At 70.4% G+C, this 113,786-nt stretch carries 96 protein-coding genes (1 of these 96 running past the window's edge); 54 read left to right on the plus strand and 42 right to left on the minus strand.

All coding sequences use genetic code 11. The annotated features are described in order from the left end of the window. Positions 1-92 precede the first annotated feature (92 nt). Positions 93-1,211, minus strand: a complete 1,119-nt coding sequence (gene serC / locus ACWFRJ_RS20420) for a phosphoserine transaminase (protein ID WP_453532438.1) — start codon at positions 1,209-1,211, stop codon at positions 93-95. Between the two features lie 152 nt (positions 1,212-1,363). Between serC and ACWFRJ_RS20425 the strand changes: the two genes are divergently transcribed. The 9 genes from ACWFRJ_RS20425 to ACWFRJ_RS20465 all read left to right on the plus strand — a co-directional run bounded on the left by ACWFRJ_RS20425 (position 1,364) and on the right by ACWFRJ_RS20465 (position 14,409). Then, the gene (locus ACWFRJ_RS20425; RefSeq protein ID WP_453532441.1) at positions 1,364-4,198 is read left to right on the plus strand and encodes an FAD-binding and (Fe-S)-binding domain-containing protein; all 2,835 of its coding nucleotides are present in this window, start codon (positions 1,364-1,366) and stop codon (positions 4,196-4,198) included. Between the two features lie 445 nt (positions 4,199-4,643). Further along, positions 4,644-5,636 carry an EamA family transporter gene (locus tag ACWFRJ_RS20430; protein WP_453532444.1) on the plus strand — a complete coding sequence of 331 codons (993 nt, stop codon included), beginning with the start codon at positions 4,644-4,646 and terminating at the stop codon, positions 5,634-5,636. A gap of 76 nt (positions 5,637-5,712) precedes the next feature. Beyond that, positions 5,713-6,507, plus strand: coding sequence for a TIGR03084 family metal-binding protein (locus ACWFRJ_RS20435; RefSeq protein WP_453532447.1), 795 nt, complete (start codon positions 5,713-5,715; stop codon positions 6,505-6,507). 56 nt (positions 6,508-6,563) lie between these two features. Continuing rightward, entirely contained in the window at positions 6,564-8,300 is a 1,737-nt protein-coding gene (locus ACWFRJ_RS20440) for an acyclic terpene utilization AtuA family protein (protein ID WP_453533497.1), read from the plus strand. Continuing rightward, positions 8,297-9,898 (plus strand): acyl-CoA carboxylase subunit beta, encoded by a 1,602-nt coding sequence (locus ACWFRJ_RS20445; RefSeq protein ID WP_453532450.1) that lies wholly within the window; start codon positions 8,297-8,299, stop codon positions 9,896-9,898. Before ACWFRJ_RS20440 ends, ACWFRJ_RS20445 begins: the two co-directional genes overlap by 4 nt. A gap of 10 nt (positions 9,899-9,908) precedes the next feature. Beyond that, positions 9,909-11,819 carry an ATP-binding protein gene (locus ACWFRJ_RS20450; RefSeq protein WP_453532453.1) on the plus strand — a complete coding sequence of 637 codons (1,911 nt, stop codon included), beginning with the start codon at positions 9,909-9,911 and terminating at the stop codon, positions 11,817-11,819. Next, positions 11,816-12,982 carry an acyl-CoA dehydrogenase family protein gene (locus ACWFRJ_RS20455; protein ID WP_453532455.1) on the plus strand — a complete coding sequence of 389 codons (1,167 nt, stop codon included), beginning with the start codon at positions 11,816-11,818 and terminating at the stop codon, positions 12,980-12,982. The genes ACWFRJ_RS20450 and ACWFRJ_RS20455 overlap by 4 nt, the downstream gene beginning before the upstream one ends. A gap of 60 nt (positions 12,983-13,042) precedes the next feature. Beyond that, entirely contained in the window at positions 13,043-13,777 is a 735-nt protein-coding gene (locus ACWFRJ_RS20460; protein WP_453532458.1) for an enoyl-CoA hydratase family protein, read from the plus strand. After that, positions 13,765-14,409 (plus strand): TetR/AcrR family transcriptional regulator, encoded by a 645-nt coding sequence (locus ACWFRJ_RS20465; protein ID WP_453532461.1) that lies wholly within the window; start codon positions 13,765-13,767, stop codon positions 14,407-14,409. The genes ACWFRJ_RS20460 and ACWFRJ_RS20465 overlap by 13 nt, the downstream gene beginning before the upstream one ends. A gap of 27 nt (positions 14,410-14,436) precedes the next feature. Here the strand turns inward: ACWFRJ_RS20465 and ACWFRJ_RS20470 are convergent, their stop codons facing one another. Then, positions 14,437-15,171, minus strand: a complete 735-nt coding sequence (locus ACWFRJ_RS20470; RefSeq protein WP_453532464.1) for a helix-turn-helix domain-containing protein — start codon at positions 15,169-15,171, stop codon at positions 14,437-14,439. A gap of 263 nt (positions 15,172-15,434) precedes the next feature. On the opposite strand from ACWFRJ_RS20470, the gene ACWFRJ_RS20475 reads away from it, so the two are divergent. The 3 genes from ACWFRJ_RS20475 (at position 15,435) to ACWFRJ_RS20485 (ending at position 17,919) form a co-directional block, all read left to right on the plus strand. Next, positions 15,435-16,103 carry a DUF4097 family beta strand repeat-containing protein gene (locus tag ACWFRJ_RS20475; protein ID WP_453532467.1) on the plus strand — a complete coding sequence of 223 codons (669 nt, stop codon included), beginning with the start codon at positions 15,435-15,437 and terminating at the stop codon, positions 16,101-16,103. 68 nt (positions 16,104-16,171) lie between these two features. Next, positions 16,172-17,137 (plus strand): ATP-binding cassette domain-containing protein, encoded by a 966-nt coding sequence (locus ACWFRJ_RS20480; protein ID WP_453532470.1) that lies wholly within the window; start codon positions 16,172-16,174, stop codon positions 17,135-17,137. Continuing rightward, on the plus strand, positions 17,134-17,919 hold the full coding sequence (locus ACWFRJ_RS20485; RefSeq protein ID WP_453532473.1) for an ABC transporter permease: 786 nt from the start codon (positions 17,134-17,136) through the stop codon (positions 17,917-17,919). Before ACWFRJ_RS20480 ends, ACWFRJ_RS20485 begins: the two co-directional genes overlap by 4 nt. 127 nt (positions 17,920-18,046) lie before the next feature. Here ACWFRJ_RS20485 and ACWFRJ_RS20490 read toward each other — a convergent pair whose 3' ends face one another. Next, positions 18,047-19,147: a citrate synthase 2 gene (locus tag ACWFRJ_RS20490; protein WP_453532476.1), complete on the minus strand. Its 1,101-nt coding sequence runs from the start codon at positions 19,145-19,147 to the stop codon at positions 18,047-18,049. Between the two features lie 315 nt (positions 19,148-19,462). Here ACWFRJ_RS20490 and pdxH point away from each other — a divergent pair, with 315 nt between their 5' ends. After that, positions 19,463-20,188 carry a pyridoxamine 5'-phosphate oxidase gene (gene pdxH / locus ACWFRJ_RS20495; protein ID WP_453532479.1) on the plus strand — a complete coding sequence of 242 codons (726 nt, stop codon included), beginning with the start codon at positions 19,463-19,465 and terminating at the stop codon, positions 20,186-20,188. Between the two features lie 34 nt (positions 20,189-20,222). On the opposite strand, the gene ACWFRJ_RS20500 is transcribed toward pdxH, so the two are convergent. Together ACWFRJ_RS20500 and ACWFRJ_RS20505 are read right to left on the minus strand one after the other, a co-directional pair. Next, entirely contained in the window at positions 20,223-21,086 is an 864-nt protein-coding gene (locus tag ACWFRJ_RS20500; protein WP_453532482.1) for an alpha/beta fold hydrolase, read from the minus strand. A 644-nt stretch (positions 21,087-21,730) separates the two neighbouring features. Next, on the minus strand, positions 21,731-22,423 hold the full coding sequence (locus ACWFRJ_RS20505; RefSeq protein ID WP_453532485.1) for a metal-dependent transcriptional regulator: 693 nt from the start codon (positions 22,421-22,423) through the stop codon (positions 21,731-21,733). A 235-nt stretch (positions 22,424-22,658) separates the two neighbouring features. Between ACWFRJ_RS20505 and ACWFRJ_RS20510 the strand changes: the two genes are divergently transcribed. Next, complete coding sequence (locus tag ACWFRJ_RS20510; RefSeq protein ID WP_453532487.1) at positions 22,659-23,423, plus strand: SIS domain-containing protein; 765 nt, start codon at positions 22,659-22,661, stop codon at positions 23,421-23,423. On the opposite strand, the gene ACWFRJ_RS20515 is transcribed toward ACWFRJ_RS20510, so the two are convergent. Together ACWFRJ_RS20515 and ACWFRJ_RS20520 are read right to left on the minus strand one after the other, a co-directional pair. After that, positions 23,411-24,592 carry a sensor histidine kinase gene (locus ACWFRJ_RS20515; RefSeq protein ID WP_453533500.1) on the minus strand — a complete coding sequence of 394 codons (1,182 nt, stop codon included), beginning with the start codon at positions 24,590-24,592 and terminating at the stop codon, positions 23,411-23,413. The two genes, ACWFRJ_RS20510 and ACWFRJ_RS20515, sit on opposite strands and share 13 nt — an antisense overlap. A 62-nt stretch (positions 24,593-24,654) precedes the next feature. Beyond that, positions 24,655-25,323: a response regulator transcription factor gene (locus ACWFRJ_RS20520; protein WP_453532490.1), complete on the minus strand. Its 669-nt coding sequence runs from the start codon at positions 25,321-25,323 to the stop codon at positions 24,655-24,657. Between the two features lie 138 nt (positions 25,324-25,461). Between ACWFRJ_RS20520 and ACWFRJ_RS20525 the strand changes: the two genes are divergently transcribed. Genes ACWFRJ_RS20525 through ACWFRJ_RS20540 form a run of 4 tightly spaced genes read left to right on the plus strand, consistent with a single transcriptional unit; the run spans position 25,462 to position 28,929 of the window. Next, positions 25,462-25,950 carry a hypothetical protein gene (locus ACWFRJ_RS20525; protein WP_453532493.1) on the plus strand — a complete coding sequence of 163 codons (489 nt, stop codon included), beginning with the start codon at positions 25,462-25,464 and terminating at the stop codon, positions 25,948-25,950. Next, positions 25,947-27,017, plus strand: a complete 1,071-nt coding sequence (locus ACWFRJ_RS20530; protein ID WP_453532496.1) for a peptidoglycan-binding protein — start codon at positions 25,947-25,949, stop codon at positions 27,015-27,017. Before ACWFRJ_RS20525 ends, ACWFRJ_RS20530 begins: the two co-directional genes overlap by 4 nt. Continuing rightward, the gene (locus tag ACWFRJ_RS20535; RefSeq protein ID WP_453532499.1) at positions 27,014-27,715 is read left to right on the plus strand and encodes an ABC transporter ATP-binding protein; all 702 of its coding nucleotides are present in this window, start codon (positions 27,014-27,016) and stop codon (positions 27,713-27,715) included. The genes ACWFRJ_RS20530 and ACWFRJ_RS20535 overlap by 4 nt, the downstream gene beginning before the upstream one ends. Further along, entirely contained in the window at positions 27,712-28,929 is a 1,218-nt protein-coding gene (locus ACWFRJ_RS20540; protein ID WP_453532502.1) for an ABC transporter permease, read from the plus strand. The genes ACWFRJ_RS20535 and ACWFRJ_RS20540 overlap by 4 nt, the downstream gene beginning before the upstream one ends. Before the next feature lie 168 nt (positions 28,930-29,097). Here ACWFRJ_RS20540 and ACWFRJ_RS20545 read toward each other — a convergent pair whose 3' ends face one another. Continuing rightward, entirely contained in the window at positions 29,098-30,471 is a 1,374-nt protein-coding gene (locus tag ACWFRJ_RS20545) for a PAS domain-containing protein (RefSeq protein WP_453532505.1), read from the minus strand. 619 nt (positions 30,472-31,090) lie between these two features. On the opposite strand from ACWFRJ_RS20545, the gene iscB reads away from it, so the two are divergent. Then, on the plus strand, positions 31,091-32,527 hold the full coding sequence (iscB, locus tag ACWFRJ_RS20550) for an RNA-guided endonuclease IscB (RefSeq protein ID WP_453532508.1): 1,437 nt from the start codon (positions 31,091-31,093) through the stop codon (positions 32,525-32,527). Positions 32,528-32,806: 279 nt separating this feature from the next. On the opposite strand, the gene ACWFRJ_RS20555 is transcribed toward iscB, so the two are convergent. From ACWFRJ_RS20555 to ACWFRJ_RS20565, 3 genes are all read right to left on the minus strand, one after another. Then, a complete protein-coding gene (locus ACWFRJ_RS20555; RefSeq protein WP_453532511.1) occupies positions 32,807-34,426 on the minus strand; it encodes a transporter in 1,620 nt (539 codons plus the stop codon). Beyond that, positions 34,423-35,217 carry an ABC transporter ATP-binding protein gene (locus tag ACWFRJ_RS20560; protein WP_453532514.1) on the minus strand — a complete coding sequence of 265 codons (795 nt, stop codon included), beginning with the start codon at positions 35,215-35,217 and terminating at the stop codon, positions 34,423-34,425. The genes ACWFRJ_RS20555 and ACWFRJ_RS20560 overlap by 4 nt, the downstream gene beginning before the upstream one ends. A 105-nt stretch (positions 35,218-35,322) precedes the next feature. Beyond that, complete coding sequence (locus ACWFRJ_RS20565; protein ID WP_453532517.1) at positions 35,323-35,970, minus strand: bifunctional DNA primase/polymerase; 648 nt, start codon at positions 35,968-35,970, stop codon at positions 35,323-35,325. A gap of 310 nt (positions 35,971-36,280) precedes the next feature. Here ACWFRJ_RS20565 and ACWFRJ_RS20570 point away from each other — a divergent pair, with 310 nt between their 5' ends. Together ACWFRJ_RS20570 and ACWFRJ_RS20575 are read left to right on the plus strand one after the other, a co-directional pair. Next, on the plus strand, positions 36,281-37,669 hold the full coding sequence (locus tag ACWFRJ_RS20570; RefSeq protein WP_453532520.1) for a transcriptional regulator: 1,389 nt from the start codon (positions 36,281-36,283) through the stop codon (positions 37,667-37,669). 293 nt (positions 37,670-37,962) lie between these two features. Continuing rightward, entirely contained in the window at positions 37,963-39,822 is a 1,860-nt protein-coding gene (locus ACWFRJ_RS20575) for a hypothetical protein (protein WP_453532523.1), read from the plus strand. Positions 39,823-39,853: 31 nt separating this feature from the next. Here the strand turns inward: ACWFRJ_RS20575 and ACWFRJ_RS20580 are convergent, their stop codons facing one another. After that, complete coding sequence (locus ACWFRJ_RS20580; RefSeq protein WP_453532526.1) at positions 39,854-41,128, minus strand: ABC transporter substrate-binding protein; 1,275 nt, start codon at positions 41,126-41,128, stop codon at positions 39,854-39,856. A gap of 111 nt (positions 41,129-41,239) precedes the next feature. Here ACWFRJ_RS20580 and ACWFRJ_RS20585 point away from each other — a divergent pair, with 111 nt between their 5' ends. Next, on the plus strand, positions 41,240-41,743 hold the full coding sequence (locus ACWFRJ_RS20585; RefSeq protein ID WP_453532529.1) for an SCO4402 family protein: 504 nt from the start codon (positions 41,240-41,242) through the stop codon (positions 41,741-41,743). A 121-nt stretch (positions 41,744-41,864) separates the two neighbouring features. Next, positions 41,865-42,749 (plus strand): formyltetrahydrofolate deformylase, encoded by an 885-nt coding sequence (gene purU / locus ACWFRJ_RS20590; RefSeq protein WP_453532532.1) that lies wholly within the window; start codon positions 41,865-41,867, stop codon positions 42,747-42,749. Between the two features lie 52 nt (positions 42,750-42,801). Here the strand turns inward: purU and ACWFRJ_RS20595 are convergent, their stop codons facing one another. Then, a complete protein-coding gene (locus ACWFRJ_RS20595; protein ID WP_453532535.1) occupies positions 42,802-44,091 on the minus strand; it encodes an MDMPI N domain containing protein in 1,290 nt (429 codons plus the stop codon). Further along, positions 44,088-44,687 carry a sigma-70 family RNA polymerase sigma factor gene (locus ACWFRJ_RS20600; RefSeq protein ID WP_453532538.1) on the minus strand — a complete coding sequence of 200 codons (600 nt, stop codon included), beginning with the start codon at positions 44,685-44,687 and terminating at the stop codon, positions 44,088-44,090. The genes ACWFRJ_RS20595 and ACWFRJ_RS20600 overlap by 4 nt, the downstream gene beginning before the upstream one ends. Before the next feature lie 285 nt (positions 44,688-44,972). Here ACWFRJ_RS20600 and ACWFRJ_RS20605 point away from each other — a divergent pair, with 285 nt between their 5' ends. Together ACWFRJ_RS20605 and ACWFRJ_RS20610 are read left to right on the plus strand one after the other, a co-directional pair. Next, positions 44,973-45,347, plus strand: a complete 375-nt coding sequence (locus ACWFRJ_RS20605; RefSeq protein WP_383271439.1) for an STAS domain-containing protein — start codon at positions 44,973-44,975, stop codon at positions 45,345-45,347. A 201-nt stretch (positions 45,348-45,548) separates the two neighbouring features. Then, positions 45,549-46,061 carry an EF-hand domain-containing protein gene (locus ACWFRJ_RS20610; protein ID WP_453532542.1) on the plus strand — a complete coding sequence of 171 codons (513 nt, stop codon included), beginning with the start codon at positions 45,549-45,551 and terminating at the stop codon, positions 46,059-46,061. Between the two features lie 40 nt (positions 46,062-46,101). On the opposite strand, the gene ACWFRJ_RS20615 is transcribed toward ACWFRJ_RS20610, so the two are convergent. Beyond that, complete coding sequence (locus tag ACWFRJ_RS20615) at positions 46,102-47,739, minus strand: AMP-binding protein (RefSeq protein WP_453532545.1); 1,638 nt, start codon at positions 47,737-47,739, stop codon at positions 46,102-46,104. Between the two features lie 208 nt (positions 47,740-47,947). Between ACWFRJ_RS20615 and ACWFRJ_RS20620 the strand changes: the two genes are divergently transcribed. From ACWFRJ_RS20620 to ACWFRJ_RS20630, 3 genes are all read left to right on the plus strand, one after another. Next, complete coding sequence (locus tag ACWFRJ_RS20620; RefSeq protein ID WP_453532548.1) at positions 47,948-49,114, plus strand: acyl-CoA dehydrogenase family protein; 1,167 nt, start codon at positions 47,948-47,950, stop codon at positions 49,112-49,114. A gap of 8 nt (positions 49,115-49,122) precedes the next feature. Further along, entirely contained in the window at positions 49,123-50,034 is a 912-nt protein-coding gene (locus ACWFRJ_RS20625; RefSeq protein WP_453532551.1) for an acyl-CoA dehydrogenase family protein, read from the plus strand. A gap of 441 nt (positions 50,035-50,475) precedes the next feature. Continuing rightward, positions 50,476-51,045, plus strand: coding sequence for an ATP-binding protein (locus ACWFRJ_RS20630; protein ID WP_453532554.1), 570 nt, complete (start codon positions 50,476-50,478; stop codon positions 51,043-51,045). A 360-nt stretch (positions 51,046-51,405) separates the two neighbouring features. Here ACWFRJ_RS20630 and ACWFRJ_RS20635 read toward each other — a convergent pair whose 3' ends face one another. Beyond that, positions 51,406-52,380 carry a cyclase family protein gene (locus ACWFRJ_RS20635; protein WP_453532557.1) on the minus strand — a complete coding sequence of 325 codons (975 nt, stop codon included), beginning with the start codon at positions 52,378-52,380 and terminating at the stop codon, positions 51,406-51,408. An 84-nt stretch (positions 52,381-52,464) separates the two neighbouring features. Here ACWFRJ_RS20635 and ACWFRJ_RS20640 point away from each other — a divergent pair, with 84 nt between their 5' ends. Genes ACWFRJ_RS20640 through ACWFRJ_RS20650 form a run of 3 tightly spaced genes read left to right on the plus strand, consistent with a single transcriptional unit; the run spans position 52,465 to position 55,699 of the window. Next, positions 52,465-53,376 carry an SDR family oxidoreductase gene (locus ACWFRJ_RS20640; RefSeq protein WP_453532560.1) on the plus strand — a complete coding sequence of 304 codons (912 nt, stop codon included), beginning with the start codon at positions 52,465-52,467 and terminating at the stop codon, positions 53,374-53,376. Positions 53,377-53,390: 14 nt separating this feature from the next. Next, a complete protein-coding gene (locus ACWFRJ_RS20645; protein ID WP_453532563.1) occupies positions 53,391-54,632 on the plus strand; it encodes an acyl-CoA dehydrogenase family protein in 1,242 nt (413 codons plus the stop codon). Next, positions 54,629-55,699: a Zn-dependent alcohol dehydrogenase gene (locus ACWFRJ_RS20650; RefSeq protein ID WP_453532566.1), complete on the plus strand. Its 1,071-nt coding sequence runs from the start codon at positions 54,629-54,631 to the stop codon at positions 55,697-55,699. Before ACWFRJ_RS20645 ends, ACWFRJ_RS20650 begins: the two co-directional genes overlap by 4 nt. A gap of 457 nt (positions 55,700-56,156) precedes the next feature. Here the strand turns inward: ACWFRJ_RS20650 and ACWFRJ_RS20655 are convergent, their stop codons facing one another. Further along, positions 56,157-57,161 carry a GlxA family transcriptional regulator gene (locus ACWFRJ_RS20655; protein ID WP_453532569.1) on the minus strand — a complete coding sequence of 335 codons (1,005 nt, stop codon included), beginning with the start codon at positions 57,159-57,161 and terminating at the stop codon, positions 56,157-56,159. Between the two features lie 131 nt (positions 57,162-57,292). Between ACWFRJ_RS20655 and ACWFRJ_RS20660 the strand changes: the two genes are divergently transcribed. Beyond that, a complete protein-coding gene (locus ACWFRJ_RS20660; protein ID WP_453533503.1) occupies positions 57,293-58,579 on the plus strand; it encodes an MFS transporter in 1,287 nt (428 codons plus the stop codon). Here the strand turns inward: ACWFRJ_RS20660 and ACWFRJ_RS20665 are convergent. The 4 genes from ACWFRJ_RS20665 to ACWFRJ_RS20680 form a co-directional block, all read right to left on the minus strand. Further along, positions 58,572-59,204 carry a flavin reductase family protein gene (locus ACWFRJ_RS20665; protein WP_453532572.1) on the minus strand — a complete coding sequence of 211 codons (633 nt, stop codon included), beginning with the start codon at positions 59,202-59,204 and terminating at the stop codon, positions 58,572-58,574. The genes ACWFRJ_RS20660 and ACWFRJ_RS20665 overlap by 8 nt on opposite strands. A 79-nt stretch (positions 59,205-59,283) precedes the next feature. Beyond that, complete coding sequence (locus ACWFRJ_RS20670; protein ID WP_453532575.1) at positions 59,284-60,108, minus strand: enoyl-CoA hydratase/isomerase family protein; 825 nt, start codon at positions 60,106-60,108, stop codon at positions 59,284-59,286. A 130-nt stretch (positions 60,109-60,238) separates the two neighbouring features. Continuing rightward, the gene (locus ACWFRJ_RS20675) at positions 60,239-62,464 is read right to left on the minus strand and encodes an acetate--CoA ligase family protein (RefSeq protein WP_453532581.1); all 2,226 of its coding nucleotides are present in this window, start codon (positions 62,462-62,464) and stop codon (positions 60,239-60,241) included. 250 nt (positions 62,465-62,714) lie between these two features. Then, the gene (locus tag ACWFRJ_RS20680; protein WP_453532584.1) at positions 62,715-63,887 is read right to left on the minus strand and encodes a flavin-containing monooxygenase; all 1,173 of its coding nucleotides are present in this window, start codon (positions 63,885-63,887) and stop codon (positions 62,715-62,717) included. Positions 63,888-64,127: 240 nt separating this feature from the next. On the opposite strand from ACWFRJ_RS20680, the gene ACWFRJ_RS20685 reads away from it, so the two are divergent. Both ACWFRJ_RS20685 and ACWFRJ_RS20690 read left to right on the plus strand, forming a co-directional pair. Then, positions 64,128-64,649, plus strand: a complete 522-nt coding sequence (locus ACWFRJ_RS20685; protein ID WP_453533506.1) for a Zn-ribbon domain-containing OB-fold protein — start codon at positions 64,128-64,130, stop codon at positions 64,647-64,649. 40 nt (positions 64,650-64,689) lie between these two features. Beyond that, complete coding sequence (locus ACWFRJ_RS20690; RefSeq protein ID WP_453532587.1) at positions 64,690-65,568, plus strand: GNAT family N-acetyltransferase; 879 nt, start codon at positions 64,690-64,692, stop codon at positions 65,566-65,568. A gap of 17 nt (positions 65,569-65,585) precedes the next feature. On the opposite strand, the gene ACWFRJ_RS20695 is transcribed toward ACWFRJ_RS20690, so the two are convergent. Both ACWFRJ_RS20695 and ACWFRJ_RS20700 read right to left on the minus strand, forming a co-directional pair. Beyond that, positions 65,586-66,272, minus strand: coding sequence for a pyridoxine/pyridoxamine 5'-phosphate oxidase (locus ACWFRJ_RS20695; RefSeq protein WP_453532590.1), 687 nt, complete (start codon positions 66,270-66,272; stop codon positions 65,586-65,588). Between the two features lie 57 nt (positions 66,273-66,329). After that, positions 66,330-67,556, minus strand: a complete 1,227-nt coding sequence (locus ACWFRJ_RS20700; RefSeq protein ID WP_453532593.1) for a thiolase C-terminal domain-containing protein — start codon at positions 67,554-67,556, stop codon at positions 66,330-66,332. A 170-nt stretch (positions 67,557-67,726) separates the two neighbouring features. Between ACWFRJ_RS20700 and ACWFRJ_RS20705 the strand changes: the two genes are divergently transcribed. Beyond that, the gene (locus ACWFRJ_RS20705) at positions 67,727-68,974 is read left to right on the plus strand and encodes an acyl-CoA dehydrogenase family protein (protein WP_453533509.1); all 1,248 of its coding nucleotides are present in this window, start codon (positions 67,727-67,729) and stop codon (positions 68,972-68,974) included. Then, the gene (locus ACWFRJ_RS20710; RefSeq protein ID WP_453532596.1) at positions 68,974-69,450 is read left to right on the plus strand and encodes a nitroreductase family deazaflavin-dependent oxidoreductase; all 477 of its coding nucleotides are present in this window, start codon (positions 68,974-68,976) and stop codon (positions 69,448-69,450) included. Before ACWFRJ_RS20705 ends, ACWFRJ_RS20710 begins: the two co-directional genes overlap by 1 nt. Positions 69,451-69,549: 99 nt before the next feature. On the opposite strand, the gene ACWFRJ_RS20715 is transcribed toward ACWFRJ_RS20710, so the two are convergent. After that, complete coding sequence (locus tag ACWFRJ_RS20715) at positions 69,550-70,197, minus strand: TetR family transcriptional regulator (protein ID WP_361194649.1); 648 nt, start codon at positions 70,195-70,197, stop codon at positions 69,550-69,552. A gap of 373 nt (positions 70,198-70,570) precedes the next feature. On the opposite strand from ACWFRJ_RS20715, the gene ACWFRJ_RS20720 reads away from it, so the two are divergent. After that, positions 70,571-72,931, plus strand: coding sequence for a serine/threonine-protein kinase (locus ACWFRJ_RS20720; protein WP_453533512.1), 2,361 nt, complete (start codon positions 70,571-70,573; stop codon positions 72,929-72,931). Between the two features lie 141 nt (positions 72,932-73,072). Here the strand turns inward: ACWFRJ_RS20720 and ACWFRJ_RS20725 are convergent, their stop codons facing one another. The 3 genes from ACWFRJ_RS20725 to ACWFRJ_RS20735 form a co-directional block, all read right to left on the minus strand. Beyond that, positions 73,073-73,861, minus strand: coding sequence for an enoyl-CoA hydratase/isomerase family protein (locus ACWFRJ_RS20725; protein ID WP_453532599.1), 789 nt, complete (start codon positions 73,859-73,861; stop codon positions 73,073-73,075). Beyond that, entirely contained in the window at positions 73,858-74,307 is a 450-nt protein-coding gene (locus tag ACWFRJ_RS20730) for a Zn-ribbon domain-containing OB-fold protein (protein WP_453532602.1), read from the minus strand. Before ACWFRJ_RS20730 ends, ACWFRJ_RS20725 begins: the two co-directional genes overlap by 4 nt. An 83-nt stretch (positions 74,308-74,390) precedes the next feature. Then, positions 74,391-75,542, minus strand: a complete 1,152-nt coding sequence (locus ACWFRJ_RS20735) for a lipid-transfer protein (RefSeq protein WP_453532605.1) — start codon at positions 75,540-75,542, stop codon at positions 74,391-74,393. A gap of 134 nt (positions 75,543-75,676) precedes the next feature. Between ACWFRJ_RS20735 and ACWFRJ_RS20740 the strand changes: the two genes are divergently transcribed. Continuing rightward, positions 75,677-77,305 carry a FadD3 family acyl-CoA ligase gene (locus ACWFRJ_RS20740; RefSeq protein ID WP_453532608.1) on the plus strand — a complete coding sequence of 543 codons (1,629 nt, stop codon included), beginning with the start codon at positions 75,677-75,679 and terminating at the stop codon, positions 77,303-77,305. Positions 77,306-77,320: 15 nt separating this feature from the next. Here ACWFRJ_RS20740 and ACWFRJ_RS20745 read toward each other — a convergent pair whose 3' ends face one another. After that, a complete protein-coding gene (locus ACWFRJ_RS20745; protein WP_453532611.1) occupies positions 77,321-77,701 on the minus strand; it encodes a VOC family protein in 381 nt (126 codons plus the stop codon). A gap of 173 nt (positions 77,702-77,874) precedes the next feature. Here ACWFRJ_RS20745 and ACWFRJ_RS20750 point away from each other — a divergent pair, with 173 nt between their 5' ends. The 4 genes from ACWFRJ_RS20750 (at position 77,875) to ACWFRJ_RS20765 (ending at position 83,314) form a co-directional block, all read left to right on the plus strand. Beyond that, entirely contained in the window at positions 77,875-78,465 is a 591-nt protein-coding gene (locus tag ACWFRJ_RS20750; protein ID WP_453532614.1) for a TetR/AcrR family transcriptional regulator, read from the plus strand. 33 nt (positions 78,466-78,498) lie between these two features. Then, positions 78,499-82,047: a DNA polymerase III subunit alpha gene (dnaE, locus tag ACWFRJ_RS20755; protein WP_453532617.1), complete on the plus strand. Its 3,549-nt coding sequence runs from the start codon at positions 78,499-78,501 to the stop codon at positions 82,045-82,047. A 114-nt stretch (positions 82,048-82,161) separates the two neighbouring features. Next, on the plus strand, positions 82,162-83,151 hold the full coding sequence (locus ACWFRJ_RS20760) for an alpha/beta fold hydrolase (RefSeq protein WP_453532620.1): 990 nt from the start codon (positions 82,162-82,164) through the stop codon (positions 83,149-83,151). A 31-nt stretch (positions 83,152-83,182) separates the two neighbouring features. Continuing rightward, positions 83,183-83,314, plus strand: a complete 132-nt coding sequence (locus tag ACWFRJ_RS20765) for a hypothetical protein (protein ID WP_453532623.1) — start codon at positions 83,183-83,185, stop codon at positions 83,312-83,314. 80 nt (positions 83,315-83,394) lie between these two features. Here ACWFRJ_RS20765 and ACWFRJ_RS20770 read toward each other — a convergent pair whose 3' ends face one another. The 5 genes from ACWFRJ_RS20770 to ACWFRJ_RS20790 form a co-directional block, all read right to left on the minus strand. Next, positions 83,395-84,000 (minus strand): hypothetical protein, encoded by a 606-nt coding sequence (locus ACWFRJ_RS20770; protein ID WP_453532626.1) that lies wholly within the window; start codon positions 83,998-84,000, stop codon positions 83,395-83,397. A gap of 40 nt (positions 84,001-84,040) precedes the next feature. Beyond that, a complete protein-coding gene (locus ACWFRJ_RS20775; protein ID WP_453532629.1) occupies positions 84,041-84,229 on the minus strand; it encodes a DUF397 domain-containing protein in 189 nt (62 codons plus the stop codon). Positions 84,230-84,239: 10 nt separating this feature from the next. Next, positions 84,240-84,866: a DUF5753 domain-containing protein gene (locus ACWFRJ_RS20780; RefSeq protein WP_453532632.1), complete on the minus strand. Its 627-nt coding sequence runs from the start codon at positions 84,864-84,866 to the stop codon at positions 84,240-84,242. A 137-nt stretch (positions 84,867-85,003) separates the two neighbouring features. Next, positions 85,004-85,699: a response regulator gene (locus ACWFRJ_RS20785; RefSeq protein WP_453532635.1), complete on the minus strand. Its 696-nt coding sequence runs from the start codon at positions 85,697-85,699 to the stop codon at positions 85,004-85,006. Then, positions 85,696-86,928 (minus strand): sensor histidine kinase, encoded by a 1,233-nt coding sequence (locus ACWFRJ_RS20790; RefSeq protein WP_453532638.1) that lies wholly within the window; start codon positions 86,926-86,928, stop codon positions 85,696-85,698. The genes ACWFRJ_RS20785 and ACWFRJ_RS20790 overlap by 4 nt, the downstream gene beginning before the upstream one ends. 193 nt (positions 86,929-87,121) lie before the next feature. Between ACWFRJ_RS20790 and ACWFRJ_RS20795 the strand changes: the two genes are divergently transcribed. Further along, positions 87,122-87,628, plus strand: coding sequence for a hypothetical protein (locus ACWFRJ_RS20795; protein ID WP_453532641.1), 507 nt, complete (start codon positions 87,122-87,124; stop codon positions 87,626-87,628). Positions 87,629-87,793: 165 nt separating this feature from the next. After that, entirely contained in the window at positions 87,794-88,489 is a 696-nt protein-coding gene (locus ACWFRJ_RS20800; RefSeq protein ID WP_453532644.1) for a TMEM175 family protein, read from the plus strand. Between the two features lie 330 nt (positions 88,490-88,819). On the opposite strand, the gene ACWFRJ_RS20805 is transcribed toward ACWFRJ_RS20800, so the two are convergent. Next, on the minus strand, positions 88,820-89,722 hold the full coding sequence (locus tag ACWFRJ_RS20805) for a LysR family transcriptional regulator (protein ID WP_453532647.1): 903 nt from the start codon (positions 89,720-89,722) through the stop codon (positions 88,820-88,822). Positions 89,723-89,820: 98 nt separating this feature from the next. On the opposite strand from ACWFRJ_RS20805, the gene ACWFRJ_RS20810 reads away from it, so the two are divergent. After that, a complete protein-coding gene (locus ACWFRJ_RS20810; RefSeq protein ID WP_453532650.1) occupies positions 89,821-90,564 on the plus strand; it encodes an SDR family oxidoreductase in 744 nt (247 codons plus the stop codon). Between the two features lie 116 nt (positions 90,565-90,680). On the opposite strand, the gene ACWFRJ_RS20815 is transcribed toward ACWFRJ_RS20810, so the two are convergent. The 5 genes from ACWFRJ_RS20815 to ACWFRJ_RS20835 all read right to left on the minus strand — a co-directional run bounded on the left by ACWFRJ_RS20815 (position 90,681) and on the right by ACWFRJ_RS20835 (position 96,833). Continuing rightward, the gene (locus tag ACWFRJ_RS20815; RefSeq protein WP_453532653.1) at positions 90,681-91,532 is read right to left on the minus strand and encodes an NmrA family NAD(P)-binding protein; all 852 of its coding nucleotides are present in this window, start codon (positions 91,530-91,532) and stop codon (positions 90,681-90,683) included. A gap of 153 nt (positions 91,533-91,685) precedes the next feature. Continuing rightward, positions 91,686-92,495, minus strand: coding sequence for an IS5 family transposase (locus ACWFRJ_RS20820; protein ID WP_453532656.1), 810 nt, complete (start codon positions 92,493-92,495; stop codon positions 91,686-91,688). A gap of 69 nt (positions 92,496-92,564) precedes the next feature. After that, complete coding sequence (locus ACWFRJ_RS20825; RefSeq protein ID WP_453532659.1) at positions 92,565-93,185, minus strand: DJ-1/PfpI family protein; 621 nt, start codon at positions 93,183-93,185, stop codon at positions 92,565-92,567. A gap of 253 nt (positions 93,186-93,438) precedes the next feature. Further along, positions 93,439-93,627, minus strand: a complete 189-nt coding sequence (locus ACWFRJ_RS20830) for a sigma-like protein (protein ID WP_453532662.1) — start codon at positions 93,625-93,627, stop codon at positions 93,439-93,441. Positions 93,628-93,884: 257 nt separating this feature from the next. Next, the gene (locus ACWFRJ_RS20835; RefSeq protein WP_453532665.1) at positions 93,885-96,833 is read right to left on the minus strand and encodes an AfsR/SARP family transcriptional regulator; all 2,949 of its coding nucleotides are present in this window, start codon (positions 96,831-96,833) and stop codon (positions 93,885-93,887) included. A 376-nt stretch (positions 96,834-97,209) separates the two neighbouring features. Here ACWFRJ_RS20835 and ACWFRJ_RS20840 point away from each other — a divergent pair, with 376 nt between their 5' ends. From ACWFRJ_RS20840 to ACWFRJ_RS20870, 7 genes are all read left to right on the plus strand, one after another. Next, the gene (locus ACWFRJ_RS20840; protein WP_453533515.1) at positions 97,210-98,436 is read left to right on the plus strand and encodes an amidohydrolase family protein; all 1,227 of its coding nucleotides are present in this window, start codon (positions 97,210-97,212) and stop codon (positions 98,434-98,436) included. A gap of 475 nt (positions 98,437-98,911) precedes the next feature. Continuing rightward, positions 98,912-99,871 carry an LLM class F420-dependent oxidoreductase gene (locus ACWFRJ_RS20845; protein WP_453532667.1) on the plus strand — a complete coding sequence of 320 codons (960 nt, stop codon included), beginning with the start codon at positions 98,912-98,914 and terminating at the stop codon, positions 99,869-99,871. A gap of 48 nt (positions 99,872-99,919) precedes the next feature. Next, entirely contained in the window at positions 99,920-100,705 is a 786-nt protein-coding gene (locus ACWFRJ_RS20850; RefSeq protein ID WP_453532670.1) for an SDR family NAD(P)-dependent oxidoreductase, read from the plus strand. A 137-nt stretch (positions 100,706-100,842) separates the two neighbouring features. Beyond that, on the plus strand, positions 100,843-101,976 hold the full coding sequence (locus ACWFRJ_RS20855; protein ID WP_453532673.1) for an LLM class flavin-dependent oxidoreductase: 1,134 nt from the start codon (positions 100,843-100,845) through the stop codon (positions 101,974-101,976). Between the two features lie 117 nt (positions 101,977-102,093). Further along, positions 102,094-103,833 carry an N-acyl-D-amino-acid deacylase family protein gene (locus ACWFRJ_RS20860; protein WP_453532676.1) on the plus strand — a complete coding sequence of 580 codons (1,740 nt, stop codon included), beginning with the start codon at positions 102,094-102,096 and terminating at the stop codon, positions 103,831-103,833. After that, positions 103,830-105,308 carry an aldehyde dehydrogenase family protein gene (locus tag ACWFRJ_RS20865; protein WP_453532679.1) on the plus strand — a complete coding sequence of 493 codons (1,479 nt, stop codon included), beginning with the start codon at positions 103,830-103,832 and terminating at the stop codon, positions 105,306-105,308. The genes ACWFRJ_RS20860 and ACWFRJ_RS20865 overlap by 4 nt, the downstream gene beginning before the upstream one ends. A gap of 238 nt (positions 105,309-105,546) precedes the next feature. Next, on the plus strand, positions 105,547-107,115 hold the full coding sequence (locus ACWFRJ_RS20870; RefSeq protein ID WP_453532682.1) for an APC family permease: 1,569 nt from the start codon (positions 105,547-105,549) through the stop codon (positions 107,113-107,115). A gap of 115 nt (positions 107,116-107,230) precedes the next feature. Here ACWFRJ_RS20870 and ACWFRJ_RS20875 read toward each other — a convergent pair whose 3' ends face one another. Together ACWFRJ_RS20875 and ACWFRJ_RS20880 are read right to left on the minus strand one after the other, a co-directional pair. Next, entirely contained in the window at positions 107,231-108,772 is a 1,542-nt protein-coding gene (locus ACWFRJ_RS20875; protein WP_453532685.1) for a CehA/McbA family metallohydrolase, read from the minus strand. A 90-nt stretch (positions 108,773-108,862) separates the two neighbouring features. Continuing rightward, positions 108,863-109,192 (minus strand): hypothetical protein, encoded by a 330-nt coding sequence (locus tag ACWFRJ_RS20880; protein ID WP_453532688.1) that lies wholly within the window; start codon positions 109,190-109,192, stop codon positions 108,863-108,865. A gap of 247 nt (positions 109,193-109,439) precedes the next feature. Between ACWFRJ_RS20880 and ACWFRJ_RS20885 the strand changes: the two genes are divergently transcribed. Further along, positions 109,440-110,294 (plus strand): LLM class F420-dependent oxidoreductase, encoded by an 855-nt coding sequence (locus ACWFRJ_RS20885; RefSeq protein WP_453532691.1) that lies wholly within the window; start codon positions 109,440-109,442, stop codon positions 110,292-110,294. Between the two features lie 43 nt (positions 110,295-110,337). Next, positions 110,338-112,950, plus strand: a complete 2,613-nt coding sequence (locus tag ACWFRJ_RS20890; RefSeq protein ID WP_453532694.1) for a bifunctional FO biosynthesis protein CofGH — start codon at positions 110,338-110,340, stop codon at positions 112,948-112,950. 32 nt (positions 112,951-112,982) lie between these two features. Here ACWFRJ_RS20890 and ACWFRJ_RS20895 read toward each other — a convergent pair whose 3' ends face one another. Continuing rightward, positions 112,983-113,786, minus strand: partial view of an FG-GAP-like repeat-containing protein gene (locus ACWFRJ_RS20895; protein WP_453532697.1) — the 3' portion only. It continues 597 nt past the right edge of the window; the window shows 804 of its 1,401 coding nt (coding positions 598-1,401); its start codon lies beyond the right edge, outside the window; it ends in the stop codon at positions 112,983-112,985.

A 113,786-nucleotide genomic window follows, 5' to 3' on the forward strand; every position in this document is an offset into this window, starting at 1 on the left:
GGTGAATACCTGCCGACGCCCCCACCCGCGCCCGAAGGGGCGCGGGGAACTGCGCGACCAGCCACAAGGCACCCGCAGGTGACAGTGAAACCTCAGAGCTTCTCGATGACGTAGTCGATGCACTTCGTGAGCGCCTCGACGTCCGAGGGGTCGATCGCCGGGAACATGGCCACACGCAGCTGGTTACGGCCGAGCTTCCGGTACGGCTCCGTGTCCACGATGCCGTTCGCGCGCAGAACCTTCGCAACAGCCGCAGCGTCGATCTCGTCCGCGAAGTCGATCGTGCCGATGACCTGCGAGCGCTTGGCCGGGTCGGTGACGAACGGCGTCGCGTACTTCGACTCGTCGGCCCACCCGTAGAGCGCCTGCGACGACGCGGCCGTGCGGCCGGTCGTGAAGTCGAGGCCGCCCTGGCTGTTCATCCACTCAAGCTGCTCGCCGAGCAGGAAGAGCGTGGCGAGAGCCGGGGTGTTGTACGTCTGGTTCTTGCGGGAGTTGTCGATCGCCGTGGGAAGGCTGAAGAACTCCGGGACGTGCCGGCCGCCCGCGTGGATGCGCTCGGCACGCTCGATCGCCGCCGGGGAGAACGCGGCGATCCACAGGCCGCCGTCCGAGGCGAAGGACTTCTGCGGGGCGAAGTAGTAGACGTCCGTCTCGGCGATGTCGACCGGGAGGCCGCCCGCGCCGGAGGTGGCGTCCACCAGGACGAGTGAACCCGCGTCCGCGCCGGCCACCCGCTTGATGGGGGCCGCGACACCGGTCGAGGTCTCGTTGTGCGTGAACGCGTAGACGTCCACGCCCGCCTCGGCCTGCGGCTCCGGGTGCGTGGCGGGGTCGGACGTGATCACGGTGGGCTCGGCGAGCCACGGGGCGAGCTTCGAGGCCTTGGCGAACTTGGAGGAGAACTCGCCGAAGCTGAGGTGCTGCGACTTGTTCTCGATGAGGCCGTGCGTCGCGACGTCCCAGAAGGCGGTGGAGCCGCCGTTGCCCAGGATCACCTCGTACCCCTCGGGGAGGGAGAAGAGGTCGCGCACACCCTCGCGCACCTTGCCGACCAGGTTCTTGACCGGGGCCTGGCGGTGGGAGGTGCCGAGCAGAGAGGTACCGGTGGCGGCGAGCGCGTCCAGCGCCTCCGTGCGCACCTTGGAGGGGCCCGCGCCGAAACGTCCGTCGGCGGGCTTGATGTCAGCGGGAATCTGGATCTCAGCCACGGGGTGAGCCTAACGGCTCGGGGCGGGCCGTCATCCGGGCGTCCGGCGGCTGAGATCGTCCTGCTCCACAGAGCGGACACCGCGAGGCTCCGCCCCGGATCGGGCCCGGATCGGGCCCTTCGCGGATGCATCCTGAGGGCATGGATATGGGCATGGGTGATCTCGGAGGCGTGGAAGTAGAAGCTGAACTGCGGGCAGCCGTGCGGGGGGAGGTGGACTTCTCCGTCACCGCGCGGGCCCTGCACACCATGGACGCGTCCAACTACCGTCGCGTGCCGCTCGGCGTCCTCGCCCCGCGCGACGCGGACGACGTGGCGGCGGCGCTCGCCGTGTGCCGGGAGCGCGGGGTGCCCGTCGTCGCCCGTGGCGCCGGTACGTCCATCGCAGGGCAGGCGACCGGTACGGGGCTCGTCCTCGACTTCACCCGGCACATGAACCGGATCGTGTCCCTCGACGCGGAGTCGCGGACCGCTGTGGTCCAGCCGGGGGTGATCTGCGACGACCTGCGGGGCGCGGCGTCCGCGCACGGTCTGACCTTCGGCCCCGACCCGTCCACCCACAACCGCTGCACCCTGGGCGGAATGATCGGCAACAACTCCTGCGGATCGCACTCGGTCGCCTGGGGGACGACCGCCGACAACGTCTCGTCCCTCTCGGTCGTGAGCGGCGCGGGCGCACGGCTCGCGCTCGGCCAGGGCTGGTCCGGCGCGCCCGACGGCCTGCGCGCGCTGGTGGACGGCGAGCTCGAACTCCTGCGCACCGGATTCCCCGAGCTCCCGCGCCGTATCTCCGGCTACGCCCTGGACGCCATGCTCCCCGAGCGGGGCGTGGATCTGGCCCGCGCCTTCTGCGGTTCGGAAGGCACCCTCGGCGTGGTGACGGAGGCGGTCGTACGCCTCGTCGACGCGCCACGCGCGCGTGCCCTCGCGGTACTCGGGTACGCCGACGAGAGCGCGGCGGCGGAGGCCGCCGCGGGCCTGCTGCCGTACGGGCCGCTGACGGTGGAGGGGATGGCCGCCGACCTCGTACGGGGAGCGAGCGGGCTGCCCAAGGGCGGTGCCTGGCTGTTCGTGGAGACGGGCGGGGAGAGCGGGGGCGAGGCACGCGCGCGCGGCGACGCGATTGTTAAGGGGGCCGCCTCCGGGGGCGTCGTGGACTCGGTGGTGGTGACCGACCCGGCGGGGCAGCGCGCCCTGTGGCGGGTCCGCGAGGACGCCAGCGGGACGGCGACGCGGATGCCGGACGGCAGCGAGGCGTGGCCGGGCTGGGAGGACTGCGCGGTGCCGCCCGCCCGGCTCGGGGCGTATCTGCGGGACTTCAGGGAGCTGCTCACCGACCACGGCCTGCGCGGAACTCCGTACGGGCACTTCGGGGACGGCTGCATCCACGTACGCATCGACTTCGACCTGATGAGCGAGGTGGGCGTGCGGCGCTTCCGGCGCTTCTCGGAGGATCTGGCGGAGGTAGTGGTCGCGCACGGGGGTTCGCTGTCGGGCGAGCACGGGGACGGGCAGGCACGGGCGGAGCTCCTTCCGAAGATGTACGGGGCCGAGCTTGTGGGGCTCTTCGAGCGCGTGAAGGGGGTGTGGGACCCGGCGGACCTGCTGAACCCGGGGATGCTGGTGCGCCCCGCGCCGCTGGACGCGAACCTCCGTTTCGACCCGCTGCCGCGTGAGCCGGTGGACGTGGCCTTCGGCTACCCCCATGACGGCGGGGACTTCTCGGCTGCGGTGCGGCGGTGTGTGGGGGTGGCCAAGTGCCGGACCGAGTCGGCTGGTGCCGGTGGCGGGGTCATGTGCCCTTCCTTCCGGGCCACGGGCGAGGAGGAGCACTCCACGCGGGGGCGGGCCCGGATGCTGCACGAGATGCTCGCGGGGGAAGTGGTGACGGACGGGTGGCGCTCGGAGGAGGTGCGGGACGCGCTCGACCTGTGCCTGTCCTGCAAGGGATGCCGGTCGGACTGCCCGGTGGGCGTGGACATGGCCACGTACAAGGCGGAGTTCCTGCATCACCACTACGAGGGACGCAGGCGGCCCGCGGCGCACTACGCGATGGGCTGGCTGCCGCTGTGGCTGCGCCTCGCGGACCGGACGCGTACGGCGGGTGTCGCCAATGCGCTCGCGCGGGTGGGGGTCCTCGCGTCGCTGGCGAAACGGGCGGGCGGGATCGCGCAGGAGAGGGAGATTCCGCGGTTGGCGGGGGAGTCCTTCCGGCGGTGGTTCCGGGGGCGGGAGGCTTCGGGAGGTCCTGGGGGTCCGGCGGTCGTGCTGTGGCCCGACACGTTCACGGATCACCTGTCACCGGCGGTGGGGCGGGCCGCGGTGCGGGTCCTGGAGGACGCGGGGCTGCGTCCCGTGGTGCCGCCGGGGGACGTGTGCTGCGGCCTTACGTACGTCTCCACCGGCCAGTTGGACAGGGCTCGCACGGTGATGCGGCGCACGCTGGAGCGGATGGGGCCGCTGCTCGACTCGGGGGCGCTCCTCGTGGTCCTGGAGCCGAGTTGCGCGGCGGCGCTGAAGACGGACCTGGTGGAGCTCCTCGGGGAGGACCCGCGGGCGGCTGAACTGGCCTCGCGGGTACGGACGTTCGCCCAGGCCCTGGAGGAACTGGCCCCGGAGTGGACGCCGCCGAGGGTCGGCCGGGCGGTCGTGGGCCAGACCCACTGTCATCAGCACGCGGTCCTGGGCGACGGGGCCGAGCGGCGGTTGCGGGAGAAGGCGGGCCTGGAGGGCGAGTTGAGCGGGGGCTGCTGCGGACTCGCGGGGAACTTCGGCTTCGAGGCGGGGCACTACGAGGTGTCGGTGGCGTGCGCGGAGGAGCAGCTGTTGCCGGCGGTGCGGGGGGCTGCCGGGTCGGAGGGGGAGGGCGGGGCGCCCTTGGTCCTTGCGGACGGCTTCTCCTGCCGAACGCAGCTGGAGCAGTTGGGGGAGGGGGTTCGGGGTCGGCATCTGGCGGAGGTGCTGGCTGAGGGGCTGGGGGAGGGGTAGGCGTTCGCTGCGCTGGCTCGGGCGCTGATCCGCTGCCGGGGCGGGGGCCTGGTCCCCACCTCACACCGGGATGCCTCCGCCCTGCGCTCCGGTGCACCGCCTGACCCCCACCCACCCGCCCCGGGTTCGTCGGGGGTGGCCGGAGAGGGGCGGTGGAGGAGGGGATTGCAGGAAAGTCCCGCGACACGCCCAGGTGGGGTGGGGGGTGGGTGGGACTTTGTTGCAATGGGCGGCTCTCGTCGCTGGGGGATCACGCGGGGTAATCGGGTGAGTAGGTGGGTGGGGGAGTCTGTTCGGGCAGGTCAGGCGCGGCGCTACTCGGGATGTGGACTCGGTTTGCGTACAGCAGTGAAAGGGCTCCACAATCCTGACGTAGTCCACTACCTTGGACGGGGTAGTTCAGGTGAGTGGACTGGTTGAGGATCGAGGAGCGGAGAGGGTCGTAGTGGACGCGTCGAGGAGTGGTCAGGAGGCGGCAACCGGTGGGCGGTGGGGTGCCCTCGGGCCCGTCGGGCTCGTGCTCGCGGGCGGAGTCTCCGTCCAGTTCGGCGGAGCCATCGCCGTGAGCGTGATGCCCAAGGCGGGAGCCCTCGGCATCGTGACCCTGCGGCTCGCCTTCGCCGCTCTCGTGCTGATGATCGTGTGCCGGCCCAAGGTACGGGGGCACTCGCGTGCCGACTGGGGGACGGTGCTTGCCTTTGGTGTGGCCATGGCCGGGATGAACGGACTCTTCTATCAGTCCGTCGCCCGGATCCCCATGGGGCCCGCCGTGACGCTGGAGGTGCTCGGGCCGCTCGCCCTGTCCGTCTTCGCCTCGCGTCGCGCCCTGAATCTCGTCTGGGCCGGGCTCGCCCTCTGTGGGGTCTTTTTGTTGGGGGGTGGGGGCGGGTTTGATGGGCTTGATCCTGTCGGTGTCGCGTACGCGCTCGGCGCCGGTGCCATGTGGGCCACGTACATCGTCTTCAGCGCCCGTACGGGGCGTCGCTTCCCGCAGGCCGACGGGCTCGCCCTCGCGATGGTCGTCGCCGCTCTGCTCTTTCTGCCGCTCGGGCTTGTCGAGTCCGGGGAGAAGCTCGTCCGGCCCGAGGTGCTCGCGCTTGGTGCCGCCGTTGCCGTGATGTCCTCCGTGCTGCCGTACACGCTCGAACTGATCGCCCTGCGCAGGCTGCCCGCCTCCACCTTCGCGATCATGATGAGTCTGGAACCGGCCATCGCTGCCGTTGCCGGGTTCCTCGTGCTCAATCAGGCTCTTTCTGTGAATGAGGCTCTGGCTATTTCGTTGGTCATCGCCGCCAGCATGGGTGCCGTCCGGACCCAGATCGGGCGCGGGCGGGCCCGTAAGTCCGGGGATGTCGTCGCGTCGGGGGCCACCCCGGATGCCGTGCTGGCCCCGGCGGAGACCGTCGAGGATTCGGTGCCGGAGGCGTCCGGAAAGTAATGCAAGCACGCTTGCTTGTTTCTCCGGGCGCTGCCATGCTCCGGGGCACACCGCCGTGCCCCGAGGGGAGCGCTCCGTGTCCGAAGCTGTGCCCGTACTCGACGATCTGCGCCGTGAGAGCGAGGAACTCGACCAGCTGGTGGAGGGGTTGCGCGAAGAACGCTGGGCGCTGCCCACCCCCGCCGAAGGCTGGACCGTCGCTCATCAGATCGCCCATCTCGCCTGGACCGACCGTGCCGCGCTGACCGCCGTCACCGATGGTGACGCCTTCGGGCGGCTCGTCGAAGAAGCCCTCGCGGCTCCCGATTCGTTCGTCGACGACGGGGCCGATGAAGGGGCCGGGCTGCCGCCCGATGAATTGCTCTCGCGGTGGCGTGCCGGGCGTGACGACCTGCTGAAGGCCCTCACCGTCTCCCCGCGCGGCACCCGGTTTCCCTGGTACGGGCCGCCCATGTCCGCCACCTCCATGGCCACCGCCCGCCTCATGGAGACCTGGGCCCACGGTCAGGACGTCGCCGACGCGCTGGGCGTGGTGCGGGTGCCGACCGATCGGTTGCGGCATGTGGCTCATATCGGGGTGCGGGCCCGGGACTTCGCCTTCGGGGTGCGGGGGCTGAGTGCGCCGGATGGTGCCTTTCGCGTCGAGTTGCGGATGCCGTCCGGTGAGTTGTGGGTCAGCGGGCCCGAAGACGCCGGGCAGCGGGTGACCGGGCCCGCCCTCGACTTCTGTCTTCTCGTCACGCAGCGCGCGCACCGGGATGATCTCGCCTTGTGCGCGGAGGGCGTTGATGCCGAGCGGTGGTTGGACATCGCTCAGGCCTTCGCCGGGCCGCCGGGGTCCGGGCGGCCCGCCAAGGGGCGCGGCCTGTGACCGGGCCGTTGCGGGTCGGTAATGCCTCCGGGTTCTACGGCGATCGCTTCGACGCCATGCGCGACATGCTCACCGACGGCCCCCTCGACGTCCTCACCGGCGACTATCTCGCCGAGCTGACCATGCTGATCCTCGGGCGCGACCGGCTCAAGGACCCCTCGCGCGGGTACGCCAAGACCTTTCTGCGGCAGCTGGAGGAGTGCCTGGGGCTCGCCCAGGAGCGGGGCGTCAAGATCGTCGCCAATGCCGGCGGGCTGAATCCTGGTGGACTCGCCGATGCGGTGAAGGAGTTGGCGGGGCGCCTTGGGATGGGTGGGGTGCGGGTCGCCCATGTGGAGGGGGATGACCTCGGGGCTCGCTTTCCTGATGCCCTCACCGCCAATGCCTATCTCGGCGGTGCCGGAATCGCCGCCTGCCTGCGTGGCGGGGCCGACATCGTCGTCACCGGGCGCGTGACCGACGCCGCTCTTGTCACCGGGCCCGCCGCCGCGCACTTCGGGTGGGGCGACGGGGGTGGGGACGGTGACCTTGATCGGCTCGCCGGTGCCGTTGTCGCCGGGCATGTTCTTGAATGCGGGACGCAGGCCACCGGGGGCAACTACGCCTTTTTCGCCGGGCGTTCGGGCAGTTATGCGCGTCGGCTCGGCTTCCCGGTCGCCGAGATCCATGAGGACGGGTCCAGCGTCATCACCAAGCACGACGGCACGGGTGGGTTCGTCGACGTGGGGACTGTCACCGCCCAGCTGTTGTACGAGACCTCCGGCGCCCGGTATGCCGGGCCCGACGTCACCGCCCGGCTCGACACGGTCGTCCTCGCCCAGGAGGGGCCCGACCGGGTACGCGTCTCCGGGGTGCGCGGAGAGGCTCCGCCGCCGGATCTGAAGGTCGGGCTCAATCGGCTCGGCGGCTTCCGCAACGAAGTCGTCTTCGTCCTCACCGGGCTTGAGGTGGAAGCCAAGGCCGAGCTTGTGCGGGCTCAGGTCGAGGATGCCTTCGGGCGCACAAAATCCCGGCCGCAGGAGGTGCGGTGGGAGCTTGCTCGCACTGATCGGGCGGACGCTCCGAGCGAGGAGACCGCGTCCGCCCTGCTGCGGCTCGTCGTGCGTGATCCGCAGCAGGAGCCCGTCGGCCGCGCCCTCAGCGGCGCCGCGATCGAACTGGCCCTCGGCAGCTACCCCGGATTCCACGTCACGGCGCCCCCGGGCAAAGGAGCGCCCTACGGAGTCTTCGAGGCCGCCTACGTCGAGCGCGGCACCGTCGATCACGTGGCCGTCCTGCCCGGAGGCGAGCGGCGGTCCATCGAGGCTTGCGGCGGCAGCCTCGTAGATCTCGTAGATCTCGAAGACCTTGATCAGCCGCCTCTGCCCGCACCCCTGCCGGACAGCCCCACCCGCCGCGCGCCCCTGGGCCTCGTCGCCGGGGCCCGCAGTGGTGACAAGGGCGGGGACGCGAACGTCGGCGTGTGGGTGCGTACGGATGACGCATGGCGGTGGCTCGTCCATGAGCTGACCGTCGAGCGGTTCCGTGAACTCATCCCCGAGGCTGCCGAGTTGACCGTCGTACGGCATGTCCTGCCGAATCTGCGGGCGCTGAACTTCGTCGTCGTGGGGATCCTCGGCGCGGGCGTCGCGTCCCAGGCCCGCTTCGATCCGCAGGCCAAGGGCCTCGGCGAGTGGCTGCGCGCCCGCCATCTCGACATCCCGGCCGCGCTGCTCGAAGCGACCGCACCCATGGAAGCGACCGCACCCATGGAAGCGACCGCACCCATCGAACCGACGGAGGTACACCCGTGACCGTCCTCGCGTCCGCGCTCGACCCCGCGAGCGCCGAGTACGCCGAGCACCGCGAAGCCATGCTTGCCAAGCTCACCGAGCTCGACGCCGAGCAGGTCAAAGCCCTCGATGGCGGCGGCGAGAAGTACGTCGCCCGGCATCGAAAGCGCGGCAAGCTGCTCGCCCGGGAGCGGATCGAGCTGCTCCTCGACCCCGACACGCCCTTCCTCGAACTGTCGCCGCTCGCCGCCTGGGGGAGCGACTATCCCGTCGGCGGCTCGATGGTCACCGGCATCGGTGTCGTCGAGGGCGTGGAGTGCCTGATCACCGCCAACGATCCGACCGTGAGGGGCGGGGCCAGTAATCCCTGGACCCTGAAGAAGGCCTTCCGGGCGCACGAGATCGGGCACGCCAACCGGCTGCCGTCCATCCACCTCGTGGAGTCGGGGGGCGCCGATCTCCCGTCCCAGAAGGAGATCTTCATTCCGGGCGGTGCGCTCTTCAAGCACCTCACCCAGTCGTCGGCCGCCGGTATCCCGACCGTCGCCGTCGTCTTCGGCAACTCGACGGCGGGCGGCGCCTACGTCCCCGGCATGAGCGACCACGTGATCATGGTCAAGGAGCGCGCCAAGGTCTTTCTCGGCGGCCCGCCGCTGGTGAAGATGGCCACCGGCGAGGAGAGCGACGACGAGTCGCTCGGCGGTGCCGAGATGCACGCCCGCACCTCCGGCCTCGCGGACTATCTCGCAGAGGACGAGCGGGACGCGCTCAGGCAGGCCCGCCAGGTCGTGAGGCGGCTCAACTGGCGCAAGGCGTACGCCGATCCGGCGGTCGTCGTCGAGCCTCCCAAGTACGACGGGGACGAGCTGCTCGGCATCGTGCCCGGCGATCTCAAGGTGCCCTTCGACCCGCGCGAGGTCATCGCCCGCATCGTCGACGGCTCCGACTTCGACGAGTTCAAGCCGCTGTACGGGTCGAGCCTCACGACGGGGTGGGCCTCGCTGCACGGCTACCCCATCGGCATCCTCGCCAACGCGCAGGGCGTGCTCTTCAGCGAGGAGTCGCAGAAGGCCGCCCAGTTCATCCAGCTGGCCAACCAGCGCGACATCCCGCTGCTGTTCCTGCACAACACCACCGGCTACATGGTCGGCAAGGAGTACGAGCAGGGCGGCATCATCAAGCACGGCGCGATGATGATCAACGCCGTGTCGAACTCGCGCGTCCCGCACCTGAGCGTGCTGATGGGGGCCTCGTACGGCGCCGGGCACTACGGCATGTGCGGGCGCGCCTTCGATCCGCGCTTCCTCTTCGCCTGGCCCAGCTCCAAGTCCGCCGTCATGGGGCCGCAGCAGCTCGCGGGAGTCCTTTCGATCGTCGCGCGGGCCTCCTCCGCCGCCAAGGGGCAGCCCTACGACGACGATGCCGACGCCGCTCTGCGCGCCATGGTGGAGCAGCAGATCGAGTCGGAGTCGCTGCCGATGTTCCTTTCAGGGCGGCTCTGCGACGACGGGGTCATCGACCCCCGCGACACCCGCACGGTCCTCGGCCTGTGCCTGTCCGCGATCCACACCGCCCCCTACGAGGGCGCGCGCGGTGGCTTCGGCGTCTTTCGGATGTGAGGAACTCACCATGATCAGCTCGGTACTTGTCGCCAACCGTGGCGAGATCGCCGTCCGCGTCTTCCGCACCTGCCGCGACCTGGGCATCGCCACCGTCGCCGTGTACTCGGACGCCGACGCGGACGCCCTGCACGTCCGTGAGGCCGACTCCGCCGTACGGCTGCCGGGCGCGGCGCCCGCCGACACCTATCTGCGCGGCGAACTCATCGTGAAGGCCGCGCAGGCGGCAGGCGCGGACGCCGTCCACCCCGGCTACGGGTTCCTCTCCGAGAACGCGGAATTCGCGCGCGCCGTCACCGACGCCGGGCTCGTGTGGATCGGGCCGCCGCCTGAGGCGATCGAGTCCATGGCCTCCAAGACGCGCGCCAAGGAGCTCATGGGCATCGCGCCGATGGGTCTGGAGGATGTCACGGAGGGTGATCTGCCCGTTCTGGTGAAGGCGGCGGCCGGTGGTGGCGGGCGCGGCATGCGCGTCGTACGGGAACTGGGCGCGTTGAAGGGCGAGTTGGTTGCCGCACGTGCGGAGGCCGCCAGTGCCTTCGGGGACGGCGAGGTCTTCGTCGAGCCCTATCTGGAGGGCGGCCGGCACGTCGAGGTGCAGATCATGGCCGACGCGTACGACACCGTCTGGGCGCTCGGGACGCGGGACTGCACGCTCCAGCGCAGGCATCAGAAGGTCGTCGAGGAGTCCCCGGCGCCGGGCCTCGCCGCCGATCTCGTCCAGGAGCTGCACGCGCAGGCCGTGCGCGCGGCGCGGGTGACCGGGTATCGCGGGGCGGGCACGGTGGAGTTCCTGGTGGCGGGCGACCGGGCGCACTTCCTGGAGATGAACACCCGGCTTCAGGTCGAACACCCCGTGACCGAGGCCGTGTTCGGGGTCGACCTCGTGGCCCTTCAGATCCAGGTCGCGGAGGGATCGCGGCTCGCGGAAGAGCCGCCCCTCGCGCGCGGGCACGCCGTCGAGGCGCGTCTCTACGCCGAGGACCCGGGGGTGCAGTGGGCCCCGCAGACCGGCACCCTGCACCGGCTCTCCGTGCCGGGCGTGCGGCTCGACGCGGGGTACGTGGACGGCGACACGATCGGCGTGCACTACGACCCGATGCTGGCCAAGGCCATCGCGTACGCCCCGACGCGTGCGCAGGCCCTGCGCGCCCTCGCGGGAGCCCTTGAGCGTGCCGTCGTCCACGGGCCCGTCACCAACAGGGAGTTGCTCGTACGTTCCCTGCGGCACCCGGAGTTCGTCGAGGCCCGTATGGACACGGGCTTCTACGACCGGCACCTCGCCGAACTCGCGGCTCCCGCCCCGGACCCGCACGCCCCGCTGGCCGCCGCGCTCGCCGACGCGCACGGGCGCTCGCGGTTCGGCGGCTGGCGCAACCTCGCGTCGCAGCCGCAGGTCAAGCTCTTCCGGAGCGAGCCGGACGGCGCCGAGCACGAGGTCCGCTACCGGCACACGCGGGAGGGTCTGAGCGCGGACGGGGTGCGGGTGCTCTCCGTGTCCGGTGAGCTCGTCGTGCTCGAAGTCGACGGTGTGCGGCGGAAGTTCGTGGTCGAGCGGTACGGCGACGGTGATCGCGTGTACGTCGGCAACACCGCACTCACCGCGCTGCCGCTGCTCCCCGAACCCACCACCCGGCAGGAGCCGGGATCCCTGCTCGCCCCGATGCCCGGCACCGTCGTGCGCCTGGCCGACGGGCTCACGGAGGGCGCGCGGGTCACCGCCGGGCAGCCCCTCATCTGGCTGGAGGCCATGAAGATGGAGCACCGCATCTCCGCTCCCGCCTCCGGCACGCTCACCGCCCTGCACGCCGAGCCCGGCCGCCAGGTCGAGGTCGGCGCGCTGCTCGCAGTCGTAGACGTGGACGCAGACGTTGACGTCGTACAGGTCGTAGACGCCGTACTGGAGGAGAAGTCCGTATGAGCACCGTCCTCGAAACCGAAGAGCACCAGGCCCTGCGCGCGGCCGTCGCCGCACTCGGCAAGCGCTACGGCCGCGACTACGTCACCCGCGTCGTGCGCGACGAAGGCCACCCCGACGAGCTGTGGGCCGACGCCGCCAAGCTCGGCTACCTGGGCGTGAACCTGCCCGAGGAGTACGGCGGCGGAGGCGGTGGCATAGCTGAACTCTCCATCGTCCTTGAGGAGTTGGGGGCGGCGGGCTGTCCGCTCCTGATGATGGTCGTCTCGCCCGCGATCTGCGGGACCGTCATCGCCCGATTCGGCACCGACGAGCAGAAGCGGGCCTGGCTGCCCGGTCTCGCCGACGGCACCCGCACCATGGCGTTCGGCATCACCGAGCCCGACGCGGGCTCCAATTCCCACCGCATCACGACGACCGCACGTAGAGACGGCGCGAGCGGCGACTGGCTCCTGACCGGCCGCAAGGTGTTCATATCGGGCGTCGACATCGCCGACGCGACGCTGATCGTGGGCCGTACGGAAGACGCGAGGACCGGCAGCCTCAAGCCCTGCCTCTTCATCGTGCCGCGCGAGACCGAGGGCTTCCAGCGGCGGCAGATCGAGATGGAACTCCAGGCGCCGGAGAAGCAGTTCGAGCTGACCCTCGACGACGTACGGCTGCCCGCCGACGCGCTGGTGGGCGACGAGGACGCGGGGCTGCTCCAGCTCTTCGCCGGGCTCAACCCGGAGCGGATCATGACGGCGGCGTTCTCCCTCGGCATGGCGCGCTACGCGCTCTCCCGTGCCGTCGGGTACGCCAAGGAACGCAGCGTGTGGAAGAGCCCGATCGGCGCCCACCAGGCGATCGCGCACCCCCTCGCGCAGTCGCACATCGACATCGAACTGGCCCGCCTGATGATGCAGAAAGCCGCCCGGCTCTACGACGACGGCGACGACATGGGCGCGGGTGAGGCCGCCAACATGGCCAAGCTCGCCGCCGCCGACGCGTGCGTGAGAGCCGTCGACCAGTCGGTGCACACGCTGGGCGGCAACGGCCTGACGAAGGAGTTCGGCCTCGCCTCGCTGATCGTGGCGTCGCGGGTGGCGCGGATCGCCCCCGTGAGCCGGGAAATGATCCTCAACTACGTCTCCCACCAGACACTGGGCCTGCCCAAGTCGTACTGAGCCCCCGTTCTTAGCCTCCGTTCTGTGCCTCCGTTCGCCTTCTGAACTGCTGGAGAAGTCATGGGACTTGTGTACGCGCCCCCCGAGCGCGGCATCGTCACGCTCACCCTGGACAACCCCGCCAACCGCAACGCGCTCTCGGCGGGACTCCTTGACGGGTTCGCGGAGATGCTCGACGCCTGCGGCAAGGACCCCGACGTACGCGCGGTCGTCCTCACGCACACCGGCTCGACGTTCTGCTCGGGCGCCGATCTGCGGGAGCCGCCGGACCCAGCCGTCTTCGTGGCGCTGCTCCGGCAGATCGTGGAGCTGCCGAAGCCGGTGGTGGCGCGGGTGGACGGGCATGTGCGGGCGGGCGGGCTCGGTCTGCTCGGCGCCTGCGACATGGCGGGTGCGGGGCCGGGGGCGTCGTTCGCGCTGACGGAGGTACGGATCGGGGTGGCGCCCGCCGTCATCTCCATGCCGCTGCTCGCCCGGCTCGACCCGGGCGCGGCGTCCCGCTACTTCCTCACCGGGGAGCGTTTCGACGGGCCGGAGGCGGCGCGGATCGGTCTGGTGACGGTGGCCGGTGACGACGTGGACGCGGAGCTCCGGCCTCTCCTCGCGGGGCTGCGGAAGGCGGCGCCACAAGCCCTGGCCGAGACGAAGAAGCTGCTCACGGCTAGGGTGCTCGACGCATTCGACCACCACACGGACTCCCTCATCGCCCTGTCCGCGCGGCTCTTCGCATCGGCGGAGGCGCGGGACGGAATGGGGGCTTTCCTCGAACGACGGGAGTGCCCATGGGTGCTGTGACCGCGGCCGATCGCGCCGACCGTGCCGATCGTGATCCCTCGCCCAAGCATCCCTCGCCCAAGCACCGCTCGCCCAAGCAGGACCGCAGCCGCGCGACGCGTCAGCGGCTCCTGGAGGCCGCGGTGGCGTGCCTCGCCGAGAGCGGCTGGGCGGGGTCCACGGTCTCCGTGGTCGCCGAGCGTGCGGGCGTCTCACGGGGAGCGGCCCAGCACCACTTCCCCACGCGGGAGGACCTCTTCACGGCGGCGGTGGAGTACGTCGCCGAGCAGCGGTCCACCGCGCTGCGGGCGCTCCCGGCGCAGGACAGGGCGTCGGTGGTCGCCGCCCTGGTCGATCTCTACACAGGGCCGCTCTTCCGGGCGGCGCTGCACCTGTGGGTCGCGGCGTCCAACGAGCCTCAACTGGGGGCCCGGGTGACGGAGCTGGAGGCGCGGGTGGGGCGTGAGACCCACCGGATCGCGGTGCAGCTGCTTGACGCCGACGAGTCGCGGCCCGGGGTGCGGGAGACGGTCCAGGGGCTCCTGGACATGGCGCGTGGCCTCGGCCTCGCCAACCTCCTGACGGATGACGGGGCACGTAGGGAGCGCGTGGTGGGGGAGTGGGCGCGCCTTGTGGAGGGGGCGCTGGGGTGAACTCACCCCGCCTCATCGGCCTCCTGATCACTCATCTGACGTGCGGCTCGCTTCGGGCTTCGTGTGGAGGATCTCGCGCGCCTGTTCCGAGGCGCGGGCGGTGCTCTCGCTGACGAAGTCGAGGTAGCGGGCGATGTTCTCCAGGCGGGTGGCGGCCGGGGTGTCGGGCCCGAGGACGGCGACGCCCTGCCGTGTGGTCTCGACGATCTGGGCGAGGGCACGAGCGCTGGCCATCATCGACTGGTGCCAGACTTCGTCGTCGACCACATAGCGCTCACGGCGGCGTTCGTCGCGCTCCCGGCGGACCAGGTCCTGACTCTCCAGGAACGCGATCGCCTTGGAGATGGACGCCGGGCTGACCTGGAGATGCCGGGCGAGTTCGGACGCGGTGATGCTGCCCGTGTCCGTCGTGTAGAGGCAGGCGAGGACCCGGGACATCATCTTGGCCAGGCCCGACTGCATGAAGACGGTGGTGAGCGTCTCCTCGTACTCGCGCACGGCCTCCGGATCGCGTCCGTGGACCTGCGGCGGTGCCTCCGCACCCCGGGGCGCGGCCTGCCTGCGCTGGTGGGTGCGGCGTTCGGTCGCGCGGTGGGCCAGGTCCGCGCGGTAGCCGGTGGGGCCGCCGTTGCGCATGACCTCGCGCGTGACCGTCGAGGTCGGACGGTCGAGACGTCTGGCGATCTCCGCGTAGGCGAGGTTGTCGGCGAGGCCCAGCGCGATCTGCTGACGTTCCTGCTGGGTGAGTCTGCCTCCCGGCATCGCGGTCTCCTTCGCTCTCTTCAGCCGCCTTTGGCTGCCTTCGGCTCTCTTTGAGGGCTCCAGCATAGCGTTCACTCTCATTGCATTGCAACGATGAGATGCCTCTCGTTGCGTTCCTCGCAGGAGCATTGCAATGAAATACACGCTCTGGCCTGCCATGATGCTAATTCTTCGCAACGAAGCAATTGATGGAACCGTGAATGCAACGTAGCGTTCACGACATCAGAAAGCACGACGAACACCACGGACACAAGGAGCACACCATGCAGAAGTTCGACACCTCCGCCCCGGTCACCACCGTCCTCGACATCCCCGCCGGGCGGATCCAGTTCATCGCCGCCGACCGCGCCGACGCCACGGTCGAGGTCCTGCCCGTGAACGCCTCGAAGAGCGGCGACGTGAAGGCCGCCGAGCTGACCGAGGTCACCTACGCCGACGGCGTCCTGCGGATCCAGGTCCCCGAGGGCAAGAACCGGGTCTTCGGCAACTCGGGTGCCGTCGAGGTCACGGTCCAGCTGCCCGCCGGGTCCCGTGTCGAGGCGAAGTCCGCCGCCGCGGAGTTCCGGGGCGTGGGACGCCTCGGTGACGTGGTCTTCGACGGCGGCTACGGCTCGGTCAAGCTGGACGAGGCCGCGAGCGCCCGTCTCACCGGCCACGACGCCACCATCACGGTCGGCCGCCTCACGGGTGACGGCGAGATCAGCACCCAGCGGGGCGACGTGAACGTCACCGAGGCCACCGGCGGCACGCTCACGCTCAACACCCAGCAGGGCAACATCACGGCCGGCGCCGCTCGCGGAGTCTCCGCCTCCCTGGACGCCGGTACCGGCTACGGCCGCATCGACAACTCCCTGAAGAACAGCGACAGCACGCCCGGCCTCGTCATCAAGGCGACCGTCTCCCACGGCGACATCACCGCCCGCAGCCTCTGACACCTCCGACTGACACCTCCGACGCCCCTGACGCCTCTGAACCTCGCAGCTTTGAAGGAGCACTCCTCATGACGAACCTGGCCATCGCGGCGCACGGGCTGCGCAAGGCTTACGGCGACAAGACCGTTCTGGACGGCATCGACCTGGCCGTCCCGGAAGGCACGATCTTCTCCCTGCTCGGCCCGAACGGCGCGGGCAAGACCACCGCCGTCAAGATCCTCTCCACCCTGGTCGGCGCCGACGCCGGCGAACTGCGGGTCGGCGGCCACGACCTGGCCGCCGCCCCGCAGGCGGTCCGCGCCCAGATCGGCGTCACCGGGCAGTTCTCCGCCGTCGACGGCCTGATCACCGGCGAGGAGAACATGCTCCTGATGGCCGACCTGCACCACCTGTCCAAGAAGGAGGGCCGCCGGGTGGCCGCCGAGCTCCTGGAGCGCTTCGACCTGACCGAGGCCGCCCAGAAGCCCGCCTCCACCTACTCCGGCGGCATGAAACGCCGCCTGGACATCGCCATGACCCTGGTCGGCGACCCGCGGATCATCTTCCTGGACGAGCCCACCACCGGCCTCGACCCGCGCTCCCGGCACAACATGTGGGGCATCATCCGCGGCCTGGTCTCCGGCGGCGTGACCGTCTTCCTCACCACCCAGTACCTGGAGGAGGCCGACGAACTCGCCGACCGCATCGCGGTGTTGAACAACGGCAAGATCGCCGCCGAAGGCACCGCGGAGGAACTCAAGCGGCTCATCCCCGGCGGACACGTCCGGCTGCGCTTCACCGACCCGGACGCCTACCAGTCGGCCGCCGCCGCCCTGACCGAGGTCACCCGGGACGACGAGGCGCTCGCTCTCCAACTGCCCAGCGACGGCACCCAGCGCGAGCTGCGCTCCATCCTCGACTGGCTGGACTCCGCGGGTATCGAGGCCGACGAACTCACCGTGCACACCCCCGACCTCGACGACGTCTTCTTCGCCCTGACCGACAACACCCACGTCCCCACCCAGTCGAACCAGACCAAGGAGACCGTCCGATGAGTGCCTTCTCCCTCGCCGTCCGTGACTCGAACACGATGCTGCGCCGCAACCTCCTGCACGCCCGGCGCTACCCCTCCCTCACCCTGAACCTGCTGCTCACGCCGGTCATGCTGCTCCTGCTCTTCGTCTACATCTTCGGCGACGTGATGAGCACGGGCATCGGCGGCGGCGACCGCTCCGACTACATCGCCTACATCGTGCCGGGTCTCCTCCTGATGACCATCGGCAGCACCACGATCGGCACCGCGGTCTCCGTCTCCACGGACATGACCGAGGGCATCATGGCCCGCTTCCGTACGATGGCCATCCACCGCGGCTCCGTACTCATCGGGCACGTCGTCGGCAGCGTCCTGCAGTGCATCGCCAGCGTGGTCCTCATGGGCGCCGTCGCCGTGGCGATCGGCTTCCGCTCCACGGATGCGAGCGCCCTGGAGTGGCTCGCGGCCTTCGGACTGCTCACGCTCTTCGCCCTGTCGCTCACCTGGATCGCCGTCGGAATGGGCATGGTCAGTCCCAACGCCGAGGCCGCAAGCAACAACGCGATGCCGCTGATCTTCCTCCCGCTGATCTCCAGCGCCTTCGTCCCCATCGACGCGATGCCGGGCTGGTTCCAGCCGATCGCCGAGTACCAGCCCTTCACCCCGGCCATCGAGACCCTGCGCGGCCTGCTCCTGGGCACCGAGATTGGCAACAACGGCTGGATCGCCGTCGCCTGGTGCGTCGGACTCGCGGTGCTCGGCTACTTCTGGTCGGCCTCGAAGTTCAACGGCGACGCGAAGTAGGCGTCGTGACCGCGCGGGCGGCCCCTCCCGCGACTCGCCCCACACCAAGGCGGCGTACACCGACACCACGTCGGAGTACGCCGCCTCGTTCGTACGTCTACCGCTGCCTACCGATGCCTATGGCCACCTACCGCGCGATGTCCCCGAACCCCTCGACCTCCCGGGGATCGCGCGCCGCGGGGCCCATGTACCTGGCCGACGGACGGACCAGACGCCCCGTCCGCTTCTGCTCGAGGATGTGCGCCGACCAGCCCGCGGTCCGCGCGCACGTGAACATGGACGTGAACATGTGCGCCGGCACCTCGGCGAAGTCAAGGACGATCGCGGCCCAGAACTCGACGTTCGTCGCCAGGATCCGGTCGGGGCGGCGGGCGTGCAGCTCGTCCAGGGCGGCCTTCTCAAGCGCCTCCGCCACCTCGAAGCGGGGCGCGCTCAGCTCACGTGCCGTACGGCGCAGGACCCGCGCGCGGGGGTCCTCGGCCCGGTAGACCCGGTGGCCGAAGCCCATCAGGCGCTCGCCCTTGTCCAGGGCCTGCTTCACGTACGCCTCCGCGTCCCCGGTCCGCTCGATCTCCTCGATCATGCCGAGGACACGGGACGGCGCCCCGCCGTGCAGGGGCCCGGACATGGCGCCCACCGCGCCCGAGAGCGCCGCGGCCACGTCCGCGCCCGTCGACGCGATGACGCGGGCCGTGAACGTGGAGGCGTTCATCCCGTGCTCGGCGGCCGACGTCCAGTACGCGTCGACGGCCTTGACGTGCTTGGGGTCGGGCTCGCCGCGCCAGCGCTTCATGAAGCGCTCGACGACCGTGTCGGCCTTGTCGATCTCGCGCTGCGGCACCATCGGCAGGCCCTGGCCGCGGGCGGACTGGGCGACGTACGAGAGGGCCATGACGGCGGCCCGTGCGAGGTCGTCGCGGGCCTCCTGCTCGCTGATGTCCAGGAGGGGCTTCAGGCCCCATACGGGGGCGAGCATCGCGAGCGCGGACTGGACGTCGACGCGGATGTCACCGGAGTGCACCGGGATCGGGAACGGCTCGGCGGGCGGCAGACCGGGGTTGAAGGCGCCGTCGACGAGCAGGCCCCAGACGTTGCCGAAGGAGACGTGGCCGACCAGATCCTCGATGTCGACGCCGCGATAGCGAAGCGCGCCGCCTTCCTTATCCGGTTCGGCGATCTCCGTCTCGAACGCGATGACTCCCTCAAGTCCGGGTACGAAGTCGGACATCAGGCGGCTCCTCGTGATGTGTACGACAGATGGTGGTGACAGACAGCTCGTGACCATGTGTCAGAAGTGGGCATTTCCGGTCCGGTTCCGCGGTCTGCCGGTGCGTCGGTGGCTTCCGGTTTTCGACTCGCGGTCCGGGTCGGTCACCCCGGTGATGCCCCGTGCGGCTGGTGGTCACCCAACCGATACGGAAGGCGCACGATATCCCTTGGTGCCACCCTTGGCGATGGTGCGCGGCACTCAGTGCCACACGTCACCTCCCTGTGGTGCGCGACAGCCCGTCGGGTGACCCTTCGTATACGGCAAGATGACAGCGTGACCGATCGAGCCGCCGCTTCCGCATCAGCCTCATCATCAGCCGCTGACGCCCCTCCCGCGTCCGACCTCGCCGCCATACGGGCCCACTACGGCGTTGACGGACTCGTCGAGGCGGAGCTGCCCGCCACGCCCGTCGAGCTGTTCGCGCTCTGGTTCACGCAGGCACTCGCCGCGGCCGACGCGGGCGTGCTGCACGAGCCGAACGCCATGGTCGTCTCGACGGTGGACACCGCGGGGCGCCCCAGCTCGCGCACGGTTCTGCTGAAGGGCTACGACGAGCGCGGCTTCGTCTTCTTCACCAACTACGAGTCCCGCAAGGCCCGTGAACTGGCCGCTAACCCGAACATCGCCCTGCTCTTCCCCTGGCATCCGATGGCGCGTCAGGTCATCGTCACGGGTACGGCGGAGCGCGTACCCCGCGAGGAGACGGTGGCGTACTTCCGCACCCGCCCGCACGGCTCCCAGCTCGGCGCCTGGGCCAGCGCCCAGTCGTCGGTCATCGCCACGCGCGACGAACTCGACCGCGCGTACGCCGATTTGGCGGAGCGCTACCCGGAGGGCGAGCAGGTGCCCGCGCCCTCGCACTGGGGCGGTTTCCGCGTCGAGCCGCGGAGCGTGGAGTTCTGGCAGGGCAGGGCGAACCGCCTGCACGACCGCCTGCGCTACGAGCGCGCGGGCCGGGACACCGCCGCGAGCTGGACGGTCGAGCGCCTCAGCCCGTGAGGACCTCAGCCCGTGAGGGCCGGGGTCCTGCCGGTCACCCCGTCAGAACCCCGTCCAGGAACGGCTGGATCGCCTCGCGCCAGGCCTCCGGCTGGTCGTAGTGCACGAGGTGACCGGCGTCGGCCACTTCCGCGTACGCCCCGCGGGGCAGCACGCGAACCATCTCCTGCGCCTCGGCGCGGCCCAGCTCGCCGTCCAGGCCGCGGACGACCAGGGCGGGGCACTGGACCTGGGTCAGATACTCCCAGTGGGCGTCGTACACCCAGGTCTCGCGGGACTTCAGCATCTGGTCGCGGTCGAAGACGGGGCGCCAGCCGTCCGGGCCCTCGGCCATCACCTCGGCGAAGAACTCGCCGCGTGAGGGATTCTTCCGCTCCACCCACGGATCGTCCTCGCCGAACCACTTCCGTACGTCGGCGAGTGTCGCGAAGGGGACGGGCCAGGCCTTGAACCAGTCCTCCCACTCGCGCTGCGAGGCGGCGCCGAGTGCGGAGGCCCGCATGTCGGTGATGATCAGGGCGCGGACGAGATCGGGGCGCTTCGCGGCGAGCTGCCAGGCGGTGAGCGCGCCCATGGAGTGGCCGATGAGGACGGCGGGGGCGAGGCCGAGCTGGACGAGCGCGGCCTCGGCGTCGGCCACGTAGGCCTCGCGGGTGAAGGGGCCCTCGGGGGGCTTGTCGCTCTGCCCGTGCGCACGCTGGTCGAGTGCGACCGCGCGATGCCGCTCGGAGAGCCAGCGGGCGGTGCCCGCCCAGTGGGACGCACGGCCCATCAGGCCGTGCAGTAAGAGCACGCCTCCGGGCGGACCGTCGGTCTCCCTGGACTTGGGAGGATCAGCGAACTCCCAGGCGGCGAGGCGAACGCCACCCGCGCCTGTCACGTCAATGCGCCGCACCATGGTTCCTGGCACCCCCCTTGAATCCTCTCGGGCTGAACGCCTGGCTGAACGCCTGGTTCTGTCACGCACCCCCGCACGTTATCGAACTCTTTTTCGAAACCGGCCGGATCGCCGACAACACCCCTCGTTCGAGTGACCACGCTCAAGGATTGGCCGCCGCTGCCGAGGGGAGATCTTCATCGGGAGGCGGGCCGCTCGGGGAAAACGGTCCGAGGGGGACGACCCTGGGAGCTCGGGGCTCCGGGTCACTGCAGGGGAGGACAGGCCCCGGCGCTCAAGGGCGCCGGGGCCCTTCGCGTGCTCAGGGCACGGCGAGGCGCACGGCTCGCGTACGCGCTCCCGCTCACCAGATGGGCACATCCTCCTGCCCCCTCCCACAGCCGCGGCGGCCGGTTGTGCGCCGACACGACAAGAGCCCTTTGGTCATATGCCTCACGCGACAGCCTCGCACGCAAAACGTCCGGGCGCTGCGATTCCGCACACTGAATCTTGGACTCCATACAACCCTGGAGTCTTCACAACTGCCCAACCGTTACCACTAGTTGATGCTAACCACCGGTAACGTGAGGTGCCGTGAACCGGATCCCGCCAGAGCCCGGCCCCAAGGGTCCCGGAGCGGGCCTCGGCGCGGGCTCGGCGCGGCCTCAGCGCTTGGCGACGAAGACGTGCGAAGCGACCTCGTTGTCCAGCTCCGCGGCCTCACCGCTGCTGCCCACGAGCACTCCGCCCGCGGACTCCGTCACGCTCACCACGGAGCCGGGCTGCACGCCCGCGCGCCGCAGCGTGTACATCAGCTGCGCGTCCGTCTGGATGGGCTCGCCGATGCGGCGCACCACGACGGTCTTGCCCTCCGCGCCCGGGTCGAGATCGACCAGGGACACCATGCCCTCGTCGAGGAACGGGTCGGCCACGTCCTTCTCGCCGAGCTCTTCCAGGCCCGGGATCGGGTTGCCGTACGGAGACTCGGTGGGGTGGCGCAGGAGCTCCAGGACGCGGCGCTCCACCGCCTCGCTCATCACGTGTTCCCAGCGACACGCCTCCGCGTGGACCTGCTCCCACTCCAGGCCGATCACGTCGACGAGCAGGCACTCCGCCAGGCGGTGCTTGCGCATCACGCGGGTGGCGAGCCTGCGGCCCTCCTCCGTCAGCTCCAGATGGCGGTCGCTCGCGACCGCCACCAGGCCGTCGCGCTCCATGCGCGCGACTGTCTGGCTCACCGTCGGCCCGCTCTGGTCGAGACGCTCGGCGATCCGGGCGCGCATGGGGACCACACCTTCCTCCTCCAGCTCGAGGATGGTGCGCAAATACATCTCAGTGGTGTCAATAAGCCCCGACATGGGTGCCCCTCAGATCTCGCTCGTGCGGCCGGCCCTGCTACCAAGTCTGACGCATACCGCTGACAACCGGGTCGCGCCAGGGGAAAACCCGGTCCTGACGGCCTTGACGAGGTGCTCGGGCCGTATTGACAGGGCACTGGTCCAGACCGCAACGTGAGCCGCGGCACACGGGAAACACGTGCAGAACATACGTACAAAACATACGTACTACGTACCCCGAAAGGTTCCTCGACGCATGGGCTCGAAGAGCGAGAGCAAGCTGGCCGGTCAGTACATCGACGCCGCGATCGGCCTGCTCGGGCGGGTGCGCGACGAGGAGGGCGGGAACGTCGACGCGGCGGCCACGCTGCTCGCCGACGCGGTCGAGACGGGCAACAGGCTCTTCGCCTTCGGAGCCGGGCACTCCTCGCTGGCCGCCCAGGACGTCGTCTACCGCGCGGGCGGCCTCGCCCTGATGAACCTCCTCGCCGTCCCCGGCGTCGTCGGGATCGACGTCATGCCCGCCACGCTCGGCTCCGCCCTGGAGCGCGTTGACGGGCTCGCGGGCGCCGTCCTGGACTCGTCGCCGGCCCGCCCCGGCGACGTACTGGTGATCATCTCGCTCTCCGGGCGTAACTCGCTGCCCGTGGAGATGGCGATGAACGCCCGCGCGCTCGGCCTGAAGGTCATCGGGGTGACGTCGGTGGCGTACGCGACGGAGACGAAGTCGCGGCACGTGTCCGGAACCTTCCTCAAGGACCACTGCGACGTCGTGATCGACTCCAAGATCGCCCTCGGCGACGCGGAGCTCAGCCTCGAATCGATCGACGCGCCCTTCGGACCCGCCTCCAGCGTGGTCACCAACGCGATCATGCAGGCGGTGGTGGCGACGGCCGTCGAGCAGCTCGCCGCGCGGGGCGTCGAGCCGCCGTTGCTGCGGTCCGGGAACGTGGACGGCGGCCACGAGTGGAACGGACGCGTGTTCGCCGAGTACGGCGACCGGATCTTCTACCGCCGCTGAGGCTGCTGGGGTCCCTCCTCGCAGAAGCGCACCCGCACGCTGAGCCCTCCCCCCTCCTCGTTCGCCTCCGCGATCGCCCGTGTGCCGTGCGCGCGGGCGATCGCGGCGACGATGGACAGGCCGAGACCCGCGCCTTCCCCGCGCGCGTGGGTACGTGCCCGCAGGCGCCGGAACGGCTCGAAGAGGAGCGGAACGGTTTCCGGCGGGACGACGGGCCCGGTGTTGACGACCTCGATGCCGTCGGGTCCCGTGCGCACCTCGACCCGGCCGCCCTTGACGTTGTAGTCCACGGCGTTCGCCACCAGGTTGTGCACGAGGCGGTCGAGCAGAACCCCGTCGCCCCGCACGGTGAGCGGCTCCGCGTCCAGGAAGAGGGTGACGTCCCGCTCGGCGGCCCGCCCCGCGAGCCCTTCCGTCACCGCGTCGGCGATGACGTCGAGTGCGACGGGCTCACGCCGCTCGAGCCCCCGCTCCGTGGTGGCCAGGAGCAGCAGCCCCTCGATCAGATGCTCGCTGTCGTCGGCGACGGAGATGAGCTTCGTACGGATGCGGGCCACCTGTTCCGCGTCGGGCTCCCCGGCGAGGCCGATCTCGGCGGCGGCCCGCTGGACGGCGAGCGGGGTGCGCAGCTCGTGCGCGGCGTTGGCGGCGAACCGCTGCTGCGCGCCGACCAGCTGCTCTATCCGCCCGAGCATCTCGTCGAACGTGTCGGCAAGCTGCTTCAGCTCGCCGGGCGGTCCGTCGAGCGCGATCCGCTCGTGCAGGTTCTCGCCCGACAGGCGCCGCGCGGTGCCGGTGATCACGGCCACGGGGTGCAGGACCCGGCCCGCCATCCACCAGGCGAGCAGGATGGAGAGCGCCGCGTACACGAACAGCACGATGACGGAGACGGTGAGCAGCCTGCTCAGGGCGGCCTGCTCGGCGACATCACTGATCTTCGTGATGGCGAGCCCCTGAGTGAGGTCGCGGGCCGTGACGCCGTCGGCGGGCAGCGGCTCGGCGGTCGCCGCCGCCGACCAGGACGCGGTCGGCGTGGGCATCAGCCAGGGCGGATGCGTTCCGCGGGCGGGGACTGCGGTGGTGACGGCGGTGCTGATGGAGGAGTAGAGCCCCTGCCGCACCAGAAAGTAGACGAGCCCGGTGAGCAGCGCCCCCGCGAGGAGGAGCATGCCGCCGTAGAGGGCGGTGAGACGGGCACGTTCGCTGCTGAGGCCGCCGACGCGCAACCGCCTCACGCCGCCCCTCCCGCGATCCGGTAGCCCGCGCCGGGGACCGTCTCCACCACCGGGGGTTCGCCCAGTTTGGCGCGGAGTTTGGAGAGGGTGACGCGGACCGCGTTCGTGCGGTAGCTGGTGTCCTCCTCCCAGACCTGTTCGATCAGGTCGTCGCCGCTCACCACCGCGCCGTCCGCCCGGAGCAGCGCCTCGAGCACCGCGAATTCCTTCCGGGAGAGCGCGAGATGACGTCCCTCACGGCTGGCCTGGCGCCGTGCCGTGTCCAGGACGAGGCCCGCGCGTTCGATGACCGGCGGGAGTGCGGGGCGCGTGCGGCGGCCGAGGGCCAGGACGCGGGCGAGGAGTTCGTCGTACGCGAAGGGCTTGGTCAGATAGTCGTCGGCGCCGATGCCAAGGCCCGAGACCCGCTCCCGGACCGTGGCCGACGCCGTCAGCATCAGGACCCGGGTGAGCAGCCGCTGCCGCACCACGATGCGGCACACCTCGTCGCCGTGCAGGCCGGGCAGGTCCCGGTCCAGGACGACGACGTCGTACTCGCCGAGCTGCAGCTTGCGCAGCGCCGTCAGACCGTCGGCCGCGACATCGACCGCGAGCGCGTCGCGGCGCAGCCCGTGGGCGATCATCTCGGCCAGGAATTCCTCGTCCTCCACCAGCAGTACGCGCATGCGGCCCTGTGTACCTGAAGTGCACCTTTCGTCGGTGTAAGCGTCTCCGTTGAGAGAAACGAAACCTCGCTTCCCGCAAGCCTGTGCGCGACGACGTGGCAACGCGTCGAAGCGACAGCGAGAAGTGAAGGGGACGCCATGAGGACTCGTACGCGCTCAGGAGCCATCGCCACAGGGTTCGCCGCACTCGCCCTGTTCGCCGGAGCCTGCTCCTCCGGCGGCGGCGGGAGCAGCAGCCAGGACAAGGCCGACGGCGGCAAGGGAAAGCAGGCGGACGCCGCCTTCAAGGAGCGCGAGTGCCTGCGCAAGCACGGCCTCAAGGTGTCCGAGCCCAAGTCCGGCGAGGACGCCCGCGGGCTCACCATCGGCGGCGACCTGAGCAAGGAGAAGATGGAGGCCGCCATGAAGGAGTGCACCGGCAAGGACGGCGGTTCCGGCGGCGGATCGGTCTCGCAGGCCGACAAGGACAAGATGCTGAAGTACGCCCGGTGCATGCGCGAGAACGGCTACAACATGCCCGACCCGAAGTTCGACGGCGGCGCCATGGAAGCCCAGAAGATGCCCGAGGGCGCCGAGGCGAAGAAGATGGAGAAGGCCGCCAAGGCGTGCAAGGACATCGTCGCGTGAGGCGCCGCACCGCCGTCGTCGCCACCGTCGTGGCCCTGCTCGCGATCACCGGCGGCGGCGTCGCCGTCACCGCCCTGGCCGACAACGGCAAGGACGGCTCCGTGAGCCGGGACGACTCCGGACTCCCGCCCGCCACCGCCCCCGTGGAACGCGGCGACCTCAGCAGCGGCACCCAGACCGACGGCACCCTCGGCTACGCCAAGGAACGCAAGATCAACGCGGGCACCACCGGCACCCTGACCTGGTCCACGGGCAGCGGCTCGACGATCGAACGCGACGGGCGCCTGTACGAGGTCAACGGCGTCCCGGTACGCCTCATGTACGGCACCGAGCCCATGTACCGCACGCTGAAGACCGGCGACGAGGGCAACGACGTACGACAGCTCGAAGAGAATCTCCAGGCGCTCGGATACGGCGCCGGTCTTGCCGTGGACGACGAGTACACGGCGGGTACGGCCGCCGCCGTCAAGCAGTGGCAGAAGGCGCACGACCAGAAGCAGACCGGGCGCGTCGGCCCCGACCAGATCGCCTTCTCGCCGGGCGGCGTCCGCGTGAAGTCCACAGAGTCGGCCGTCGGCGACCAGGTCGCGCCGGGCAAGCCGGTGCTCTCCACGACGGGCGCCGAGCGGGTCGTACGCTTCCAGCTCGACGTCACCGAGGGGAAGCTCGCCAAGGTGGGCACCAAGGTCACCGTGGACCTGCCGGACGGCTCGAACGTCAAGGGCGAGGTCGCGTCCGTCGGCAAGACGGCCAAGCCGGGCGACGACCCGGCCGACAAGACCCCCAAGATCCCGGTGACGGTCTCCTTCGACGCCCCCGGCAAGGTCGGCGGCTTCGACCAGTCCCCGGTCACGGTCAACCTCACCGGGGAGACCCGTAAGAACGTCCTCTCCGTCCCCGTCAACGCCCTGCTCGCGCTGCCCGGCGGCGGCTACGGCGTCCAGGTCGTCGAGCACGGCCGCGCCCGCCAGGTGAAGGTCGGACTCGGCATGTTCGGACAGGGGCGCGTGGAGGTCACCGGGGGCGGCCTGAAGGACGGCACGAAGGTCGGGGTGCCCAAGATATGAGCGCCGTCGTGGAGTTGGGCGGGGTCACCAAGGAGTACCCGGGCGGGGTCACCGCCCTGCGCGGCGTGGACCTGACGGTTCAGGAGGGCGAACTCCTCGCCATCGTCGGCCCCTCAGGGTCCGGCAAGTCGACGCTGCTGCACATCATCGGCACCCTCGACCGTCCCTCGGAGGGCTCGGTGGCGATCGCGGGACACGATGTCGCCACGCTCGCCGACCGCAGCCTCTCGGCGCTGCGCGCACGGCACATCGGCTTCGTCTTCCAGGCGTTCCACCTGGTGCCGGGGATCAGCGCGCGCGACAACGTGGCGGAGGGGCTCCTGTACTCCGGCCTCTCGCACGGGGAGCGCCGGGCGCGGGCCGCGGACGCGCTCGACCGGGTCGGCCTCGCCGACCGCATGAAGCACCGCCCGCACGAACTCTCCGGCGGCCAGAAGCAGCGTGTCGCCATCGCGCGCGCGGTGGTCGGTTCACCGGACCTGCTCTTGGCCGACGAGCCGACCGGCGCCCTTGACTCGGCGTCCGGCGAGGCGGTGATGGAGCTCCTTCACGATCTCAACGCGGAGGGCGCGACGATCGCGGTCATCACGCACGACACGGAGATCGCGGAGAGGCTGCCGCGGCAGGTGCGGATCCGGGACGGGCAGGTGGTGGCGGATGTGCGGTCGGCTGCCGGTGAGGGGGTGCTGGCCGGATGATCCGTACGAAGAAGGTCAGGAGTACGCGGCTGAAGGCGGCGCGACTCGGGCCGCGGGACGTGCTTCATGTCGGCTCGGCAGGTCTTCGCAGCCGCCCGGTGCGGGTCGTGCTGTCGGCGCTTGGCATCGCGATCGGGATCGCCACGATGATCGCCGTGGTGGGCATTTCCTCCTCCAGCAAGGCGCAACTCATGCGTGAGCTGGACGAACTGGGCACGAACATGCTGGTGGCTTCCCCCGGGGAGCCCATGTTCTCCGGGGAGGAGGTGGTGCTCCCGCGTGACGCGGCGGGCCGGGTCTCGCGTGTGCGGGGCGTACGGGACGTGGGCGCGACCGGCGACCTCGAACGCAGCGTGCGGCGCAGCGAGAAGATCCCCGAGGACGAGACCGGCGGCATTGCCGTCAAGGCGGCGACCGAGGGCCTGCTGAAGGTCCTTCGCGGCGAGATGGGGCACGGCACGTGGTTCAACGCGGCCAACAGCCGCTATCCGTCGATCGTCCTCGGCCATGTCGCGGCCGACCGCCTCGGCATCACGGAGCCGGGCCAGCAGGTCTGGGTGGACGACCGCTACTTCACGGTCGTCGGCATCCTCGACCCGCTGCCCCTCTCGCCCGACGTCGAGCGCTCGGCCCTGGTGGGCTGGGATGCGGCGAAGAGCGAGCTCGGCTTCGACGGCCGCCCGACATCGGTGTACGAGCGGTCCACCGACGACTCCGTGCACGACGTCCGCAGCCTGCTCGCCGCCTCGATCGACCCGGAGAACCCGCGCAACGTCCAGGTGACGGACCCGTCTTCGGCGCTCAAGGCGAAGGCGGCGACGGAGGGGGCGTTCTCCACGCTGCTGCTCGGGCTCGGCGGGATCGCCTTGCTCGTGGGAGGTGTGGGGGTGGCCAACACCATGATCATCTCGGTCCTGGAGAGACGGTACGAGATCGGCCTGCGCCGCTCGATGGGCGCGACGAAGGGGCAGATCCGGATCCAGTTCGTGACGGAGTCCCTGATGCTGTCCGGCCTCGGCGGCCTTGCGGGCATCGCACTGGGCGCGGCGGCGACCGGCGCGTACGCCGTGTCGGGCGGACTTCCCTGGGTGGTACCCCTGTGGGCGGTGAGCGGGGGGTTCGGGGCGACGCTGATCATCGGGACGGTGGCCGGTCTCTACCCGGCGGTACGGGCGGCGCGGCTGTCACCGACGTTGGCGTTGCACGCGGCTTAGTCGGGCCCCTGGGCCTGGGGCAGCGTTGGACCGCCGCTTCGCGACGGATGTCTCCCACCCACCCACCCGATTACCCGGGGTTATAGGCGGGTGGGCGGGAAAAACTCGCCGCGAAGCGGCGCCCAGAAAGCCCGCACCCCGCACGGGCACCCCGCACCCCGCACACGCTCACCCCGTACCCAACACCCCCGCCAGATCAAGCGAAGCCGCAACCCTCGCCGAGACGCTCTCCGCGTACGTCGCGTCCGCCCGTTCGAACTGGGTGCGGCTCGCGCCCCGGAGGAACGTCACCACCCCCAGCGTCCGCCCCCGGCTGCGCAGCACCGTGCACAGGGCGTGGACGGAGTCCTCCGGCCACTGCCTGGCCGCCGCCCACTCCCGGGCCCGCTCGGGAGGCGCCGTACCGGCGCTGGCCCGCACCGAACCCACCCGGTCCACGCACTGCGGGGCCGGGTGGCCCTCCAGATACCGGACGGGCAGGCCCGCCTTGGCCACCGGCAGACACGGCCCCGGAGCGCCCGCGGGCGTCGCGGCGGCGCGTACGAGCCGAACCGGGTCCCCGTCACCCGCCACCAGATCGATCAGCGCGTGGTCGGCGAACCCGGCAAGGGCGAAGTCCAGCTGGACCGTCGCCGCCTCCGTCGGATCCTCGCACTCACCCGCGGCACGCGAGGCCCGGTGCAACTGCTGCGAACGGAAGCGCAGCTGCGCCGCCTCCTGCTCCGTCTGCTTGGCCTCCGTGACGTCAAGGAAGAGCCAGCCGACCCCCAGCGGCACCGGCTCCTCCGCGAGCGGCGACGCGAGCCGCAGAAAGCCGCTGCGCCAGCAACGCCGCTCCGGCTCACCGCTCTCCGTGGCCCGCACGGAGACCCACATCTCGGCCGGCGCGGGCGGCGCACCCTCGGCGAGCACATGGCTCAGCGCGCTCTCCAGCTCCTCGACGCCCTGCCCGAGCAACTCCCCGAGGGGCCGCCCCAGCAGGGCCGTACGCCCCATCCCCAGGGCCCGCGCGGCGTGTTCGTTCGCCACGGCGGGACGGAGATCGGCGTCGACGAGCACGACACCCCAGGACGCGTTCTCCAACAGGGCCTCGCTCAAGGCGATGGACCGCTCCAGGTCGATCTGCGCATGGACCTCGCTGAAGGCGCAGTACACCCCGGCGGGCTTGCCGTCCCCGCCCCGCACGGCTGCGGACTGGGTCCGCACGAGCACCCGCCCGCCGTCTTTCGTCAGGAGCGCGAACTCGTGCACCTGCCGCCCGTGCGCGTCCATGGCGGACAGGAGCCGCGCCTCGACCTCCTCGGCGTCGGCGGTCCGCACCGCCCACCCCGCGAACCCCTGCCGCCCGACGGCCTCCGCCGCCGACCACCCGAGAATCCGCTCGGCCTCACGATTCCAGTGCGTCACCACCCCATCGGCATCGAACGCACACAACGCGGCGTCCATCCCGTCGAGCAACGCCGCAAGCAATTCGGCTCCACCTGGCCCGGGTTCTTCAGGCCCCAGCTCGTCGGTGGTCCCGCTACGCCGGGAAGCACTCACCTGGCACCCCCTGCAGGCCGTGTCCTCATGAGCTGCATGTTCTGCGACTTCCGCATGTACCGCACGTCAGATCATTGAACTCGAACGTGACGCAGCCCACAGGTACTTCCCAGAAGTTGGACGAAATCGTTGCCCCGCGTGAACGTCTCGAGACGGCTCGATGTTCCTCACAAGTCCTGCCCCCCAGAAACGAACTCACGTCTGACGATTCGCACAAATGGCTGGCCTTGAGTGCTTCCGCCCGTTGGGAGGAGTGTGATCGCTAGCGTCGTCGATGGATACGCACGAAGGGAGATCGCTCGCTCTTCGGCTTACGGCCGGAGTCTGTCCCGTTGCACGGACAGGCCGAGTGATCAGCCCGAGTCATCAAGACCATCAGGTCACAGGAAGGCGCCCTTTGATGACTACGTTTTCCGCAGGCGAGCAGACCCACCGGGCTGTGCTTCCTCAGCAGCCCGCACTGGAATCCGTGAGAGCAGACACCCTCAGGAGCAAGGACGAAACGGCTCACGGACTCCCCGCCATCGCGCGGGGCGCCGGCGGGGAACATGGGCGAGGGGAGACCGGCGGGCATCGCGTCAGACCCCGTCGGCGTCACGCCGAATCGGCCGCTGCGGCGGTGGAGACGGCAGAGATCGGGAGCGGTGACGCTCCCACGTCCCTTAGCTACGAAGGGGGCGTCGGTGCGAGCAGAGTCTTCGTACTGGCCAAAGACCGAAAGCCGTTGATGCCGTGCCACCCTGCCCGCGCCCGCGAACTGCTCGACAGCGGACGCGCTGTGATCCACCGCCAAGTCCCGTTCACCATCCGGCTGAAGGAGCGCACACGCGCCGACTCGGAAGTTGAGGGCGTGCAGATGCGCATCGACCCCGGATCCAAGGCAACTGGCCTCGCCCTCACGGACGAGAGGACCGAAAAGGGCCATCGCGGGGAGGCCGTCCTTGTGCGCCGGGGCCTGGTGACAGCCGAACTGCACCACCGCGGTGACCAGATCCGGCACTGCATGAAGCAGCGCGCCGGGTACCGGCACAGACGACGATCCGCGAACCTCCGCCACCGAGCGCCGAGAAGCGACAACCGCACCCGCCCGGATGGGTGGCTCGCCCCCTCGGTGCGCCACCGTGTCGACACCACCGTTTCTCTGGTGAATCGCTTCTGCCGGTACGCGCCGGTCACAGGGATACACGTCGAGAGCGTCATGTTCGACTCTCACTCAATGAGCGTGGGCAAGCAGCTCAGAGGGGCCGAGTACCAGAACGGCGCACTCGCCGGAACCGACGCTCGCGCATACCTGCTCACCACTCGGGGCAGAGCCTGCGGCTACTGCGGAGCGACCGGCGTCCCTCTGAACATCGACCACGTCCACCCCGTCAGTCGTGGTGGTACCAGCAGACTCTCCAACCTCGTGCTCGCCTGCGCCCCTTGCAACCAGGCCAAGAGCAGCACGCCTGTCACCCAGTTCCTCGCCGATCGCCCTGGCCTGCTCGCGGAGATCCTGGCGCAGACCCGGAGGCCCCTGCGCGATGCCGCCGTCATGAACTCGACCCGCCGACAGCTCACCGAGGCACTGGGCGTTCTCGGTCCGCCAGTGCATACCTGGCCGGGCGGCCGCACTCATCGGAACCGGACGGCGATGGGGCTCGACAAGACCCAGACCATCGACGCCCTCGCCGTAGGCGACCTGGATCGTGAGAACGGCGGCAGGATCGTCAGAGTGCCCGCGCGCGTTCTGGTCATGAAGGCCACCGGACGTGGCTCCTACGCCCGCACCACCCCCGACCGCTTCGGCTTTCCCCGACTTCGAAGGGCACGGACCAAACAGCACTTCGGATACGTGACCGGGGATCTCGTCCGTGCCACGGTGCCCACCGGCAAGTGGGCGGGCACCTGGAAGGGACGTATCTCTGTACGAGCCAGGGGCCAGCACAGCATCACCACGCAGACGGGGCGGATCAACGTTTCCTACCGGAATCTGCGGCTGCTCCAGCGCGGCGACGGATACGCCTACGACACACGGCAGGAGCCCGTCTCACCGGCTTCCGAAAAAAGCGGTTGAGCCGAGCCGAACCAGTTCCTAGGCTGTCGGTCATCACGGAGAGGAGGTGGTTCGGCAGATGTATGGAAACCGGACGCGTGAGGTGACTGCGGGCTAGTGGCCCGTCGTCGCAACTCGATTTCGGCGCCGGACCAGCACGTGTGATGTGCGTGCGACCGGCCCAATCCCAAGCAGTCACCCGACCCGCGAGCCGCCGGTGAGTCCGGCCGGCTTCCCGCCGTCCCGTACGGCGGGGACCACGGCTCGCGGGTCGTCTGCGTTCCGGCGGAAGAGCTGGGCTCAGCCCTTGCTGACCGCCGTAAGAATCTCCGGCAGCCGCCGCGCCACCCTCGGCGCCGCGAGCCGTACGCCGAAGTACGTGATCACCGCTCCGTAGACCCCGCCGAGCGGCAGCAGCAGCCAGGTCCAGGAGTCCGCGTCCGATACGTGCAGCCAGATGGTGAAGGCGATGACCGGGGCGCAGAGCAGGGCCGCGGCGACCATTCCGCCGAAGATCGAGATCCAGGCCAGGCCCGCCTGGCCCGGGGCCACGTTCTTGTAGCCCTCCTGCGGGATCGAGTAGGGGAAGCGGGCCGATGTCCACGCGCCCGTCGCCAGCATCGCGCCGAGCAGGGCGAAGGAGAGGCCGAGCGCCTCCGGCAGGCCGGTCCAGTCGCCGAGCACCGCCGCCGTGATGACCGTCACCAGGGTCGCGTACGGCACGGTGATCACCATCAGTGCCAGTGCGCGGGCACGGAGTTCGACGTACGCGTCGTACGTCGACGAGATCGTTGTCGCCACCATCCAGAACGCCGAGGTGTCCTGGCCGAACTGGTTGTACATCAGGACGCCGAGCATCCCGGCCGCGAAGCACGCGAAGTAGATCGACCCCGTGCCCTGCATGGCGTTGAAGAGCGGCACGATGAGCCCGATGGCCAGGGACGTCACCCAGGCCGCCTTCGTCTTCGGGTCGCGCCACACGTAGCGCAGGCTGCGCTCCATGACCGTGCCGGTGCGTCCGCCGGGCAGCAGCCTGCCCGGGCCGCGCGCCGAGCGGGCCTTGGAGGGTTCCGCCGCCGCGAGCGTCGAGCCGTCGGGGGTCGTCATGAGGTGGGTGAGGCTGCGCTGCCAGAGGGCCAGGAGGGCGGCGAGCGCGGCGGCGCTCAGGGCCAGTTGTGCGATCCCCGCCGCGTACGAGCCCTCGCTCACCGAGTCGACGGCGCCGATCGCCGACGCGGGCGGGATCCAGCGGACGACGTCCGCCACGGGGTCGAGCTGCGAGAGCCCCGAGGAACCGAGCCGCTGCGCCCCGAAGTTGACGAGCTGTGCGCCGACCGCGATGACCAGGCCGCTCAGAACGGCCAGATCACGCCCCTTGCGGCTGGTCAGGAGGCGGATGTTGGCGGCGGCGACGGTGCGCGCCAGGGCCACGCAGATGAGCAGCGTCAGCGCGATGGCCAGGACCGCGGTGACGGCCGCCGCCGCACCGTGCGCGAGGGAGATCACCGCGCCGACAGCGAGGCAGAGCGTGAAGAGCGGGCCGATGCCCACCAGGGACGCCACGAGGAGCGCGCGCACCAGTGGCCGCGGGCGCAGCGGCAGCATCACCAGGCGGGTGGGGTCGAGGGTCTCGTCGCCGCTGGGGAAGAACAGCGGCATCACCGCCCAGCCGAGCGCGAGCACCGCGGTGAGCAGGACGGAGACGGTGGCGGCGTGTTCGTTGCCGCGCAGGACGATCAGGCCGAGGAGTTGGAGTGCGGCGACGAGGAGCGCCGCGACGACGGACGCGATGTAGGCGGCGCGGCGTCCTGACGACTGGTGCAGGCCGTTGCGCAGGAGCGAGAGCTTGAGCCGTACGAAGACGGGCGTGATGGAGGGGGCGGAGGCCGCAGTAGGTACTGCTGTCCGGGCCGCGCTCATCGGGTGCCGCCGCCCAGCCAGTCGAGGTGCGAGCCGTTGTCGCGGCCGTTGGCGCCGACCAGTTCCAGGAACGCCTCCTGGAGCGAGGGGGCGGCGCCGCGCACCTCGGCGAGGGTGCCCTGGGCGCGGATGCGTCCCGCGGCCATCACGGCGACCCAGTCGCAGAGCGATTCGACGAGTTCCATGACGTGCGAGGAGAAGACGACGGTGGCGCCGGACGCGGTGTAGCGCTCCAGGACGCCGCGGATGATCTGCGCGGACACCGGGTCGACGCCCTCGAAGGGCTCGTCGAGGAAGAGGACTTCGGGGTTGTGGAGCAGCGCGGCGGCGAGGCCGATCTTCTTCCGCATGCCCGTGGAGTAGTCGACGACCAGTTTGTGCTGGGCGCCCGCGAGGTCGAGCACGTCAAGGAGTTGGGTCGCCCTCTTGTCGACCTCGTCGCCGGGGAGCCCGCGAAGGCGTCCGGTGTACGCGAGGAGTTCGCGCCCCGAGAGGCGCTCGAAGAGGCGAAGGCCTTCGGGGAGGACGCCGATGCGGGCCTTGACCTGGACGGGGTCGGCCCACACGTCGTGGCCCACGACCTCCACGGTGCCCTGATCCGGGCGGAGGAGTCCGGTCACCATGGAGAGGGTGGTGGTCTTGCCGGCGCCGTTCGGGCCGACGAGGCCGATGAACTTGCCCGCGGGGAGGGTGAGGTCGATCCCGGCGACGGCGATCTGCTGGCCGAAGGCCTTCCAGAGTCCCTGTACTCGTACCGCCGGGTGTGCTGCCGCCGGGTCTTCCTCGGTCACGGTGTCCGCCGCCCTCTGTCGTCGTCGCCTTTGACCGTGCACGATACGGCTTGGGCACCGTCATCACCGGCTTCGCCGAGTTCGTCCTCGAACGCCGGACAGGCTCTACCTCCGCGCCTCCCGCCCGCACGCGTAGGCCAGCGGCGAGATGATCTCCTCCGCGTCGGGCAGCCACCGGTTCGCCGCGGTGGGGCTGCACGCCCACTGCACGGCGCCCGTCGCGCCGAAGCGGGTCGGGGGCGCGGCGACGTAGGACCCCTCGCCAAGGGCGACGAGGTCGATCGCGGCCGGCGGCCACCCGAGCTTGCGTACGAGCTCCGGCACCTTCGCGGTGGCTCCGGGGAGGACGAAGAACTGCATTCGGCGGTCCGGCGTGCAGGTCACGGGGCCGAGCGTCAGCTCCATGCGCTCCATGCGGGCAAGGGCGAGGAACCCGGCCGTCTCGGGTACGTCGATCGCGTCGAAAGTGCGGCCTGTCGGCAGCAGGATCGAGGACTTCGGCTGCTTGGTCCACAGCCGCCTGGCCGCGGTCGCGCTCCCCGTCGCCTGCGTCGCCCAGTCCTCGCGCGCCGGGTGCGAACCGGGCGCCGTACACGCGGCGTCACCGCACGAGCAGATTTCGGCCCCCTCGACGGACTCGAGCCATGTTCCGGGGAACACGTCCCAGTGGCGCTCTTCCGCGTATCGCACGGCCGTGTCCAGCAAGGATTCTCCGCGCTGCTTCGGGATGTGCGCGGCTGACGTGACTCCCATGGTCTCTTCCACGGACTTCTCAACTCCGCCCGACACCTACGGTTACGGCCGTCGCGTGCGCGGGGGCGGAGCATCGATCCTGCATGTGGGGCGCATGGGTGCACGGGCGGGGGCGCGCATGGGGAATGGGTTCCATGTGCGGGTAGCCAGGACTGGGGCACTCCGAAGAAGCGGCCCGGTTACCGACTTATGGTCCGTTTGTGGTGCATCTTCCGTTTGTTCCAGGGGCATTGATCATCTGGGGTGGCTGATTCCGGCCCCTCCGTCCAGTCCGTCCAGATGAACCACGGTGCACATCAGGGGGTACGCCATGGCCGCAAGGCCGCTCGTCGCGCGGCAGCCCAATGAAAGGCTGCAGGCACTCATTCAGGAAGCGGGTTGCTCGAACGCGGGTCTGGCCCGCCGGGTCAACATGTGCGGTGCGGAGCACGGTCTCGATCTGCGCTACGACAAGACGTCGGTCGCCCGGTGGCTGCGGGGCCAGCAGCCGCGCGGCAGGGCTCCCGGCATCATCGCGGAGGCGATCGGCCGCAAGCTGGGCCGGACCGTCACGATCGACGAGATCGGCATGGCGAACGGCAAGAACCTCGCGTCCGGCGTCGGTCTGCAGTTCTCGCCCACCGTGCTCGGCGCCATCGAGCAGGTCTGCGAGCTGTGGCGCAGCGACGTGGGGCGGCGGGACTTCCTGTCCGGTTCGTCCGTCGCCGCGTCCGCCCTCGTCGAGCCGAGCCGCGACTGGCTGATCTCGTCGCCGGACGCGCAGGTCGGGCGGATGGCGGGGCCGCGGGTGGGACTCTCCGACGTGGCGGCGGTGCGGGCCATGACGGAGGCGCTGACGAAGCTCGACCACCAGTACGGCAGCGGGCACGTGCGGCCGGTCGTCGTGCACTATCTGAACAGCGTGGTGTCGGGGCTGCTCGCCGGTTCGTACCGCGAGTCCGTGGGGCGCGAACTGTTCGCCGCCGTCGCGCGGTTGACGGAGCTCGCCGGGTACATGGCGGTGGACACGGGCCAGCCGGGTCTGGCCCAGCGCTACTACATCCAGGCGCTGCGGCTCGCACAAGCGGCGGGCGACCGGGGGTACGGCGGGTACGTACTGGCCGCGTCCATGAGCCATCTCGCGGCCCAGCTGGGCAATCCGCGGGAGATCGCGCAGCTGGCTCGGGCGGCACAGGAGGGGACGCGCGGGCGGGTCACCCCGCGCGCGGAGGCCATGTTCTACGCCGCTGAGGCCAGGGGACACGCGCTGCTCGGGGACGGGCGCTCCACGCAGGTCGTCGCGGGCCATGCGGTCGAGGCGATGGACCGGGCGGCGGGGGAGGCGGACTCGGGCGACGACCCCGTGTGGATCCGGCACTTCGACCATGCGTATCTGGCCGATGAACTGGCTCATTGTCACCGTGACTTGGGTCAGGCGGACGCGGCGGCGCGCAGTGCGGAGGAGTCCCTCGCGGGGCACCCCGAGACGCGGGCGCGGCGGCGGGCGATCGGCCTCGTCCTGCTCGCCACCGCGCAGGTGCAGCGCCGGGACATCGAGCAGGCGTGCCACACGGGCCTGAAGGCGGTCGAACTCCTCGGCACGCTGCGGTCGAACCGGGGCGCGGAGTATCTGGAGGACTTCCAGGACCGGCTCGCGCCGTACCGGGAGGAGCCTGTGGTGCGGGAGTTCGGGGCGCGCGTGGACGTCCAGGCGGCGTGAAAGGGCGGGATCGGGGAGTGGGCTCGGGGTGCGGGATCCGATCGCGTGAAGAATTTGTGATGTGTGTCGCGCAACGGTGAACGTGGCCCGTCCCTGCCCTTTCCGCACCGTGAATGTCCAACTCCCTTACGCGAGCGCCCCTTCTTGGCGACGTAACCAGCGTTTCGCGGAGAGCTTTTGTTACTTCCGCGATTAAAGCGGCCATGGAGGTTTGAGCTGCGTGGCAGACGGCTGTGGGGACCCGGTAGCGTGAGCCGACGGTTCCGTAGGTTCCCCCATACGTAGGAGTCCCGGTGACGCAGCAGAGCGGGCATGGCGCCGCTTCCTCCGATCCGCACCCCGCGGACCGGCACGCGCACGAAGGCATCGTGCTGCCTGCCGACGGAAGCGAGCCGTTGATGCCCGGCACCACCGGCGACCAGGTGGCCCCTCCCGGCGGCAGCCCCTGGGGCCAGCCGTGGGGCCCGGCCCCGGCGGACCCGCCGCCCGGCTCCGGCCAGGCGTGGGACTCCCCGGCCGGCCAGCAGCAGTCGTACGGCGCGGGCACCCCGCTGCCCGCCGAGGGCACGCAGCAGCCTCATCAGCAGCCGTATCAGCCGCAGCATCACCAGGGCTATGGGCAGGGCCCTTCCTACGGTGGCCAGCAGTCTTATGGGGGCCAGCAGTCCTACGGGGGGCACGGGGGTCAGCACTCGGACGCTTCCTACCCTCCGGACGCTTCGTACGGGGGCCAGGCGCAGGGCGCTTCCTACGGGCCCCAGAGCGGGCCCCAGAGCGGGCCCCAGAGCGGCCCGTACGCGGGCCAGGCCCAGGGCGGTCGGCACGCGGGGCAGCACGCGGGCCCGCAGGCCGCTGACGGGCCCTACGCGGGCCAGCAGCAGGCAGGTCAGCTGCCGCCCGCCGTCCAGGCAGGGCAACTTCCCCCGGGCAGCTCCGGTTCCGGCGGCCCCGGCCCCGGCTCCGGCGGCGCGGGCGCACCGCTTCCGCCCGTAGCGGGAGGCGTCGCACCGCTTCCGCCCGCCGCCCCGGGTGACGCGGACGCCACGCAGTACATACCGGCGATGCCCGGCAACGGCGCCGGGGTCGACGAAGGCGCCACGCAGTACATACCCCCCGTGGCTCCCGGCGCCCTGCCGCCCGAGGCGCCCGCCGGAGATGCCACGCAGTTCCTGGGACACGGACCCATGCCGGGCGCGCCCATGCCCCCCGCGGCCGGTTCCGACAGCGAGCCCACGCAGTTCATACCCCCCGTGCCCGCCGAGCCCGGCAAGGCGCCCTTCGGGATACGGCCGGGCGCCCCGGGTGACCGGCAGCCGCCCGCCGAGTTCGACAGCCTCTTCCGCACCGAGCAGCCGGAGCCCGAAGGCCCCGCGTCGACCCAGCAGATGCCCCGCTTCGAGCCGCCGCAGCCCGCCGGCCAGGGCCAGGCCCAGGGCCAGTTCCAGGCACAGGCGCACGGCGACGGCGGAGGCGGAGGCCGTGCGGCGCGCCGTGCCGCTGCCGCCGCTCCCGCCTCGCGCGGCGGGGGCCGCACCGGCTCGAAGGTGCCGCTCTTCGCGGCCATCGGTGTCGCCATCGCGCTGATCGGCGTCGGAGCGGGCGCCCTCCTCAGCGGCGGCGGCGACGAGGAGAAGGACAACCCCAAGACCGTCTCCGACTCCGCGCCGTCCGACGAGAAACCGTCGCCCTCCGTCGACCCCGCCAAGGAGCAGGCAGTCGCCCTGGACAAGCTCCTCGCCGACAGCAACAACAGCCGCGACTCGGTGATCGCCGCCGTACGCAACGTAGGAAAGTGCGACAACCTCGGTCAGTCGGCCACCGATCTGCGCAACGCGGCCAAGCAGCGCAACGGCCTGGTCACGAGCCTCTCGGAGCTCTCCGTGGACAAGCTCCCGGCCCACGCCCAGCTGACCGCGTCCCTCACCAAGGCCTGGAAGGCGTCCGCCGCGGCCGACAACCACTACGCCGCGTGGGCGGGTCAGGTCGCGGGCAAGAAGGGCTGCAGGAAGGGCCACGCCCGCGGGACGGCGCAGGCGGTCGCGGGGAACAAGTCGAGCGGCGAGGCGACCACGGCCAAGCAGGAAGCGGCCGAGCTGTGGAACGCCGTCGCCAAGCAGTACGGGCTCACCACCCGCGACAAGTCGCAGCTGTAGGAAGAGCGGCGGGACGAGCGCCGGGAGCGGGTCACTTCACCCGCTCCAGGGTCTTCGAGACGTTCACGAAGCCCTTCCGCGCGGGCACCAGACGGCCGTCCCGCACCTCCTGGAACGTGACGTCGGCGTTGATCAGGCGCGGGAAGTCACTGGCCGCGAGCATGTCCTTGAAGCGCCAGCTCAAGGTGGGCGTGAGACCGCCCGTCTCGACCTTGAGCCCCCGGTCGAGGGCCCGCCGCAGCGTCCGTGACGAGACCTCGCCGCCGTCGAGCGACTCGACGGCCTTCTTCAGGACGGTGTAAGCGATCCACGTCGTCTGCACGCCCGCGTCCGTCGGGTCGACCCGGTTGTCGCCGAAGGCCTGCTCGCGGATGGCCTCGCGCATCTCGTCCCAGCGGGCATCGCTCGCCGCCGGGTACCAGCTGGTGACGTAGGCGCCTTCGTACGGTCCTTCGCCGCCGCCCGTGCGGTCGATGAGGGACTGGTCGATGCTGCCGAGCACGGAGGAGATCTTCGTGGTCGGGTACGCGTCCCGGGTGCGCCGGTAGGAGTCGTAGAACGTGTCCGTGCGCTCGCCGAGCGCCGCCGTCACACAGCCGCCGGTGCCCGCGCGGTCCAGCGCCTGCTCGGCCTGGGCCGTGAAGTCGGTGCCGTCCTCGGGCGCCCGGATGTCGGCGGAGGGCCTCCGGTGGCCCTCGGTGAGGCCCGCGTCCAGGAGCCTGTGGAGATCGTCGCCGGCGATCGTGTCGGGGCGTACGAGGGAGACGCGCTCGCAGCGGGCGGCGAGCTGCCTGCCGTTGCCCGCCATGAGTGCCGGCTGGCCGCCGTTGACGGGGTACGACAGGGGGCTGCTGAACTCCTCGTCCGTGACGCCGTATCCGCCGATGTAGGGGATGCCGGCGACCTGGAGGGGGGAGAGGAAGGACTGGCCGTGCTGGCTGTAGGAGCCGACGACGGCCGCGACCTCCTTGTCGACCGCCTCGCGGGCGCAGTCGGCGGCGCCCACCGGGTCGTTGTGGTCGTTGCAGGTGATGACCTTGAGCTTGTGGCCGTCGAGCCCGCCGTTCGCGTTGACCCAGCGCGCATAGGCCTGTGCCATCGCGGGGATGCCGGGCTTGTTGGTCGCCTTGGTCTTCTCGGGGGCCCAGGTCATGACGGTCACGGGGTCCTCCCTGGATCCCCCCGTGGAACCAGGGATGACCCCGCACGCGGCGGTCAGGGACGCACACACCGCCACCAGGGCGGTGAGGGACGCGGTTCTGGAGGGGCGGGAGAGCAAGGTGCGTCGCGAGACGGGCATGGTCATGCACCATTCCGCCGCAGCGCCAACCATGGAGTGACGCGCTCTCAACGCATGGTGACAAGAAGGTGAATGGCAGGGGCCGATTCGGCTGCGCGAAAGGGGAACGTACGATCGATGACCGTGCAAGGTTCGGAGAACTCTTCCCGTCGCGGCAGTCGCTCAAGCACCATGGGCGGCATGCCAACGAACGACATGCCGTGGTGGCGCTGGCGCAGCAACGTGCGCTCGGCGCTGCACATGCTCTCCGACCCGGGGTTCCAGCGTGAGTGCTGGCTCGCCGGGCGCGATGAGTACGGGGACGTGACCGACGCCGTATACCGCCTGGTCGAGGACACGTGGCTCGACAACTGGTCCGCCGAGAAGTACGTCGGGACGATCTTCCGTGACGCGGAGGAGGCGGCTCTCGTCGACGCGGCGGTGCTGCGGGTCTTGCGGATCATGCACGAGGTGGGGCCGGACGCGTTGGTCTCCGCCTATCTGGATCACCCGGGCTGGCCCGAGGCGGTCCGGGCGGCTCGGGAGGCTCATGTGCGGCTCTCCGTGAGCGATGGCGAGGAGCCGGATGTGCCGCCCCGGACCCTTGAGATCCTTCGGATCATGACGAGGACCGCAGGTTGAGCGCACCTGCGGGCCGGTGGGGGCTTGTCGCGCCCACGCGGCGGAGCCGCATATGCCACAGCCCCGCGCCCCTTACGGGGCTCGGTCCGCGGTAGGTGTCGGTTGTGGGAACCTTGGGCGCATGAACGAGCCGTCCGTCGCCGCGTCCGCCGACCCCGCTGAGCAGTACGTCCTCACCCTCTCCTGCCCGGACAAGCAGGGCATCGTGCACGCCGTGTCGAGTTACCTCTTCATGACCGGGTGCAACATCGAGGACAGCCAGCAGTTCGGCGACCGCGACACCGGTCTCTTCTTCATGCGCGTCCACTTCTCCGCCGAGCCCCCGGTGACGGTGGAGAAGCTGCGGGCGAGCTTCGCGGCGATCGGCGACTCCTTCCACATGGACTGGCAGCTGGGCCGCGCCGACGACAAGATGCGCGTCGTGCTCCTGGTGTCGAAGTTCGGGCACTGCCTGAACGACCTGCTGTTCCGTTCGCGGATCGGCGCGCTGCCGGTCGAGATCGCGGCGGTCGTCTCCAACCACACGGACTTCGCCGAGCTGGTCGGCTCGTACGGCATCCCCTTCCACCACATCCCGGTGACCAAGGACAACAAGGCGCAGGCCGAGGCGCAGATCCTGGAGGTCGTGCGCGGCGAGAACGTGGAGCTCGTCGTCCTCGCCCGCTATATGCAGGTGCTCTCGGACGACTTCTGCAAGCAGCTCAGCGGCCGGATCATCAACATCCACCACTCCTTCCTGCCGAGCTTCAAGGGCGCGAAGCCCTACCACCAGGCGCACGCGCGCGGTGTGAAGCTGATCGGCGCGACCGCGCACTATGTGACGGCGGACCTCGACGAGGGCCCGATCATCGAGCAGGAGGTCGAGCGGGTCGGCCACGACGTCACGCCGAACCAGCTGGTCGCGATCGGCCGCGACGTGGAGTGCCAGGCGCTCGCGCGGGCCGTGAAGTGGCACGCCGAGCGCAGGATCCTGCTGAACGGCCACCGCACGGTCGTCTTCGCCTAGCGACGGCTCCCTGCCGGGCTCTCCGCCGGGCTCTCTACATACGGCTCAGCGACTACATACGGCTCAGCGACGCCGCCGCGAACAGTACGTCCTTGATCGCCTTGCGGTCCCCGTCCTGTCCCGCCGCCGCCTCCTGGGGAGACACGTGGCCCGCGGCCAGGCGGCAGAACTCGACGCCGTCAAGGGCGACATGGGCCACCTCGCGGTCGGCCGACGCGTCGGCGCCGGGGGAGTCGAGCGGGATGAACCACTCGCCGCCGCCCATGCCCTCGATCTCCAGGCGCAGGCTCCGGCCGGGAGCGCCCGCCGCCACCAGGCCGTGCGCCGGGTCGGCGAGACCCGAGCGACGGCGTTCGGCGAGGGTGCCGGGGAGCAGCCGGGCGGCGAGGTCGATCATGCGGTGCAGATGGCGCGGGGACGGCGGCTCGTAGGGATAGTCCACGGCGTCGGCGATGTCGCCCGCGTGGATCCAGCACTCGAAGGCGCGGTCGAGCATCGAGTCCCGCAGCGGCAGTTGGACGCGGCGGCCCTCGTCGTCCGGGGCGCTGTACGGAACGCTGAGGCGGCCCGAGCCGGGGCCGTACGCGCCGCCTGCCGTGAAGGACACCGTGCGGATCAGCTCGTGGGTCTGCTCGCGCCAGGGGCCGCGCACTCCGCGGGTGGGCGGGAAGTACGAGGCGCTCCAGTACGCCTCGGTGCGGCGGCTGGGGTCGGAGGGCTGTGTGCCCTCCCTGCCCAGCGGGTCGTCGAGGCCGAGAGCGAGCGCGACCAGGCCGTCGACGGCGAGGAGGTGCGCGATCACCCCGGCCACCGTCGTCCTGCGGCTGACCTGCTGGTCCTTGTCGAACCACCGGAGGTCCACCGGGGCGTGCCACTCCGATTCGCCGATGTCGCGGAGCAGCGCGTCGAGCCGCGCGGTCTCGGCGTCGTACGGCATGGCCCACTCGGGCACCGGGATGCGTGGCGGGCGTCGGCCGAGGCAGCTCTCGATGACGCGGTTGCGCAGGCTCGGGTCGAGGTCGAGGCTCTCCTCCTGGTGCAGCAGGCCCACCGCGTCGCGCAGCCGCAGGGCCTCTTCCGCGCAGGGCCCGCAGTGCCCCAGGTGCTCCTCGACGGCCATGGCCTCGTCGACCGAGCAGGCCGCGAGCGCCCAGGCTCCGAGGAGGGACTTCAGGACGCGGTGGTCGAGGGCGGGGGTGAGGGCGACGGGAGGGGCGGGCAAGGGGGCGCCGGTGTCCTCTATGGAGGTGCGGGGGAGCGGTATACGGGGCGGCCTGCGGGCGTCCCGCTGCTCGCCCCGGTCCGGGTCCTCGAACGGTTCCTGCCGGTCGGGGCCGTTCACAGCGCTCTCCCGTAACCGGGGGGCGGGCCCGGTGCGGGGTGCGGTTCCGCGGGGCCCGCCACGTCGTTCGCGGTGGAGAGCAGTTGCAGGCCCAGGCGGAGGCGGCGCCGCGCCTCGTCCTCCGTCACGCCGAGATCGGCCGCCGTCTGGCGGTAGTCGCGCCGCTGGAAGTAGGCGAGCTCCAGGGCGGCGCGCAGCGGTGCGGGCATGGCCGTGACGATGTAGTCCGCGCGGGCGGCTGCGGAGGCGCGGCGCACCTTGCGCTCCAGGTCCTCCGTGGTGCCCTCGCCGCCGCGGGCCAGGGCTGCGGCCTCGGTCTGGCGCAGCCGCCGTACGGCCCGCTGGTGGGTGAGCGTGGCGACGTAGGAGCGCAGGGGGCCTTGTTTGGGGTCGTACGCGTCGGGGTTCTCCCAGATGTGGGTGAAGACCTCGCGGGTGAGCCGGTCGGCGGCGTCCTCGTCGCCGAGCACGCGGTGGGCGAGGCCGTGCACGAGGGAGGCGAAGCGGTCGTACAGCTCGCCGAGCGCGGCTGCTTCCCCGTGCGCGAGCCGCTGCTGCATGCGACGGTCCCAGCGACGCGGCGCGTCCTTCGTCATGCGGCCCCCTCGCGTGCCGTTCCTTGCCCGTGCCGACAGCTCTTGCCCGTGTCTGCGACGTTCGAATCGAAACTCTCCATCGAATGTAGTCGCCACCACCGACAACGCACTCCCTTTGCGGCAAAGTGCGCCGCCGCCCCGTCTCGGATGATAGGGAAAGACGTTCCTGGTGTTTCATGGGGAAGAGCCGGGGCAGCCGCGACGTACGCAGGAAGCGTAGGCAAGGCTTCCGTATAGGCGGGCCGAGCTACGAGCGAGCGGTATCAGCGAGCGGGAGGCGTGCGAGTGACGCTGCAGGTGGCGGTGGACGAGCAGGACGGCTGGGCCGTTCTGCGGGTGTCCGGCGAAATGGACCTGGTGACCTCGCCCATCGTGCGCCAGCGCGTGCACGACGCGGTGGCCGACGGTCGCCACAGCCTCGTCCTCGACCTCTCCGACGTCCTGTTCTGCGATTCCAGCGGCGTCGGCGTACTGATAGCCACGCGCCGCCTGTTCCGCTCCTGTCAGGGCCGCCTGCGCCTGATCCTGCCCGCGAAGGGCGCCGAGGACGGCTCCCACGTGAACCGCGTCTTCGCGGCCCTCGGCGTACGCCGACTCTTCGAGGTCTTCCCGGACGTGACGGCGGCGGTCGACGACGAGGCGATCCCGCTCTCCGCGTGACGCCCCCGCCCGAGGCCGAGGCGGACCCAAAAGATCATCAGGGAACGGCCCCTGGTACAACCTCTCTTGTTCCGGTCTTGGCACAAGCGTCGGCTTCCCGCCTCCGGGCGGTCGCCGAAGACGTACGCTCGCTGCCAGAGACACCCGGGGAACTCCCTGTGCACACGCACCCAACCGCAGAAGTGAGGCGGCCCGAACACCATGGACAGTGCCGAGTACGAGCGTAAGATCGCGGCCCGTTTCGCCACCTTCGATCAAGATGGCAATGGCTACATCTCCCGTGAGGACTTCAGCACGGCGGCCGCCGCCCTGCTCACCGAGTTCGGCGCGACGGCACGCTCCGAGAAGGGCCAGTCCCTCTACATCGGGGCCGAGGCCTTCTGGCAGGGCATGGCCGGGATCGCCGACCGTGACGGCGATCAGCGGATCACCAAGCCCGAGTTCGTGGGCGGTGCCGTGAAGCGCCTGCGGGACAACCCGGCCCGGTTCGCCGAGATCGCACGCCCGTTCCTGGACGCCGTGATCGCGGTCGCGGACGGCGACGGGGACGGCGCCGTCAGCCCCGGCGAGGTCGAGCGCGTCCTGAAGGCCCTCGGTGTCCCGCAGGACATCGCGAGCGCCGCGGGCGGCTCGCTCGACACGGACGGGGACGGGCGCGTGACGGAGGAGGACATCGTCGCGGCGTTCGCGGCGTACTTCACGGTTCCTGAGTGAGTGTGCCCAGTTCCTGAGCGAGCCGGGCCGACCGGGTCGGCTAGCTCGGCGCGAACCGCTCCCGCAGCTTGTACTTGAGCACCTTGCGCAACGTCTCGTTACGGGGAAGGGCCTCCACCAACTCCAGTTGCTCCGGCAGCTTGTACGTGGAGAGCCCCTCCCCGCGCAGATACGCCGTCACGGACTCCAGGGTCAGGGCGGGCACCTCGTCGCCCGCCGAGCGCAGGCCGCCCGCCGGTCGCTCCTCGATCACCGCGCAGACCCGTTCCCCCCGTTCGGGGTCAGGGAGGCCGATCACCGCCGCGTCCTGCACGGCCGGATGCCGGTGGAGCAGGTCCTCGATCTCCTTCGCGGAGATGTTCTCGCCCTTGCGGATGATGATGTCCTTGGCCCGTCCTGTCAGGACGAGATGCCCCGTCGCCCGTACGTGCCCCAGGTCACCCGTGATCAGGAAGCCGTCCGCGTCGAAGACCCCCGCACTCTGCTCGGGGTCCACGTACCCCTGGCAGACGGCCTCGCCGCGCAGCCGCACCTCGCCGTCGACCCCGGCGGGCACCTCCTTGCCCTCGGCGTCCGTGACCCGGATCTCCATCCCCCGGGGCGGCAGACCTTCCGTCGTCGCCAGGTTCTCGGCGGTGTCGTCCGGCGCACCCATGGTGATCATCGGCACCTCGGTCATGCCGTAGCCGTGGGTGAGCTGGCAGCCCATCTCCCGTACGACCGCGTGGTAGATCTCCGGCGGCTTCGGCGCACCGCCGCCCGCGAGGAGGCGCAGGGTCGGGATGACCTTCTCGCCCGGCGCGAGCTTGCCCTGCTCCACGAGCTTTCGCTGCTCGGTGAGGAACATCGAGTAGAACGCGGTCGACCCGCCCGCCACCGTCACGCCGTGCCGCCGGTAGCCGTCGAGCGCGTCCGGCAGCGCGAAGTACTCGAACATCACCGCGGGGAAGCCGTACAGGAGCAGCATCACCGTGTAGTCGGGGCCCGCGATGTGCGCGAAGGGGAACGCCATCGAGCCGACGTCGTCCGCCGACAGATGCAGCGCGTGCGCGAGACACGAGCCGCCCGCTATCAGTGAACGGTCCGTGTGCAGCACACCCTTGGGGTCGGACGTCGTGCCCGAGGTCCAGTAGATCCAGCGCACCGACGTGCCGTCGGAGGGCGGCGGGGGCAGTACGGAGGGGTCGGCGTCCGGCAGGTCGTCGTACGCGTACGCCTCGAAGACGCCACGCGCGCCGAGCCGCCGCGCCATCTCCGTGTGGTCGAAGCCGCGCCACACCCCCGGCACGGCGAAGAACTCGGCCTTCGACTCCCGTAGTGCGAAGCCGACTTCGCGGTCGCGGTAGAAGGGGATGACCGGCGACTGGACCGCGCCGATACGGGCGAGCGCGAAGGAGAGCAGGGCGGTCTCGATGCGGGTGGGCAGCTGCCAGGCCACGACGGTGCCGGGGCGTACGCCCCTCTCGTAGAGCCCGGCGGCCACGCGTTCGCACCGGTCGCGCAGCTCGCCGAAGGTCAGGCGCCGGTCGTCGGCGGGGCCGCCCTGACCTGCGGACGCCTGGATCAGGACGGGGGCGTCGGGCGTGAGAGCGGCGCGGCGTTCGATGAGCTCCCAGAGGGTGCGGGAGGCGCCGAGCGCGTGCGCGGTCTCGTCGACTGCGTTCCCTGAGGCCTTCATGTGATCCCCTCGCGGCCGGAGTCCAGCGGGATGAGAGACGGATAGCTGACGATCAGTCAGATCGTGTCGAGAGCGTAAGGCTCACCGCCTTGTCGGTCCAGGGGTGCGGAGCTAGCCTGCCGTCTGACGGGTCATCAGATAGTGGCCCGCCCCGGTGGGACTGGACGGGCGGCCGGAGGAGACACCATGACGGACAGGCGGGCCTGACGTGGACCTCACGTACACCGAGGAGGAGGAATCCTTCCGGGCCGGACTGCGCGAGTGGCTGGCCAGGACGCTTCCTCAACTACCCGCCCGCCCAGACCCGTTGGACTGGCCGGGGCGGCGCGCGTACGACATGGGCTGGCAGCGCAGGCTGTACGACGCCGGGTACGCGGGCCTGCACTGGCCCGTCGACGCGGGTGGCCGTGGGGCCACCCCCACCCAGCACCTCATCTACCTGGAGGAGACGGAGAAGGCGGGCGCGCCCTACGTGGGGGCCGGCTTCGTAGGGCTGCTGCACGCGGGCCCGACCATCGCATCCGAAGGGACGCCGGAGCAGCGGGCCCGATGGCTGCCGCCCGTCCTGCGCGGCGACGAGGTGTGGTGCCAGGGATTCAGCGAGCCGGACGCGGGCTCGGACCTCGCGTCACTGCGCACGCGCGCGTGGCGGGACGGCGACGACTACGTGGTGAGCGGTTCCAAGATCTGGACATCCCACGCGGAGGTCGCCGACTGGTGCGAACTCCTCGTGCGTACGACACCGGTGAGCGAGGACGTGCCCAAGCACCGCGGCATCTCCTGGCTCGCGATGCCGATGGACGCCCCCGGGATCACGGTCAGACCGCTGCGCACGCTCGCGGGGTCGACCGAGTTCGCCGAGGTGTTCCTCGACGAGGTGCGGGTGCCCGTCGCGAACCGGGTCGGCGCGGAGAACGACGGCTGGCGCGTGACGATGGTGACGCTGTCGTACGAGCGCGGGACGGCCTTCGTGGGGGAGGTCGTCGCCTGCCGCCGCGTCCTTGGCGATCTGGCCCGCGAGGCCCGCAAGAACGGGCGCTGGGACGACGCGGTCCTGCGCCGCAGGCTCGGCAGGCTGAGCGCGGAGTTCGGTGCGCTGTGGCGGCTCACGCAGTGGAACGTCAGTGAGTCGCAGCGGGCGGGGGGCGGTGTGCCGGGAGTGGGCGGATCCGTCTTCAAGCTGCGGTACTCGCACGCACGGCAGGAGCTGTACGAGGCCGCGGGCGAGGTCCTCGGCCCCGGCGCGCTCGACCTGGGCCACGAGTGGACCCTGGACCGGCTCTCCGCCCTCTCGTACACGATCGCCGCCGGTACCTCGCAGATCCAGCAGAACATCGTGGCCGAGCGGATACTCGGCCTTCCGAAGGGGCGGTGAGGGTTCGTATGGACTTCCAACTCTCGGATGATCAGCTGGCGTTGAGGGGCGGGATGCGGGAGATCTTGGAGGGGCGGTTCGACGCGGGCGCGCTGCGGGCCGCCGCGGACTCCTCCGGGGATCGGGTTGCCTCGCTCGACAGGGCCCTCTGGCGGGAGCTCGGGGACGCCGGGTTCTTCTCGCTGCGGGTGCCTGAGGGGGAGGGCGGGGTCGGACTCGGGCTTCCGGAGGCCGTGTTGGCCTTCGAGGAGGCGGGGCGGGCGTTGCTTCCCGGGCCGCTGGTGGCCACGTTCCTCGCGGCCGGGGATGTCGCGGGGGCGGATCGGGGGACGGTCGTGGTGACGGCCGTGTCCGGCGGGCTCGGCGGCGGGCTCGTTCCCTGGCTGGATGAGGCGGACGTGGTCCGGGGGGATGTCTCCGGCGCCGTTCCGCTGCGGTCCGTCGATCCGCTGACGCCGCTGCACCGGGTGCCCGGTGGCGGAGGGGCGGCGATCCCGGGGGCGGGGGCGGGCGCAGTGGCGGAGGCGGATCTGCTGATCGCCGCCGAGCAGTTGGGCAGTGCGGGGAAGACCTGCGAGATGGCCGTCCAGTATGCCCGGGAACGTACGCAATTCGGGCAGGCCATCGGGGCATTCCAGGCCGTCAAGCACCTCTGCGCGCAGATGCTGGTCCGCGTCGAGGTCGCCCGTGCCGCCGTGTACGCCGCTGCCGTCACCGCAGACGTACTGGAGATCGCGGCGGCCAAGCTGCTCGCCGACGAGGCGGCGGTGCGGGGCGCGCGGGACTGTCTTCAGGTGCACGGCGGGATGGGGTTCACCTGGGAAGCCGATGTGCATCTGCATCTCAAGCGGGCCTGGGTGCGGGCCGGCCTCGGCCAGGCGGCGGCCCGGGCGGAGGAGGAGCTGGCGGCGGCGCTGTGAACTCTGTGGCCTGTGGGGCCTCTGTGCGAAGAGTGATCGACTTGTGGAGTCCCCCAAGTGGGGGGAGGCTACGGAGCGTCGATATCGGGTTGTGTCCTACGCGTGACTCGTCACGGCATGGAGTCGGGCTTCCGCTCCGGTACCTTGTGTGAGATGCGAGTGGTTCTGAGGTCGAGCCATGCCGGTGTTGCCCCTGAGGTGGCGCCGGACCTGGCGATGCGCAGCGCTCGCAGTGCAGGAAGGGGCTGTATGCCCGCCTGTTCGACCCCCCGCAGCGCGCGTCGCACAGTATGCCGCACGCGTACTCCTTCGCGCTGGTATATGCCTGAAGCGCTTGTTGGGGTGACTGAACGTCAACCATGCTGTCTCTCAAGGGGATCACGTTCCGTGACCCTTTGGAGTCGCGAGGCGATGTGTCCGCCGGTTCGGATGGTGTGAGCGGTGCAGGTGCTTCATGTTCAGCTGGAGGTCAGGCCCGACCCCGCGGAGGTGGGGCGGGCCCGCAGGTGGGCGCGTTCGCGGCTCGCCTGTTCCGGAATAGGGGTCGACGAGCCGCTTGCCGAGACGTTGATCCTGCTGATCTCGGAGTTGGTCACCAACGCGGTCGTGCATACGGGCTGTCCTGCCGTACTGCGCATGCGGCTCCCGGACGCCCCTGATGCCGCCGAGGAAGCCGCGGGGGCCGCAGGGAGCACGGGAGTCGCGGGGGCCGCGGGGGCTGCGGGGTCCGCACAGGCGGGCCCCGGGGCCGGGACGGTCAGGGTCGAGGTCGCCGATGCCAGCGCCCGCCCGCCGACACCGCGGCACGCGGACGGCGACGCGACCAACGGCCGCGGCCTCGAACTGGTCGAAGGCCTCGCCGACCGCTGGGGCTGGCAGGCCGAAGGTGCGGGCAAGAGCATCTGGTGCGAGGTGGACCGGTGCGAGCCGGGCGTGGGGGCGGCCGCGTTCGACGGGGCGACCTACGAGGACTACGAGGACTACGAGGGCGTCGCGTACGAGGCGGTCTGAGCTCCGCATGCCGGGGCCGGGCGCCCGCATGCGCCGCCGCGTGCCACGATGCGCGGTCGTGCGCGGCCGGTATAAAAGCGGCATAATTCACTAATCGCCGGACGGGTGTTGACGTACCGTGTCCGATTGGTCACGCTTGTGTGCAGCGATTCGCCGCGAGGGGACGTCGAGGGACGGTGGTCTGTGGCCTGGCCCTTGACGAGATGTGGGTCGCCGTCGGCGCCGGTCCCTTCGTGGCCGGAGAAGACAGGACCTGTGCGCCGGGGCCGGATGGCGGCGCGTGCGGCAACGCGCTCGGGCGGGAGCCGGGGCGCCGCCATCCGAAGGCTCACAGGAGCGGGGCGGCAGATCCCGCAGGACTCACAGCACCGCGACCGGGGCCACGGGCGTTCCCGTGCCGCCGACGAACGGCTCGGGCATCGCGGAGAGCAGGAAGCTGTAGCGGGAAACTTCTGCACAGGCTGTGGACAACTTTTCCAGATTCCAGTTCTGGCCCTGCAGCATCCCCATCTCGACCAGGTCGAGCGCGTGCACGGGCAGCCAGAGGTTCTCGATCTCGGGCGGGAAGATCTCGAAGGTGAGGGTGTCGTTGGCGACCGCCGCGACATCCCGCGCGTGGAACCACTCCGGGGTGTGGACCGAGAGGCCGGGGGACGGATATCCGTACGCGTGCTTGTCGCCCGCCAGATAGGTCTGGATCTGCCCCGTGCGTACGAGGACGATGTCGCCGGCGCGGACGGTGAGCCCCGCGAACTCCTCTGCCTCCGCCAGGTCTTCGGGGGTCACCGCGTGATCGCCGGGCAGTCGGTCGACGCCTTTGGCGCGGGCCACGTCGAGCAGGACACCGCGTGAGACGAGGTGCGGCACCTTGTCGATGCCGCTGAACCGGGCGCCGGTGTGGGCGGCGATGGTGTCCGCGGGGCGGCCGTTGTAGATCTTCCCCGAGTGTGACGCGTGAGTGAGGGCGTCCCAGTGGGTGGCCGTCTGCAGTCCCATCGTGACCGCGTCGTCGCTGGTGGCGACCGTGCCGGGGCCGAAGAGCTCCTGATTGATCTGCACCATCGTGTGGAGGGGGTTGACCCGGCCGGGTATCAGGCCGGTCTGGACGCCGTCTTCCTGGAGGGCAAGCGCGAGCGGAATGCGCCTACCGGCGCGAATGGTCGCGGCGGCCTCGCGCACGACCTCGTCGGTGATGAGGTTGAGGGTGCCGATCTCGTCGTCGGATCCCCAACGGCCCCAGTTGTTCACGCGTTTGGCGATGTCGTGGAACTCGGGTGGCAGGGCTGGGTTCGTGGCGCCTGTGGATGCCGCGCCTGTGGATGCCGAGTCTGACATGGGTCCTCCCCGGGGCTTGTCTTCTGGTGTCTGACGGGTCATAGAATCTAACGGTCCGTCAGAAACCGCGGGAAGGGGCCGGACGTGGGGAACTTCTTGGCAGGCAAGGTGGTGGCCGTGACCGGTGCCGGTCGCGGCATCGGCAGGGCGGTCGCGCTCGCCGCCGCAGCCGAGGGCGCGAAGGTCGTCGTGAACGACTACGGCGTCTCCATGGAGGGCGCCGAACCGACCAGTGAGATAGCCGACGGCGTGGTCAAGGAGATCCAGGCCGCGGGCGGCGAGGCAGTCGCCGTCGCCGACGACATCTCGACCATGGCGGGCGGCCAGCGGATCGTGGACATCGCGCTCGCCGAGTACGGGCGCATCGACGGTGTGGTGTGCGTGGCCGGGATCCTGCGCGAGCGGATGCTCTTCAACATGTCCGAGCAGGAGTGGGACCCGGTGATCGCCACGCACCTGAAGGGCACGTTCACCGTCTTCAAGGCCGCGTCGGCGGTCATGCGGAAGCAGGGCACGGGGACGCTGATCGGCTTCACCAGCGGCAACCACCAGGGGTCGGTCGCACAGGCCAACTACAGCGCGGCCAAGGGCGGGATCATCTCGCTTGTGCGGAGCGCGGCGCTCGGCCTGAACAAGTACGGGGTGACCGCCAACGCGGTCGCGCCGGTCGCAAGGACCCGGATGTCCGCCAACGTTCCCATGGAGCTGAAGGAGATCGGGGAGCCGGAGGACGTGGCCGCGCTCGTCACGTATCTGCTGAGCGACCGTGCCCGGGAGGAGAAGATCACCGGGCAGGTCTATACGGTCGCCGGACCGAAGATCGCCGTGTGGGCGCAGCCGCGTGAGCTGCGGGCCGGGTATGTCGAGGGCGGCTGGACCCCGGAGAAGATCGCCGACTTCCTGCCGGGGACGGTGGGGGTCGACCCGATGCCGATGCTGGCCCAGCTGGAGGCGATGGCGAAGGCCGCCGCCGCCAAAGACCGGCCGAACGCGTAGGCCGGGGCCGGGCGGTGGAGTTCGGATTCGGGCCCGATGACGAGGAGTTCCGCGCGGAGGCACGGGCCTGGCTCGGCGAGCATCTGACGGGGGTGTTCGCGGGCGCGGTCGGGCGGGGCGGGCCGGGGAGTGAGCACGAGGGCGTGGCCGAACGGCGTGCCTGGGAGCGGGAGTTGGGGCGGGGCGGGTGGATCGGGCTCGGGTGGGAGGGCGACTCGAAGCCTGCCTCTCGATCTGGTGCGTACGGGAATCGTCGGGCGTCGTTGACCCAGCAGGTCGTCTGGGCCGAGGAGTACGCGCGGGCGCGGGCTCCCGGGCGCCATGGCCACATCGGCGAGAACCTCCTTGCGCCGACGCTCATCGCCCACGGGACGCAGGGGCAGCGGGACGAGTTCCTGCCGCCCATCGCGCGCGGGGAGACGCTGTGGTGCCAGGGGTACAGCGAGCCGGGGGCCGGGTCGGACCTGGCGGGGCTGCGGACTGTGGCGGTGCGGGAGGGTGACAGTGGCGGTGGCGGTGGCGGTGACGTGTATCGCATCACCGGGCAGAAGATCTGGACTTCGCTCGCTCATGAGGCGGACTGGTGCTTCGTGCTCGCGCGGACGGAGGAGGGGTCCCGTGGGCACCGGGGGATTTCGTTCCTGTTGGTGCCGATGGATCAGCCGGGGCGTATCGAGGTGCGGCCCATACGGCAGTTGACGGGGACGAGCGAGTTCAACGAGGTCTTCTTCGACGGGGCGATCGCGCGTGCCTCACATGTGGTGGGCGGGGTTGGTAACGGGTGGCGGGTGGCCATGGGGCTGCTGGGATTCGAGCGGGGAGTCTCCACGCTCGTCCAGCAGATCGGGTTCGCGCAGGAGCTGGGGGGCGTGGTCCGGGAGGCCGTCGACAGCGGGGCCGCCGAGGATCCCGTACTGCGGGACAGGCTCGTGCGGCAGTGGGCGGAGTTGCGGGTCATGCGGTGGAACGCGCTGCGTACGTTGGGTGGTTCGGGTGGTGGTGTGGGGGAGCCCAGTGTGGCCAAGCTGCTGTGGGGCGGGTGGCATCAGCGGCTGGGGGAGCTGGCCATGGGGGTGCGGGGGGCCGCGGCTGCCGTCGGGCCCGCGGACTGGAGCGAGAGCACTCCGTACGAACTCGACGCCTTGCAGAGGCTCTTCCTCTTCACGCGGGCCGACACCATCTACGGCGGCTCGGACGAGATTCAGCGGAACATCATCGCCGAGCGCGTGCTCGGCCTGCCGAGGGAGGCGCGATGAGGGGTGTCGTTTTCGACGGGAGCAGGGTCGACGGGAGCAGGGTCGAAGTTGTCGACGACCTTGAGATACGGGATCCGGGGGCGGGGGAGGTGCTTGTCGGGGTCAAGGCCGCGGGGTTGTGTCACAGCGATCTGTCCGTGATCGACGGGACCATTCCCTTTCCCTCGCCTGTGGTGCTCGGGCACGAAGGGGCGGGGGTGGTGGAGGCGGTCGGCGCGGGCGTGACGCATGTGGGGATCGGCGACCACGTGGCGCTCTCGACCATTGCCAGCTGCGGGGCCTGCGGGGAGTGCAACCGGGGGCGGCCGACGATGTGCCGGCGCGCTATCGGGATGCCGGACCGGCCGTTCTCGCGGGGCGGTGAGCCGATCTATCAGTTCGCGGCGAACTCCGCGTTCGCGGAACGCACGGTGGTGAAGGCCGTGCAGGCCGTGAAGATCCCGGAGGACATTCCGCTGACGTCGGCGGCGTTGATCGGGTGCGGGGTGGTGACGGGGGTCGGCGCTGTCCTCAACCGCGCGAAGGTGGATCGCGGGGACAGTGTGGTGGTGATCGGGACCGGGGGCATCGGTCTGAATGTGCTGCAGGGGGCGAGGATCGCCGGAGCGACGCGGATCGTGGCCGTCGACTCGAACCCCGAGAAGGAGGGGGTGGCGCGGCAGTTCGGGGCGACGCACTTCTTGTCGTCGGCGGAGGGGGACGCGGTCAGGGAGATCCTGCCGACGGGGGCCGACCACGCGTTTGAGTGCGTGGGCCGGGTCGAGCTGATCCGGGCGGCGATCGACCTTCTGGACCGGCATGGGCAGGCGGTGCTGCTCGGGGTTCCGGCGGCGACGGCTGAGGCGTCGTTCCTGGTGTCGTCGCTGTTCCTGGACAAGTCGATCCTGGGCTGCCGGTACGGGTCGGCGCGCCCGCAGAGGGACTTCGCGCTGTACGCGGAGTTGTACCGGGAGGGGCGGCTGCTGCTTGACGAACTGGTGACGGAGACGTACCCGGTGGAGGACTTCGCCAAGGCGGTGGGGGATGCGGAGGCGGGGCGGGTGGCGCGGGGGGTGCTGACGTTCTGAGGAGTCTCGCCGGGGGCGTTGTGCGGGTGCGGGTCTTGCGGTGCGGGTTCGTCTGTGGGGGCGGGGCCGCGCCGGGATGTCCGTCCTCGCCATCCGCTGGTGGGCGTCTGTCTGCTTCGGCGGGGGAGCGCCGCGAACCGTGCTCCGGGCGGAAATCCCGACACGTCCCCTCGTGTCTCGATGCCGACTGCGGGTGCTGGGGGGCCGGTCTCCCACGGCTGGGGTACATCGCGCCCTGCCTGCCGAGCCCACTGCCGTATCCCGCCGCCGCCCGTGGAGTCCTCCCTCCCCGCCAGCTGTAGGCGCCAGCGCCCACCCGCATCCGTCCCGACCCCTCCCCGCCCACCCCGGCTCCGCCAATGACTCCACCCGCCCACCCCTGCGACGCGGGGCAATCGGGCGGGCGGGTGGGAGAGCTTGTTCGTTCAGGGCTGGATGTGGGGTGGGGACCCCGGGGTCAGCGGGGGGTGCGTTGGGCGAAGGTGCGGCGGTACGCCGTGGGGGTTACGCCCAGGGCCGCCTGCAAGTGCGCCCGCATGGATTGAGGTGTGCCGAAGCCTGCGTCGCGGGCGACCTGGTCGACGGACAGGTCGCTGGACTCCAGGAGGTGGCGGGCCCGTTCGACCCGCTGCTGCGACAGCCACTGCCCGGGGCTGATCCCCACCTCCTCGCGGAACCTGCGCGTAAAGGTGCGTACGGACATGGACTCCTGGTCAGCCATGTCGCGCAGCTGGATCGGCTCGTGGAGGCGGGCAAGCGCCCAGGCCCGAGCAGAGGTCGTGGTGGCGAACGAAGGCTCCGGGACGGGGCGTTGGATGTACTGGGCCTGGCCGCCGTCCCGGTGCGGAGGCACCACCGTACGGCGGGCGACGTCGTTGGCGACGGCCGTCCCGTGGTCGCTGCGTACGACGTGGAGGCAGAGGTCCAGACCCGCCGCCACACCCGCCGACGTGAGGACGTCCCCGTCGTCGATGAACAGCACCTCCGCGTCCACCGTGATCTGAGGAAAGAGGCGCTGGAAGTGCTCCGCCGACGACCAGTGAGTGGTGGCGGTGCGGCCGTCGAGGTAGCCCGCCGCGGCGAGGACGTAGCCGCCCGTGCAGATGGAGATCAGGCGCGTGCCCGGTGTGATGTGGGCGAGTGCCGAGGCCAGTTCGGCGGTCAGGCGGCCCTCCTCGTAGACCGGACCCAGTTCGTACGACGCCGGGATCACGACCGTGTCGGCCGTCGCCAGGCACTCCGGGCCGTTCTCCACGAGGATCGCGAAGTCGGCGTCCGTGCGCACCGGGCCCGGAGCGCGGACGGACGCGGTCACCACCTCGTACAGCGGCGTGCCGTCGGCGGTCCTCGCGCGGCCGAAGATCCGCTGCGGGATGCCGAACTCGAAGGGGATGACGCCGTCCATGGCAAGGACCACCACACGGTGACGGGGGATGGTGGCGGTGCGCGTCGGTGAGGCCATGGCCCGATTCTAGCTAATGCTGTCCTTTGGGCCACTCGTTCGGGGGTGGGGGTACCCGGATGCTGGTTGTCGTGACCCAGACAGACGTGAATCAGCCGGTCGAGCCGCCCGCGGAGGTGCCGGGGACGCCCATGGAGGCGCCGAGGCAGCGGCGTCGTATCCACCGGGCGTGGTTCGTCGCCGCCGTGACCTTCGTGACGATCATCGGCGCCGCGGCCTTCCGGTCCCTGCCGGGCCTGCTCATCGACCCGCTGCACGACGAGTTCAACTGGTCGCGCGGCACGATCGGCCTCGCGGTCTCCATCAACCTCGCGCTGTACGGGCTCACCGCGCCGTTCGCCGCCGCCCTGATGGACCGCTTCGGCATCCGGAAGGTGGTGGCTGTCGCTCTTGTCGTGATCGCGCTCGGCGCGGGCCTCACCGTATGGATGCAGTCCGCCTGGCAGTTGTTGTTGTGCTGGGGGCTGCTCGTCGGGCTCGGCTCGGGATCCATGGCGCTGGCCTTCGCCGCCACCGTCACCAACCGGTGGTTCACCACGCGGCGCGGCCTCGTCACCGGCATCCTGACGGCGGCCTCCGCCTCCGGACAGCTGATCTTCCTGCCGCTGCTCTCCTGGATGGTGGAGGCCCACGAGTGGCGGCCCGCCGCGGTTACCGTCGCCCTGGCCGCGCTCGCCGTCGTCCCGTTCGTGTGGCTGCTGCTGCGTGACCACCCCGCGGACGTGGGCCTGAAGCCGTACGGGTCCGAGGAGTTCGTGGAGAAGCCTCCGCCCGCCACGGGCGCCGCGCGGCGTGCGGTCATGGTGCTCTTCAAGGCGGCCCGCACCGGACCGTTCTGGCTGCTCGCCGGGACCTTCGCCATCTGCGGTGCCTCGACGAACGGGCTCATCCAGACGCACTTCGTGCCCGCCGCGCACGACCACGGCATGCCGATCACGGCCGCCGCGTCGCTCCTCGCCGTCATCGGCGTCTTCGACGTCGTGGGCACGATCGCGTCCGGCTGGTTCACGGACCGCTTCGACGCGCGGCGGCTGCTCGCCGTCTACTACGCGCTGCGCGGCATCTCGCTGCTCTTCCTGCCGCTGCTGCTGGATGCGACCGTGCACCCGCCGATGATCTTCTTCATCGTCTTCTACGGCCTCGACTGGGTGGCGACAGTGCCGCCGACCCTGGCCCTCTGCCGCGAGCAGTACGGCGACGACAGCGCCATCGTCTTCGGCTGGGTGCTCGCCTCGCACCAGGTGGGTGCCGCGCTCGTGGCCGTCATCGGCGGTGTCGTGCGGGACACCTTCGGGTCGTACGACGTGATGTGGATCGCCTCGGGCGCGCTGTGCGCGGCGGCGGCGCTGATGGCCCTGGTCATCCGGCGGCGGGTCGGCGACGAGGAGGCAGGTGCGCGGTCCGCCGCGCTCACTTAGCCGACGTGCCGAATGTGCCGAACGTGCCGAACTTGCCCCGGTGGAACAGGAGCGGTTCGCCGTCGTCGGTGGCGCCCAGTGCGTCCACGCGGCCGACCACGATCAGGTGGTCGCCCCCGGTGTGCACCGCCTGGATCGTGCAGTCGATCCAGGCCGGTACGCCGGTCAGGCGGGGGGAGCCGGTGACGGGCGCGGAGTCGTACCCGACGCCGGCGAACTTGTCGGCGCCGCTCACCGCGAAGCCGCGGCAGAGCGCGCCCTGGTCGGCGCCCAGGACGTTGACGCAGAAGACGCCCGCGCGGGCGATGCGCGGCCACGTCGTCGACGTACGCGCGACCATGAAGGAGACCAGGGGCGGGTCGAGGGAGAGCGCGGAGAAGGACTGACAGGCGAATCCGGCAGGACCCGGTTCGCCTTCGGACGCCGGTGCTGTCACCACGGTCACGCCGGTCGCGAAGTTCCCCAGTACGCGCCGGAACTCACGCGCGTCGAGCGGTGCCCGCTCGTCGTCGCCGACCGCCCGCAGCCGGGGGCGCGGAAGGGCTTCGACCGGGCCTGTGGTGGTCGGTGCGCCGACCGACCTGAGGTATCGGACGGCGGTGGCCGCCATCCCTGCATGTCCCATCACGTCACTCATTGAAGCTGACGGTTCGTCAGATTGGAAGGGTGCGGGCACCGTGCATCCCTCGTGTTCCTGGGTGGGCTCAACGGCCCTCGTACGAAGGTGATCGGCGCTCCACGAAGCTGGCCACGCCCTCGTTCGCGTCCGTCGTCGTCATGTTGATCTCCTGCGCCGCGGCCTCCGCCGCGAAGGCCGTCGCGCGGTCCGATTCGAGGGACGCGTTGACCAGTTGCTTGGTCATGGCGATGGCGCGGGTCGGCCCGCTCGCGAGGCGTTCCGCCCAGGCACGGGCCGTCTTCTCCAGTTCGCCGGCGGGTACGACGCGGTTGACGAGCCCGAGCCGTTCGGCGTCCGCGGCCGGTACGGAGTCCCCGAAGAACATCAGCTCCTTGGCTCGCTGCGGTCCGATGAGGCGGGGCAGCAGGTACGCTCCGCCGCCGTCCGGTACCAGGCCCCTGCGCACGAACACCTCGATGAACTTGGCCTGTTCGGCGGCGATGACGAGATCGCAGGCGAAGGCGAGGTGCGCGCCGATCCCGGCGGCGGTCCCGTTCACCGCGGCGATCACCGGCTTCTCGCAGTCCAGGACGGCGGAGATCAGGCGCTGGGCGCCCAGCTTGATCGTGCGGGCCACGTCACCGGCCACCCGGTCGGCACTGCTCGGCGCGCCGCGCAGATCGGCTCCCGCGCAGAATCCCTTGCCGGTCGCGGTGATCACGACCGCACGGACACCGGGGTCCGCGGAGGCTTCGGCGAGCAGCGAGATGACGCGTTCGCGCTGGTCCCAGGTGACGGCGTTCATGGCTTCGGGGCGGTTGAGGGTGATCCACGAGACGCCGTTGTCAGTGGCGTGGAGTACCAATGAGTCGAGGGGGGCGTCCGATGAGGCGAGGGAGGTGTCCGACATGGGGGAGTGGCTCCGAATCGTGTGCGGGGTGGTCAGGCGCGGGGTGGTCAGGTGTGCGGCGATCGGGCGCGGGCAGGCCGGACGAGTTGGCGGGAAACGCTCGCTGCGAATCGGCGCTCTGCTGCGACACTCACCGGCAGACGGCCAAGGCATCGAGCGCGACCGCGCCCTGCCCCCGCGGCAACACCATCAGGGGGTTGATATCCAGCTCAGCCAGCTCGTCGCCAAGTTCAAGAGCCATCCGCTGCACCCGAAGCACCACCTCGACGAGGGCGTCGATGTCCGCCGGGGGCGCGCCACGCACCCCGTCCAGGAGCGGCCTCCCGCGCAGCTCGGACAGCATCGCGAGCGCCTGGTCCTCACCGAAGGGCGGCACCCGCACGGCCACGTCCCGCAGGACCTCGACGAGGACACCCCCGAGCCCGACGGTCACCGTCGGCCCGAACAGCTCGTCGTGCGTCACGCCCACCACCATCTCGACGCCCCGCTCCACCATCTGGCAGACAAGGACGCCGTCCAGCGCGATCCCTTCGTAGCGGGCGATGTCGGTCAGTTCCCGATAGGCGTCGCGCACCTGGCTGGCCGAGGTCAACCCGACCTTCACCAGGCCGAGTTCGGTCTTGTGGGCAAGATGCGCCCCGGACGCCTTCATCACCACCGGATAGCCGACGAGCCCCGCCGCCCGCACGGCCGCCGCCGCACTGGTCACCAACTGCTCGCGCGGCACGCGAATCCCGTACGCGCGCAGCAGCTGCTTCGCCGCGTGCTCGCTCAGCTGCTGACCGGACCGCATCAGGGCCTGGGCCTTGCGGAAGGAGGGGGAGGCCGTGCGCGGCGCGTCGGCGAAGGGGGAGCGGTAGCGGGTCGTGAACCGGTGGTGGTCCAGATAGGCGCGCACCGCCGTGATGCAGTTGGCGAAGGTGCGGAAGGTGGCGACGCGCGACGAGCCGAGCAGCGTCGTGCGGTAGGCCTCCTCGGTGCCGACGGGCGAGCCCCACACCACGCACACCAGCTTGTCCGTCTGCTCCGCGGCGTCCACCAGGTCCTGCGCCAGCTTGTCGCTCATGGGCGGAAAGGGGCCGGTGATGGGACAGATCAGCACCCCCACCTCCGGATCGTCCAGGATCGCGTCGATGATCTTCCGGCCGCGCCAGTCACCGACCGGGTGCCCGCCGTTGTCGACGGGGTTGGCGACGTTCAGGTAGTCCGGTATCCACTGGTGCAGCTCCGTCTGCTTGGCGTCACAGAGGGTGGGAAGCCGCAGCCCCGCCTCGCTCGCCAGGTCCGAGAAGTGCGCGCCCGTGCCGCCCGAGATCGAATACACGACGACGCCCTCGGCCTGCGGAGCCCGCGCCCGCGCCAACAGGGCGGACGTGTCCTGGAGTTCGTCGAGCCCGTCCACGCGGATCACACCGAACTGCCGCATCGCCGCGTCGACGACCGCGTCGGCACCGGTGAGTTTGCCGGTATGTGAGGCGGCCATGCGGGCGCCGGTCTCGGTGCGGCCGACCTTGACCGCGACGACGGGCACGCCTTGCTGGGCGGCACGGTCGGCGGCGAGCAGGAAGGAGCGGCCGTCCTTGAGGCCTTCGACGTAACAGGCGATGGCCCCGACCTCGGGGCGTTCGGCGAAGTAGGAGATGAAGTCGGCGGTCTCCAGGTCGGCTTCGTTTCCGGTGGGCGCCCAGTGCGAGAGGCGCACGCCGATCTCCTGCATCGTGAAGACGGGGCGGCCCTGGTGTCCGGACTGGGTGATCAGGGCGATCGCCGGTCCTTCGAGGTCGTCGCGGAAGTTCTCGAAGGCGTTGAGGTTGGTGTTGGGCCCGAGGAGACGGAGGCCCGAGCGCTCCACGGCGGCGGCCAGACGGGCCTGTGCCGCCGCGCCCTCCTCACCGGTCTCGGCGAACCCGGAGGCGAAGGCGACGGCGAACTTCACCTTGGACTCGGCGAGTTCCTCGATCACGGGAAGGGGATCACTGACGAGGAGTACGGCCAGATCGACCTGTTCCGGCAGGTCGGCGACGGAGGGGAAGCAGGGGGTGCCGAAGACCGACTGACGTGTGGGGTGCACGGGATACAGCCGGGCGCCGCCCCGCTCGGCCCAGTCCATGAGCTGACGGGTGATGCCGGTGTTCGGCCGGCCCTCGGCGTCGGACGCGCCGATGACGGCGACGGACTCGGGCCGGAAGAACCGGTCCAGGTCCGGTACGTCGGCGTGCAGAGGCCGTCCGCCGACGTCCAGGTCGTCCGCCGTGGCGGCCTGCCCGTGGACGGCTGGTGCCGGGGTTTCGCCGCAGGCCACAACACGCGCGCGGCGGGGGTCGGTGGTGAAGGTGCCGTATGTCGATCCAAGCATCGGTCCGCCCCGCTCCTGTGTGACAGCAACTCAACTGACGCATAGTCAGATTACTGAACTGACGCTGTGTCAGGAACAGTGCTGCACGCAAAAGCCTGAAGCGGGAACTGCCCGTACCGCCCGTAACACCCATGTCGTCAGCGTCGGCACGCTGCCTCACCCGTACCCATGTGCACGCGAGCGCTACCCCGCCCCGGCGGTCGGGGCCACCGGGGCGGGGGGTTCAAGCCACTGGTCGGAGGTCGCCGCGTCAGCTCGCTCTGGACACCGCCTTCGCGATCTTCTCGGCGTCCAGGGCCATTTCCCGCAGCATGCCGCTGATGGGGTTGGTGAACCCGGTGAAGAAGAGGCCGGGGGCCGACTTCGAGGTGCGGGCGCCGCGGACGAGCGGGGTGCCCTTCTCGTCGAGTACGCCGAAGTCGCCGAGGAGCGGCTCCAGGGCGCGCCGGTAACCCGTGGCCGCGATGACCGCGTCGGGGGCGATCAGCGTGCCGTCGGCGAGGGCGATCTTGCCGTCCTCGAAGGACTCGACGGCCGCGACCGGTTCGACCCGGCCCCTGCGCACCGCGTCGATCAGGCCCACGTCCTGCACCGGGATCGCGCCCTCCTTGACGCGGGAGTACAGGCCGGTGGCGGGGCGGGGCAGCCCCCGCGCGGACAGGTCGGGGACGCTCGCCTTCGCGATCGGGCCCGCGAGGCGGTCGACGAGCGAGACGGGCAGTCTGCGGCACAGGATGCCCGTGCGCTGTGCGGGCCACCCCGCCGTGGAGCGGCGGACGATGTGCGGCGCGGTGCGCACGGCGAGGCGCACGCGCGCGGCGCCGCCCTCGGCAAGGTCGACGGCGATCTCGGCGCCGGTGTTGCCCGCGCCCACGACCAGGACGTCCTTGCCCTGGTAGGGGCGTGGAGTGCGATAGGCGCTCGCGTGCACGAGTTCGCCCGTGTACGTGTCGCGGCCGGGCCAGTCGGGCAGGTGGGGGGTGTGGTTGTACCCGGTGGCGATCACGACCGCGCTGCCGGTCAGCTCCCGGCCGCCGGTGGCGTGCAGGAGCCAGCCCGTTCCGTCGGCCGCGCGCTCGAGGCGGGAGACCTCGACGCCGGTGACGATCTCCAGCTGGTGGAACTCGGCGTACTTCTCCAGATAGCGGATGACGTTGTCACGTGACACCCAGCGTCCGAAGGCGCGCGGTATCGCGAGTCCCGGCAGTGCGGAGAGGCGTCGTGTCGTGTGCAGGTGCAGGCGGTCGTAGTGCGTGCGCCAGGAGGCGCCGACGCGGTCGGACTTCTCGAGCACGACCGCGCGTACGCCTCGCGCGCGCAGGGCGGCCGCCACGGAGAGCCCGCCGGGCCCGCCGCCGACGACGTACACGGGGCGATCTTGGTGTGGCGTCTGTGGCGTCTGTGGGGGATTGGTGTCGGCCATGAACCTGAGAGTAATCACGCGGTCACTTGATGGGGGACGGTCAAGCCCCAAACCGGTTGCGAATTGATCACGGGTGTACGCGGCGCGCCCTGTGTTCGTGGGCTTCGTCGCACGTCGGAGGGCTCGCGCGGCTTACTGCCTCTTGCGTATGCCTCTTGCGCACGGGGCGGTCATGCGCTGAACTGACGTACCGTCAGAGACCTTTATCCGGAATGGGAGAGCCCGCCGCATGGACACGATCTGGCTCGAACTGTGAACCCGCGCTTCGACCTTCCCGAGCCCGACGCCTTCACCCGCCCCTACTGGGAAGCGGCCTCGGAGGGGCGCCTCCTGATCCGCCGCTGCGGGGGGTGCGGCAAGGCGCACCACTACCCGCGCGAGTTCTGCCCGTACTGCTGGAGCGAGGAAGGCGGCTGGGAGCGGGCGAGCGGCCACGCCACGCTCTACACCTGGTCCGTCGTGCACCGGAACGACCTGCCGCCGTTCGGCTCCCGCGTCCCGTACGTCGCCGCGGTCGTCGACCTCGCCGAGGGGCCGCGCATGATGACGGAGATCGTCGACGGTGGGGAGGGGGAGCCGCAGCTCGATCCGAGAGCCGATCCGGGAGCCGATCCGGGAGCCGATCCGGGAGCCGATCTGCGGATCGGGATGGCGCTTGAGGTCGCGTTCCGCGAGGCGGGGGAGCAGGAGGGAGCGGGGGCGGGCGTGACGGTGCCGGTGTTCCGGAGAGCTGCTCGGAGGGCTTCCCGGCGGGCCGCGTAATCCGCTTTCGCGGAGCGCGAGAGGCGAGCGATCATGGTCCATGGCCTCCTCAGACGCGCACGGCAGCTGGCAGTTGACCTCCGACCTCGATCAATTCCTCGCCCGAGCCGGGGACTTCCTGCGCTCCGACCCCAGCACGCACACCACGCTGCTCAGCGCCTCCGACAACCTGCGCACGCGAGGACTCCACGTGTACGGGGACGACGCACCCCGCTTTGGTGTCCGCACCGGAGCCGACGGCGCCGTGGAGGGCGTCTTCCTGTGGACCCCGCCGCACCGGCTTTCGCTGAGCCCCCTGGCCGACAGGACGGCCGCCGACGACCTCGCCGCGCTGCTCTCCGACGCGGGCGAGAAGCTGCCCGGCGTCGGCGGCGAGCGGGAGACCGCGGAGGAGTTCGCGCGGGCCTGGGAGCGGCGCACGGGGGCCACCGCCGAAGTCGCCCTCCGGGACCGGCTGTACCGCCTGGGCACCCTCACCCCGCCCGAGCCGGCCCCCGAGGGCGCCGCGCGCGTCGCCGCCGAGGCGGACCGGGAGCTGCTGATCCGCTGGCACCGGGAGTTCGGGGAGGCCTTGGGGGAGAGCCGGGTGACGGCCTCCGAGGCGTGGGCCGACTCCCGCATCGCCGACGGGGGCATCACCCTGTGGGAAACCCCGGACGGGACCCCCGCCGCCATGGCAGGACGCACGCGCCGCATCGCGGGCCAGGTCCGGGTGGCCCCCGTCTACACCCCCGCCGCACTCCGCGGCCGTGGCTACGCGGGAGCCGCGACCGTCGAGGTCAGCCGTGCCGCGCTGGCCGACGGGGCGGACGAGGTGCTGCTCTTCGCCGACCTCGCCAACCCCACGAGCACCGGGCTCTATCTGCGGATCGGCTACAGCCCGGTGCGGGACTTCACGCAGTACCGCTTCACGTCGTGAGCTCTACGGCGTGAGAGTCACGGCCACAGCAGCTCCTTGACCCAGTTCCCGTCCGCACCCCTCCGGTACCGCAGCCGCACGTGCCGCCGCCGCGCGTCCCCCTGGAAGAACTCGACCTCCGCCGGTTCGAGTACGTACAGCGTCCAGCTCGGCGCCGGGGCGTCCGGCTCCGCCTGCGCGTGCTCCCACGCGGCCTGGCTCGCGGCCACCAGATCCCCGTACGACGGCAGCACTTCGCTCTGCCTGCCGACCAGTGCCGATGCCAGTGCCCCCGGCGAACGGCGTGCGAGGTCGGCGCGGCTCTCGATGGCCCCCGCCGTCGTGACCCGGCCCCGCACCCGGATCTGGCGGCCCTGCACGGGCCAGTAGAAGCCGAGCGCGGCCTCGGGGCGTGCCGCGAGCTGGCGGCCCTTCGCGCTGCCCGAGTGCGAGCCGAAGTGCCAGCCGGACGCGTCCGCGTCGTGCAGCATCAGCGTCCGTACGTCCGGGTGGCCCGACTCGTCCGCCGTCGCCAGGGTCATGGTGTGCGGCTCCACCTGGCCCGCCTCGGCCACGTCCACGAACCACTGCCAGAACAGGGGCAGCGGGCCGGCGGGGGCGGTCGCCGGGTCGAAGGCGGGAAGTTCGGTGTCCCAGACGCGGAGGGAGCGCAGGAGGGCGCGGCCGTGGGCGGTGTCATCGGGCCTGGTGTCGGAGTCGTCCATCCGGCGAATCTACGGGAGCGGTCGTCGCGACCGGCTGCAACCTGACCCCCTGTGTCACTACCGCCGCCCGAGCACCACCGTCCCCGACGAGCAGAACCACCCGCCCGTCCCCGACGCCACCGCCACCTCCGGCAGCCTCCCTCCCGCCTTCCGCACCTGGCGTCCTTCGCCCGCGTCGCCGCGCAGTTGCCGTACCGCCTCCACGAGCAGGAACAGGCCGCGCATCCCGGGGTGCTGGGCCGAGAGGCCGCCGCCGTCCGTGTTCGTGGGCAGTTCGCCGTCCCGCAGCAGGCGGCCCTTCTCCACGAACGCGCCGCCCTCGCCCTTGGCGCAGAAACCCAGGTCCTCAAGGGTCACCAGGGTCATGTAGGTGAAGGCGTCGTAGATCTCCGCCACGTCGACGTCATCGGGGCGCACTCCCGCCCGCTCGAACGCCAGGCGCCCGCTCACCGCAGCCGGGGAGACCGTGAAGTCCTCCCACTCCGACATCGTCGTGTGCGAGACGTGCTCGCCGGTGCCGAGCACCCAGACCGGCGTCGACGCGCAGTCGGCCACGTACTCCTCCGCCGCGAGGAGCACCGCGCATCCGCCGTCGGAACGTATGCAGCAGTGCAGTTTGGTGAACGGGTCCGCGATCATCGGGCCGTCCAGGACCTCGTCGACGGTGATCGGGTCGCGGTACATCGCGTCGGGGTTGGTGGCGGCGTTCGCCCGTGCCTGGACCGCCACGGAGGCGAGCTGTTCGAGCGTCGTGCCGTACTCGTGCATGTGGCGGCGCGCGGCCATCGCGTACTTGGAGATCAGGGAGTGGCCGTAGGGGACCTCGAACTGGAGGGGGCCGCGCGCGCCGAAGGAGAGGTTCGACGTGCGTCGTTTCGCCTTGATGTCCGCCCTGGCCGTCGATCCGTACACGAGGAGTACGGCGTTGGCGCGTCCCGCGGCGATCGCGTCCGCCGCGTGGGCCGCCATGACCTCCCAGGTGGAGCCGCCGACGGAGGTGGAGTCGACCCAGCGCGGCTTCAGGCCCAGGTACTCGGCGACCTCGACGGGGGCGAGCGTGCCGAGGCCCGCGGACGCGACGCCGTCGATGACCTCGCGGCCGAGGCCCGAGTCGGCAAGGGCGCGGCGGGCGGCCTGGGCGTGCAGGGCGTAAGGGGTGGCCTCGTCCACGCGGCCGCAGTCGGAGAGGGATATGCCGACGACGGCCACTTTGCGCGGGCGGTTCGTCGCCCTGCCCGCACCGGTCGGCGCCGCGGAGGGGCTTGGGGGAAGGGGAGTTGGCATAAATCTGACGGTACATCAGATCCGGCGTACCGAGGGAGGCGTTACGGGTGCACCCGAGGAGGCGTTACATGCCGTCCCGGCCCTGTGCATCTGGCGGGCGCCGTCTTAGCATGACGACCCGTCAGATCTGGCTCGTCGCACACGGCGGCGACCCGGGGAGGAGCTCGCCGATGGACGCCGCCTTCACCGCGGAGCAGGAAGAAATCCGCCGCACCCTCCGTGAGCTCGTCACCAAACGCTGCGGCCCCGACGAGGTGAAGGCCGCGGTCCGCACCCCCGCCGGATACGACGCCGCCCTCTGGTCAGCCCTCGCCGAACAGCTCGGCCTGCCCGGAATCGCCGTACCCGAGGCGTACGGGGGAGTGGGGTGCGGCCCGGCGGAGCTCGCCCTCAGCAGCGAGGAACTGGGCCGCGCCCTTGCCCCCTCACCCCTCTTCGCCACCGCCGCGCTCGTCGCCCCGCTCCTGAAGCGCCTCGGCACCGACGAGCAGCGGTCGCAGCTCCTTCCGCGTATCGCGGAGGGCACTCTCACCGCCGCGCTCGCCGTACCCGGCACCGGTCTCGCCACCGCGCTCGGCCTGGTCGGCGACAACCTCGGCGACTGGTCGGGCGGCGGCCGTGCGGGCGGCGTGCAGGCCAAACTGGCGGACGGCGTCTGGCGTCTCTACGGCCAGGCCGAGCAGGTTCTCGACGGGCACAGCGCGGGACTGCTCGTCGTGGCCGCGCACACCGGGGGCTACGCCCGCTCGCGCACTCTCCTCTATCTCGTACGGGAAGGGGCCGCCGGGCTCGTACGGACCCGGCAGGCAGCCCTCGACGAGACCCGGGCGCAGGCCCGCGTCGAACTGCGTGACGTGGAGGCGGAGTTGCTGGGCGCCGCCGATGACGCCGATGTGCCGGGGGCGCTCGCCGCGGTCGGTGACGTCGCCGCCACCGTGCTGGCCGCGGAGGCCGTGGGCGCTGCGGACAGGGCGCTCGAGCGGACGGTCGAGTACGTCAAGCAGCGTGAGCAGTTCGGGCGGGCGATCGGGTCCTTCCAGGCCGTCAAGCACCGTCTCGCGGATGTGTATGTACAGGTGCAGGCCGCGCGGTCGGCTGCGTACTACGCGGCGTGGGCCGCAGGGGCGGGCTCGGAACGGGCAGGGGGCCTTGCGCTCGCGCAGGCGCTCGACGCACTGCGGACCGCCGCGTCGGAGGCCGTGCAGCTGCACGGCGGCATCGGGTTCACCTGGGAGCACGAGGCGCATCTGTACTTCAAGCGTGCGTCGAGCGACGAGCTGCTCTTCGGGCCCGTGCACCGGCTGCGGGCGCGCGCGGCGGAACAGGCGGAGCTGTTCGCACCGACACCGACACCGACGCCGACCCGTACCTCGACCTCGACCTCGACTCCGACCTCGACTCCGACGGTGGCCGTCTGATGGCCCCCGGTGTCCGCCTGATGCAGAAGATGTCGTCCACCAGGACCTTCGCGAAGATCGCCCCGCACTTCATCCCCGCCATGGACCGCACGGTGCACCGCCTCACGCGCGGCAAGGTGCTGCTCAGCGCGAAGATGCTGCCGGGGGTGATCCTGACGGTGCGCGGCGCCAAGAGCGGGATCCCGCGACGCACGCCTCTGGCCTGTATGCCGGAGGACTTGGGGAGTTGGATTCTCATCGGCTCCAACTTCGGGCGCCCGGGGCATCCCGTATGGACCGGCAACCTCATCGCCCATCCGGACGCCGACGTCAGCTGGCAGGGTGCGGACATTCCGGTCAGGGCGCGACTGTTGGCGGGTGAGGAGCGAGCGGCGGCATGGGAGGCGGTGCTGAAGTTCTGGCCGCCGTACGCGACGTACCAGTCCCGCGTGGAACGGGAGATCCGCCTGTTCCGCCTGGAGCGGCGAACGAATTGAGGGTGCCCCGGGGAACACAGCGGCGGATCACTGGAACACCGTGATCCGCCGCTGCGGTGACAGGACTTGGGAAGCCTCAGAGAAGATGTACGGGTCGTCCTACTTCGTCGGCTTCTTGCCTGTTACTCCCAGATGCACCAACAGTGCTAGGTTCGGCTTCAGTTCGGCCTGCTTGACGCCCCACGTCTGGAAACCCCGCTGGTGCGAAGCGACCGCGGCGAGCATCGCCACCAGGGAGCCCGCCATCGCCGCCGGGTTCACGTCCTTGTCGACCTTGCCCTTGGCTTGGAGCTCCTTGACCGTGTCGGTAAGGGAGTTGTTGACCGAGTTCAGGATCTTCATGCGGAGCTTGTAGAAGCGTTTGTCGCCCTCCGCGGCGCCCAGATCGACGACCCGGAGGATCGCGTCGTTCTTGCGCCAGAAGTCGAGGAAGCCCTCGACCAGCTCCTGCGAGGTCTGCCACCCCGCCTTGCCGACCCAGGATCGGCCGTCGAGGAGCTGGGTCAACTCCGCGCCCTCGACCGCCATTTGCTCGGCGATCTCAAGGACGGCGCCCTCGACGTCGGGGAAGTACTGATAGAAGGTCGCGGGTGAAGTCCCCGCCTTCCGGGCGACGTCGATGACTTTGACGTCCCGGTAGGGCGAGGAGCTGAGCATCTCGCTGAGGCAGTCGAGCAGCTTCTGACGCGTCGCCTGACCGCGCCGACCGGCCACGCGGCCGTCGACGGTACGTACCTGTCCTGTCATGCCGTCAGCTTACCGAGGGGTGATCGGAGCGCGATTCGGCCGAGTGCAAATGGGGTTGGAGGCGGTATTCGTCCTCTCTTCCGCCTCTGCTCCCGGCGCCGGTCCGGGGGTGATCCGGGGGCCGGTCCAGGGTCGGCCCCAGGCCGGTCCGGGGGCGTACTCGAATAGCGCATGTGTTCGAATCAAGCGTCACTCGCGCATCTCTTCTCTCCTCGCGTCTCCTTTGTCCCACAACACCCCGATCCCGCCCCGGGTTCGCAACCACCGGCCCGTACAGGAAGAATCAGGGTGCGTGCCGCCGGAGCGGCTCGGTGGTGAGACGCTGCTCGGGGCCGCTCATACGGCGCCCGCGTACGGGGAGGTGGCAGGGCAAGTGGTGGATCAGCTGACGCAGCACGATCCGAGGCGGATCGGCCCGTTCGAGGTGCTCGGCCGGCTCGGAGCCGGTGGCATGGGGCTCGTCTACCTCGCGCGCTCCGCGTCAGGGCGGCGCGTGGCGATCAAGACGGTCAGGACCGAGCTCGCCGAGGACCAGCTGTTCCGCGTCCGTTTCACGCGTGAGGTCGAGGCGGCACGGGCCGTGTCCGGGTTCTATACGGCGGCTGTGGTGGACGCCGACCCGCGTGCGGCGGTGCCGTGGCTGGCCACCGCGTACGTGCCCGCCCCCTCGCTCGAAGAAATAGTGAATGAACACGGGCCGCTGCCGACCCAGGCCGTGCGCTGGCTCGCGGCCGGCGTCGCCGAGGCCCTGGAGTCCATCCACGGCGCGGGCCTCGTCCACCGTGACCTCAAGCCGTCGAACGTCCTCGTGGTGGAGGACGGGCCGCGCGTGATCGACTTCGGCATCGCGTCCGGCGTCTCCAACACCCGGCTGACCATGACGAACGTCGCCGTGGGCACGCCCGCGTACATGTCGCCCGAGCAGGCGAAGGACTCACGCAGCGTGACCGGCGCGAGCGATGTCTTCTCGCTCGGCTCGATGCTCGTCTTCGCCGCCACCGGGCATGCGCCCTTCCACGGCGCGAACCCTGTCGAGACCGTCTTCATGCTGCTCCGCGAGGGCCCTGACCTGGCGGGACTCCCGGACGAGCTGCGCCCGCTCATCGAGACGTGCATGCAGATGGAGGCGGTGCTGCGGCCGAGCCCCAACGACCTCCAGGCCCAGCTCGCACCCCACCTCTTCGCCTCGGAGAGCGAGGACGGCGACAGCGGCACGGCCTCCGCCTGGCTGCCCGAGCGGGCCGTCGCGCTGATCGAGGCGCGCCGGGGCGGCCGTCCGCCCGTGCGCGCCGCGCTCGCCGCCTCCGGGCGCAGCGGCGGCCGTGGTGGCGCCCCCGCCGTCGCACCGCCGCCTCCGCGGCACGCGCCGCCGGCGCCGCCGACACAGCCGCCCCCCTTCGGGAACGTGCCGGACGCGGGTCCCGTGCACCTGGCCGGGGCGAAGGTGCCGATCGGTCCGGGACCGCGGGTGGCCGACGCGCGCGCCGTCGCCGCGAGCCCGCCGCCCTCCTATGACGGCCTCGCCGCATCGTGGTCGCGGTCCAAGGCCGCCACGAACGGCGTCGACCCCGTGGTGCCCGCACCCACCGCCGCGCCGGACGCGGGGGCCGCGTGGCGGCCGTGGCGCTTCCGGATGTCGAACGACGTGTGGGGGACGCCCGCCGTCGCGGGGAACCTCGTGTACGTCACGTCCTTCGAGGTCCACGCCCTGGACGTCGGCACGGGCCGCCGCAGCTTCAAGACGCGGGACGTCGCCTGGTCCATGGCGGTCGCCGACGGACGTATCCACGCCTCGGACGGCCCCACGCTCTACGCCCTCGACGGCGCCGAGGGCACGGACCTCTGGCGCCTTTCGACCGACGCCTGGGTGTACTCCCTCCAGGCCGACCGCGGCACCGTCGTCACCGGGACGCGCGGCGGCGGCGTACAGGCCTGGGAGGCCGCGAACGGCGAGAAGCTCTGGGAGATCACCGGGGCCCAGACCGACTTCGAGACCCCCGAGGCGGGACCCGTCGTCCACGACGGCACGGTCTACGTCTGGAAGGACGCGCGCCTGCGTGCCATCGAGGCCCGTACCGGCGAGGAGCGCTGGTCGTACCCCGTCGGCGACGCGGCCTCCTGCGGCGGCGTTCCGGTGCGGCTCGCGCCCGCGCAGGACGGGTACGTGTACGTGTCCGCGGGATCCCGGGTCCTGGCGATCGACGTGGCGGGCGGGCACGTCCGCTGGCACTTCGAGGCGCCCGCCGCTTTCCTGTGCCCGCCCGCGTTCGCGCCGGGACCCGCGGTCACCGGCGGCGGGGTGTACCTCGCCGACTACCTCGGGACCGTGTACGCCCTCGACGCCATGGACGGCCGTGACCGCTGGCGCATCGCCACGGAGTCCCGGGCGTCGATCGAGCCCGTGCTCGTCGCCGACGGCCATGTGCACGTGGGCAGCGGCAAGGGGCTCTACACCCTTGACGCGGTGACGGGAACGCCCAAGTGGCGCTTCCAAGCGGGCGGCGAGGTCGTCGGCACGCCCGTCGTCGCCGACCGGCGTATCCACTTCGGTTCGACGGACCACCTGCTGTACACGCTGAAGGCGGACGACGGCCGCCTCCGCTGGAAACTGGCCACCGGCGGCGAGATCACCGGGGCGCCGGTGGTGCGGGACGGCGTGGTGTACGCGTGCAGCAAGGACCGGTGCGTCTACGCGCTGGACGCGGAGCGGGGGACTGGCACCGCTCGGTCCTAGCGGACCTGGGGAGCCCCAGATGCCGGGCGGGCGTCGTGACGGCCGTCGCACCAGTGTGTGGAAGGGGGGCTCCGGACGGCGGCCGTCCACTTGTGACGTTACGCCGACTGGATGAACCGCGCGAGGCGATGGCCCCGGTGCTCACCTGGTACGGAATTCGGTCCCGCGCCCCGTGAAGAGCCCCGCCTGTCGCTCCGGCGGCAGATTGCCGAGCGCGATGAGGTGCGGCGCCTGGGCCAGGGCCTGGGTGCGGGCCGCCTCCTTCGCCGCCCAGAGCGCCCGTACCGTGCCCTGGACCGGCTCGGTCGGGCAGGCGGCGATGACCTCGGCGGCGCGTACGGCCGACGCCAGCAGGTCGGCGGAGGCGACCAGCTCGGAGACCAGGCCGATCTCGTACGCCCGCCGCGCGGACACCCTCTCGGCCGTCCCCATCAGCGACATCCTCGCGACCTCGCCGAGCGGCATGCGCTGCGCCATGAGGATCGCCTCGTACGCGCTGACCATGCCGTACGTGGTGTGCGGGTCGAAGAACGTGGCGTTCTCGGCGGCGATGACGAACTCCGCCTCGCCCAGGAGATAGAAGGCGCCCCCGCACGCCATGCCGTTGACGGCGGCGACGACCGGCTTCCACAGGTCGTTGGCCTTGGGGCCGATGGACAGGAGCGGATCGTCCATCGAGTAGGGGGACCCGGGCTGCGGTACGTCCGTGTCGCGGTCGATGCCCGTACAGAACGCCTTCTCTCCCGCACCGGTGAGGACGATCGCCCGTACGGTGTCGTCGGAGCGGAACTCCCGCCAGGTCGCGGCAAGTTGGACCGCCGTCTCCGTGTCGATGGCGTTGTGGCGTGCGGGGCGGTCGAGGGTGACGACCGCTACGCCCGTGTCCTTGTCGATCGTCGTACGCAGGGCGCCGGCGTCCGCAGCCGTCATGGCCGCTCCAGCAGCCAGCGGGGCATCGCGATCCCGCCCACGTCGGTGAACGCAACCTGCACCTTCGCGCCGATGCGCAGCCGGTCGGGGTCGACGGAGTTCAACGGGGCGTCCGGGGCGGCGACGAGGTTGCCGACCAGGCGGATGCGGGGGGCGTCGGCCAGTTCGACGATGATCGCGTTGTACGGGGCCTGCTCGGCGTAGGCGGGGAGTAGGGGCGGGTGCGGGCGGACGTAGGACCAGATGCGGCCCCGGCCGCTCATGCGTTGCCACTCGGCCTCGAAGGACTGGCAGTGGGGGCAGCAGGGCCTTGGCGGGAACCTCAGCTCGCCGCAGGCGGTACAGGCTTGTATGCGGAGTTCGCCCTGGGCGGCGTACTCCCAGAAAGGGGCGCCGTCCGTGTCGATGGTGGGCGACAGGAGGGGCTCGGTGGTCGCGTCTGCCATGTTCTCGCCTCTTCCGGGTGCGGGTTCGTCGTGGTTGCTCGCGCCCACGCGGCGGAGCCGCAAATGTCACAGCCTCGCGCCCCTTAAGGGGCCCGGAGTAGTACCGCCGACGTCGGTACGCCCTCGCCCGCCGTCACCAAGCACGTTGCCGCGTCCGGCACTTGTGCCGTGCTCGTGCCCCGGAGTTGCTTCACGCCCTCGTTGATGAGGTTGAAGCCGTGGACGTACGCCTCGCTCAGGCCGCCGCCCCCGGTGTTGATCGGCAGTCGGCCGCCGCTCTCAAGGGCGCCGCCCTCCGTGAAGGAGCCGCCCTCGCCCCGGCCGCAGAAGCCGTATCCCTCCAGGGACAGCGGGATCAGAGGCGTGAACGCGTCGTAGATCTGGGCCACGTCCACGTCCTGCGGGCCGAAGTCCGCCTGCTTCCAAAGGTGTCGGGCCGCCGTCCACGCGGGTCCTGTCAGCGGGTCGTCGTTCCAGTAGTTGACCATCCCGTGGTGCTGCGCGGGCAGGCCCTGGGCGACGGAGTGGACGTACACGGGCTTCTGCCGGCAGTCCCGCGCCCGCTCGGCGGACACGATCACGCACGCCAACGCCCCGTCCGTCTCGAGGCAGTTGTCGAAGAGGCAGAGCGGCTCGCTGATCCAACGTGACGACATGTACATCTCGCGGGTCAGCGGGCGCTCGTACATCATCGCGGCCGGGTTCTGGTTCGCCCGGTTCCTGCACGCGAGGGCGACATTGAAGAGGTGGTCGCGGGTCGCCCCGTACTCGTGCATGTAGCGGCGGGCCAGCATCGCGATCTCGTCCGCCGGGCGGAGAAGCCCGAAGGGGCGGGTCCACTGGCCGGGAGTGGGGAGTTGGACGGCGGTGTTCTTCCAGGGGCGCGGCCCGCTGCCCCGTTTGCGGGAGCGCCAGGCGATGCCGACGTTCGCCTGCCCGGTGGCGACGGCGGACGCGAGGTGCGCGATGGTCGCGCAGGAACCGCCGCCCCCGTAGCCGACCTTGCTGAACCAGGTCACGTCGCCCGCGCCGATCGCCTTGGCGACCTCGACCTCGTCCGTCTCCTCCATCGTGTACGAGGCGAACGCGTCGACCTCCGAAGGAGCGATGCCCGCGTCGTCGAGCGCGGCGACGATCGCCCGGCAGGCCAACGTCTTCTCGTCCTCGGGCAGTTGTTTGGCGAACGAGGTCTGCCCGATCCCGACTATCGCTGTAGCGTCTTTGAGTGAAGCCATGGGCAACGGCACCTCCGCGAGTGGCGTAGTGGCGAGGCCCCTGGGCTTCGCCATACGTCGTCCCGACTGCTGACAGCGCGTCAGGTTACAGCTAATCTGACGGATAGTCAGCTACTGCGGCGGAGGGGCTTGTGATGCGCGGCGACCTGGAGTGGGGCAGCATCCCGGGACTGGTCCGGGCGGCGGCCGAGCGGTTCGGGGACCGGGAGGCGGTCGTCGAGGGCCGCACCCGCGTCTCGTACGCCGAGCTCGGCCGCCGCGTGGAGCGGGCCGCCGCCGCGTGCATGGCGGGCGGCGTCAAATCCGGTGATCGAGTGGCGGTCTGGGCCCCCAACACCCTGGACTGGATCGTCTCCGCGCTCGGCGCGGTATCGGCGGGCGCGGTCCTCGTCCCCCTGAACACCCGCTTCAAGGGCGCCGAGGCGGCCTACGTACTGCAACGCAGCCGCGCGAAGCTGCTCTTCGTGACCGGCACCTTCCTCGGCACGTCGTACGTCGCGTCACTGCGCCGCGCGGCTGCGGAGGAGAAGGGAAGAGGAAAGGGAAGAGGGAAGGGGGGAGGGCCGTTGCCCGGTCTCCCGGACCTGGAGCAGGTGGTGGTCCTGTCCGACGACGCGCCGGAGGACTTCCGCGCCTGGAAGGACTTCGTGGCCGGCGGCGACGGGGTGAGCGGTCAGGACGTACGGGCGCGCGCGGACTCCGTCGAAGGCTCGGCCCCCTCGGACATCGTCTACACCTCGGGCACGACGGGCCGCCCCAAGGGCGCGGTGATCACCCATGCCCAGACCCTGCGCTGCTACGGCATCTGGAGCGAACTCGCGGGCCTCTGCGAAGGCGACCGCTATCTGATCGTCAACCCGTTCTTCCACACCTTCGGCTACAAGGCGGGGATCATCGCCTGCCTGATGCGCGGCGCGACGATGGTCCCGCAGCCGGTCTTCAACGTGGACACGGTCCTCGCGAACGTGGCAGCGGAACGGATCTCCGTCCTCCCGGGCCCGCCGACCCTCCACCAGTCCCTCCTCGACCACCCGGCCCGCGACCAGCACGACCTGTCGGCCCTGCGCCTGGTGGTGACGGGCGCGGCGGTGGTCCCGCTGCAACTGGTCGAGCGACTGCGCGCCGAACTGCACATCGCCACGGTCCTGACGGCGTACGGCCTCTCGGAGGCGAGCGGCATCGTCACGATGTGCCACCAGGGAGACGCCGCACGGACCATCGCCTCCACCTCGGGCCGGGCCATCCCGGACACGGAGGTGCGGGTGGTGAGCCCGGGCGGCGAGGAGCTCTCGCCGGGTCACCCCGGCGAGATCCTCGTACGCGGACACAACGTCATGCAGGGCTACTTCGAGGACCCGGCGGAGACGAAGAAGGCTCTCACGCCGGGCGGCTGGCTGCGGACGGGCGATGTCGGGGTCCTCGACGAACTGGGCAACCTCCGCATCACGGACCGCATCAAGGACATGTTCATCGTCGGCGGGTTCAACGCCTACCCCGCCGAGATAGAGCAGCTGATCGGCGTGCATCCGCAGGTGGCGGACGTGGCGGTGATCGGCGTCCCGGATCCGCGGCTCGGCGAGGTGGGCAAGGCGTACGTGGTGCGCCGCCCGGGGGCGGTCCTCACCTCCGACGACCTGATCGCGTGGTCACGCCGCGAGATGGCGAACTACAAGGTCCCCAGGGAGATCGAGTTCGTGACGGACCTTCCGAGGAACGCGAGCGGCAAGGTCCTCAAACACGAACTGCGCGGCCGACGGGCGTAGTCAGCTGCCTGGCGCCTACTCGGTCTTGGCGCGCTCGCCCGCACTGCGCTCCACGCAGAACTCGTTGCCCTCCAGGTCGCTGAGGGTGACCCAGCCGCGCCCGTCGGGCACCCGGTGGTCCTCCACGAGCTTGGCGCCGAGCCCGATGACCCGCTCGACCTCCTCGTCACGGGTACGGTCCTGCGGCTGAAGGTCGATGTGCAGGCGGTTCTTGACGGTCTTGGCGTCGGGCACGGTCACGAAGAGCAGAGTGCTGCCCTCGGAGGTGACCAGGGCTTCCGGATCGCCGGGGAAGTCTTCGTCGGAGATCTTTCCGCCGAGTACTTCGGCCCAGAAGGTGGCCTGACGGTAGGCGTCGGAACAGTCGAACGTGAGGTGGCGCACAAGAGAGGTCATGCGCGGCACTATCTGCGAGCAACGCGGGGGCTGTCCAACCAGTTTCCGCCGCCGGCCGACGGGGTCGCACCTTCCGGCCACGCTTTCTGCATCCCCTTTCGGCCACCTCACCTGAACGGATGTTCTGAACGCTCGTTCTGAACGGACGTTCAAGTCTGTTGTACGGTGGCCCCATGGGACACCGAGAACAGCTGATGACCGGCGCCAAGCGATGCCTCCAGGAGCGGGGATACGCCCGTACGACCTCCCGGGACATCGCGGCAGCCGCGAACAACGCCCCCGTCGGGACGATCAACTACCACTACGGCTCCAAGGAGGCGCTGCTCAACGCCGCCCTCTTGGAGACCCTCATGGAGTGGGGCACGGCGATCATGGACAGCCCGTCGGAGCACCCCGAGCCCCTGCAGCAGATGTGGGACCGCATCATCGGCTCCCAGGCCACGGACCGCCCCATGCTGGTCGCGAGCACCGAGGCCTTCGCCCAGGCCGAGCGCGCCCCCGAGATCCGCGAACAGATCGCCGCAGCGTACGAGCGCGCACGCCCCGAGATGGCCGCCCACCTGCACGGCATCGACGCCGCCGCCGACCCGGACACGGCCCGCGCGGTCGGCTCGGTCCACATGGCCCTGGTCGCGGGCCTGACTCAGCAGTGGCTGATCGACCCCGACCACGCGCCGTCGGCCCACGAGGTGGCGGTAGGCCTGCGCGTCATCGCCCAACGCCTGGAAGAGGAAGCCGATTCCACCGGGACCGCCGACAGCTGACAGCAGGCAGACCGACCGATCACGGGAGCGGAAGTGCCGAAGCCGCCGAAGCCCTTCACCCACCTGCACGTCCACACTCAGTACTCACTCCTCGACGGCGCAGCCCGCCTCGGCGACATGTTCAAGGCGTGCGCCGACATGGGCATGTCGCACATCGCGATGACGGACCACGGCAATCTGCACGGCGCGTACGACTTCTTCCACCAGGCGCAGGGCGCGGGCGTCACGCCGATCATCGGCATCGAGGCGTATGTGGCGCCGGAGTCCCGCCGCGACAAGCGGAAGGTCAAGTGGGGCAAGCCGCACCAGAAGCGCGACGACGTCTCCGGCTCGGGTGGCTACACGCACAAGACACTCTGGGCGGCCGACAGAACCGGCCTGCACAACCTCTTCCGCCTTTCCTCCGACGCGTATGCGGAAGGCTGGCTCCAGAAGTGGCCGCGTATGGACAAGGAGACGATCTCCCAGTGGTCACAGGGCCTCATCGCCTCCACCGGCTGCCCCTCAGGAGAGCTCCAGACCCGTCTGCGCCTGGGCCAGTTCGACGAGGCGCTGACCGCCGCATCCGAATACCAGGACATCTTCGGCAAGGACCGCTATTTCCTGGAGCTGATGGACCACGGCATCGAGATCGAAAGCCGGGTCAGGGCAGACCTGTTGGAGATCGGCAGAAGACTGGCGATCCCCCCACTGGTCACGAACGACTCGCACTACACATACGCCCATGAATCCGCTGCACATGACGCCCTGCTCTGCATTCAGACGGGCAAGAACCTCTCCGACCCCGACCGTTTCCGTTTCGACGGCACCGGCTATCACCTGAAGTCCACAGCCGAGATGTACGCCATCGACTCATCGGACGCCTGGCAGCAGGGATGCGCCAACACTCTCCTGGTCGCCGAGCAGATCGACACCACCGGAATGTTCGAGAAGCGCGACCTCATGCCCAGGTTTGACGTGCCGGAGGGATACACGGAAGTCAGCTGGTTCCGGGAGGAGGTGGCCACGGGAATGCGGCGACGGTTTCCCGAGGGGGTGGGGGACGCGTACGCGCGACAGGCGGAGTACGAGATGGACATCATCATCCAGATGGGGTTCCCCGGATACTTCCTTGTGGTCGCCGACTTCATCATGTGGGCGAAGGACAACGGCATCGCGGTGGGCCCGGGGCGCGGCTCCGCAGCCGGTTCGCTCGTCTCGTACGCGATGGGAATCACGGACCTGGATCCCCTCACCCACGGCCTGATCTTCGAGCGTTTCCTGAACCCCGAACGCGTGTCGATGCCTGACGTCGACATCGACTTCGACGAGCGCAGGCGCGTGGAAGTCATCCGTTATGTGACGGAGAAGTACGGCGCCGACAAGGTCGCCATGATCGGAACGTACGGAAAGATCAAGGCGAAGAACGCCATCAAGGACTCGGCACGGGTTCTCGGATATCCGTACGCGATGGGCGACCGCCTCACCAAAGCGATGCCACCGGACGCGGGCGGAAAGGGAATTGAACTCGCGGGCATCACGGATCCGGCCCACCCCCGCCACGGTGAGGCGGGCGAGATCCGTGGAATGTACGAGAACGAACCCGACGTGCGGAAGGTCATCGACACCGCGAAGGGGGTGGAAGGCCTGGTCCGGCAGATGGGTGTGCACGCGGCCGGCGTGATCATGTCCAGCGAGACGATCACCGACCACGTGCCGGTATGGGTGCGGCACAGCGACGGCGTGACGATCACGCAGTGGGACTACCCCCAGTGCGAGTCGCTCGGCCTGCTCAAGATGGACTTCCTGGGCCTGCGCAACCTCACCATCATGGACGACGCGGTGAAGATGGTGGCGGCGAACAAGAACGTAGAACTCGACCTGCTCTCGATCCCCCTGGCGGACACCCGCACCTTCGAACTCTTCGGCCGGGGCGACACTCTCGGCGTCTTCCAGTTCGACGGCGGCCCGATGCGCTCGCTGCTGCGGCTGATGAAACCGGACGAGTTCGAGGACATCACGGCGGTATCGGCGCTGTACCGACCCGGCCCTATGGGCATGAATACGCACACGAATTACGCGTTGCGGAAGATCGCCCAACAGGAGATCACCCCCATTCATCCGGAGGTGGAGGAGCCCCTACGCGATGTGCTCGGCCTGACGTACGGCCTGGTCGTCTACCAGGAGCAGGTGCAGAAGGCGGCGCAGGTGCTCGCTGGCTACACGCTCGGCCAGGCGGACCTGCTGCGCAGAGCCATGGGAAAGAAGAAGAAAGAGGTCCTGGACAAGGAGTTCGTCCCGTTCCGGGACGGCTGCCGGGAGCGCGGATACAGCGACGAGGCGATCCAGGCGGTCTGGGACGTCCTTGTCCCGTTCGCGGGTTACGCGTTCAACAAGGCGCATGCGGCGGCGTACGCGCTGGTCTCGTACTGGACGGCGTACCTGAAGGCGAATTACCCGGCCGAATACATGGCCGCCGTGCTGACCTCCGTCCGCGACGACAAGGACAAGTCGGCGGTCTATCTCAACGAGTGCCGCCGGATGGGGATCAGGGTCCTGCCGCCGAGCGTGAACGCGTCGGTGGCGAACTTCGCGGCGCGGGGCGACGACGTCATTCTCTTCGGCTTGACGGCGGTGCGGAACGTCGGGGCGAATGTGGTCGACGCGATCGTCAAGTGCAGGGAACGGAAAGGCAAGTACGAGTCCTTCCCCGATTACCTGCAGAAGGTGGACGCGACCGCGTGCAACAAACGGACGACCGAATCCCTCATCAAGGCGGGCGCGTTCGACGAAATGGGCCATACGCGCAAAGGCCTCGCCGCCTGCTACGAGCCTCTGATCGACAACGCCGTACAGGTGAAGAGGAAGGAGGCGGAAGGCCAGTTCGACCTCTTCGGTCTCTTCGGTGACGGGGGCGGGCCTGTGACTTCCGGTCTTGGCCCGGAGAGCGGCGGGGCGGAGTTTCCCTCCGAGGAGTGGGAGAAGACGTACCTCCTCGCCCAGGAGCGGGAGATGCTCGGCCTCTACGTCTCCGACCACCCCCTTTTAGGCATCGAGCACGTCCTCGCCGCCAAGGCCGACGCGGCGATCGCGAGCCTGACCGGGGGCGAGCACGCGGACGGTGCGGTGGTGACGATCGGGGGCATCGTCTCCGGCCTCCAGCGGAAGGTGACGAAGCAGGGAAACGCGTGGGCGGTGGCCACGGTGGAGGACTTGGCGGGGTCGCTGGAGTGCCTGTTCTTCCCTGCGACGTACCAGCTCCTGTCCACCCAACTGGTGCAGGACACGGTGGTCTTCGTGAAGGGCCGCCTCGACAAGCGGGAGGACGTCCCGCGTCTGGTGGGCATGGAACTCTCGGTCCCGGACCTCTCGCACGCGGCGGCGGACGCGCCCGTACTCCTCGACCTTCACGAGCCCCAGGTGACCCCGCACACGGTCGGCCGCCTCAAGGAGATCCTCCGCGCACACCCGGGCCCCACGGAGGTGCGGCTGCGGGTACGGGGGAGGGAGCGTACGACGGTCTACCGCCTTGGGTTCCGCGTCACGGTCCGCCCGGAGTTCTGGGCGGACCTCAAGGCGGCGGTGGTGGTGGCGAGGGGGTGAGCCATTTGCCGACTCGGCAAAGTTGCTCGCGGGCGGGGGAGGGGGCAGCCCAGGATCATGGAGTAAGACGACGCATCCACCGCGTCTGCCCCTGACCCTGATCCGGGAGGAAACATGACGCACCCCACACAGCACCACCGACTGGTGGACGTCCCTGGGGGCGGCCGGATCCACCTGGTGGAGCAGGGCACGGGCCCGCTGGTCCTCCTGGTCCACGGCTTCCCCGAGTCCTGGTACTCATGGCGCCACCAGCTCCCTGTCCTCGCCAGGGCGGGCTACCGCGCGGTGGCGATCGACGTGCGCGGATACGGCCGCTCGTCGAAGCCGAGTGAGGTGGACGCGTACCGGATGCTGGCGCACGTCGCCGACAACGTGGGTGTCGTACGTGCCCTGGGTGCGCAGACCGCGACCGTCGTGGGCCACGACTGGGGCTCGGGCATCGCGGCGAATTCGGCGCTGCTCAGGCCGGACGTCTTCACGGCGGTGGGTCTGCTGAGCGTTCCGTACGCACCCCGGAACGGATTCCGCCCCTCGGACGCGTTCGCCATGATCGGCGGCCCCGACGAGGAGTTCTACGTCAGCTACTTCCAGGAGCGGGGGAGGGCGGAGGCGGAGATCGAGCCGGACGTGCGGGGGTGGCTCGCGGGGTTCTACGCGGGCGTTTCGGCGGACACGATGCCGCCGCCGGACGCCCCGAGCCTGCACTTCGTACCCCAGGGCGGCAAGATGTCGGACCGCTTCGTCAAGGGATCCGGCCTCCCCTCCTGGCTGACGGAGGACGACCTCGACGTGTACGCGGCCGAGTTCGAGCGCACCGGCCTGACCGGCGCGCTCAACCGCTACCGCAACGTCGACCGTGACTGGGAGGACCTGGCGGCATGGGACGGAGCCCCGATCACCCAGCCGGCACTGTTCATCGGCGGCGACCAGGACGCGTCGACGACATGGATGGCCGACGCGATCAAGGCCTACCCGGAGACCCTCCCCGGCCTGGTGTCCTCGCACATCCTCGAGGGATGCGGGCACTGGGTACAGCAGGAGCGCGCCTTCGAGGTGAACCGGCTTCTGGTGGATTGGCTGGGGGCGTTCCACGCGGCGGCGTGAGGGCGGCTATCCACAGTGCACACGAGAAGACTTGGCCCGCTACAACGACCTCGCCGCGTGCCCCGAGGTGAGGGTGGTGTTGCGGTTCGGGGCGGAGGAGGTGTTCCGGACGCCGGGGGCGTTCGTCGCGAAGGTGGAGGCAACGCTGGCGTCCCGCCGGTAGTTGGCTCGGGTTGATTGCAGAAAAGTCCTGCGGATCCGACCTCTGCGCGGCGTGTCGGTGGGACTTTCTTGCAGCTCGCGTCAGTGGCCGATGGGGGGCTCGATGCAGCCGGTCTCCATGAAGGGGCCGTTGGCCTTCGCCTCGTAGTTCGTCGGTTGGATGAACGCCGTTACGCAGGCGTCATTGCGTACGCGGAGGCCGATCATGGTGCCCTCGGGGGTGACGTACCCGTCGTTCTCGTAGCGGGCGCGCATGGCCTGCACGATGAGTTGTCCGCTCAGCACCTTGCCCTTGCTGCCGTACTTCTCGGTCTCGTAGCCGAGTTCAGCGGTGAGCGCGGTCCGCACGCTGTCCGGGTCCCACTTCTTCTTCCCGTGGAGCCGCTTGAGGACGGGCCCGATACGGGCGGCCTCTGCTTCGGCGGCCTCCTCGCTCGCGGGGGACATGTCGCCGGGGCGGCGGTAGGCGTTGTTGTCCCCGTTGTGGGGTGCCCCGTCGACGACGCCGGGTTCCACGTACGGGGAGGCGCCGGGGGTGGTGGTGGAGGGGGCAGAGGCGGTGGAGGGGGCGGAGGTGTGCCGTTGCTCGCCGCAGGCCGTCAGCGTTGCGAGGGCGGCGGCCATGAGGAGGGCGGCGGACACCGCGTCGGTGCGTCGGCGCTGCGTTGAGGTGACCATGCGGACCATGCCGGTGACTCTGCCACGGTTGCGCGGCGTGCGGCGCTGGTCAGCTCTGCTCTGTCCGTATGCGGAGTATGAGCGCGGCGAGGCCCTTGGGGGAGGGGGACAGGACTTGGGCGGGGGCGTCGCTTTCGCGGAGGTGGGCGGTGCCGTTCACCGCGCGGACCTCGACGCAGTTCGGCCCGTCGCCGCCGCCAGAGAACGAGGACTTCTGCCACTCAATCGCGCTTGTCATATCCGGACTCCTATACGTCCCGTACTAGTTGGTGGATCAGGTCCCGTGACTCTGCGACGTTCAGAGCTGCGCCCTCTACCTTGTCGAAGAGCCCCCGGTATCGACTCAGCTGCAGCTCGCCGTCCAGGAACGCGCCACCGTGCACTGTGTCCAGCAACACCGTGTCGAGTTGGGGAGCAGGACCGCCAACGTAGAGCATCGGGTAACCGACCCCCGCGAACCCGTCCACGTTGAACGGCACGACACGCACACTGACGTGGGGGCGGTCCGTAGCTTCAAGGATGTGTTGCAACTGTCGCTGGGCAACCTTCCTGTCGGCAACTCTGATACGCAGTGCGGCCTCGTGGATCACGGCATCGTAAGCGGGTGCTGAGTCCCCTTCGATGACCGTCTGGCGGCGGAGCCGGTACCGTACGCGCGCTGCGAGCTCGTCCTCGGGGAGCTCGGGTACCGAGTAAGCGAAGATCGCCCGCACATACTCTTCGGTCTGCAACAAGCCTGGGATATGCACCGTCTCGAAGGTCTTCAAGTACCTGGCGTGGTACTCGAGTTCCGCGAGATCCAGGAACCCGGCGGGCAGCAGTTCGCGGTACTCCTCCCACCAGCCGCGCGAGTGCGTGGGTGTTCTGACGCTCACATGATGCTCGTCCTGATGGGGTGTCAGCCGTGCCGAGTGGCTGGTCGGACGGCCTGATGGATAACCCGGTGAGGTGGGATCGCCGAGAATTTCGTCGTGCCGGGCGGCCGTGCTCAGCTACGTGCCCGGCGCGCCGCTCACCCGGCGGGCCGGCCAGAGCGCACGCCGTCCGCACCGGGTCCGAAACCGTGGGCATGGGCCCAGGCGACGGCCTCCGCGCGGGTGCGGACCTGGAGCTTGGCGAACAGGTGGTTGACGTGGGTCTTGACGGTGGACTCCCCCACCAGCAGGCGCCGGCCGATCGCGCCGTTCGGCAACCCTTGGGCGAGCAGCCGCAGTACGTCGGACTCGCGCGGGGTCAGCAGGTCCTGCGACGGTTTGGCCCGCCGCCGTTCGGTCGTATGGTCGGTGCCGCGCATGGCGGCGGCCAGCAGCCGCTCCTGGACGATCGGGTCCAAGGTGGTGTGCCGGGCGAGCGCGGCCTCGATCGCGCGGACGATCTCGGCCTTGCCGGCGTCCTTGGTCAGGTAGGCGCGGGCGCCGGCCTGCAGGGCGTCGAGAATCAGCTGATCGTCAGCCATGGTCGTCAGCACCACGACGGCCACGTCCGGGTGCGCCGTCACGATCCGGCGGGTGGCCTCCACGCCGCCCATCCCCGGCATGCTCAGGTCCATCAGCACCGCGTCCGGGTGCGTTTCGGCGACCTGGGCGACGGCCTCCTCGCCGTTCGCGCACCCGGCGACGACGTCGATGCCGTGCATCATGTCCAGCAGGGTCATCAGGCCTTCGCGGACCACCTGCTGATCGTCGACGACCACGACCCGAGTACTCATGCGGGCACCTCCGCCCGCACGCGCCACCCCTGCGGGGTGGGGCCGGCCGTCAGGTCGCCGCCGACCAGCAGCAACCGCTCGCGCATGCCGGCCAGACCGTAGCCGCCGTCCATCCCCGCTGCTCGGGGCCGTGGGCCGGCCTCGCCGCCACCGGAGCCGGCGGGCCCGGACAGCACGGTCAGCCTCACCTGGTCCTCTTCGTAGTCCAAAGTGGCGGTCAGCTCCTGTCCGCGGGCGTGCTTGGCGGCGTTCGCCAGGGACTCCTGGGCGACTCTCAGCAACGCTAGCCCGACGTCCGGTTCGAGAGCGCGCGGGGTGCCGACCGGTGTGAAGGTCGCGGGCGCGCCGGAGGCGGTGCGGTGGTCGTGGACCAGCGCGGTGAGGGCCTCCGGCAGGGGCGGGGTGTCCGCACGCAGGACCGCGATCGCGCGGCGGGTCTCGGTCAGTCCGTCGACGGCGATCCGGCGGGCGTTGCGGACCCGCTCCACCGCCTCTTCGGTGCGCGGCGGATCCGCGGTGAGCAGCGAGTCGGTCACGTCCAACTGCACCGCCAGGGCACCCAGCGACTGCGCAAGGACGTCGTGGATCTCCCGGGCGACCCGGGTCCGCTCGGCCAGCGCCGCGGCCCGCTGCTCCTCCTCGTGCACACGCCGGGTCTGCAGCAGCAGTTCCTCCGCCTGCGCGTGCTGAGTCCCGATGCTGCGCCGGGTCGCGCCGGCGAGCTGAAGGGCCAGCAGGGCGGCGATCCAGGCGGCGACGCGCGCCCATGCCTCCCCGGGGAGGCCGGCCACGATCCCGCCGATCGCCAGCGCCAGGACGCCGGCCGCCAGCACGGCCGCGCTGACCAGCGTGGACAGGATCGCTCCGGACGACACCGCCGCCATGCCGACGATTGCCGTGGCCAGTATGGCCTCGGGTTCGAGGGTGACCAGGAGGTTCCCGCTGATCATTGCGACGCCCAGGATCGGCACTGCCAAGGCCTCGGGCACCGGAGATCCCGCACGGAAGCCGGCCGCGCACCACAGAGCCCAGGCGCCGCTCATCAGCACCACCAGCTCCCAGGTGGTGGCGGACCAGACAAGCCCGTCCGAGAACGGCAGGCCGACCAGCACCAGAGCCAACCCCAGCCCCCGGGGCAGCACATGCTGCCAGAGGTCAGCACGCGCCAGGATCGGTCGCGGTGGCACGGGGTGTGCCGACGACGGCTTGCCTTCGGTGGTAACGACCATGGTTTCAGCTTGGCATGCACCTCTGCCCCACAGCCGGGTCAGGGCCCGCGGGCAGGTGGAGGAGGGTGGAGAAGGGTGGAGAAGGGGGGAGGTATCCGCGCTCCACCCTCCTCGGCTCCTCGGCCGACGCCCGGGCCGTGGCACAGCTCCGACGCTGTGTGGACAAGAACCCCTTCACCTACCGGCGGAAACCATGTCCACCTTGCAGAGCGCTCTCCTCATCAACGTCGTCGTGCTGCTCACGACCCTGCACGCGGACCTCGGCACCAAGGCGGTGAGCCGCGGACGCCTGCTCCGCCCGCTGATCGTCGCGGTGATCATCGTCCCCGTGTTCGTCCACACCTTCTTCGACAACGGGATCGGCCTGGCCATCGAAATCTGCGGCCTCGCGGCCGGCGTGCTGTTCGGCCTTGTCGCCGTCAGCCAGGTCCAGGTTTTCCGGGAGCCGGACGGCCAGGTCGTCGCCCGGGCCGGCCGCAGCTACGCGGCGCTTTGGATCTGCCTGATCGTCGCCCGCTCGGTGTTCTCCATCGGCGCCACCTACTGGTACGAGTCCGAGCTGGGCCGCTTCTTCTTCCGGCACGGCGCCCCGCCTGAGGACATCGCCTCGATCGTCACCAACGGGCTGGTGTTCATGGCGATCGCCGCGCTGCTCACCCGCTCGGGAGCGCTGAAGGTGCGCGCCTCCGGGCAGCCCTGAGCCCCGGCCTGCCCCGTGGGCAGCGGCTGCTTCGTGCTCGAACTCGAATCCGTTTGCCCAACAGCCCTTGTACAGCCAGACATTGGGGTCCGCCCTGGTCGTGGGAGCCGCCGCAGCCGGCAGACCCCGGCCCGACGGACCGGACAGAAGAAAGGTGCAACACGCATGGGTGCCAGCGACGCCGTCGACCAAACCGGCACGGGAGGATACGACCCGGCTCAGCCGCCGGTTCCCGCGCCCGGCAGGAGCGAAGGGGGTGCCTCGGGCGAACGGCTGGTGTTGTTCACCGACGCGGTGACCGCGATCTCGATCACATTGCTGATCCTGCCGCTGATCGATCTCGTCCCGGAGGCCGTGTCCGCCCACCGGCAGGCCAGCGAGGTGTTCACCGGTCACCTCGACCAGATCTGGAGCTTCCTGCTCAGCTTCGCGGTCATCGCAAACATCTGGCAGGAGCACCACCGGACCTTCTCGTCGGTCGCGAGGGTCACCCGCTCTTTGATGGTGTGGAACATGGGATGGCTGCTGTCCGTCGTCGTGCTCCCCCTGCCGACGGAGATGATTGGCGCCTTCGGCCGTGACCGGTTCGCGGCGGCGTTCTACTACACGGTTCTCCTGGCGAGCATGGTGTGCCGGCTGGCGATGCTGAGGATCCTGAAAACCACCCCGGGACTGGTCGAGGGGGACGGTGAAGAGGGCCGTCGGAGGATCAAGGATTTGTATACCGTGAGCTATCTCAACGTCCTCCTTCTGGTCCTGGCTCTTGTCCTCGCCCTCGCCGTACCCGTGCTGCAGTACTACAGCCTGCTGCTGCTCGTCCTGCCCAGGCGGGCGTTCCTTCGGGGCCGGCGCGCCCGCTGACCCGCAGTCAAGGGGGACGATCGCGTTCGGGCCGGTTCCGGTGCCGATCACGCTCGACGCGCGTGCGGAGGCTCCCCGGAAGGTCGGGAACACCGACGCCCGGCGCCGCCGGTCGATCCGGTCCGGCCAGCCGCAGACGCTCGCCAGGCCCGGACGATGGTGGAGTCGACCGACACCAGCCCATCGACCTCACCGACCGCTTCCGCCCTCGCTCCGACCGAGGCAACAGAGGACGGACGAACTCCCGCTCGGCATCGGACAGTTCATGACGACGTACCACCCGACCATGATCCACCACACAAGATCATTTGGAGACGCCTCTGCGAGGGGTCAGCTGATCGGCAGCGTGCTGTTCTCCTGCTTGGAGGCTGTGCCGAGCAATGTACGTGCGACGTCTTCCAGGGATCCGAGCAGCGGGTTCAGGTCGCCGGCGCGCGTGACGAGCACGAGCTCGCAGGGATCGATGTCGATGACGGGCACCAGGGCGATGTCCTCGCGCACAGCAGCGCGTCGATCGGCGGCAGGGAAGATCGCGACACAGTGGCCGGTGGCGATGAGTTCCAGCTTGTCCTCGTAGCTGTCGTCGATCGCGGGCGGGGGTGGTGCCGGGTGGTCGTCGACCGGCTTGGGCGTGCTCCAGACAACCGGAGTGCTGACGCAGGCCACCAGTTCCTCGTCCGACAGAGCCCGCAGGCTGACGGCTTTCTCGTTCGCCAGATGATGACTCGCCGATGTGACGAGTACCCGCGATTCCTGATGGAGCTCGGTCACCCGGAAGCCGTCCGTGGGGAAGGGCAGGGGCCTGTACACAACGAGGGCGTCGACCCGCCCCTCGGCGAGGGCGCGCGTGTCCCGCCAGTCGAGGTGCCGGGTGCGGACCTGGTCGTCGGGGTGCCGGCGGCGCAGTTCCTGCACACAGGCGGTGATGACCAGTCCTTCGGCGCAGCCGACGGTGACGGTACGGGGCCGGACGGCGGCTCTGGCCGTGCGAGCGGCTTGCTCGGCCTCTTGGAGCAGTATCCGGGCCCTGGGAAGGAATGCCTGACCGGCGTCGGTGAGGCTGCTGCCCTGCGGCGAGCGGTCGAAAAGCCGGACACCGAGCTGAGCCTCAAGTCGCTGGATCTGGCGGCTCAGCGACGGCTGTGCCAGGTGCAGCTTGGTGGCGGCCCGGCCGAAGTTGCCGTACTCCGCCACGACTGTGAAATAGCGCACGAGCCGGAGATCGACGTCCATTCGCTCAGGGTACGTCGCGCTTCGTCATACGCCTGGGGCATGACGGCATACGGAACAGGTCTTGGACAGGGAGTGCGGGTAGATATTGGCTTCAGGGCATGACCACTTATGACGGCAAGAAGATCGTGATCACGGGCGGAAGCAGCGGTATTGGCCTCGCTACGGCCCGGTTGTTCGCGGACGGTGGGGCGCACGTACTGATCACCGGCCGCACCCGATCCACTCTGGACGCCGCGCTTGAGCAGCTGGGGGGCAAGGCGGTCGGCGTCCGCAGCGACGCCGCGTCCCTGAAGGACATCAAGGCGCTGGCCGGCACGGTCCAGGAGCAGTTCGGTGCGGTGGACGCGCTGTTCGTCAACGCCGGCGTCACCGAGTCCGGGCCGTTCGACTCGACGACGGAGGAGATGTACGACACGCTGTTCGACATCAACACCAAGGGCCCGTACTTCACGGTGCAGGCGTTGGCGCCGCTGTTGCGCGAGGGAAGTGGCGTGGTCCTCACCACGTCGGTGGTGAACGTCCTGGGCCTCGACACGCTCAGTGTCTACTCGGCGAGCAAGGCAGCCCTGCGGTCGATGACGCGCACCCTGGCCCGCGAGCTGCTGCCGCACAAGGTGCGGGTCAATGCCGTGAGCCCCGGCCCGACCGACACGGGCATCCTGGACCGCTCCGTACCCGCCGACGTCGCCGAGACGATGAAGGACACCTACCGGAGCACCATCCCGATGCAGCGGCTGGGGACGTCCGAGGAAGTGGCCGCCGCAGTGGCGTACTTGGCGTTCGGTGCGACCTTCTCGACGGGAACGGAGTTCCCTGTCGACGGAGGGGCGTCGCAGCTCTAGGCCGTTTGCGCAAAGTCGCGTCGTCGCCCGAAGGGCAGGCGGGACTTTGAAGACAGGCCCTAGGGCGTGTGTCGGAAGTGCTCAATCGGTTTTATCAACGTGTATTGACGTCCCTTTCAGCGGAAGTCCGCCGCGTGGTCCACCGCCCACTCCTGGAAGGATCGGGCCGGGGTGCCCGTGATGCGCTCCACTTCATCGTTGACCGGCTCCGAATTGGCGAGCATCTCCGCCTGGGCCGGCACTATGGCCTCCACCAGCTCTGCCGGGTAGCCGGCGGCCTTCATCTGCTCCGCGGCCTCGTCCAGCGTGATCTCCTCGAACCGCACCGGGCGCCCGATCGCGTCGCTGATCAGGGCCACCTGCTGTTCCTGGGTGATCAGTTCGGGGCCAGTGATCAGGGGACGGGCGCCGAGCAGGGCGTCGGTCGTCAGTGCCTGAACGGCGACCGCAGCCATGTCCGCCTCGTGGATCAGCGGGCGGGCCAGCCTTGCCAGCGGCGCCCGTACCGCACCGGTGGTGCGGATCTCCTCCGCCCAGCCCAGCGTGTTGCTCGCGAACCCGGTGGGCCGCAGCGCCGTCCACCCCAGTCCCGATGCCTCGATCAGCCGCTCCAGCTCCGTGTGGAACATGGTGATCGCCTCGCCCGGCTTCTCCTTCTCGCTCCCAACCCCGGCGGACGACAGGTACACGACCCGTCGAGCGTGCTTCCCGATCGCGTCGATCACGTCCGACGCGCCCTCAGCGCTCAGGAACGGCCACACCAGGAAGACCGAATCGACGCCCTCCAGAGCCGTGCCCAGCGACGCGGGATCGCCGAGATTGCCACGCACCGCCTGCACACCCTCCGGGAAGTCCGACTCCCCTCGCACCAGTGCCCGCACGGGCACGCCCATCGCGTGCAGTTGGGTCACCACCGCGCCGCCGACCTTTCCCGTCGCGCCGGTCACCAGGATCCTGGGCTGTGTCATCGGAATCTCCTCGTCTCGCCGTTCGATGACACGACTCTCGTACATCAACCAAGGTTCAGGTCAAGCACCGGCCGGAGTGGCCGTCAGGTGCTGTTCCAACCGGCGATCTGCCCGCGGTGGTAGAACGTGGATCCCCCGTGTGACGGCCGAGCGTCACAGCCACTCGTTGATGGCTGCGATGAGCACGGTCGCCTCGTAGCGGACCGCGAGCTTGTCGTATCGCGTGGCGACGGCACGATGCCTCTTGAGGCGGTTGATCCCGCACTCGACCGCATGACGCTCCCGGTAGTCGAACGGGTCGAAACGCGGCGGCCGACCGCCGCGGGAACCAAGCTTCTGGCGGTTGCGCACTTGGTCGGCCTTGTCGGGGACGGTGCAACGGATCCCGCGGCGGCGCGGATAGGCACGATTCCTTCGGGAGGCGTACACCTTGTCAGCGCGCACGCGATCAGGACGGACGCGCGGCCGGCCCGGCCCGATCCGGGGCACGCGGACCTTCTCCAGCACAGGCTCGAACTGCGGCGAGTCCCCGCGCTGCCCAGCGGTCACCACGATCGACATGGGCTTTTGGCGCTGCTCGACGGCCAGATGCAGTTTGGTGGTGAACCCGCCGCGCGAACGTCCCAGCGCATGATCACTGGGTTCGGCGAACACACCGCCCGGCGGCTCCTTCTGCAGGTCCCACACGATCGCACCTTCCGCATCGGCCAGGCACTGGAGGTGGCTGAGGATCCGGTGCCAGGTGCGGTCCCGCTGCCATCGGCGGAACAGATCGTAGATCCGGCCCCACGGCCGGTACTCGACAGGCACGTCCCGCCACGGAACACCGGTCCGCACCCGAAACCGTATGCCGTTGATCAGCTGCCGCCGCGACCAGACCGGCGGCCGTCCCGCCTTCGTTCCCTTCGGCAACAGCGGCTCCAGCACCGCCCACTGTTCGTCCGTGAGATCTCCCCGTGCCATGAACCGTGATCATCCAGCACTCAAGATCCACTTTCGACACACGGCCTGGGGCTAGTCCCAGAGCTAGGGCTAGAACGCGGCCTGCGTCCGGAACTTCTCCACCAGTGCGGCCGGGGCCTTCTCCGGGGAGCCCGCGTCGTACGGGGGCTGGGGGTCGTACTCGATGAGCAGTTGTACGGTCTGCGCGTGCTCGTCGCCCGCGATCTTTCCGGCGAGGGTGAGGCCCATGTCGATACCGGCCGAGACGCCCGCGCCGGTGACGTACTTCCCGTCGAAGACGACGCGCTCCCCGGTCGACTCGACCCCGAACTGCTTGATCTGCTCAAGGGCCAGCCAATGGGAGGTGGCACGGCGGCCCTTGAGCAGGCCCGCTGCCGCGAGGAGGAGCGAGCCGGTGCAGACGGACGTCGTCCAGGTCGTGGTGGCGTCCACGGCGCGGAGCCAGCCGAGGACGGCCTCGTTCGCCAGGTCGGGCTCCGGGCCGCCGGGTACGACGACGATGTCCGGGCTGCTGACCTCGTCGAGCGACTTCGTGGCGACGAGGGAGAGCGCGCGGGTGTCGTCGAGGACGGGACCGGCCTGCTCGGCCACGAACACGACTTCGGCGCCGGGGAGTCCGGCGAGGGTCTGGAAGGGGCCTACCGCGTCGAGGACGGTGAACTTGTCGTAGAGGAGGATCGCGATCTGCATGGGCTGGCTCCCTTTCCGGGGCGGGACGGGGCGGGGCGCTCTCGGGCCGTGGGCTCGTGGGCTCCAGTCTTCTGGCGCCGCCCGGTGGCTGCAATGACTAGCTCCCCACCTTTCCTGCCATCCGATAGCGCTCCAGCGTCCGGGCAACGGAAAGGGGCCGAGCTGCTGCTCGGCCCCGGACATGCGTCGACCGCGGTGGCTTCCCCTCCGCGCCACCGCGGTCGACCCCCCGTCAGGATGTAAGTCTTTGGCCTCAGTCCTTGGCCGGCGGGGCGGGACTGTGGTGGTCGCCCTGCGTGGTCACGGTGCCGTCGGCGGGCGGCGCCGGGCTGTGGTGGTCACCCATCGTGGTGATGGCCGTCTCGGCGGGCGGGGCGGGGCTGTGGTGGTCGCCCATCGTGGTTATGCCGTCTTTCTTCTTCTTCTTTGCTGCGTCGCTCATTGCTGTCAACTCCTGAGGTGTCGGCGGCGGGCAACTATATAGAAAGCCCCTGTCCGGCGACTCCCCCGAGGACCGCCGGACAGGGGGCGGGCGGAGCACTCATCCGAGAGGTGAGGCTCCCGGCGACCCGTCTGCCCCCCGACGCGACGGATCGACTGCACTTAGAATGCAGGGTGGGGATAAACGATTAATGAACGCCGCCGACGTGTCTCTGATACGACTCTGATACGTCTCCGATGCGCCGCCGATGCGTCGGTTCAGGCCGTGGAGAGCGGCGTCAGGAGCCTGCGCACCGCGTCCGCTTCGGCGGCTCCGCACTGCTCGTACAGCGACAGCGACTCGTGCCAGCAAGCCCGCGCACGATCCGTCTGACCGAGACGGCTCAGCGCCTTGCCCAGCGTCGTCAGGACGTGGGCTCGCGTCCGGTCACCGCCGATGCAGCCGATGGCGAGAGCCTGTTCCGCGTGCTGGGCCGCCAGCGCCGAGCTCTCGGCCGTCAGATGGGCCTGGGCGATGCGGAAGTGGGCTGTGCCCTCCCAGAGGCGCTGCCTGTTCGTCTCGAACTTGTGCAGGGCCTCGCCGAGCTGTTCCATCGCCTCGGAGTGGCGCCCGGCCTGGGTCAGCGCGATTCCGAGGGCGTACTGGGCGTTGGCCAGACGCAGGGTGTGCCCTATGTGGTCGTAGATGTCGATGCCCTGCTGGGCGAGTTCTATGGCGCGTGAGGTGTGCCCCATGAACAGGTGCATGCGGGAGAGATTGCACAAGGCACTCGCCTCGTTCGGGCGGCTCTCGTCCGCCCGAGCGCCGTCTATCGCCCGGAGGAGATGCTCTTCCGCGTCCGCGTACCGCCCCTGGTTGAGGGCGATGATGCCTCGGTCGTTCGATGCCCAGTAGACCGGAGTCGGGTCGCCCGCCGCCGTCGCGAGCAGCGCGGCAAGGCGGGCTTCCTCGTCCGCGTCGTCATAACGCCCCGCCACCAGATGGACGTTGGTGATCGTCGTTCGGGCGCGCGCCTCTGTATAGCTGTCACCGGCGCTCTGGGCCGCGTCTCGCGCGGACAGCGCGACAGCCTCGTACTGCTTGGAGTTGGCACCTGACTCCGCGAGATCCTGCGAGGCCCAGAGCAGGTCGACCGCGCGCCGCAGGCTCGTACCCTTCGAAGCCTGCTGCGCACAGGCCAGGAGGCAGTTCGCCTCGGTGTAGAGCCAGCCCAGGGCTTTGTGCCGGTCGTCGAACGAGAGACCTGCGTACGCGGTGGGTGCCAAGTGATCCACGAGACGATCACCCGGCCGCTCCAGCGCGTACACCCCCGCCGCCGTGGCCAAGTAGAAGTCCAGCAACCGCGACAGAGCCGCTTCCCGCTCGCTCGGCGACAGCTCCCGCTCAGCGCACGCACGCGCGTAGAGCCGGACCAGGTCGTGGTAGCGGTACCTGCCGGGGGCCGCCGACTCGACCAGGGACGTGTCGACCAGCATTTCCAGGAGGTCCTCCGTGTCCTCGGCCGGGAGGTCGAGGACCGCGGCCGCGGCGGCGAGGGACAGGTCGGGGCCGTCCGCGAGGCCGAGGAGGCGGAACGCCCGCGCCTGTGCCGGTTCCAGCTGGCCGTAGCCCAGTTCGAACGTCGCCTTGACCGCGAGGTCGCCCGCCTGGAGTTCGTCCAGGCGGCGCCGCTCGTCCGCCAGCTTGGCGGCGAGCGTGGAGACCGTCCAGGTGCGGCGGGCCGCGAGGCGCGATGCCGCGATGCGGATCGCGAGGGGCAGGAAGCCGCACGCCGCCACCACGTCGAGCGCGGCCTTGCGCTCCGACTGGACCCGCTCCTCGCCGACGATCCGGGTGAAGAGGAGGAGCGCCTCCTCGGGGGACATGACGTCCAGGTCCACCAGGTGCGCCCCGGCGAGGTCCACCATCCGGATGCGGCTCGTCACGAGCGCCGCGCAGCCCTCCATGCCGGGGAGCAGCGGACGCACCTGCGCCGCGTCACGCGCGTTGTCCAGGACGACCAGGACCCTGCGGCCGTCCAGGACCGAACGGTAGAGGGCCGCCCTCTCCTCCAGGGAGTCGGGAATCGCCGAGTCCGCCGTGCCCAGGGCCCGCAGGAACGCGCCGAGTACTGTCTCCGGCTCCGCCGCCCTCGAACCCGCTCCCTGTAGGTCCACGTACAGCTGTCCGTCGGGGAAGTACGTCCGCGCCACATGCGCCACATGGACGGCGAGCGTCGTCTTGCCCACGCCCCCGATGCCCGCGAGCGCCGAGACCGCCATCACGCGGCCCTCCGCCGCCGACAGGATGCCGCTCAGTTCGGACACGAAGGAGGCTCGGCCCGTGAAGTCCGGGACCGTCGCCGGGAGCTGCGCCGGGCGCACCACCGCCGCGGCAGGCTCCGGAGTCGCCGCCGAGGGTTCCGCGAGCGCCGGGTCCGCCTTGAGGATCCGCTGCTGGAGTTCCTTCAGGCCGGGGCGCGGGTCCACGCCCAGTTCGTCGTCGAGCAGGCGGCGGGTGTCGGCGTAGACCGCGAGGGCTTCCGCTTGGCGTCCGCTGCGGTAGAGGGCCAGCATCAGCAGTTCGCGCAGGCGTTCACGCAGGGGGTGCGCCGCCGTGAGGGCCGTGAGTTCGGAGACGGCCTCCGCGTGGCAGCCGACCTCCAGGTCCATGTCCAGGCGGGATTCCAGGAGCTGGAGGCGCCACTCCTCCAGGCGCGTGCGCTCCGTCTCCGCGTGCGGACCGGGGACGTTCGCCAGGGGTTCGCCGTCCCAGAGGCTCAGCGCCTTGTTGACCAGGGAGCGCGCCTGGCAGAGGTCGCCGACGCCGCGCGCCTTCTCCGCCTCCGCCCACAGGTCCTCCGCGAGCGCCAGGTCGAGGGCGCCTTCGCGCACCGCGATCGCGTACCCGCCCGACTCGCTGACCAGGACTCCGGCGGGCAGGACCTTGCGCAGCCGTGACGCGTACGTACGCACTGCTGCGAGCGCCTGCGAGGGCGGTTCGTCACCCCAGAGGGCGTCGATCAGCTCGTGTGACGTCGCCGTGCGGCCGGCTCGCAGGAGGAGCGCCGCGAGCAGGGCGCGCTGCTGCGGAGAGCCCATGGGCAGCTGCTCGGCGCCGTGCCATGCGCGTACGGGGCCGAGCACGCTGAAGTGCGGTCTCAATTCCTCGGGGGCGTTCCCCGGGGCCGGACGCCGCTGGTCCGGTACTCGCGGTACACCGTCCATCGCTCCCCCTGCTGCCCTGCCGTGCGCGGCCGTCGCGCCGTGCCTGGTCCTGCGTCGCGGGTCTGCCCTGCCCGCGATTGTCGCTCTTTGCCTGGATTCCGTATTCCACCGGCACTTGCTCCCCGCCAGTTTGCCTTGTTCATGGCGGATGCGTCAGCTGTGGGAGACGGCTCTCACAGGGTCCACGCACTCCGGATGCCGGGTTCGGCCTGTGTTCGGACGGCCGACGGGCGGCTGACGGACGGCCAATGGATGGCCGACGAAGGGCCCACGAAGAGCTCACGAAGAGCCCACGAAGAGCCCACGAAGACCTGACGACTAGCTGACGGGTCGTCAGATCGGCGCTACCGTGGAGGACATGGAGACCACTGAGACCCTGCCGACGTTCCCGAGGATCATCTCGGTGGACGACCACACCGTCGAACCCGCCCACATCTGGCGGGATCGCCTCCCGTCGAAGTACCAAGACAGTGGGCCGCGCGTCGTCCGGGCGCCCCTGAAGTCGATGAGCTTCCTGGGTGGGAAGTTCGCCCCCGTGATGGGGGCGAAGGGGGACGATGGCCCCATAGGGGACTGGTGGATCTACGAGGACCTGCACCGGCCCCTCACCCGCCTCGACACCTCCGTCGGGTACGACAGGGACGAGATCAAGCTCGAGGTCATCACGTACGAGCAGATGCGCCCGGGATCCTTCAGCGTGCCCGACCGCCTCGCCGACATGGACGTCAACCACGTCCAGTCCGCCCTCTGCTTCCCGACCTTCCCCCGCTTCTGCGGGCAGACGTTCACCGAGGCGAAGGACCGCGAGCTTGGCCTGCTCAGTGTGCGGGCCTACAACGACTGGATGGTGGACGAGTGGTGCGGGCCCGAGGCGAACGGCCGCCTCATCCCCCTCACCCTCATCCCGCTCTGGGACGCGGAGCTGGCCGCCGCCGAGGTCCGCCGCAACGCCGCCCGCGGCGTACGTGCCGTCGCCTTCTCCGAGATACCGCCCCACCTGGGCCTCCCCTCCATCCACACGGACGAGTGGGACCCCTTCCTGCGGGCCTGCGACGAGACCGGCACCGTCATCGCCATGCACATCGGGTCGAGCAGCAAGATGCCGTCGACCTCCGCCGACGCGCCGCCCGCAGTCGGGTCCACCATCACCTTCGCCAACTGCTGTTTCTCGATGGTCGACTGGCTGATGAGCGGCAAGTTCGAGCGCTTCCCGAACCTCAAGATCATGTACGCCGAGGGGCAGATCGGGTGGATTCCGTACATCCTGGAGCGCGCGGACGTGGTCTGGGAGGAGAACCGGGGCTGGGGCGGGGTCGCCGACAAGGTGCACCGCCCGCCGTCCGAGCTCTTCACCGAGCACGTCTACGGATGCTTCTTCGATGACGCCTTCGGCCTGAAGAACCTCGACGCGATCGGCGTCGGGAACGTCCTGTACGAGACCGACTACCCGCACTCCGACTCGACCTGGCCCAAGTCCAGGGAGGTCGGCGAGTCCCAGATGGGCCACCTGGCACCGGACGTGATCGACCGGATCGTACGGGGCAACGCGATCGACCTGCTCGGCCTGACGGCCGACGGGTTGTGGGCGGGGCCTGGAGCGTAGGGGAGGCGGAAAGGGGAGGAGTCGGGACGCGGGCTGAGGAGGGGGCGGAACGTAGTGGGGCGCAGGAACGGCGCCCGGCCGCCCTGCCTCGCGGCGGGGCCCCTTCACCGGCCCTGCGCCCGCAACCCGTTCGGCGCGCCCGCGCCCGCCAAGCCGGCCGTGCGTGGGCCCGCCCGTCTCGCGTGCCCGAGGTCCGTTCGCCGCGCCTGTGTCCGCTCGGCTGGCGTGCCCGTGCTCGCCAGGCTCCGGCGCACCTGCGTCCGCCCGTCCTGCACGCCTGCGCTCGTCAGGTCGCCGCGCCTGTGTCCGCCCGTCTCGCGTGCCCGAGCTCGCCGGCCCTGTGTGTCCGAGCCCCGCCCGCCCGCACTCCGCCAAGTCACCCCCAACCCCTTGCCTGACGCCCCGTCAGCTACGACGATGAGTGCCGTCGCCGTATATGACAGACCGTCAGATCAAGGTGAGGGGTCGGGTTCCCATGGCTGCCAACGCGCTGGCGCACATCTTTCCGCAAGGGCGACTGGTCTACGGGATGCAGCTCCCGATCCAGTCGCAGAGCGTCATCTACGCGGAGGCGTGGGAGGCGGACGCCTCCGTCGAGGATCTAGCCGAGATCGCCCGCACCGCCGACCGGGGCGGCTTCGCGTACATCGCGAGCTGCGATCACGTGGCCATTCCGCGGCGGCTCGCCGACACCATGAGCACCGTCTGGTACGACCCGGTGGCCACCCTCTCCTTCCTCGCCGGGATCACCGAGAACGTACGGCTCATGAGTCATGTCGCCGTCGTCGGCCTCCGGCATCCGCTCGTCAGCGCCAAGCAGTACGCCACTCTGGACCGGCTCAGCGGCGGGCGGCTGATCCTGGGGGTCGGGGCCGGGCACGTGCAGGAGGAGTTCGACGCCGTCGGGGCCGACTTCGAGCGGCGCGGGTCCGTGCTCGACGAGACCGTCGATGCGCTCATCGCGTCCCTCGGCCCCGAGGAGTACCCCGAACACCACGGCGAACACTACGACTTCAGCGGCCTCGGCCAGCAGCCCCGCCCCGCGCAGGAACGCGTGCCCATCTGGGTGGGCGGATCCTCGCCCGCCGCCGTCCGCAGGGCCGCCGTCCGCGGTGACGGATGGCTGCCGCAGGGCGACCCGCGCGACAAGCTGCCCGCGCAGATCGCCAAACTCAAGCGGCTCCGCGAGGAGGCGGGCGTGCGGGAGCCGATCGTCGTGGGGGCGATCGCCGAGCCCCTGTACGTGGGGGAGCCCGGCTGGTCCGTGGGGCGGCGCACCCTCAGCGGTAAGCCGGACGCCCTCGCCGAGTCCCTGCGCGCGTACGGGGCGATGGGGGTGCAGCAGATCCAGGTGCGCTTCCGCAGCCGCAGCCGCAGCGAACTCACCGACCAGATGGCGGCGTTCGCCGCCGAAGTCGCCCCCCACCTCAACTGAGACCCCTCGAAATCGAGGCCCCCGATTCCCTCACTCAAGGAGACCCGTATGGGCAAGCTGGACGGGCGCGTCGTCATCGTCACCGGTGCGGCGCGCGGGCAGGGCGAACAGGAGGCGCGGCTCTTCGCCGCCGAAGGGGCGCGGGTCGTCATCGCCGACGTCCTCGACGAGCAGGGCGAGGCCCTGGCCAAGGAGCTCGGCGGCGACGCGGCCAGGTTCGTACACCTCGACGTCAGTCGGGAAGCCGACTGGGAAGCCGCGGTCGGCGCTGCGAAGGACGCCTTCGGGAAGATCGACGGCCTGGTCAACAACGCCGGGATCCTGCGCTTCAACGAACTCCTCAGCACCCCGCTCGAAGAGTTTCAGCAGATCATCCAGGTCAACCAGATCGGCTGCTTCCTCGGCATCCGCACCGTGGCCCCCGAGATCGCGGCCGCCGGCGGCGGGACCATCGTGAACACCGCCTCGTACACGGCGATGACGGGCATGGCGTACGTCGGTGCGTACGCCGCGACCAAGCACGCCATCCTCGGGCTCACGCGCGTCGCCGCCCTTGAACTCGCCGACAAGAACATCCGCGTCAACGCCGTCTGCCCGGGGGCCGTCGACACCCCGATGACCAACCCCGCGCAGCTCGACCCGACCGCCGACCCCACCGAGGCGGGGGAGGCCGTCGCCGAGCTCTACAAGAAGCTCGTGCCGCTGGGGCGGATAGGGAAGCCGGAGGAGGTGGCAGCCCTCGCGCTCTTCCTGACCGGGGGCGACTCGGCGTACATCACAGGGCAGCCGTTCGTCATCGACGGGGGATGGCTCGCGGGCGTCAGCATCGTCTGACGGGGCTTCGTCTGACGCCGCGTCAGTAAGGGCCGCCCCGGGTATTGACGGTCATCGCGGCCGGTGGAACAGTCGTCGCATCACAATCTGACGGTTCGTCAGAAACTCGCAGATACTCACGAGGATGGTGAACCTCCTTGGAATTCGGTCTCTTTGTACAGGGATACGTGCCCGCCAAGCGGGCCAAGGTCGACCCCGAAGCGGAGCACAAGGCGCTCATCGAGGAGACCGAGTACGTCATCCAGGCGGACAAGTCCGGCTTCAAGTACGCCTGGGCGTCCGAGCACCACTTCCTGGAGGAGTATTCGCACCTCTCCGCCAACGACGTCTTCCTCGGCTACCTCGCCCACGCGACCGACCGCATCCACCTGGGCTCCGGAATCTTCAACCCGCTCGCCCCGGTGAACCACCCGGTCAAGGTCGCCGAGAAGGTCGCCATGCTCGACCATCTCTCCGAAGGCCGCTTCGAGTTCGGGTCGGGGCGCGGCGCCGGGTCGCACGAGATATTGGGCTTCATGCCGGGCATCACCGACATGAACCACACCAAGGAACTCTGGGAAGAGACCATCGCCGAGTTCCCCAAGATGTGGCTCCAGGACGAGTACGTCGGCTTCCAGGGCAAACACTGGTCGCTGCCGCCCCGCAAGATCCTGCCCAAGCCGTACGGGAAGTCGCACCCGGCCATGTGGTACGCCGCCGGGTCCCCGCCCTCGTACGCGATGGCAGGAAAGAAGGGGCTCGGGGTACTGGGCTTCAGCGTGCAGAAGGTCTCCGACATGGAGTGGGTCCTGGAGTCGTACAAGACGGCCGTGAAGGACGCCGAACCCGTTGGTGCCTTCGTCAACGACAACGTCATGGTGACCTCGACCGCGATCTGCGCGGAGACGCACAAGAAGGCCGTCGAGATCGCCGTCGGCGGCGGGCTCAACTACCTCCAGTCGCTGCTCTTCCGCTACCACGACACCTTCCCGCGCCCCGAGGGCATCCCCGAGTGGCCCGAGCTGCTCCCCGAGTACAGCGAGGAGATCATCGAGCTGCTCATCGCCGAGGAGCTGATGATCTGCGGCGACCCGGACGAGGTGCTCACGCAGTGCAAGCGGTGGGAGCAGGCCGGTGCCGACCAGCTCAGCTTCGGCCTTCCGATCGGGATCTCGCCCGAGGACACGAAGAACACGATCAAGCTGATCGGTGAGCACGTGATTCCGAAGATCGACACGGATCCCGTGCACCGCACCACCCGTATGCGCGGTACGGGCGCCTCCGGCGGTTGAGCCGCCTCTGACTGCCCCGGCCTTCCCTTCCCGGACGGAGGCCGGGGCACCCTCTTTGCCCAGCGACCCACCCAAGCGACCCACCCACCCGTTACCCCGAAGGGGGACGTCCACGTCATGCTCGACCACCTCATCAAGGGCGCGACCGTAGTCGACGGAACCGGCGCCCCCGCCCGCGTTGCCGACGTAGGCATACGGGACGGGCGCATCGCCGTCATAGCCGAACCCGGAACCCTCACCGAGCAGGCCACGACCAGCGAAGACGCCCAGGGACGCATCCTCGCCCCCGGGTTCGTCGACCCGCACACCCACTACGACGCCCAGCTCTTCTGGGACCCGTACGCGACCCCGTCCCTGAACCACGGCGTCACCACCGTCGCGGGCGGCAACTGCGGCTTCACGCTGGCCCCGTTGAACGCCGACCGGCCCGAGGACGCCGACTACACGCGGCGCATGATGTCCAAGGTCGAGGGCATGTCACTGGTCGCCCTGGAAGAGGGGGCGCCCTGGTCGTGGAGCTCGTTCGGCGAGTATCTGGACGCCCTGGACGGGCGCGTCGCCGTCAACGCGGGCTTCATGGTGGGGCACTGCGCACTGCGGCGGTACGTCATGGGCGCGGACGCGGTCGGCGGCCAGCCGACCCCCGAGCAGCTCGACCAGATGCTGCGGCTCTTCCACGACGCGATGGACGCGGGCGCCTGGGGGCTCTCCACCACGCAGTCCTCCACGCACTCGGACGGCGACGGACAGCCCGTGGCATCGCGGCACGCGAAGCCCGACGAACTCATCGCGCTCAGCCGGGCCGTCGCCGAGCACGAGGGCACACAGCTCGAGGCCATCGTCGCCGGGTGCCTCGACCAGTTCAGCGACGACGAGATCGATCTGTTCGTCGAGATGAGCGCCGCAGCCGGACGCCCCCTCAACTGGAACGTCCTCACCATCGACTCCGCCGTCCCCGAACGCGTACCGCGCCAGCTGAGCGCCAGCGACCGCGCCCGCAAGGCAGGTGGCCGGATCGTGGCCCTTACGATGCCGATCCTCACCCCCATGAACATGTCGCTCGGCACCTTCTGCGCGCTGAACCTGATCCCCGGCTGGGGCGACGTGCTCGGACTCCCCGTTCCCGAGCGCATCGCCAAGTTGCGCGAACCGGACGTCAGGGGCGAGATGCTGCGGCGCGCCGCGAGCAAGGAGGCCGGAGTCTTCCGGCGCCTCTCGAACTTCGACCGGTACGTCATCGGGGACACCTACTCCAAGGAGAACGAGGGCCTCACCGGGCGCGTCGTCGGTGACATCGCCGCCGAGCGCGGCCAGGAGCCCTTCCAGTGCCTCGTCGAGATCTGCGCCAACGACGACCTGCGTACGGTCCTGTGGCCGATGCCCTCCGACAACGACCCCGACTCGTGGGCCCTGCGCCAGGAGGCGTGGCAGCACGAGGACGTCATGCTGGGCGGCTCCGACGCGGGCGCGCACCTGGACCGGATGTGCGGAGCCCCGTACACGACCCGGTTCATCGGGGACTGCCTGCGGGGGCGGAAGCTGGTCGGCCTCGAACAGGCGGTGAAGATGCTCACCGACGATCCCGCGCAGCTCTTCGGTCTGCGGGAGCGCGGCCGTATCGAGGAGGGCTTCCACGCCGACCTCGTCCTCTTCGACCCCGAGCGCATCGACGCGGGCAAGGCCACGCTGGTGCACGACCTGCCGGGCGACAGCCCGCGCCTGGACTCGAAGGCGATCGGAGTCAACGCCGTCTGGGTCAACGGAGTCGAGGCCATCCGCGAGGACACGGTCACGGGGGCGACGCCCGGCACGGTGCTGCGTTCGGGCCGGGACACCAGGACGGTGAGCACCAAGTGAGTCCTGAACCCCCCTATAAGGAAAGGCTGTTCATCGGCGGCGAGTGGGTCGAGCCCGACGGCGGTCACTATGAAGTGATCAACCCGGCGACGGAGGGCGTCGTCGGCCTGGCCCCCGAGGCGAGCCGCGAGCAGGTCCACGCGGCGGCCGGAGCCGCCCGAGAGGCCTTCGGTGCCTGGTCGCGTACGACACCCGAGGAGCGGGCCGCGATCCTGGACCGCGCGGCCTCGGTCATGCAGCGCGACTTCACCTCGTACGCGGAACTCGCCCAGGCCGAGAGCGGCGCGACGACAGGGACGGCGCGCGGGATGCAGGTCGCGGTGTCGGTGGCGCGCTTCAAGCGGTACGCGAAAGGCGCCCTTGAGCCCGTCGAGTCCGCCCTTCCGCCGCAGATCAGCGAGGCGGGTCCGATGGGCAAGGCGGGCGTCCTCGGTGCGCTCGCCGTCCGCCAGCCGGTGGGCGTCGTCACCTGCATCACCTCGTACAACAACCCGTGGGCCAACCCTGCGGGCAAGGTGGCACCCGCCCTGGCCATGGGCAACACGGTCGTCGTGAAGCCCGCCCCGCAGGACCCGCTCTCGGTGTACCGGATGGCGGCGGCGCTTGAGGAGGCCGGAGCGCCGCCGGGAGTGGTGAACGTGGTGAGCGGCGCGCGCCCGGAGGTGGGCGAGGCGGCCGTGGACTCACCGGACGTCGACATGGTGAGCTTCACCGGCTCGACGTCGGTGGGGCAGCGGATCGCCGAGGTGTGCGGGCGCGACATGAAACGCCAGCTGATGGAGCTGGGCGGCAAGGGCGCGGCGCTCGTCTTCGATGACGCGGACCTGGACTCGGCGGTGGCGGGGATCGGGACGACGTACGCCTTCTACAGCGGACAGATCTGCACGGCCCCGACGCGGGTCATCGCGCACCGCGCGATCTACGACGACCTCATCGAGAAGCTGAAGGGCTACATCGGCTTCATGAAGGTCGGCGATCCCCGGGAGAAGGGGACGATCGTCGGCCCGGTGATCTCGGCGGCGCACCGGGACCGCATCGAGTCGTACGTGGAGCTCGGCCGGAAGGAAGGCGCGCGGGTCGTCGCGGGCGGCGAGCGCCCGGCGGGCCCCGGCCTCGACCGCGGCTTCTACGTCGCACCGACGCTGCTCGCGGACTGCACGAACGACATGAGGGTGGTCCGCGAGGAGATCTTCGGCCCGGTCGTCGTGGTGGTCCCCTTCGATGAGGAAGAGGAGGGCATCGCGCTGGCCAACGACAGCGACTACGGCCTCATCGACTACGTCTGGTCGGGCGACGTGGCCCGCGCCTTCCGGGTCGCGCGGCGGCTGCGCGCCGGCGGGGTAGGCGTGAACACGATCGGCCGGAACATGGAGGCGCCGTTCGGAGGGTTCAAGAAGAGCGGGGTCGGCCGGGACGTGGGTTCGTACGCGCTGCACGCGTACAGCGAGCTGCAGTCGATCGTGTGGCCGGGGTGATGTCCGGTATGTGGAATGCGAGAAGGGGCTCGGGAAAATTTTGAACCAGGGCAAAACGGGCGGTGCTGCGGTTCCCGCATACCGGACGGTCTGATATTTGCCTGGCAATGGGTGACCATCTCGGCGATCAACCCAATCGATCAATTGGGGTTGCCCCAATTCATCCATCGATTGCAAGAGAACCGAACCGGATGCTGATCCTCCGCATGTGGAAACCGCAGCCCTTAACGTCCTGTTCATGACCCAGTTGGACGATCGGCCCCAGGCACCCCGGGCCGGAGACACGGTGAGCGGCGCCCCCGACGGGGGCGTACGCGCCAAAGGCCTCGGCGGGAACTCCGTCGGCCTCATGGGCAGCGCCGTCATCGGCATCTCCACCGTCGCCCCCGTCTACTGCCTGACGTCGACCCTCGGCTCCACGGCCGGCGAGGTCGGCCTCGCCATGCCCGCCGTCTTCATCGCGGGCTTCCTGCCGATGCTCCTGGTGGCCTTCGCCTACCGCGAGCTCAACAAGGCCATGCCGGACTGCGGCACCTCGTTCACCTGGACGGTCAAGGCCTTCGGCCCCCGGATCGGCTGGATGTGCGGCTGGGGCCTCGTCATCGCCACGATCATCGTCCTGTCGAACCTGGCGGGCGTGGCGACCTCGTACTTCTGGCTCCTGGCCGGTGAGATCACGGGCAACGACTCCATGGCGGCCCTCGACGACAACAAGGCCGTCCACATCCTCACCTGCCTCGCCCTGATCGCCGCGGCGACGGCGATCAGCTATCGGGGGATGACGGCCACCAAGGGCGTGCAGTACGCCCTTGTGGGCCTGCAACTGGCCGTCCTCGCGATCTTCGTCGTGATGGCGTTCCAGAAGGCGGGCAGCGCGGAGTTCCCGCTGTCGCAGGACTTCTCCTGGTCATGGCTGAACCCGTTCGCCGTGAAGTCGTTCTCCTCCTTCACCGCGGGCCTCTCGCTCGCGATCTTCATCTACTGGGGCTGGGACGCCTGCCTGGCCGCCAACGAGGAGACGACCGGCAGCGACAAGACCCCCGGCCGCGCCGCGCTCATCGCGATGGTCGTCCTGGTGGGCTCCTACCTCGCGACGGCCGTCGCCGCGCAGATGGTGGTGGGCGCGGGCACCAAGGGCCTGGGCCTCGCCAACCCCGACACCTCCGACAACGTCTTCGCCGTCCTCGCGGGTCCCGTGATGGGCCCGACCCTGGGCATCCTGCTCTTCGTCGCGGTCCTCGCTTCGGCGGCGGCCAGCCTCCAGACGACGTTCATCCCGGTGGCCCGCACGGTCCTCGCCATGTCCTCGTACGAGGCACTCCCGCCGTCGTTCGCACGCGTCCACCCGCGCTTCAAGACGCCGGGCCGCGCGACGGTCACCGCGGGTGTCGCCACCGCCGTCTTCTACACGGCCATGACGCTGGTCTCCGAACACGTCCTGGTCGACACGATCTACGCGCTCGGCCTCATGATCTGCTTCTACTACGCACTCACGGCCTTCGCCTGCGTCTGGTACTTCCGCCGCGAGCTGTTCAACTCGGTCCGCGACTTCGTCTTCAAGGGCCTGCTCCCGGTCCTCGGCGGCGTCCTCCTGACCGGCGTCTTCACCAAGACCCTCATCGACATGTGGAACCCCGCCTACGGCAGCGGCTCCTCCGTCTTCGGCGTCGGCTCGGTCTTCGTGATCGGCGTGGGCCTGCTGCTGCTCGGCGTGGTGCTCATGCTGGCGATGGGCCGCACGAGCCCGGCGTTCTTCCGGGGCGAGGTCCTGAAGCGGGACACGCCTGCGCTGGTCGTCGCGGACTGAACCCGGCCCCGCGCCCCTGAAAAAGGGCGCACGCAGTGCGCCTTTCAGGGGCGCGGGGAACTGCGCGGCCAGCCCCCCCACCGGCGGTCAGGCGGCCACGACCCGCATCGCCCTGCTAGCCCCGACCCAGGAACACCGGGTTCGTGAAGGCCGCCAACGGGCCCGGGAGGCCGGGAGTCACCGGCGCGTGGCGGACCTCGGCCCGTACGTACGCCGCGTACGAAGGCGTCGTACGCCACTCCGCCTTGCCGGAACCGGATTCGGGCAGCGCGGGACCCGTGAAGAGGATTCCCTGGTCCGTCACGAAGTGGACCGTGCAGCCGGGTGCGCCGGTGACGTCGAGGCGGACGGTCACCGGGGCGTCCTGCTCGACGTAGAGGCGGTCGCCGATACCCGCCTGCTTGCCCTTGCCGCCGGTGGCCGTGAACGTGAGCGAGACGTTCTTGGACTCGGCGACATAGCTGTGGCCCGCGCGGATGCCCGCCTGGATGGCGTCGCGGGACAGGGACTCCGCGAGGACCACCGTCTGCGGGCGGCCGACGGGGTCCGGGTCGCGATGGGCGTCGCTGTTGCCCATGGCCGGGATCCACGGCTTCCGGCCGCGCACCGCCGCGACGAGCGTGCCGTCCCACTCGGCGAGCGACACCTCGTCGTCCGGGGTGTACGCGCCGTTCCACACCTCCACCGCATCCGCTTCCGCGAAGCCGAACTTCCAGTTGCAGCCGATGCAGGTGCCGTGCGGATGGGCGGGGACGACGAGGCCGCCCGCGTCGCGGACCTCGCGGGCGAACTTGCCGAAGCGGTTGTCGCGGGCGCGGTATCGCCAGTCGATGAACGTGCCGGGGTCCGTGCCGAGGGCGACCACGTGGCCGTTGCGCGTGGTCACCTCCTCGCCCAGCATGATCAGCAGGTCGTCACCGGCCTGGTCGGCCCAGTGGGCGTGCGAGGAGTGCGTGTTGTGGTCGGAGGTGTTGATGAAGTCCAGGCCCGCCGCGCGGGCGAGGGCCGCGATCTCCGCCGGGGTGCGTCTGCCGTCCGAGTGCCAGGAGTGCAGGTGGCAGTCGCCGCGGTACCAGGCGCGGCCACGCCCCTTCGCCCGCTCCGGCGGGTAGACGGCCCTCGGGGTCTTGCCGGGCTCCCCGTACTTGAGCGTGATCGTGACCTCGTAGGGCAGGCCGTCCGGGGCGACGGTGTACGGGCCGAGCGCGATGTTCCAGGTGCCCGCCTTGACCGGGCCCGGGATGTAGCCGGGGGTGGCTTCGTCGGCGCGGATGAAGAACTCCGTGCGCGCGCCGCCCGACCAGCCACGGAAGCCCTTGCCGCCGAGCGCGGTGCCGCGCTGGTCGAAGACGCCGATGTCGAGCGCGTTGCCCTGCGTGCCCGCCGGGACGGTGACCTTCTCGTAGGTGTACGCGACGTGGATCTCCCGTACCCCCTCCGGCACTTCGACCGGGAGATACACGAAGTCGGGTGACCCGGTGGGCAGCGTCCCGCGCACCACCTTGGTCTCGTCGCCGGTCCCGGATTCACGCGCTGAGGCGCTCGCGAAGCTCACGCTGTTCAACGTAAGCGCGGCGGCGGCTCCCGTCACGAGCAGACCGCGCCGGTTCAGGGGCGTGTTGACGGGTCTGGCCGGGTGGTGTTCGTCCTCGCACATGTGTCGGCTCCCCAGGGTGTCGGAAGGGACTGCAGGGCAACCCTGGTATTGAGCCGTGAACTGGGGAGCAAGGGAAGGCAATTGACAGACTTACGGGCGATGACGAGCCTTGCGCACGCGGCGGACGGCGATCATGACGATGATGATGACCGCGATGACGGCGAGGATCGCGATGATCAGACCGGCTCCGCCCTTGGACTTCTTCTTTTTCTTCTTCGCCTGCTGGGGCTTGGACTGCGAATCTTCGGCCGCCTTGGTGACCGTCCGGGCGGCGACGACTCCTGTTGCGTACGCCGTCGAAGCGGGAGCCGGGACCGATGCGGACGCTGTCCGCGGAGTGACCGCGTACGCGCCCGCGGAAGCCGTACCCCCCAGCAGCGCCCCGAGCAGCAGCAGTACGGTCGCGAAACGAAGTCGCATGATGGAATCCCCCGATTCCGCCGATTCCTTCGGAACTCTCCTGAATTCCCCGGATCTGGCGGATCCTAGGCCACGCAGGGCCCCGCGCCTAGGCGCCTGCGCCCGTCGCTCGAAGCATGGACTCCTGCGCCGCTGACGGCTAGTAAGTGAGCCCCTCGCTCGTACGAGCCGTACGAGCCGCACGCACGAGCCGCACGAGCCGCACGAGCCGCACGAGCCGCACGACGACGTGACCGGAGGCCACCACATGCGAGTCGCCGCCACCCTCTACCTCACCGACGAGACCATCGCCCCCGTCCGCCTGGCCCGGGAACTGGAGCAGCGAGGCTTCGCGGCGCTCTACCTCCCCGAGCACTCCCACATCCCGGTGTCCCGCGAGACCCCCTACCCCGGCGGTGAACTCCCGCCCGAGTGCGCCCGCATGCTCCACCCCTTCGTCGCCCTCGCCCAGGCCGCCGCCGTCACGAGCAGGCTCGGGCTCGGCACGAACATCACGCTCGTCGGACAGCACGACCCCATCGACCTCGCCAAGCAGATCGCGACCCTCGACCACCTCTCCGGCGGCGGCCGTCTCACCCTCGGCATCGGCTTCGGCTGGAACAGGGAGGAGGCCGCCGACCACGGCGTCGAATGGCGTACGCGGCACGCGCTCGTGCGGGACCGGATGGCGGTCATGCGGGCGCTGTGGGCCGAGCATCCGACGGCGTACGAAGGTGAGTTCGCGAGCGTGCGTGCCAGCGAGGCCCACCCGAAGCCGGTGCGTGCGCCCCGCACGCTCATCGGGGGAGCCGCGGGACCCAAGCTGTTCGCGCGGATCGCGGAGTACGCCGACGGCTGGCTGCCCATAGGCGGGGCCGGTCTTCGCGATGCGCTCCCCGCGCTGCGCACCGCCTGGGCCGACGCGGGCCGGAAACCCGCCGACCTGTACGTGGCGCTCTCCGCCGTCGAGCCGACCGAGGGCAAGCTCGCCCACTACGAGGAGCTCGGCATCGACGAGGTCATCGTGCAGCTCCCGGCGCGTGGGGAGGCGGAGGTTCTCCAGGCGCTCGACGGGTTCGAGCGATACGTGCCCCGCACACCGTCCGACGCCGACCAGCACTGACCTGTAGCTGTTTCTGTGGGAGGTCGCTCGTATGCTCGGACGCATGACCAACAGCGCGCCGCAGGACAAAGCACCCCAGGGGCCCACCGCCAACGCGATGCGCCGCGCCCTCAAACGCGCCAGGGACGGCGTCGCGCTCGACACCGCCGAAGCGGCCGTGCTGCTCCAGGCGCGCGGCGACGACCTCAAGGACGTGGCCGCGTCCGCCGCGCGGGTGCGTGACGCGGGCCTCGCCGCTGCGGGGCGGCCCGGCGTCATCACGTACTCGAAGAAGGTCTTCATCCCGCTGACGCGGCTGTGCCGCGACAAGTGTCACTACTGCACCTTCGTGACCGTGCCCGGCAAGCTGCGGCGCGAGGGGCACGGCATGTTCCTCTCGCCGGACGAGGTCATCGACATCGCCCGCCGCGGCGCGGAAATGGGCTGCAAGGAAGCCCTGTTCACGCTCGGCGACCGGCCCGAGGACCGCTGGCCCGAGGCGCGCGAGTGGCTGGAGGCGGAGGGTTACGACGACACGCTCGCCTACGTACGCGCGATGGCGATCCGCGTCCTTGAGGAGACGGGCCTGCTCCCGCACCTCAACCCGGGCGTCATGACCTGGACCGACCTCCAGCGCCTCAAGCCCGTCGCACCCTCCATGGGCATGATGCTGGAGACGACGGCGACCCGGCTGTGGAGCGAGCCGGGCGGCCCGCATTACGGCTCACCCGACAAGGAGCCCGCGGTCAGGCTGCGCGTCCTTGAGGACGCGGGGCGCTCCAACGTCCCCTTCACCACCGGGGTTCTCATCGGGATCGGCGAGACGTACGAGGAGCGGGCGGACGCGCTCTTCCGCCTCCGCTCGACGCAGCGTTCGTACCACGGCATCCAGGAAGTCATCGTCCAGAACTTCCGCGCCAAGCCCGACACGGCGATGCGCGGCATGCCGGACGCCGAGCTTGAGGAGCTGGCCGCGTGCATCGCGGTGGCCCGGCACATCCTCGGCCCGAGCGCCCGCATCCAGGCCCCGCCGAACCTCGTGGACGCCGAGTACGCGCTCCTGATCGGCGCGGGCATCGACGACTGGGGCGGCGTCTCGCCGCTCACGCCCGACCACGTGAACCCCGAGCGCCCCTGGCCGCACATCGACGAGCTGGCCGAGAAGACCGCCGAGGCGGGCTTCACACTCCGCGAACGGCTCACGATCTACCCGGAGTTCATCGAGCGCGGCGAACCCTGGCTCGACCCCCGTCTCCTCCCGCACGTGCGCGCGCTCGTCGACCCGGACACGGGCCTGGCGAACCCCGACGCGCGGCCCACCGGCCTGCCCTGGCAGGAGCCCGACGAGGGGTACGTCGCCTCGTCAGGCCGTACGGACCTGCACCGCACGATCGACACGACGGGACGCACGTCCGACCGGCGCGACGACTTCGACGAGGTGTACGGCGACTGGGAGGCCCTGCGCGAGCAGGCCGCGCCCGGCATGGTGCCGTCCCGGATCGACGGCGACGTACGGGCGGCGCTCAAGACGGCCGCCGACGACCCGACGCGCCTGACGGACGAGCAGGCGCTCGCCCTCCTCCACGCGGACGGGCCCGCGCTCGACGCGCTGTGCGGCATCGCTGACGACCTGCGCAAGTCGATGGTCGGCGACGACGTCACGTACATCGTCACGCGGAACATCAACTTCACGAACGTCTGTTACACCGGCTGCCGCTTCTGCGCCTTCGCCCAGCGCCGCACGGACGCGGACGCGTACACGCTCTCCCTGGACCAGGTCGCGGACCGGGCCCAGCAGGCGTGGGAGGTGGGCGCCACCGAGGTGTGCATGCAGGGAGGCATCCACCCGGACCTGCCCGGCACCGCGTACTTCGACATCGCGCGCGCCGTGAAGGAGCGCGTGCCGGGCATGCACGTGCACGCCTTCTCGCCGATGGAGGTCGTGAACGGCGCGACGCGGACCGGTCTTTCGATACGGGACTGGCTCAGCGCCGCCAAGGACGCGGGCCTTGACTCGATTCCCGGCACGGCGGCGGAGATCCTCGACGACGAGGTGCGCTGGGTCCTGACCAAGGGCAAGCTGCCCACGGCCACCTGGATCGAGGTCGTGAGCACGGCCCACGAGCTGGGCATCCGCTCGTCGTCCACGATGATGTACGGGCACGTGGACCAGCCGAGGCACTGGCTCGGTCACTTCCGCACGCTGGCCGCGATGCAGCAGGACGCGCTGTCCAAGGGAGTCGAGGGCTTCACGGAGTTCGTGACGCTGCCCTTCATCCACACGAACGCGCCGGTGTATCTGGCGGGGATCGCGCGCCCAGGACCGACGACCCGCGACAACCGCGCGGTGGTCGCGATGGCGCGGCTCCTGCTCCACCCGCACATCCCGAACATCCAGACCAGCTGGGTGAAGCTGGGCACGGAGGGGGCGGCGGAGATGCTGCGCTCGGGCGCGAACGACCTGGGCGGCACGCTGATGGAGGAGACCATCTCCCGGATGGCGGGCTCCAGTTACGGCTCGTACCGCTCGGTCAAGGACCTCGTCGCGATCGCGGAGGAGGCCGGGCGTCCGGCGAAGGCGCGGACGACGCTGTACGGGGAGGTGCCCCAGGAACGCCAAGAGGCGGCCGCCGCGTCGGACGGCCACCTCCCGGAGTTGCTCCCGGTCCTGGACTAGAAGCCCTCAAGGTTCCTAGTTGGAGGCAGGGGTCAGCCGGAGATCCTGGAGCCGAAGTGGGCCCCTGCCTCCGGGGTGCCCAGGGTGGACGGGCTGAACGACGTGATGCCGGTCGTTGTCAGGCCCGTCTTGGCGCCACGGAACAGCCAGGCGGCGCCGGAGTCCTTGGTCGTGCCGTCTTCCTGGGGCACGCCCACGGTCAGGTCGGCGAGGCCGTCCTTGTTGACGTCGGTGAGCTGGACCTCCTCACCGAAGTTGTCGTTCTTCTCCGAGACGCCGGGGACGCCCGCCGTGCCCTGGTTGAAGGCCTGCGCGCCCTTGCCGCTCAGGCCGTTCGCGCCGCCCTTGAGCAGGACGATCGCACCGGCGTCGGCGACGTCGCCGAGGTTCTCGCCGGGCACGCCCACCGCGATGTCGGCGTAGCCGTCGCCGTTGACGTCGCCCGCGGTGACGGAGGCGCCGAACTGGTCGCCCCGCTCGGGCCCGTTGATCTCCGCAGCCTCGCTGGCGCCGGGGACGCCCGCGGTGTCCTGGTCGATCTTCGCAGTGCGGGTGGAGAAGCCGGACTTGGAGCCGTAGATGACCCGGACCGCGCCCGCGTCGTACACCTGGGTCTCGGAGACCTCGTCGACCTCACGGGCCACCAGGTCGCCGTAACCGTCCTTGTCCACGTCGGCGATGACGCCGTTCGTCGTGAACTTCTTGGTCGGCGTCGACGTCTTGGAGAGACCGTCCTTGCTGCCCTTCCACAGGCGCGAGGAGTGCTGCATCTCCTCCATGGCGTGGCCGGTGACGAGGTCGTCCGCGCCGTCACCGGTCACGTCGCCCACCATGAG

The organism is Streptomyces sp. NPDC055239 (assembly GCF_053606205.1).

What these genes read in the sequence shown, in the direction of transcription:
- purU (WP_453532532.1), top strand. Translation starts at nt 41,865, where the DNA reads ATGAACGAGCCGTCCGTCGCCGCGTCCGCCGACCCCGCTGAGCAGTAC.
- ACWFRJ_RS20470 (WP_453532464.1), bottom strand. Translation starts at nt 15,171, where the DNA reads ATGCCGGGAGGCAGACTCACCCAGCAGGAACGTCAGCAGATCGCGCTG.
- ACWFRJ_RS20460 (WP_453532458.1), top strand. Translation starts at nt 13,043, where the DNA reads ATGGGACTTGTGTACGCGCCCCCCGAGCGCGGCATCGTCACGCTCACC.
- ACWFRJ_RS20815 (WP_453532653.1), bottom strand. Translation starts at nt 91,532, where the DNA reads ATGACACAGCCCAGGATCCTGGTGACCGGCGCGACGGGAAAGGTCGGC.
- ACWFRJ_RS20475 (WP_453532467.1), top strand. Translation starts at nt 15,435, where the DNA reads ATGCAGAAGTTCGACACCTCCGCCCCGGTCACCACCGTCCTCGACATC.
- ACWFRJ_RS20860 (WP_453532676.1), top strand. Translation starts at nt 102,094, where the DNA reads ATGCTCGACCACCTCATCAAGGGCGCGACCGTAGTCGACGGAACCGGC.
- ACWFRJ_RS20540 (WP_453532502.1), top strand. Translation starts at nt 27,712, where the DNA reads ATGATCCGTACGAAGAAGGTCAGGAGTACGCGGCTGAAGGCGGCGCGA.
- ACWFRJ_RS20625 (WP_453532551.1), top strand. Translation starts at nt 49,123, where the DNA reads ATGGACTTCCAACTCTCGGATGATCAGCTGGCGTTGAGGGGCGGGATG.
- ACWFRJ_RS20750 (WP_453532614.1), top strand. Translation starts at nt 77,875, where the DNA reads ATGGGACACCGAGAACAGCTGATGACCGGCGCCAAGCGATGCCTCCAG.
- ACWFRJ_RS20635 (WP_453532557.1), bottom strand. Translation starts at nt 52,380, where the DNA reads ATGTCAGACTCGGCATCCACAGGCGCGGCATCCACAGGCGCCACGAAC.
- ACWFRJ_RS20480 (WP_453532470.1), top strand. Translation starts at nt 16,172, where the DNA reads ATGACGAACCTGGCCATCGCGGCGCACGGGCTGCGCAAGGCTTACGGC.
- ACWFRJ_RS20580 (WP_453532526.1), bottom strand. Translation starts at nt 41,128, where the DNA reads ATGACCATGCCCGTCTCGCGACGCACCTTGCTCTCCCGCCCCTCCAGA.
- ACWFRJ_RS20490 (WP_453532476.1), bottom strand. Translation starts at nt 19,147, where the DNA reads ATGTCCGACTTCGTACCCGGACTTGAGGGAGTCATCGCGTTCGAGACG.
- ACWFRJ_RS20775 (WP_453532629.1), bottom strand. Translation starts at nt 84,229, where the DNA reads ATGACAAGCGCGATTGAGTGGCAGAAGTCCTCGTTCTCTGGCGGCGGC.
- ACWFRJ_RS20675 (WP_453532581.1), bottom strand. Translation starts at nt 62,464, where the DNA reads ATGCTTGGATCGACATACGGCACCTTCACCACCGACCCCCGCCGCGCG.
- ACWFRJ_RS20520 (WP_453532490.1), bottom strand. Translation starts at nt 25,323, where the DNA reads ATGCGCGTACTGCTGGTGGAGGACGAGGAATTCCTGGCCGAGATGATC.
- ACWFRJ_RS20740 (WP_453532608.1), top strand. Translation starts at nt 75,677, where the DNA reads ATGCGCGGCGACCTGGAGTGGGGCAGCATCCCGGGACTGGTCCGGGCG.
- ACWFRJ_RS20510 (WP_453532487.1), top strand. Translation starts at nt 22,659, where the DNA reads ATGGGCTCGAAGAGCGAGAGCAAGCTGGCCGGTCAGTACATCGACGCC.
- ACWFRJ_RS20465 (WP_453532461.1), top strand. Translation starts at nt 13,765, where the DNA reads ATGGGTGCTGTGACCGCGGCCGATCGCGCCGACCGTGCCGATCGTGAT.
- ACWFRJ_RS20845 (WP_453532667.1), top strand. Translation starts at nt 98,912, where the DNA reads ATGGCTGCCAACGCGCTGGCGCACATCTTTCCGCAAGGGCGACTGGTC.
- ACWFRJ_RS20535 (WP_453532499.1), top strand. Translation starts at nt 27,014, where the DNA reads ATGAGCGCCGTCGTGGAGTTGGGCGGGGTCACCAAGGAGTACCCGGGC.
- ACWFRJ_RS20455 (WP_453532455.1), top strand. Translation starts at nt 11,816, where the DNA reads ATGAGCACCGTCCTCGAAACCGAAGAGCACCAGGCCCTGCGCGCGGCC.
- ACWFRJ_RS20655 (WP_453532569.1), bottom strand. Translation starts at nt 57,161, where the DNA reads ATGGCCTCACCGACGCGCACCGCCACCATCCCCCGTCACCGTGTGGTG.
- ACWFRJ_RS20555 (WP_453532511.1), bottom strand. Translation starts at nt 34,426, where the DNA reads ATGAGCGCGGCCCGGACAGCAGTACCTACTGCGGCCTCCGCCCCCTCC.
- ACWFRJ_RS20800 (WP_453532644.1), top strand. Translation starts at nt 87,794, where the DNA reads ATGGGTGCCAGCGACGCCGTCGACCAAACCGGCACGGGAGGATACGAC.
- ACWFRJ_RS20805 (WP_453532647.1), bottom strand. Translation starts at nt 89,722, where the DNA reads ATGGACGTCGATCTCCGGCTCGTGCGCTATTTCACAGTCGTGGCGGAG.
- ACWFRJ_RS20715 (WP_361194649.1), bottom strand. Translation starts at nt 70,197, where the DNA reads ATGACAGGACAGGTACGTACCGTCGACGGCCGCGTGGCCGGTCGGCGC.
- ACWFRJ_RS20885 (WP_453532691.1), top strand. Translation starts at nt 109,440, where the DNA reads ATGCGAGTCGCCGCCACCCTCTACCTCACCGACGAGACCATCGCCCCC.
- ACWFRJ_RS20690 (WP_453532587.1), top strand. Translation starts at nt 64,690, where the DNA reads ATGGCCTCCTCAGACGCGCACGGCAGCTGGCAGTTGACCTCCGACCTC.
- ACWFRJ_RS20790 (WP_453532638.1), bottom strand. Translation starts at nt 86,928, where the DNA reads ATGGTCGTTACCACCGAAGGCAAGCCGTCGTCGGCACACCCCGTGCCA.
- ACWFRJ_RS20880 (WP_453532688.1), bottom strand. Translation starts at nt 109,192, where the DNA reads ATGCGACTTCGTTTCGCGACCGTACTGCTGCTGCTCGGGGCGCTGCTG.
- ACWFRJ_RS20570 (WP_453532520.1), top strand. Translation starts at nt 36,281, where the DNA reads ATGGCCGCAAGGCCGCTCGTCGCGCGGCAGCCCAATGAAAGGCTGCAG.
- ACWFRJ_RS20770 (WP_453532626.1), bottom strand. Translation starts at nt 84,000, where the DNA reads ATGGTCCGCATGGTCACCTCAACGCAGCGCCGACGCACCGACGCGGTG.
- ACWFRJ_RS20810 (WP_453532650.1), top strand. Translation starts at nt 89,821, where the DNA reads ATGACCACTTATGACGGCAAGAAGATCGTGATCACGGGCGGAAGCAGC.
- ACWFRJ_RS20680 (WP_453532584.1), bottom strand. Translation starts at nt 63,887, where the DNA reads ATGGCCGACACCAATCCCCCACAGACGCCACAGACGCCACACCAAGAT.
- ACWFRJ_RS20850 (WP_453532670.1), top strand. Translation starts at nt 99,920, where the DNA reads ATGGGCAAGCTGGACGGGCGCGTCGTCATCGTCACCGGTGCGGCGCGC.
- ACWFRJ_RS20650 (WP_453532566.1), top strand. Translation starts at nt 54,629, where the DNA reads ATGAGGGGTGTCGTTTTCGACGGGAGCAGGGTCGACGGGAGCAGGGTC.
- ACWFRJ_RS20870 (WP_453532682.1), top strand. Translation starts at nt 105,547, where the DNA reads ATGACCCAGTTGGACGATCGGCCCCAGGCACCCCGGGCCGGAGACACG.
- ACWFRJ_RS20795 (WP_453532641.1), top strand. Translation starts at nt 87,122, where the DNA reads ATGTCCACCTTGCAGAGCGCTCTCCTCATCAACGTCGTCGTGCTGCTC.
- ACWFRJ_RS20515 (WP_453533500.1), bottom strand. Translation starts at nt 24,592, where the DNA reads ATGCTCCTCCTCGCGGGGGCGCTGCTCACCGGGCTCGTCTACTTTCTG.
- ACWFRJ_RS20705 (WP_453533509.1), top strand. Translation starts at nt 67,727, where the DNA reads ATGGACGCCGCCTTCACCGCGGAGCAGGAAGAAATCCGCCGCACCCTC.
- ACWFRJ_RS20665 (WP_453532572.1), bottom strand. Translation starts at nt 59,204, where the DNA reads ATGGGACATGCAGGGATGGCGGCCACCGCCGTCCGATACCTCAGGTCG.
- ACWFRJ_RS20660 (WP_453533503.1), top strand. Translation starts at nt 57,293, where the DNA reads ATGGAGGCGCCGAGGCAGCGGCGTCGTATCCACCGGGCGTGGTTCGTC.
- ACWFRJ_RS20760 (WP_453532620.1), top strand. Translation starts at nt 82,162, where the DNA reads ATGACGCACCCCACACAGCACCACCGACTGGTGGACGTCCCTGGGGGC.
- ACWFRJ_RS20695 (WP_453532590.1), bottom strand. Translation starts at nt 66,272, where the DNA reads ATGGACGACTCCGACACCAGGCCCGATGACACCGCCCACGGCCGCGCC.
- ACWFRJ_RS20670 (WP_453532575.1), bottom strand. Translation starts at nt 60,108, where the DNA reads ATGTCGGACACCTCCCTCGCCTCATCGGACGCCCCCCTCGACTCATTG.
- ACWFRJ_RS20710 (WP_453532596.1), top strand. Translation starts at nt 68,974, where the DNA reads ATGGCCCCCGGTGTCCGCCTGATGCAGAAGATGTCGTCCACCAGGACC.
- ACWFRJ_RS20425 (WP_453532441.1), top strand. Translation starts at nt 1,364, where the DNA reads ATGGGTGATCTCGGAGGCGTGGAAGTAGAAGCTGAACTGCGGGCAGCC.
- ACWFRJ_RS20505 (WP_453532485.1), bottom strand. Translation starts at nt 22,423, where the DNA reads ATGTCGGGGCTTATTGACACCACTGAGATGTATTTGCGCACCATCCTC.
- ACWFRJ_RS20585 (WP_453532529.1), top strand. Translation starts at nt 41,240, where the DNA reads ATGACCGTGCAAGGTTCGGAGAACTCTTCCCGTCGCGGCAGTCGCTCA.
- ACWFRJ_RS20565 (WP_453532517.1), bottom strand. Translation starts at nt 35,970, where the DNA reads ATGGGAGTCACGTCAGCCGCGCACATCCCGAAGCAGCGCGGAGAATCC.
- ACWFRJ_RS20700 (WP_453532593.1), bottom strand. Translation starts at nt 67,556, where the DNA reads ATGCCAACTCCCCTTCCCCCAAGCCCCTCCGCGGCGCCGACCGGTGCG.
- ACWFRJ_RS20825 (WP_453532659.1), bottom strand. Translation starts at nt 93,185, where the DNA reads ATGCAGATCGCGATCCTCCTCTACGACAAGTTCACCGTCCTCGACGCG.
- ACWFRJ_RS20615 (WP_453532545.1), bottom strand. Translation starts at nt 47,739, where the DNA reads ATGAAGGCCTCAGGGAACGCAGTCGACGAGACCGCGCACGCGCTCGGC.
- ACWFRJ_RS20785 (WP_453532635.1), bottom strand. Translation starts at nt 85,699, where the DNA reads ATGAGTACTCGGGTCGTGGTCGTCGACGATCAGCAGGTGGTCCGCGAA.
- ACWFRJ_RS20525 (WP_453532493.1), top strand. Translation starts at nt 25,462, where the DNA reads ATGAGGACTCGTACGCGCTCAGGAGCCATCGCCACAGGGTTCGCCGCA.
- ACWFRJ_RS20730 (WP_453532602.1), bottom strand. Translation starts at nt 74,307, where the DNA reads ATGGCAGACGCGACCACCGAGCCCCTCCTGTCGCCCACCATCGACACG.
- ACWFRJ_RS20610 (WP_453532542.1), top strand. Translation starts at nt 45,549, where the DNA reads ATGGACAGTGCCGAGTACGAGCGTAAGATCGCGGCCCGTTTCGCCACC.
- ACWFRJ_RS20500 (WP_453532482.1), bottom strand. Translation starts at nt 21,086, where the DNA reads ATGGTGCGGCGCATTGACGTGACAGGCGCGGGTGGCGTTCGCCTCGCC.
- ACWFRJ_RS20450 (WP_453532453.1), top strand. Translation starts at nt 9,909, where the DNA reads ATGATCAGCTCGGTACTTGTCGCCAACCGTGGCGAGATCGCCGTCCGC.
- ACWFRJ_RS20735 (WP_453532605.1), bottom strand. Translation starts at nt 75,542, where the DNA reads ATGGCTTCACTCAAAGACGCTACAGCGATAGTCGGGATCGGGCAGACC.
- ACWFRJ_RS20820 (WP_453532656.1), bottom strand. Translation starts at nt 92,495, where the DNA reads ATGGCACGGGGAGATCTCACGGACGAACAGTGGGCGGTGCTGGAGCCG.
- ACWFRJ_RS20835 (WP_453532665.1), bottom strand. Translation starts at nt 96,833, where the DNA reads ATGGACGGTGTACCGCGAGTACCGGACCAGCGGCGTCCGGCCCCGGGG.
- ACWFRJ_RS20890 (WP_453532694.1), top strand. Translation starts at nt 110,338, where the DNA reads ATGACCAACAGCGCGCCGCAGGACAAAGCACCCCAGGGGCCCACCGCC.
- ACWFRJ_RS20600 (WP_453532538.1), bottom strand. Translation starts at nt 44,687, where the DNA reads ATGACGAAGGACGCGCCGCGTCGCTGGGACCGTCGCATGCAGCAGCGG.
- ACWFRJ_RS20440 (WP_453533497.1), top strand. Translation starts at nt 6,564, where the DNA reads ATGCGCGACATGCTCACCGACGGCCCCCTCGACGTCCTCACCGGCGAC.
- ACWFRJ_RS20485 (WP_453532473.1), top strand. Translation starts at nt 17,134, where the DNA reads ATGAGTGCCTTCTCCCTCGCCGTCCGTGACTCGAACACGATGCTGCGC.
- ACWFRJ_RS20725 (WP_453532599.1), bottom strand. Translation starts at nt 73,861, where the DNA reads ATGACGGCTGCGGACGCCGGCGCCCTGCGTACGACGATCGACAAGGAC.
- ACWFRJ_RS20875 (WP_453532685.1), bottom strand. Translation starts at nt 108,772, where the DNA reads ATGTGCGAGGACGAACACCACCCGGCCAGACCCGTCAACACGCCCCTG.
- ACWFRJ_RS20830 (WP_453532662.1), bottom strand. Translation starts at nt 93,627, where the DNA reads ATGAGCGACGCAGCAAAGAAGAAGAAGAAAGACGGCATAACCACGATG.
- ACWFRJ_RS20745 (WP_453532611.1), bottom strand. Translation starts at nt 77,701, where the DNA reads ATGACCTCTCTTGTGCGCCACCTCACGTTCGACTGTTCCGACGCCTAC.